The following is a 107,797-nucleotide window of genomic DNA, read 5'->3' on the forward strand; positions in this document are numbered from 1 at the left end:
CCCCCCCCCCCCCCCCCCCCCCCCCCCCCCCCCCCCCCCCCCCCCCCCCCCCCCCCCCCCCCCCCCCCCCCCCCCGGCCCCGGACCGGGAACCGTCAGTCGCGTGGCAGCCCCAGCAGCCGCTCGGCAGCCACCGTGAGCAGGATCTGCGTCGTCCCGCCCGCGATCGACAGGCACCGCGTGTTCAGGAACTCACGCGTGAGGGGCCCCTCGACCCAACCGGCCTCACCGGCTAGCTCGACAGCGAACTCCGCGACCGCCTGCCGGTTGCGGACACCGACGAGCTTGCGGACGCTCGACGCGGGCCCCGGGTCCTGGCCGTCGAGCTGACGCAGCGTGGTGCGCAGCTCCAGCAGCGACCCGACGAGCGCCTCGGCGATCAGCGCACCCAGGTGGTCGGCGGTCACCGGATCCGGATCGCCGGCCAGCTCGAGCAGCTCCTCGACGGCCTTGCCCAGCGACGATCCGCCACTCATCGCGACCCGCTCGTTCGCGAGCGTCGTGCGAGCCAGCTTCCATCCGCCGTTCACCTGACCCACGACGCACTCGTCCGGGACGAAGACGTCGTCGAGGAAGACCTCGTTGAACAGCGCATCGCCGGTGATCTCCCGCAGCGGCGAGATGTTGATCCCGGCGGTACGCATGTCGAGCAGGAAGTACGTGATGCCCTTGTGCTTGGGCGCGTCCTTGTCGGTACGGGCCAGGCAGATCGCCCAGTCGGCCTCGCGGGCCAGCGACGTCCACACCTTCTGGCCGTTGAGCTTCCAGCCGCCGTCGACCTTCTCGGCGGTCGTCCGCAGCGACGCCAGGTCCGATCCTGCACCGGGCTCGCTGAACAGCTGGCACCACGTGATCTCGCCGCGCAGCGTGGGCAGCGCGAACCGCTCGATCTGCTCGGGGCTGCCGTGCTCGAGCACCGTCGGCACCGCCCACCAGCCGATCACGAGGTCGGGGCGTTCGATCCCGGCCGCCGCCATCTCCTCGCCGATCAGGATCTGCTGGGCCGCCGACGCGCCGCGACCGTACGGGCGCGGCCAGTGCGGTGCCGCGTAGCCCGACTCGGCGAGCGCGACACGACGCTCCGACGCCGGCACGGCGGCCAACGCGGTCACCTCGCCGCGGACGGCGGCCCGCCCCGACTCGGCCTCCGGATCGAGCTCGGACAGGTCGATCGCGAGGTGGCGGCGGGCGCCCGCACGCGTCAGGTCGGTGACCCGCGCGCGCCACGCGTTGCTGCCACCGAGGATCTGCTTGAGCGAGACCGCGCGGCGCAGGTAGAAGTGCGCGTCGTGCTCCCACGTGAAACCGATACCGCCGAGGACCTGGATGCAGTCCTTCGCGGTCTGCACCGCGGCGTCGAGCGCGATCGACGCCGCGACCGCGGCCGCGATCGGCAACTCCGAGGTGCCGGCGCCGCCCGTGTCCGGGTCCGGCAGGGCGTCCTCGGCGGCGACGGCCGCGTCCCACGCGACCGCGCGCGCCTGCTCGACCCGACACAGCATCTCGGCGCACAGGTGCTTGATCGCCTGGAACGAGCCGATCGGCTTGCCGAACTGTTCGCGGATCTTCGCGTAGTCGACCGCGGTCCGCAGGCTCCAGCCCGCGACGCCGGCCGCCTCGGCCGCCGCGAGGGTGGCCGCGAGATCGCGGACCAGGCCCGGTGCGACACCGGCGACGATGCGATCGGCCGAGACGGCGACGCCCTCGCAGCGGACCCGGGCGGTCCCACGGCTCTTGTCGAGGATGTCGAGCGGTTCGACGGTCAGCCCCGGTGCGTCGCCGTCGACGAGGCACCACACGACGGCATCGCCGGCACGCGCCGAGACGAGCACGGCGACACCCGGCTCGCCGCCGAGTGCGTTCCCGGCGTCACCGGTGAGGACCAGGCCGCCCCCGGCGTCGGGAACCCCGGAGACCTCGGGACCGTCGACCACGACCGCACACGGCAACTCGCCCTCCGCGATCTGCGCGGCCCACTGCTTCGCGACGGCTCCGTCGGCGCGGCCGAGGACCAGTCCCGCGAGCGCGGTCGACAGAACCGGGCCGCCCACCAGTTCGGCGGCGGTTTGTTCCAGCATCGCGGCCAGGTCGACCACCCGTCCACCGACCCCGCCGACCGACTCCGGAACACCCACCGCGAACAGCCCCAGGGACGCCACCGAGGGCCACGTGCGGCGCCAGAAATCCGCAGGTCCTTCACGTAAAATGGTCAGTGGGGCCGCGGAGCGGGCCCACGCCTGAATCGACTCCTGGACGGCCCTCTGCTCGTCGGTGGTGGCGATTGTCACAACGTCTACCCGCCTCTCATAGATGACATTTTCATCTAGAACGTGTTCTAATATGCTCGGCCGTCAAGAGTCAAGGCGTGAAGGAAACTGTCGATGACCACCTCATCCCGATCCCGTTCTACAGGGGGCACGGTCACGACCCTCAGCGAGGACGATCTCAGCTCCAACGCGCAGCGCGAGCGGCGCAAGAGGATCCTCGACGCGACTCTCGCGCTCGCTTCCAAGGGCGGCTACGAGGCCGTGCAGATGCGTGCCGTCGCCGAACGGGCCGACGTCGCGGTGGGCACCCTCTACCGATACTTCCCGTCCAAGGTGCACCTGCTGGTGTCGGCCCTCGCGCGCGAGTTCGAGAGGATCGAGTCCAAGGGCAAGATCCCCCCGGGCCGCAGCCCGCTCGAGCGGATGCAGCTCATCCTCGGCCAGATCACCAAGGCGATGCAGCGCGATCCCCTCCTCACCGAGGCGATGACCCGGGCGTTCATGTTCGCCGACGCGTCGGCCGCCGCCGAGGTGGACCAGGTCGGCAAACTCATGGACACGCTGTTCGCACGGGCCATGACCGACGGTGAACCCACCGAGGACGAACTGGCGATCGCCCGCGTCATCAGCGACGTGTGGCTGTCGAATCTGGTGGCCTGGCTCACCCGCCGCTCGTCGGCGACCGACGTCGCGAAGCGCCTGGAACTGACCGTCGAACTGCTCCTCGGTGACGGGTCCCGGACACCGGTGTGACCCGGTGCGGCCGTCGGTACTTCGGGGGCAGCGCGCCAGCACGCCCGTAATCGCTTAGGTTTGAACCTGTGAGCGCTCTGGATCTGCCGATCGAACTCCGCCGAGCCCTGGTCACCGTGGCCCGGACACCCCGCCTGCTGGTGGCGTCCGACTACGACGGCACGATGGCACCCATCGTCTCGGATCCGGAGAAGGCGTACCCCCATGCCGAGTCGGTCCGTGCCCTGCGGGCGCTGGCTGGGCTGGCCGGCACCACCGCCGCGGTGATCTCGGGGCGTGCACTCAAGGACCTCGCGACGCTGTCCCGTCTGCCTGCCGAGGTCCAGTTGGTCGGCAGTCACGGCTCCGAGTTCGACGTCGGGTTCGTGCACGCGATCGACGCGAATGCCCGCAAGCTCCTGGGCGAGGTCACATCCGAACTGTCCCGTATCGCGGACCTGCATCCCGGCGTCACCGTCGAGACCAAGCCCGCCAGTGCCGCGTTGCACGTGCGTAACGCGAGCCCCGAGGCGGGCGCCAAGGCCCTTGCGGCCGTGCATGCCGAGGCCGCGCTGTGGACCGGCGTACAGGTCACCGAAGGCAAGGCAGTCATCGAACTCGCCGTCATCGCCACCGACAAGGGCAATGCGCTCGACATCCTGCGCCACCAGGAGGCGGCGACGGCCGCCGTGTTCTTCGGCGACGACGTCACGGACGAGAAGGCGTTCAGCCACCTGCAGGGCCCCGACGTCGGCATCAAGGTCGGCGACGGCGTCACGCTCGCCGAGCACCGGGTCGAGTCCACCGAGGACGTGGCCGCGGCGTTGGCGTTCCTGCTCGAGGAGCGCCGGACATGGCTGTCGGGCCCGGACGCACCGCCCATCGAGCGGCTGACGATGCTCGCGAGCCCCCGCTCGGTCGCGCTGATCACCCCCGATGCGAACCTCACGTGGCTGTGTCACCCAGAGCCGGATTCGGCCGCAGTGTTCGCCCACCTCCTCGGCGGCGCCGAGGCCGGTCACTTCAGCGTCGGCCCGCAGCGCGAGGCGCTGCCGCTGAGCCAGCAGTACCTCGACGGCACCATGACCGTGCAGACCCGCTGGGCCAGCCTCACGGTCACCGACTACCTGCCGCACGACGTCCAGCCGAGTCGCACCGACCTCACGCGCGTCATCACGGGCCGCGCGAAGGCGGTCGTCAGCTTCGCGCCACGACCGGAGTTCGGTCAGGTCACGGTGCAGTTGGAGCCGGACACCGACGGGCTCAGGGTCTCCGGCACGAGCGAGCCGATGGTGCTGCGCTCCCCCGGCGTGCGCTGGAACATCACCACCGACGGCACCCAGCAGACCGCGCACGCGGTCGTCGACCCGTCGCAGGGCCCGATTGTTCTCGAACTGCGTTGTGGCACCGAAGATCTGGGCCCTTCGCAGATTTCGGAACCGGAACGCCGGGAGATCGCCGAATCGTACTGGCGAGACTGGGCGAACACGCTCGAGCTGCCGCCGCTCAAGCCGGATCTGATGAAGCGGTCGGCTCTCACGCTGCGCGGGCTCGTCCATGCGCCGAGTGGATCGATCCTCGCGGCGGCCACGACGTCGCTGCCGGAGGAGATCGGCGGGGTCCGCAACTGGGACTACCGCTACTGCTGGCTGCGCGACGCGGCACTGACGGCCGCAGCCCTCGTGAGCCTCGGCTCCCTCGCGGAGGCCGAAAATTATCTCGAGTGGGTGCACGGCGTGCTCGAGACGCTGCACGGCCCGGAGCGGCTGCACCCGCTCTACACGCTGTACGGAACCGGCCTGCCGCCGGAGGCGGTGATCGATTCGCTGCCCGGATACGCGGGATCCCGTCCGGTGCGCGTCGGCAACGCCGCGAACCAGCAGGTGCAGCTGGACGTGTTCGGACCCATCGTCGACTTGATCTCGAACCTCGCCCACGCCCGGGAGAAGAAGGGCATCACCGGATCCGACGCACTCACCGACCGCGACTGGGAACTCGTGTCCGCGATGGTCGAGGCAGTCGAGCGGCGGTGGAGCGAACCCGACCACGGCATCTGGGAAATCCGCGACAACCCCCGACACCACGTGTACTCGAAGGTGATGGGCTGGCTCACGGTCGACCGCGCCCTCACCCTGGCCGCGAACTTCGGCCGCGCGCCCGGCACGACGTGGGCCGCGCTGCGGGACGAGATCTGCGAGGAAGTGATCGAGAAGGGCTGGAACGCCGACGTCGAGTCGTACACCGCGGCCTACGACGGCACCGATCTCGACGCCGCGACGTTGCACATCGGACTGTCCGGACTGATCGATCCGACGGATGAGCGGTTCGCCGCGACCGTAGTCGCGACGGAGGCCGAGCTGCGCAGCGGCTCCACCGTGTACCGCTACCACCACGACGACGGGCTGCCCGGCACCGAGGGTGGCTTCCACCTGTGCGCCGCGTGGCTGGTGGAGGCGTACCTGCTGATCGGTCAGCGGTCCGACGCCGAGGCCCTGTTCAAGCAGTTGGTGAACGCGGCGGGACCGACCGGACTGCTCGCCGAGGAGTACGACCCTGTCGCGGAACGCTCCCTGGGTAACCACCCCCAGGCGTACAGCCACCTGGGGCTGCTGCGTTGTGCGCAGCTGCTCAGCGCGGACACCACGGGCTGAGCACCGGGGGCTACAGCTAGGGCTCGGGCGGGGACGCGGCCGTGTGGCCGCGCAGCAGCTCCGTCTCGAGCATCTCGACCGTGGTGACGCCGGAGTCGGAGCCGGACAGCAGCAGCGCTCCCGCGCGCCGGCCCTTGTCCTCGCCGGGCTGGCGCACGGTCGTCAGGCCCTCCCGGAGGGCGTCCTCGACACCGTCGAACCCTGTTATCGACAGGCGCCCGGGGACGTCGACACCCTCGCAGCGTGCCCAGTCGAGCGCGCCGAGGGCCAGGACGTCGGTGGTGCACATCAGCGCAGTGATGCGCGGATTGACCGTCAAAGCCTGCGCCGCAGCGGAATGCCCGTCCTGAGCCGTGTGCTCGTAGCGTTCGACGACGGTGAGCGAGCTCGGATCGAGTCCCGCCGCCTCCATGGCGTCGTGGACACCGAGGATGCGCTCGCGCTGGACGTGGAAGTTCGACGCCTGCAGGCGGGCACTGCCGACGACCCCGTCCGAGCGGTCCCGACCCAGCCGCATGCAGAGCACTCCGATTTCCTTGTGCCCCAGCGAGATCAGGTAGTCTGCCACCTTACGCATGGCGCCACGGTCGTCGATCCCGATGAGGGATGCGCCCGGCATCTCGCGCGGCTGATCGCAGATGACGGTGGGCAGGTGCCGTTCCCGCACCGCGGCCAGGTAAGGATCGTCCGCGGCGACGGAGTACACCACGAATCCGTCGACGCCGGCCTGCTGGACCACCGCCGCGGCCTCCACCTCGTCGCGCCCGGGGCCGGCCGGGATGAGCAGCAGGCCGTAACCGGCCTCCTCGCACGACTCGGTGAGCCCCGCGAGGAAGCTCATCGCCGCGGGATCCCGGAAGGAGTAGCTGAGCGCCTCGGTGAGGAGGAGTCCGACGGCGCCGGCACGACGCGTTCGTAGCGAGCGGGCCACCGGATCGGGGCCCGGGTATCCACGGCGCTTGGCCGCGAGCAGCACGCGCTCACGAAGCTCGGCCGAAAGCTGGTCGGGACGGTTGTAGGCATTGGAGACCGTCGTCCGCGAGACCTTCAACTCGGCGGCGAGCGACGCCAGAGTGGCTTGGCGGCGTGGCTGTCGAGACCTTGGCATAACGGGACGGTAGCGGGTCGGAGGCCGGACGGCGAACTCGGACGCACCTCACATTCCACCTGGAGGGACGCGACCTGCAATCTTCCGCTAATGTGTAAACGGAAACGGTTACCAATAGCGTTTAGGCCCGGCACCGGGCCACCGATCATCCGATTCGTGACCCAGGAGAAGTTGTGCGCATGTCCGGCATGTCCAATGCCTTACGTTCCGCCGCGGCGGCCGTCGGGGTGACTCTCGCCGCGGCGACGCTGACAGCGTGCGGCAGTTCCCCCGGCTCCGACGGCCAGATCCGCATCGTGGCCTCCACCAACGTGTGGGGCAGCGTCGCGCAGGCCGTGGCGGGCGACCGCCTCGAGGTCACCTCGATCGTCACCGAGCCTTCAGCCGATCCGCACTCCTACGAAGCCAGCCCGGCCGATGCCGCCAAGATCACCGACGCGTCGCTCGTCGTCCTCAACGGTGGCGGCTACGACCAGTTCGTCGAAGACGTGCTCGGGTCGGCCGGGTCCAAGCCCGTCGTCGACGCGTTCGATCTCTACGAGGAGCGCACCGGCACGCACGCGACCGAATCCGATTCCGAACACGCGGGCCATTCGCACGGCACGGTCAACGAGCACGTCTGGTACGACATCCCCACCGTCTCCGCGACCGCGAACGCGATCGCCGAGGAACTGGGCAGGCTCGATCCCGAGGGCACCGACGTCTACACCCGCAACGCCGAGGCGTTCCGTGCGCAGCTGCGTCAGGTGTCAGAGACGTCCGCGGGCATCGCGGCCGCGCACCGCGACGCACCGGTCGCCCAGAGCGAGCCGATCGCGCACTACCTGCTGCAGGCCGCCGAGCTGAAGGACCTCACGCCCGAAGCGTTCACGAGCGCCATCGAGAACGGCACCGATCCGGCACCCGCCGCGATCGCCGAGACCCGGCAGCTGTTCACCGAGAACAAGGTGCGTGTGCTGGTCTACAACTCGCAGACCCAGGACAAGGTCACCCGCAACATGCGCGAGACGGCGGAGACCGCCGGCATCCCCGTCGTCGAGGTCACCGAGACGCTGCCCGAGGGCATGGACTTCGTGCAGTGGCAGACGCAGACGGCGCAGTCGCTGGCCGACGCGCTGAACTCCGCGTCGTGAGCACGGTGCATCCCGCCGTCGAACTGCGCGACGCACGCCTGTCGTTCGGCGAGCGCACGCTGTGGTCGGGCCTGGACCTGACGATCGAGCAGGGCGAGTTCGTCGCGGTCCTCGGTCCCAACGGCTCCGGCAAGACGTCGCTCATGAAGATCCTGCTCGGACAACTCGCGCCCACCGCCGGCACCGTGCGGATCGCCGGGACACCGGCGAAGGCCGGCAACTCGCACGTCGGCTACGTCCCGCAGCAGAAGTCGCTCGACGAGGGACTGCCGCTGCGCGGTCGCGACCTCGTCGGCCTCGGCTACGACGGGCACCGCTGGGGCACCGGACTGTTCGGTCGCGCCGAGCGGCGCAAGGTCGTCGACTCCGCGATCGCACAGGTGGGCGCCCAGTCGTACGCGGACGCCCCGATCGGGTCGATGTCCGGCGGTGAGCAGCAGCGGCTGCGGATCGCGCAGGCCCTCGTCGGCGACCCCAAGGTGCTGCTGTGCGACGAGCCGCTACTGAGCCTGGACCTCGCCAACCAGCACCGCGTCTCCGAACTGATCGACCGGCGCCGCCGCGAACACGACACCGCAGTGCTGTTCGTGACCCACGAGATCAACCCGATCCTGCCCCTCGTCGACCGCGTGCTCTACCTCGTCGACGGCCAGTTCCGGATCGGCACCCCCACCGAGGTCATGACCTCCGAGGTCCTGTCCGAGCTGTACCGCACCGACGTCGAGGTGCTGCACGTGCGCGGCCGCCTCGTGGTCGTCGGCACCGGCGACGCGATCGACGCGCTCGGCAGCGGCGGCGGACCGCGCCCCGGCGAGGGCGTCCACCACACCGAGGACCACGCATGAGCAACAAGTTCACTGACGCGATGTCGCACATGTTCGACTTCTCCGCCACCGCGGATCTGCTGCAGTACGACTTCGTCCAGCAGGCGCTCATCGCGGGCGCGATCCTCGGCCTGCTCGCCGGCGTGATCGGTCCGCTGATCGTGAGCCGGCAGATGTCGTTCGCAGTGCACGGGACGTCGGAGTTGTCGCTGACCGGCGCGTCGGCCGCCCTCCTGATCGGGGTCGGTGTCGGCATCGGCGCCGTCGTCGGATCCGTCGTCGCCGCAGTGTTGTTCGGGCTGCTGGGAACCAAAGCGCGTGAACGCGATTCGGTGATCGGCGTCATCATGGCCTTCGGCCTGGGCCTGTCGGTGCTTTTCCTGTGGGCCTACGACGGCCGTACCGGCACGAGCTTCTCGCTGTTGGTCGGGCAGATCGTCGCCCCCGGCAACTCCGGTCTGGCGCTGCTGCTGGGCTGCGCGGTCGTGGTGATCGGCACGCTCGCCGTGATCTACCGTCCGCTGCTGTTCGCGAGCACCGACCCCGACGTGGCGGCGGCGCGCGGTGTCCCGGTGCGCGGCCTGTCGATCGTGTTCGCCGTTCTGGTCGGCATCACCGCCGCCCTCGGCGTCCAGATCGTCGGCGCACTGCTCGTCATGGCGCTGCTGATCACCCCGGCCGCTGCGGCCGGGCACGTCACCGCGAGCCCGCTGCGGGCCACGGTGCTGGCGGTGCTGTTCGCCGAACTGGCCGCGGTCGGCGGCATCCTGCTCTCGCTCGCCCCCGGCGTGCCCGTCTCGACGTTCGTCACCGCGATCTCGTTCGTGATCTACCTGGTGTGCCGGGCGATCGGGTCGGCCCGGCGGCGCTCCGCGGGACGCGTCGTCGTCCCGGCCGGAGACCACGTCCACGCCTGACCACCACGGAGGGTCCGGTCGACACGTATCTGTCGACCGGCCCCTCCGTGGTGCCCTGTGCGGAACGGATTCGACGTGTCCTGGGCTACTCGGTCGGATCGAGCGCGAAGTCGTACGTCAGACGGCTCACGCCGTCCGCGCCCCGCACCGGATCGAGAACCAGTTCCGGCTTGACCGCGTTCGCGACATCGGTCTCGACCCAGTCTCCGCCGCGGAAGTACAGCTGCGTGGTGATCCGCAGCCGGCCGGGCGCCTTGACCATCACGTGCAGGTGCGCAGGTCGCCACGGGTGACCACCGTACGATTCGATGAACCACCCGGTCGGCCCGTCGTGCGGAATCCGGTACGGCGCAGGATGAATCGTGGCGATCCGGTAGCGCCCCTCGTCATCACACACGATGGTGCCGCGCAGGTTCCACTCCGGGATGTTCGGCGCGAACTGCGAGTAGTACCCGTCCCCGTCTGCCTGCCACAGTTCCACCGTGGCCCCGGCAAGCCCGTTGCCCTCCAGGTCGGTGACCTGCCCGGAGAACACCAGCGGCGTCGCGCGGAGATCCTGCTCACGCATGGGCATGGTGCATACCGCCGGAAGCTCCGGAGCATTCGGCACGTAGTAGGGGCCCTCGATGCTGCCCCTGGTACCCGCTAGACCGTTCCGGCTGTAGTTGACGTCCTCGACCTGGTGCTCGACGAACACATCCAGCCACAACGGCCACTCGCCGTACTCGCCGACGTCGATCATCCACTGTGCGAGGACGCGGTACTCGTCATAAGTGACCTCGTGCCGATGAATGATCTCCCCCAGCGCGCTCAGCACGTCCCGGTAGATCGCTCCTGCCCGTTCGGGCGACGTGCCACACGAGACACGCGCAGTCGTGAACTTGTCGGTGGCCGCGTTTCCGGATGCATGTGCCGTCGCGACGGCGGTGTCGATGCTTCTCATGGAGCCTCCTCGTCGAATCGTCACGAGAACATCAGGAACGCAATGTTTCCGACGGGGTGCGCCCGTACCGGCGTCGGTATGCCCCCGCGAACCGCCCGGTGTGCGTGATCCCCCAGCGCAGAGCGACGTCGGTCACCGACGTGACCGACGGATCCCCTGCCACCAGGTCGTCGTGGATTCGTGAGAGCCTGACGTCGAGCAGGTAGTCCCGCGGACACATGCCCAGGTACTCGCGGAATCCCTCCTGTAGCCGTCGCACACTCACACCCGCGGCCTCGGCCATGTCGCTCGCGGTCCACGCGAGAGACGGGTCCTCGTCGATCCGATCGAGTACCCGCTTGACGATCCGTGGCCGCGGCGCCGCGGCCACGTCGTCGGGTATCGCGGCCAGCACGAACGCGCCCGTGACGGCCCCCGACAGTTGCTCCGCGACAACCGGGGTCTGCCACAGTCCCTCGCCGCCCCGCCCCTGCTGGACGATCGAGCGCAGCAATCCCAACCAGTTCTGCCCGGCCACCGTCGACAGGTCCACCTGATCGGGCAGTCGGCGGTCGGGACGCCCCAGGACGCGGCCCATCTCACGGTGCAGGTAGTCCCGGTCCACCTTGACGCCGACGATCTCGCAGTCGGCGGTCCACCGGGTGATCACGGCCGGGGTATCGGGCCGGAACACGGACGCCCTCCCCACACCCGAGATCACGTCACGGCCGGCACTCACGGATTCGATCCGGCCCGACAGCGGGATGTTCACCGCGTACCCACCGGGATGCTCGGTGTCCACCGAAACCTCTGCACCCCAACATATCCTAGCCAGACGCAGCGGCCCGATCTGCATCGCCCGCACATTGAGATGCGGCTCCGATCCGGCCGCGAGCGGCGTCAGGGCGTGCGGGAAGTACGCATCCGAGACCGCATTCTCCGCCTCGTCCCAATCCGCCGGATCGGCGGTCACGTTCATCGCCATACCCTCGCACCCTTCCCATCCCGTCCAGTTCGGGACTTCAGCCCCAGTGTGATCGGGAACACCTCCCCTGGCAACAGTGGTCACTCGAACCCGCCGCGCAATCCGGATAGTGGAGCCGCTCAGCGGATCGCCGAACCCGATCCGGTCGAACTATGGTCTCCGTCACAGTCAACGACCACCAGCAAGGAGCCCCGACATGGATTCGCACCGATTGCGAAACATATTCGGACAGTTCGCAAGTGGGGTCACCGTCATCACCTGCACCAAACAGGACGGCACGCCCCACGGCGCCACGGTGACAGCGTTCACCGCAATTTCCCTCGAACCGCGGTTGTGCCAGGTCACCCTGACCCGGACGTCCAAAGCCTGCGCGTTCCTGTCCGGCGCACCGTTCGCAGTCAACATCCTGGCCGCGGACCAGACCGACGTCGCGCTTCACTTCGCCGGTCGCCCGCAGTCCCCCGAACCGGTGTGGGCCGAGGGGCTCACCGCACCCGTGCTGGCCGGCAGCGCCGCCACCCTCTCGTGCGTCCCGTGGCGCGAGTACGACGGCGGCGACCACGTGATCTTCATCGGCGAGATCGTCGACGCCCAGTGCCGCGACTCCGATCCGTTGCTCTTCTACCGCAGCACCTTCCACGATCTCGGCGCGCCGAGTGGGAGTGCCGCCTGGAACGGATCGATGGACGACCCCCACCGCGGATGGTTCGACTCCGGGACCACCTTCACACCACTGCACCTGTCCGGTGCGACCAATTGACCCGATCCCCCAAGCAGGAGAGACGATGACCACCACCGAGCCCCGCCCCGCCGTCACGGATGTCGACCGTTCACAGGTCAATGTCGCGGCCGACTCCGAAGCGAACCGGACCGCGAACTTCGCGACCCGACCCATGACCGGCGACGAGTACATCGAGTCGATCAAGGACGGCCGCGAGATCTTCCTGCACGGCGAGAAGGTGAAGGAGTTCTGGAACCACCCGGCATTCCGCAACTCGATCCGGATGACCGCACGCCTGTACGACGCCCTGCACACAGGCGAGCACGTCGACACGCTCACGTGCCCCACCGACACCGGCAACGGCGGCGTCACCATGCCGTTCTTCAAGACGCCCACCAGCTCCGACGACCTGCTCCGCGAACGCGACGCGATCGCCACCTGGGCCCGCATGACCTACGGCTGGATGGGCCGCTCCCCCGACTACAAGGCCAGTTTCCTCGGCACCCTCAACGCCAACAGCGAGCTCTACGCCCCGTTCCAGGACAACGCCAAGCGCTGGTACCGCGAGTCGCAGGAGAAGGTCCTGTACTGGAACCACGCGATCATCAACCCGCCGGTCGACCGTCAGCTGCCGCCGGACCAGGTCGGTGACGTGTTCATGAAGGTCGAGAAGGAGACCGACGCGGGCCTGATCGTGTCCGGCGCGAAGGTGGTGGCGACCGGATCGGCGATCACCAACTACAACTTCATCGCGCATTACGGCCTGCCGATCAAGAAGAAGGAATACGCGCTGATCTGCACGGTGCCGATGGATGCCCCGGGCATCAAGCTCATCTCGCGCGCGTCGTACTCGCAGAACGCCGCCGTCGTCGGCTCGCCGTTCGACTATCCGCTCTCGTCCCGGATGGACGAGAACGACGCCATCTTCATCTTCGACAAGGTGCTGGTGCCGTGGGAGAACGTCTTCATGTACGGCGACGTCGAGAAGATCAACGCGTTCTTCCCGCAGTCCGGCTTCCTGCCCCGGTTCACCTTCCAGGGCTGCACCCGCCTCGCGGTCAAGCTCGACTTCATCGCCGGACTACTGATGAAGGCTCTCGACGCCACCGGCGCCGGCGGCTTCCGCGGCGTCCAGACCCGCGTCGGTGAGGTCATCGGCTGGCGCAACCTGTTCTGGTCCCTGAGCGAGTCGATGGCCCGCAACCCCGAACCCTGGATCGGCGACACCGTCATCCCGAAGCTCGAGTACGGACTCACCTACCGGATGTTCATGATCCAGGGCTACCCGCGGATCAAGGAGATCATCGAGCAGGACGTCGCGTCCGGACTGATCTACCTGCCGTCCAGCGCCGCCGACTTCAAGAATCCCGAGGTGCGCCCCTACCTCGACAAGTACGTGCGCGGCAGCGACGGCATCACCGCGGTCGAACGGGTGAAGGTGATGAAGGCGCTGTGGGACTCGATCGGCTCCGAGTTCGGCGGCCGCCACGAACTCTACGAACGCAACTACTCGGGCAACCACGAGAACGTGAAGGCCGAACTGCTGTTCGCGGCCGAGAATCGAGGCGACGTCTCCGCGATGAAGGGGTTGGCCGAGCAGTTCATGAGCGAATACGACCTCGACGGCTGGACCGTACCGGACCTGATCGGGAACAGCGACGTGACCGCGTTCTACAACAAGTAGCCGCAGCGCCGTGCGGTGCAGTCGAACCCACCGCACGGCGCAGCCTCACCCCCGATCGGGGGTGCCCGAACCGGTAGCCGGCGTCCTAGGTTCGGTACCGTTCCGCCGCACCCCCGAACTCGTAGGGAGAGACCGATTCACTACTTCGAGCGACTGTCCGAGACGGCCTTCCTCGCGACCAGCCACACCGGCGGTGCCTGGAACACCGAGGAACAACACATCGCGCCCGCGCTGGGTCTGCTGGCACATGCCATCGAGACCGACCGCGATCGACGCCGCGACGACCGCCCGGCCGTCGGCCGGCTGTCCTACGACATCCTCGGCACCCTCCCGATCGGCGTCGTCGACACGTCCGTCCGCACGATTCGCGCCGGGCGCACGATCGAACTGGTCGAGGCGACACTCAGCCACGACGGCCGCGCCGCCGTTGTCGCACGGGCCTGGCTGATGCAGGCCTTCGAGACGCAGCCGTTCCACGCAACGCCGTTTCCCGTGATCGCCGCACCCGAGGACATGCCGTCGTGGGACGCGACGACGGTGTGGCCGGGTGGATTCATCGAGTCCGCCGACGTGCGCCGCGACCAGATCGAACCCGGTCGCGCGTCGTTCTGGGTGCGGACCCCGGCGGACCTCGTCGCCGACGAGCAGGTCAGTTCCGTCGCGCGGACCGCCGGACTGCTCGACATCGCCAACGGCATGACCACGCGTATCAGCCCGGCCGACGTGGCCTTCCCCAATCTGGACCTCACCTTCCACCTGTTCGCCGAACCGCACGGGGAATGGGTGGGATTCGACACGAACGTCAGCTTCGGCGCCACCGGCGTCGGACTCACGCACAGCGTCGTCAGCGATGTCCGCGGCCCGATCGGAACGTCGTCGCAGATCCTCACCGTCCGGCCGACCGCACGGTAGAAGCAGGTCCGCCGCGCGGAGGGCGCGGAACTAGGATCGGGTTGTGGCATCCATCGACCTCAACAGCGATCTCGGCGAGAGTTTCGGCGCGTGGACCCTCGGCGACGACGCGGCGATGCTGGACCTCGTCACGAGCGCCAACATCGCGTGCGGATTCCATGCCGGCGACCCGGCCACACTGTTGCGCACGTGCCGGGACGCCGCCGCCCGGGGCGTGCGGATCGGTGCGCAGGTGGGCTACCGCGACCTCGCCGGCTTCGGCCGGCGGTTCATCGACATCGGTTCGGCCGACCTGACCGCCGACGTGATCTACCAGATCGGCGCCCTCGACGCGCTGGCCCGGGTCGGCGGTTCCGCCGTCACCTACGTCAAGCCGCACGGTGCGCTGTACAACGCGATCGTCCACCATCGCGAACAGGCCCGGGCCGTGGTGGCGGCCGTGCGCGCGATGAACCCGGACCTGCCGGTGCTCGGACTGCCCGGATCGGTGTTCCTCGAGGAGGCCGAGAAGTCCGGACTGCGCACCGTCACCGAGGCTTTCGCCGACCGCGCCTACACCCCCACCGGCATCCTGGTCCCGAGGACCGAGGCCGGCGCAGTGCTGCACGACCCGGATGCGGTGGCCGACCGGGTGGTCCGGCTCGTCACGAGCGGGAAGATCCACGCCGTCGACGGATCGCAGGTGTCGATCTCCGCGGAAACCGTGTGCGTGCACGGGGACACCCCGGAGGCCGTCGCGATGGCAGCCGCGATCCGCACCCGACTGGGCGCCGAGCAGATCCACGTGAAACCGTTCGTCTGATGCGCATCCTCGACGCGGGTGACCGGGCGCTGCTGATCGAGTTCGACGGACTCGACGACACACTCGCACACTTCCGCGGGCTCGACGCGAATCGGCACCCGGACGTCGTCGACCTGGTGCCGGCCGCCCGGTCGATCCTGGTGCAGTTCACCGGCTCCCGCCCCGACCAGATCGCCTCCTGGGTGCGCTCGACCGCACCGAGCGCGGCCGACGCGGCGACCGTCGGCGCTCCCGTCGAGATCCCCGTCCGCTACGACGGAACCGACCTGGCGGAGGTCGGCGAGCTCACCGGTCTCGGTGTCGACGGGGTGGTCGCCGCGCACACCGGACAGACGTGGACGGTGGCGTTCGTCGGTTTCAGCCCCGGCTTCGGCTACCTCGTCGGTGGTGATTCGCGCCTGCATGTGCCCCGTCGCTCGTCGCCCCGCACCGCCGTCCCCGTCGGCGCCGTCGCGTTGGCCGGCGATTTCACGGGTATCTATCCACGCTCCTCGCCGGGGGGCTGGCAACTGATCGGGACCACCGCCGAACGGATGTGGGACGTGGACCGCGACCCGCCCGCACTGCTGCAGCCGGGTGCCGCGGTCACGTTCGTGGCGATCTGACGCCGTCAGACGTTCTGCTGCACCGCGGCTCGCAGCTCGTGCTTGCGTGTCTTCCCGGTGGCGGTCTTGGGTAGTGCCTCGACGACGATGACCCGCTTGGGCACCTGGAAGCCCGCCAATTGCTGCCGCGCGTGCTCGAGGATCCGGGCCTCGAGGCCGTCCTCGTCGGTGTCGGGCGCCGGGACGACGGCCACGCACACGGCCTCCCCCCACCGATCGTCCGGCACACCGATCACCGAACATTCCAGCACTCCGGGAACATTGGCGACCACACGTTCGACCTCGATCGACGAGACGTTCTCGCCGCCGGACTTGATGATGTCCTTGAGCCGGTCGGTGAACCACACGACGCTCTCGTCGTCGATGTGGCCGATGTCGCCGCTGTGGAACCACCCGTGCGCGAAGGCCTTGGTGTTCGCTTCGGCGTTGTTCCAGTAACCACTGCACACGTGCGGTCCGCGGTAGACGATCTCACCGGTCTCCCCGGACGCCAGCAGGTTCCCGTCGGCGTCCATGATCGCCACCTCGACCGTCGGGACCGGCGGTCCCCACGAGCCCGGCTTGGTGGTCCGATGTTCGGGCCACTGCAGCACCGTCGCGGGCACCACCTCGGTCTGCCCCGACCCGAGGATCACGGCCGCGTTCGGGAAGGCGGCGTCCACGCGGTCGAGGACTTCGGCCGGCATCTGCGCCATCGCGTAGATGCACAGCCGGACCGACTCGAGATTCCTCGGAGCGGCGGCGTTCACGTCGACCAGCGCCTTCCACATGATCGGCAGCAGCATCGCATGGGTGACGTCGTGCTCCTCGATCGCGTCGAGGACCACGGCCGGATCGAACCGTCCCGGGAGCACGACCCGACCGCCGGTCATCAGCATCGGGAGCACGAGGGTGTCGAGACCGGTGGTGTGGAACAGCGGCAGCACGTTCAGCAGGGTCGACGGCGAGTTCCCCCACGTCCCACCCTGCATCAGCGCGTTCGTCAGGCCGGCGATCATCACCGAGACATGGCTGGTGAGCACACCTTTCGGATGAGATGTGGTGCCGGACGTGTAGAGGCACTGGACCACGTCGCGATCGTCGACGATCACCTCGAGGCGGCCGTCCGCGCCACGGTCGACCAGCGTTTCCCAGCGCTGGACGGCGCGGCCCGCGATCCCGTCGGCCGCCGCATCGACCACCACCACCGTGCGCACCGAATCGAGCCGGGGCAACGCCGCTTCGAGCAGCGGCACGAATGCCGCGTCGGCGACGACCACGGCGGCACCAGCGTCGCGCAGGATCCACTCGATGTCCTCGGCCGAGAGCGCGATGTTCACGGGCATGGCAACCAGCGCCGACTTCGCGCAGGCGAAATAGGTGGCCAGGAGCTTCCAGCCGTCGGCCATCAGCATCGCCACCGGCTGCTGCCGTTCGATCCCGGCGTCGAGAAACGCGCGTCCCAGCGCCTCCGCGGCATCGTCGAGTTCACGATAGGTGATCGGCCGCCCGCGATCGATGACCGCTTCGCGGCTTCCGAACACTCGCGCGACCCGAGTCAACGCATCACCCACACACACCCGGGCGGCGAGGTTCAACTCCAACGAATCGATACCGGACAGATTGGATTTCACTGACGCGACCTTTCCTTCGGCAGAAAGCGGACCCGAGCACACCCAAGAACAAACGACCGACCCACGACACCGCGACCGAGATCGTGAGGTAGATCACTTTCGACGGGCTGCGGGCCAGCATTTCACTCGACACTCGAGAAAGCAAGCACGCATGCTTGTTTATCTCCGATGGCGCGACAACGAGCCCCGGGTCCGGCCGTACCTGCCGGTCCGACGGAAAGCCGATGTGCAATTCGGTGGATCACGACCATCCGGCTCGACAAAGTGTCCAATCGAAAATCCTTGCGAGCACGGCACACTCAGAGCGTCCAGGTCCGACGACTCCGACTCCCGCCGACCGAACAGGTGTGTGATGACCATCAGCAAGGGATCGATGACGCTCCCGCACGCTCCGAACACCGACAATCGCCCCCGCATGAAACTGGTCGCTCCCTGCGACGCCCCCGACGCCCCCGACGCCCCCGACGCCATGGACGCGGTCGTGGAGTGGCCGGGCCCGCGGCCCGCGCTGGCCGACGTCTCGAGGGACTTCGAGTGCTTCGGCCTCCGGATCGAGGAGCACGAACCGATCGCCGCTCCACTACCGAACGGCGACGTCGCCACGGCAGACCGGTTCCGCTTCGGCCGCCCCGACCGGACTTGGGCGGTCGGCGCCACCGCGCTGCTCGTCGACGCTTTCGAGACCGCGACCGCCGAGGGCCTGGAAATCGACCGGTTCTGCATGCTCACCCCCGTGGCCGGCCTCAGCTGGCGCGATGTCGTGCTGGTCCGCTGCATGGTCCGCTACCTCCAGCAGGTGGGTCTCGGGTTCTCCGACATCTACGTCGTCGATACCCTGTTGCGCCACAACGCCTTCACCAACAGCATCGTGGCGCTGTTCCACACCCGGTTCGACCCGGAACTCCCCGACCGCGACCAGGCGATCACCGAGTTGCAGGCACGGCTGGGCACACTCGTCGAGGACGCGGCAACCCTCGACGAGGACCGAATCCTGCGCGCGCTGACCGGTTTCGTGGCGGCGGTGCTGCGTACCAACTGGTATCAGCGCACCGCGGACGGCCGGGTGAAGGAGCACGCCTCGTTCAAGCTCGACCCGTCGCGGCTGGCGCAGCCCGGTCGTGTCGTTCCGCACCGCGAGATCTTCGTCCGCGGCGGTGGCGTCGAGGGCGTGCACGTCCGGGCGGGCGCGGTCGCACGGGGTGGGCTGCGCTGGTCGGACCGGCCCGAGAGCTACCGCACCGAGGTGCTCGGGCTGATGACCACACAGACCGTGAAGAACTCGCCGATCGTCCCGACCGGAGCCAAGGGCTCGTACGTGCTGCTCGGCGGTGTCGCACCTGCCGACGGGTACGCGGCGTTCATTCGCGGACTGATGGACGTCACGGACAACCTGATCGACGGCCGCGTCGTCGCTCCCGCCGACACCGTCGCGTACGACGACGCCGACCCCTACCTGGTCGTCGCCGCCGACAAGGGCACGGCGCGGTTCTCGGACGTCGCGAATGCGGTTGCCGCCGAGTACGACTACTGGCTGGGTGACGCCTTCGCCTCGGGCGGCTCGCGGGGATACGACCACAAGGCGATGGGCATCACCGCCCGCGGCGCCTGGCTGTCGGTTCGCCGCCACTTCGCCGAACTGGGCGTCGACACCCAGGCCGACCCGGTCACCGTCGCGGGCATCGGTGACATGTCCGGAGACGTGTTCGGCAACGGGATGCTGCTCTCGCGCACGATCAAGGTGGTCGCCGCGTTCGATCACCGACATGTCTTCCTGGACCCCGACCCCGACCCCGACGCCTCGTTCGAGCAGCGCCGCTCACTGTTCGAGACGCCCGGCTCCAGTTGGGACGACTACCCCCGCGACGCCATCTCCGAGGGTGGCGGAGTCTGGCCGCGGTCCGCCAAGCAGGTCCCTCTGTCGCCTGCCGCTCGGGCGCGACTCGGCATCGACGCCGACACCCTCTCGCCGGGCGAGCTGATCCGGGCGATCCTCCGCGCGCCGGTGGATCTGCTGTGGAACGGCGGGGTCGGGACGTACGTGAAGTCCTCGACCGAAACCGACGGGGATGCAGCCGATCCCGCGAACGATGCCGTCCGCGTCGATGCCGCCGACATGCGCTGCCGCGTGGTGGGCGAAGGCGGCAACCTCGGCTTCACCCAGCGGGCCCGGATCGAGTTCGCCGTCCGCGGCGGACGGATCAACGCGGACTTCATCGACAACGCCGCCGGGGTCGCCACCTCCGACCGGGAGGTGAACCTCAAGATCGCCCTGGACGGTGCCGTCGCGGCGGGTCAGTTGAGCGCGGGCGAACGCCACGCACTGCTGGCCGCGTGCACCGACGACGTGGCGGGCGCCGTCCTGGACGACTGCGCGAGCCAGACGCAGGCGATCAGCCTCGCCGAGTCGCAGGCTGTCGCGCTGCTCGGGCGGCACGAGCGCCTGATCGTCAACCTCGAGGCGGTCGGCGGACTGGACCGTGGCCGCGCGGTACTGCCGAGCAAGCAGGAACTGCGGTTGCGCACCGAGGCCGGCCTCGGCCTGACCCGACCCGAAATCGCCACGCTGCTGGCACATTCGAAGAACACCGTGCGCGACGACCTGCTCGCGTCCGAGGTTCCGGACGAACCGATCTTCGCCCACCTGCTCGTCGACTACTTCCCGCCGTCGTTCCGCGACCGCATCCCCGACCGCATCCGCGAGCACCGGTTGCGCCGGGAGATCATCGCCACGCAGATCGCGGATCAACTGATCAATCACGTCGGCCCCGGTCTGATCTACCGGCTCGAGGAGCGACTCGGCGTGAGCACACCCCAGGTCGCGCTGGCGTACGCGGTGGTGGCGGAGCTCTTCGACGTGGACGCGATGTGGAATCGGGCCACGTCCGTCGTCGACCCCGCCGACCGCGACTCGTGGGGTCCGCTGCACGCGGTGCAGGCGCTCATCGAGCGTGCCTGTTCGTGGCTGCTGCGCAATCGGCCCGTGCCGCTCGACCCGCAGTCGGAGGTGCGCCGGTACGGCGGGACCGTCCGCCGACTGCTCGAGCGGTCGGCGCCCGCGAACCTCGTCGACGGCACGATCGAGGGCACCTCGCTGCCGCTCCTCGCCGAGGCGCTCCCGTTCGCGGAGAGCGCTCTCGCACTGGGGGTTCCGATCGACCGGGTGGCCGACGCCTACCTGACGCTGGGAGCCGACCTGGGCATCTTCCGTGTCGTCGATCGCCTGGAGCACTGGCCCCGGAGGTCGTACTGGGACACGCTCGCGACGGCGGCTCTGCGGGACGAGATCTCCGGACGGCTGCACGCACTGGCCGGCTGTGTAGTGACGGGCGAAAGCGGCGACGAATCGCGCGGCGACCGGACGGCACTGTGGCGGGCACGCCACGAGCCGGTGGTCGCCAGGCTGCACCGGATCGTCGTCGAGGCCCAGGCCGACGGCGACATCGACCTCGCGCGGGCCTGCACGATCAGCGCGGAACTCGCGACCGTGCTCACCGCGGTCGCACGGTAGTCCACGACAGGTGTGGCGCCCGGAACGCACGTTCCGGGCGCTACGCCTGGGACGCGATGATCGCCAGGAGCAGTTCCGCTCGCACCCGGGCGACGTCGAGCCGACAGTCCAGCAGCGATTCGATCTTCGCGATCCGGCTCCGCAGGGTGTGACGGTGCACGCCGAGCACATTCGCCGCCGACTCCCAGTGCCCGTTCGCCTCGAGGAACGCTCGCAGCGAGGCGACCAGATCGGTTCCGTGGTCACGATCGTGGTCGGCCAGGGGCGTGATCATCGTCGCGGCGACCGAGCGCAGCACCTGACGGGTCGAGTCGAACGTCAACAGCGCACTGCCGGTCAGTGCCGAGAACTCGAGCGGTGCCGCGCCCGCTCCGGACGCCGACGCCGCCAACTGTGCCTGGTCGATCGCCTCCGCGAAGCGCCCCACCGGCAGGGGCCCGCTCAGCCCGACGCGGGCGGACCGTCGGACAGACTCTCCTGCACGGGCGAACAGTGTCCGCGCGAACGCGACGTCGTCGGTTCCGCGGAGCAGCACCACCACCTTCTCCTCGGTCCGCCGCAGGAAGAGCGGCCGGCCCGCCTCGTTCATCGCCGACTCGATCGAGGACACGACCGCATCCACGTCCTCCCGCGACGGGCAGGCCCCGGCCAGCGCTCGGACGGCGCCGCGATCGTCCGCGGCGGGCGCGAGTTGTTCACGGGCGGGCTCGAGGTCGATGTCGTCCGAGAGCAGCAGGCCGAGGATCTGGCTGTTGAGCTTGTTCTGCGCGGCCCGCAACCGCACCGGCTTCTCGAAGTCGAGTGCCAGCAACGAATTGGCGTGGCCCAGCAGGACCTGGTCGACGGATCCGAGCGGCTTGGGGCTCACCACCGCGAGGCAGCCGTGGAGACTGCCTCCCAACCCGATCCGCTGAACGGTCATGGACTGGCCCGAATGTGCCTGGGCGACAAAGCTCGACGCCGCCTCGGACACCGAGTCGATCAGATCGGACACCTCGGTGACGGTGGCGACGTCCACACCCGCGGGATGGCATTCGAGGAGCCTGCCGCGGCGGTCGAACAGCAGTGCCTTCGCATCGGTGGCCACTGCCAGCTCACGCACGATCGCGCGGGCGCCGCCGTGGACCACGGCCCTCGTCATCCGTGGCTGGGCACGGGACGCGCGCAGCAGCGCGTCGTACCGCTGCTCCGCCAGGGAATCCATGACCCGCTTCGTGACCGCGGCGAACGGGGTCGGCAGCGGCACCTCCAGCAGTGGTAGTCCGGTCTCGTCGGCGGCCGCGACCAGCGCGGCGGGAATCGCGGCGTGGGTCAGGCCCACGCCGAAGCCGACCGCCGCGACACCCGCGTCGAACAGTCGGCGCAGGTAGTCCCGGTACCCGTCCGCACCGGACGGGGTCCCGAGACCCGTGGTCAGCAGCAGTTCGCCACCCGAGAGCCACGGCGACGGATCCGACAGCTCGGTCGTGATGGCGAACTCGATGTCGCGGTCAAGCCCCGATGCACCACCGCGCAGACGCAGGGCCAACTCCGGCTGCGCCAGCACCCACCGGACGGTCACACCCATCTCAACTCCTGACCCGGCCCGATTGTGGTCCGAAATGGCGAATCGCATGCAGCCCCCCACTCCATTCTGGCAGGTGTTCGGGGCGCCACGGCGACCCACAATAAGACCACTCAGATCTTCACGACAGGGGTCCTCCACGATATGAACACCATCGACGGCATCACCTACCGCCTTCCGCAGAAGCGCAACCTGGTCACCGAACTGCCCGGCCCGAACTCCCGAGCCCTCACCGAGCGCCGCCGCGCCAGCGTCGCCGCCGGAGTCGGGTCCAGCGTCCCGGTCTACACCGCCGACGCCGACGGCGGTGTGATCGTCGACGTCGACGGAAACTCGCTCGTCGACCTGGGCTCGGGCATCGCGGTCACCAACGTGGGCGCCTCGAACCCCGCCGTCGTCGACGCGGTGCGCGACCAGGCCGGACGCTTCACCCACACGTGCTTCATGGTCACGCCCTACGAGGGATACGTGCAGGTCGCCGAGGAACTCGCCGCGCTCACGCCCGGCGACCACGAGAAGCGCACCGTGCTGTTCAACTCCGGCGCCGAGGCCGTGGAGAACGCGATCAAGGTCGCACGTCTGGCCACCGGGCGCACCGCCGTCGTCGCGTTCGACCACGCCTACCACGGTCGCACCAACCTGACGATGGCACTGACCGCAAAGTCGATGCCGTACAAGGCCCACTTCGGTCCGTTCGCCCCCGAGGTGTACCGGATGCCGATGTCGTACCCGTTCCGCGACGAGCGCGAACTGACGGGCCCGGAGGCGGCCCAGCGCGCAATCACCCAGATCGAGAAGCAGATCGGCGCCGACTCGCTCGCCGCGATCATCATCGAACCGATCCAGGGCGAGGGTGGCTTCATCGTTCCCGCAGAGGGATTCCTGCCGACGCTGGCCGAGTGGGCGCGCGCCAACGGCGTCGTGTTCATCGCCGACGAGGTCCAGACCGGGTTCGCTCGCACGGGCTCGTGGTTCGCGTGCGACCACGAAGAGGTCGCGCCGGACATCATCACCATGGCCAAGGGCATCGCCGGCGGGCTCCCGCTGTCGGCGATCACCGGACGCGCCGACCTGCTCGACAAGGTGCACGCCGGCGGCCTCGGTGGCACCTACGGCGGCAACCCGATCGCGTGTGCAGCGGCGATCGCGGCGATCGACACGATGCGGGAGCTCGACCTGCCCGCGCGGGCACGCCACATCGAGGAGGTCGTGACGACCCGCCTGCGGAGCCTGGCCGAGGAGGTCCCCGCGATCGGCGACGTCCGCGGCCGCGGCGCCATGCTGGCGATGGAGTTCGTGGTGCCCGGCACCACCGAGCCGGACGCCGAGCTGACACGCAAGGTCGTCGCGCACGCGCTCGAGCAGGGCGTCATCCTGCTGACCTGCGGCACCTACGGCAACGTGGTGCGCCTGCTGCCGCCACTCGTCATCGGCGACGAGCTCCTCGACGATGCTCTCGACGTGATCGAGGGCGCCGTCCGCGCCTCGGCCTGACCGACGAAAGTCGTTGACGCACTACATCCGGAACCTACTGGAAGCAGAACGATGATTGATGTCTCCACCCTCGTCTCCCGCGTCCCGACCGGTCTGTGGATCGACGGCGAGTCGACCGCGCCCGTCTGCGGCGGCATGTTCCCGGTGGTCGATCCGGCGACCGGTGACGCGCTGACCACGGTTGCCGATGCCGGCCCGGACGACGCCCTGCGCGCACTCGACGCGGCGTGCCGCGTCCAGGCGCAGTGGGCGGCCACGTCCCCGCGCGAGCGATCGGTGATCCTGCGCCGGGCCTGGGAGCTCGTCGTCGAGCGGACCGAGGAACTGGCGCTGCTGATGACGGCCGAGATGGGCAAGGCATTGCCGGAGAGCCGCAGCGAGGTCGCGTACGGCGCGGAGTTCCTGCGCTGGTTCAGCGAGGAGGCGGTTCGCGTCCAGGGCCGCTCGACGCGGTCGCCCGGCGGCGCCGGCCGCATCCTCGTGAACAAGGTCCCGGTGGGACCGTGCCTGGCGATCACCCCGTGGAACTTCCCGCTCGCCATGGGAACCCGCAAGATCGGCCCCGCCCTCGCCGCGGGCTGCACGATGATCGTCAAGCCCGCGGCAGAGACGCCGCTGACGATGCTGGCGTTCGCACAGATCCTCGACGAGGCCGGCCTTCCGGCCGGCGTGGTCTCGGTGCTTCCGACGTCCGACGCCGCCGCGGTGTCCGGCGTGCTGCTCGCCGATCCGCGCCTGCGCAAGGTCACCTTCACCGGGTCCACGCCGGTCGGTCGCGTGCTCATCGAGCAGTCGGCACGCAACGTCCTGCGCACGTCGATGGAACTGGGCGGGAACGCACCGTTCATCGTGTTCGACGACGCGGATCTGGACGCAGCGCTCGACGGCGCCATGGCGGCCAAGATGCGCAACGGCGGCGAGGCGTGCACGGCCGCGAACCGAATCATGGTGGCCGACAGCGTGCGCGAGGAGTTCACGGCCAAGCTCACCGAGCGGATCGCAGCGCTGAAGGTCGGGCCCGGACACGAAACGGGTGTCGACGTCGGCCCGCTCGTCAGCGCCAAGCAGCGCGCGAGCGTGGCAGCCCTCGTCGACGAGGCGGTCGCGGCCGGTGCACGCGTGCGTACCGGAGGCCGGGCCGTCGACGGCCCCGGCTTCTTCTACCAGCCGACAGTGCTCGACCAGGTTCCCGCCGACGCGCGCATCGTCCGCGACGAGATCTTCGGACCGGTCGCCGCGATCACCGGATTCGAGACCGAGGAGCAGGCGATCGCCGCGGCCAACGACACCGAATACGGCCTCGCCGCATACATCTTCACGCAGAACCTGGATCGCGCGCTGCGGGTGGCCGATGCGCTCGAGACCGGCATGGTGGGGGTCAATCGCGGTGTCGTCTCCGATGTCGCGGCACCGTTCGGCGGCGTCAAGCAGTCCGGGCTGGGCAGCGAGGGAGGCATCGAGGGCATCGACGAGTACCTCGACACGAAGTACATCGGTTTCACGGGCTGAGCCGACAACGACGGAAGCCGGAGGCGTTGCCTCCGGCTTCCGTCGTTCGACCACCTCGGGCACCGACCGCGCGGCTCGTGGTGTTCGTGCTCCTAGGCGCCCAGCGCGAACGCCACGAGGAATCCGAGTGCGGTGGAGATCCCCACCCACCACCCGCCCTCGCGGTACGCCTCCGGCATCAGTGAATCCGCAAGGACCGCAATGGTTGCACCGCCCGCGAAGGCCTGGATGACGGCAACGCGGCTGTCCGGGATGGTGTCGGAGACGGCATTGGCGGCGATGACGACGAGCACCAGGACGGCGGCGGTGATCGCCCACACCCCGAACGCCCGCCGCGCGTCGAACCCGGGTTGCGCCCGCATCGACGCGGCGCCCGCGACGGCCTCGGGGACGTTGCCGACCGCGACCGCGACCAACAGCACCACTCCCCCGCCCTCCATCAACGAGACACCCAGCGCGGTGTTCTCGGGGATGCCGTCGAGCAGGGCGCCGAGCATCAGTGCCCACCCGAGCGCCGCCGGGCCGAGCTTGTTCTCGATGAGATGGTCGGCCACCACGTACACGAGCGCCCCTGCGAGCAGCGCCGACCCGGCGACCCACACGCCCTCGATCGCGAACGCCGGCGCGAAGAGTTCCGACGACACCGCCGCCACCATCGTGCCGGCACCGAACGCCATGAGCGCGGCCAGCAGTGGTCGCGGCAGGCTGTAGCGCAGGCCCACCCAGGCGCCGAAGAGCAGAGGTAGAGCCGTTCCCAGACCGTACAGCGCAGCTGTCAGCATCGATCGATCGTAGTAAGCGCAGCAGCCGTCCGCCGAGATCGACGACAATCGACCCATGGCATCGCTCGAAGTCCTACGCGCCGGCGCACGCACCACCGTCCAGGACCGGGGACGGCCCGGGTACGCGAGTCTCGGCGTCGGCATCTCGGGTGCCGCCGACATCGTCGCGCACGACGGCGCGAACCGCCTCGTCGGCAACGATCCCCGTGCCGCGACACTCGAGGTGACACTCGGCGGTCTCCACGTGCGGGCGATCGGGCCGACCACCCTCGCCGTCACCGGCGCGCCGGCACCACTCACGGTGAACGGGAAGCCCCGCCCGCACTACTCCACGCTGCACGTGCGCGACGGCGACGAGGTGGCCCTGGGGTTCGCCCCCACGGGACTGCGCACCTACCTCGCGGTGCGCGGCGGCATCGACGTCCCACCCGTGCTGGGCAGCCGCGCCACCGACACCCTGTCCGGTATCGGCCCCGATCCGATCGGCGACGGCGATCGTCTGCCGGTCGGAAATCTCCATGGTGAACTGCCTATCGAGGACCTGATCCCGCCGCCCCCGTCGCCCACCGAGCCCGTCGAACTGCGTGTCCGGACGGGACCTCGCGACGACTGGTTCACCCCGGACTCCCTGGCCGCGCTGGTGCGCCGGACGTGGACGGTCAGCAGCGACACCGACCGGGTGGGCGCACGCCTCGACGGACCGGGGCCTCTGCACCGCGCCCGCCACGGCGAACTGCCGAGCGAGGGCATGGTGACCGGCGCGCTACAGGTGCCGCCGAACGGTATGCCGGTGCTGTTCCTCGCCGACCATCCGGTCACCGGCGGGTACCCGGTGATCGCCGTGGTCGTGGAAGACGACATCCCGGCCGCAGCTCAGCTACGACCGGGATGTCGGATCAAGTTCCGTCAGCTACGACGCTGACGCGCGATCTCGGACAGCACGACGCCCGCGGCGACCGACGCGTTGAGCGACTCCACCGGACCGGCCATCGGGATGCTGAGGACCGCGTCGCACGTCTCGCGCACGAGCCGCGACAGTCCCTTGCCCTCCGAACCGACCACGATGACGACCGGACCGGTGCCGTCGTACGTGTCGAGGGTGGTGTCGCCACCGGCGTCGAGGCCGACGACCTGGACACCCTTGGACTGCCAATCCTTCAGTGTGCGAGTAAGATTCGTGGCCCGCGCGACGGGCAGACGCGCCGCGGCGCCGGCGCTGGTGCGCCATGCGACAGCGGAAACGCTCGCACTGCGCCGCTGCGGGATGACCACACCGTGACCGCCGAACGCGGCGACCGAGCGCACGACGGCTCCGAGGTTGCGCGGATCGGTGATGTTGTCCAGGGCCACGAGCAACGCGGGCTCCTGGTTGGTGCGGGCCGACGCCAGCAGATCGTCCGGGTGCGCGTACTTGTACGGCGGTACCTGCAGGCCGATGCCCTGGTGCAGGCCGTTGGCGCTCATCCGGTCCAGGTCGGTGCGCGGAACCTCGAGGATCGAGATCCCCATGTCGGCCGCGCGCTGCACGGATTCCTTGAGGCGGTCGTCGCTCTCGGCGCCGACCGCGACGTACAGCGCCGTCGCGGGGACACCCGCGCGCAGGCACTCGACGACGGGGTTGCGCCCGAGCACCATCTCCGGACCGTCCTCGGTCTTGCGGGTGATCGGCCCACGACCGCCGGGACGTCCGCCACCACCAGGACGACCACCACCGGTCGCGCGCTGTTCCGCGGCCTTGGCCGCGGCCCGGGCCCGCTTGGCGGCGGGATGCTTGGTGCGCTCCTCGGCCGGGGGCGTCGCACCGCGGCCGGCGAGACCCCGGCGGTGCTTGCCGCCCGATCCGCTGACCTGCCCCTTCTTGGTGCCGTCCTTGCGGACCGCGCCGCGCCTGCTCGAATTACCAGCCATCACTGTCCCGATTCGTTGGAAGCTTGCTTGAGGGACCATTCGGCCCCGTTCGCGGTGTCCGTGACCTCGATGCCGGCCTCGGCCAGCCGGTCCCGGACCTCGTCGGCCACCGCCCAGTTCTTGTCGGCCCGGGCCTGCTGGCGCCGGTCCAACTCGGACCGCACCAGGACGTCGAGGGCGTCGAGCGCCGTCGAACTGTCCGTCGCGGACGCCCACTGCGGATCCAGCGGATCGACACCGAGGATGCCGAGCATCGCGCGTACCTGCGATGCCAGCGCACGAGCACCGGCGAGATCACCGGACTCGAGCGCGATATTGCCTTCACGTACCCGGCCGTGGATCTCGGCGAGGGCCGACGGCACACCCAGGTCGTCGTCGAGGGCAGCCGCGAACTCCGCCGTCCACTTGCCCACCGGCACCTCACCGGCCCGCTCCACGACACGCGTCACGAACGACTCGCAGCGACGGTAGGCCGCCGCACCCTCGTGCAGCGCCGTCTCCGAGTACTCGAGCATCGACCGGTAGTGGGCGCTGCCGAGGTAGTACCGCAGTTCCTGCGGGCGAACGTGCTTGAGCACATTCGGCACCGACAGCACGTTGCCGAGCGACTTCGACATCTTCTCGCCACCCATGGTGACCCAGCCGTTGTGCAGCCAGTACTGGGCGAAGTCGTCGCCCGCACACTTGGCCTGGGCAATCTCGTTCTCGTGGTGCGGGAACACCAGATCCATTCCACCGCAATGGATGTCGAAGGCCTCACCGAGATAGAACTCGGCCATCGCGGAGCATTCGAGGTGCCAGCCCGGACGTCCGGGGCCCCACGGCGTCGGCCACGACGGCTCGCCCGGCTTCGCAGCCTTCCACAGCGTGAAGTCCCGCGGATCGCGCTTGCCCTCGGCCACGCTCTCGCCCTGGTGGACGTCGTCGAGCTTGTGCCCCGACAGCTTGCCGTAGTCGGGGTAACTGACCACGTCGAAGTAGACGTCGCCGGCGGCCGCGTACGCGTGACCGTTGTCGATGAGCCGCTGCATCATGTCGACCATCTGCGTCACGTGCCCGGTCGCCCGCGGCTCCACGGACGGCGGCAGCACGCCGAGCTGCTGGTACGCCCAGTCGAACGACCGCTCGTACGTCGCGGCCCACTCCCACCACGGGCGACCCGCCTCGGCAGCCTTGTTCAGGATCTTGTCGTCGATGTCGGTGACATTCCGCACGAACGCGACGTCGTAGTCGTGCGCGAGCAGCCAGCGGCGCAGCACGTCGAAGGCAACGCCGCTGCGCACATGCCCGATGTGGGGGGCACCCTGAACGGTGGCCCCACACAGGTACACCGAGGCATGTCCGGGGGTCAGCGGAACGAAGTCACGCGGAGCCCGTGTCACGGTGTCGTATAGGCGCAAGGTCACGACGTGCGATTCTACCGGTCGCGATCAGCGGGGATGATCAGCGCGGTCGCGACGGCAGCGATGCCCTCTCCGCGACCGGTGAGGCCCAGTCCGTCGGTGGTCGTCGCCGACACCGATACCGGTGCGCCGAGCACACCCCCGAGGACGCGCTGGGCCTCCTCACGACGCGGACCGATCTTGGGCCGATTACCGATGACCTGCACCGACGCATTCCCGACGACGTAACCGGCGTCGGACAGCAGGCTCCGGACCTCCGTGAGCATCCGCACACCACTGACGCCGTCCCACTCCGGACGGCCGGTACCGAACACCGAACCGAGATCGCCCAGTCCCGCCGCCGACAACAGTGCGTCGCACAGCGCGTGCGACGCAACGTCACCGTCGGAGTGCCCCGCGCAGCCGTCGGCGTCCTCGAACAACAGTCCTGCCATCCAGCACGGACGGCCGGGCTCGATCGGATGGACATCGGTGCCGATTCCGACTCGCACGCGTAGGACTCCCTGTGTTCGAAACGACTCTGACGTGCCCGGAGTCACCGGGCCTCTGTCGATCCCGCCTGCCCCAGCAGAACTCGGGCCAGAGCGAGATCCCACGGCGTGGTGATCTTGAATGCTTCGGGCTCACCGACGATGGTGCGCACCCGCTCGCCCAGGCGCTCGACCAGGCCGGCGTCGTCCGTCGCGTCGCCGTTGACGTCCAAATAGGCGCGACGCAGCAGCGACGCCTCGAAACCCTGAGGCGTCTGGACGGCGCGCAACTCCGAGCGCGGCGGTGTGCCGGTGACGGCACCGAGCACGTCGACCGTCTTGATGGTGTCGCTGACGGGCAGCACCGGAATCACCGCGGTGCGCCCTGCTTGCAGTTCGGCGACCACTCGCGCGATCAGTGACGGTGGCGTCAGCGCCCGCGCCGCGTCGTGCACCAGCACCAACTCGGCACCGGTGGCTGCCGCGAGTCCGGCTCGGACCGAATCGGCCCGCTCCTCGCCCCCGACAACCACCACGACGTCGCCGGGCAGGTCCGCCCGCGCCTCGTCCACGAGTTCCTCGGGCACGATCACGACGACCGTGTCCACGACGCCCGACTCGACGAGCCCGTCGACGGCTCGGCGCAGCATGCTGCGCCCACCCAACTCGACGAACGCCTTCGGGACGGACTCGCCCAGCCGGACGCCACGTCCGGCTGCAGGGACCAGCGCTACGACCGGCCCACGGTTCTCACCCACGGTCAGGACGCGGCGGCGAGGACCTCGTCGAGAATGATCTCGGCCTTGGCGTCGTCGGTGCCTTCCGCCAGAGCGAGCTCACCCACGAGGATCTGCCGCGCCTTGGCCAGCATCCGCTTCTCACCCGCGGACAGGCCGCGGTCCTGCTCACGCCGCCACAGGTCACGAACGACCTCTGCGACCTTGTTCACATCACCCGAAGCAAGCTTCTCGAGGTTCGCCTTGTACCGGCGAGACCAGTTCGTCGGCTCCTCGGTGTGCGGCGCACGAAGCACCTGGAACACCTTGTCGAGACCCTCCTGGCCGACCACGTCACGCACGCCGACGTACTCGGCGTTCTCCGCGGGAACGCGGACGGTGAGATCGCCCTGCGCGACCTTCAGAACGAGGTATTCCTTCTGTTCACCCTTGATGGTGCGGGTTTCGATTGCCTCGATCAGCGCCGCTCCGTGATGGGGGTATACGACGGTGTCTCCGACCTTAAAAATCATCTGTCCCGTGCCCCTTTCGATCTTTCGAGTTTAACACGTGACCAATCGATCGTCCCATCAACGGCGCAGGTCAGGGGCATCCTTACCTGATCTTAGGGCTTGACAGGCCGCACCAACCGTGCATTTCGGGCCGCGTCGGCGGCCCGCCGAGGGGCCCCCGGGACGCCACCGAACCTGCACGCGGACAACCGTTGTCCGTCCGACACGAGCTCGTAACGAGTACCCAGCGGACGGCCCGTCCGGGTCGACTACTACTCTGCCTAGTGGATTGTGAACCTGACCCATGGAGGACAACCCGTGACTGCTCTCAATGCGTCGCCGACTCGCCGAGTCATGGCCGCTGTCGCTCTCGCTGCCGGCGCGACCCTCGTGCTCTCCGCGTGCGGCGCAGGTCAGATCTCGCAGACCGCCACCCAGGTTGCTGCGGTGAACGGCAACCAGGCGAACAGCGGCGACATCGCACTGCGCAACGTGCACGTCGTGTACCCGAACTCCGAGGAGTTCAGCATCGAACCGGGCGGCACCGCGCAGCTCGCGTTCACCGCGGTCAACCTCAGCGAGCACGAGACCGACCGCCTGACCGGCATCAAGACCGACTTCGCCGGCTCCGTCGTCATCGACGCCGAGGAAGGCGGCCGTGACATCAAGCCGCAGGCCGCGCTCGGCGCCGGCAACCCCGACGTCTCGGTGCCCGAGCAGGCCCCCGAGCACGTCAGCCTGATCGACGTCACGATCGAGGACATCCGCGAGGGCGTCCGCCCCGGCCTGACCTTCCCGGTCACGTTCACCTTCGAGAACGCCGGCGACATCGTCGTACAGGTGCCGGTCGACGCCGGCCCGGTGACCGAGCGTCACGAGTCGGACAAGTCCCCCGACGTGGCCGAGGGTCACTGATCGTCGGACCCGCAGGACTTCCGGAGCAGCCCGGGCGACACCGTCGCTCGGGCTGCTCTGTCGGTCGGGGTCACTAGGCTGCGCGCGTGGCAAAAGCTAAATCGAGCTTCCGGTGTTCGTCGTGTCAGCACACAGTGGCCAAGTGGGTCGGTCGTTGCCCGGAGTGCGGCACGTGGGGCTCGATGGACGAGGCTCCCGTCCTCGCAGCGGTCGCGTCCCGTCCGGGCGCGTCACTGGCCCGCGCCGGCGCCGCCGCGCTGCTGCCGACCACGCCCGCGTCCCCCATCACCCAGATCGACGGCACCACCACTCGCGCCAAGCCGACGGGCGTCGACGAACTCGATCGTGTGCTGGGCGGTGGCGTCGTCCCCGGCTCGGTGGTGCTGCTGGCCGGTGAACCCGGCGTCGGCAAGTCGACGCTGCTGCTCGAGGTCGTGCACCGATGGGCGTGCCGCGGACCCGACGACCGCGCGCTGTACGTCACGGGCGAGGAATCGGCCGGCCAGGTCCGGTTGCGCGCAGACCGCACCGGATCGGTGCACGAGCGGGTGTATCTGGCCGCCGAATCGGATCTCGCGACGGTGCTCGGACACGTCGAGCAGGTCCGCCCCACGCTGCTGATCGTCGACTCGGTGCAGACGATGCTCGCAGCGGACGTCGACGGTGTCGTCGGCGGTGTCACACAGGTGCGTGCCATCACCAGTGCGCTCACGTCGCTCGCGAAGGCCAGCGGGGTGCCGGTGCTGCTGATCGGCCATGTCACCAAGGACGGCGCGGTGGCGGGCCCCCGATCGCTTGAACACCTGGTGGACGTCGTCCTGCACTTCGAGGGCGACAAGCACTCGACGCTGCGGATGATCCGCGGCATCAAGAACCGGTTCGGCGCGGCCGACGAGGTGGGCTGCTTCGAACTGCGCGAGGACGGCATCGTCGGCGTTAGCGACCCGTCCGGGTTGTTCCTGCACCACCGGTCCGAGGAGGTGCCGGGCACCGCGGTCACGGTCACGATGGACGGCAAGCGTCCACTGCTCGGCGAGGTGCAGGCGCTGGTCGCGCCCACCAACAACCCATCGCCACGCCGCGCCGTGAGCGGACTCGACTCGGCACGCGTGTCGATGGTGCTGGCGGTCCTGGAACGCCGCCACGGCATCAAACTGTCCGACCGCGAGGTCTACGCCGCGACCGTCGGCGGCATGCGGATGACCGACCCGTCGTGCGATCTGGCGCTCGCGGTCGCGGTCGCGTCGGCCGGCAAGGATCGGTCGATCCCCGCCGGCACCGTGGTGCTCGGCGAGGTCGGCCTGGCCGGTGAGGTCCGACGCGTGTCGGGCGTGGGTCGCCGCGTCGCCGAGGCCGCCCGGCTGGGATTCACCCGGGCGGTGGTCCCGCTCGACTCCGGCGAACTCCCCAAGGGCATCCGCCCCGTCGAGGTGGGGAACGTCGGAGATGCCCTGCGGGCCTTGAATCTTCGGTGAGGGTCAGACGGCCGACGTGCCGAACGGCGACGTCGGTTCGCCGTCGACGAAGGCCGCCGTCGGCGCGAAGTGCTCGGGGTTGACCGTCAGGAACAGCCCACGCGAGGTCGCGACGGGGGTTTCCGGGTCGACCCCCGGGCCCTCCACGATGAACGCCTCCGCGGTCGTGTACGCCTTGCGGCGGACCGTGCCCTCGATGCGGGCACGGAACTCGAGCACCGAACCCAGCGGGATCGGCCGCGCGAAGTCGATCTCGAGATGGGCGGTCACGACAGGTCCGCCGAGGACCATGCACGCCATGCCCTGCACCTCGTCGAACGCAGTCGAAAGGATGCCGCCGTGGATCACACCCGGACCACCCTGGTACCGCTTGGCAACCTCGAGTCGGCCGGTCACGGACAGATCCTCGCCCGCGAGGAACGTCATCGCCATTCCGGCGGGCTGGTCGTCACCGCAGCCGAAGCATTTGGACCAGTGCTGGGGAAGCGGCTGTCCCGGTGCCGGGAAGAATTCCGGCACCTCGGGGAGGACGAGGTCATCGGGCAAGGTCCAAGTACTGCTCACAACTAGGTAATGTAGAGACGGCCCGACCGCGGCCGGAATGCGGCTAGGCCAGATGTGACGTCGAACGCACTCGGGATTCCGTCGGATTCCGAGGCGCCGACCGGAAAGCGCCGACCGCACGAGGGGGGATTTCGCGATGAACGATGCCACGCCGTCGGCGGTGCTCCGCGAGACGATCGCGCGCTTGGCCCCCGGAACCGCTCTGCGCGACGGGCTCGAGCGCATCCTCCGTGGCCGCACCGGCGCCCTGATCGTTCTCGGTTACGACGACCAGGTCGAGGACCTGTGCGACGGCGGATTCGAGCTCGACGTCGAGTTCGCACCCACCCGACTGCGCGAGTTGTCGAAGATGGACGGTGCTGTCGTCCTGTCCACCGACGGCACCCGCATCGTCCGCGCCAACGTGCAATTGGTGCCGAACCACAAGATCCCCACCGTCGAGTCCGGGACGCGTCACCGCGCGGCCGAGCGCACCGCGATCGAGACCGGCTACCCGGTCGTGTCGGTGAGTCAGTCGATGAGCATCGTCAGCGTGTACGTCGGCGGAATCCGACACGTCATCAATGCGTCGTCGACGATCCTGTCCCGCGCGAACCAGGCCGTCGCGACACTCGAGCGGTACAAGGCGCGGCTCGACGGGGTCACCCGTCAGCTGTCGGTCGTCGAGATCGAGGACTTCGTGACGCTACGTGACGCGCTGACCGTCGTGCAGCGACTCGAGATGGTGCGCCGGGTGTCCGTCGAGATCGAGCAGGACGTGCTCGAGCTGGGCACCGACGGCCGACAGCTCGCGCTGCAGCTCGAGGAACTGGTCGGTGACAACGACGCCGTCCGTCAGCTGATGGTGCGCGACTACCTCGCCGGATCCGAGCCCGCCTCGACCACCGCGGTGGAGAGCACTCTGTCCGCGCTCGACAAGCTCACCGACGTGGACCTGCTCGACCTGACCACCCTGGCCCGCGCCTTCGGCTACCCGGGCACCATCGAGGCACTCGACGCACCGATGAGCCCACGCGGCTATCGGGTGCTCACCCGCGTGCCCCGGCTGCAGTTCCTGCAGATCCACCGGCTGGTGAGCTCGTTCGGGACCCTGCAGGGGCTGCTCGCGGCCACGGCTGCGGACCTGCAGTCGGTCGACGGCATCGGCGGCCTGTGGGCCCGGCACATCCGCGAGGGCCTCTCACGGCTCGCGGAGGCCTCGATCAGCGGACCGTACGACTAGCAGTCCCCGCGTCAGGAGAAGTTGAACGGCTCGGGGGAGCTACGCAGCTCCCCGAGCTGTGCCACCACCGTGTAGGCGCCCGGCGCGACCTGGGTGCGCGGGGCCTTGCATCCCGGCTCCGACGTGGTCCCCGACCATTTGACGGTGAATCGCGCCTGCCCGCCCGGCTCGAGGACCTGCATCGCCGGATCGGCGTCGGGGTAGCAGTCGACGTTGGACCACAACCGGTTGCTGCCGTTGAGCGAGTACACGAGCGCCTGCTGAAGTCCCGAGCCCAGGTCCCGCTCGCACTTGCTGGTGCCGATGTTCGTGATCGCGATCGAGAAGCTGGGCTCTTCACCCGCCTTGTACTGGGGACGGTCGGGCGACACCTTCAACGCCAGCGACTGGTCGGCACACGGGGCGGTCTCGGGGCCGGCACCCGAGGAGGCCGCACTGGTTCCCGACACGCTCGTGCCCGCCGCGTCGGACGTCGCGGATCCCGAGTCGTCCGACGGCTCGTCCGCCGCGGTGGTGGTCGGCTCGGTGAGCTCCGAGGTGGCCGCCGCGGCCGCCGATTCGGGGTCGTCGCCGCCGCCACGGACAGACGCGATGATCCACACCAGCAGAGCGACGACCACGACGACACCACCGATGGCGAGCGCCCGCCGACGCCAGTAGATCTCAGGGGGCAACGGTCCGTTCGGTTCAAGCACGACTCAACCGTAATTCCATGTGACCTGCCCTCGCTTCTTCGGTCCCGGCGTGTCGCGTCTGCGAACACCGCCGACCTGGCCGGTGGGACATGTTCCCCTCGACCTCAGTCCACCGATTCGCCGATGTCACCGACCGAGCCCTGGAGCTTGATATCGCCCTCCGCGAGCTTGTAGGTGACACCCACGATGGCGCACGAGCCGTTCTCGACATGCTCGGCGATGATGCGCGAACGCTGCATCAACAGCGTCCCGGTCTCCACCACGTGCCGCCCCTCGAGTTCGTCTACGGTGGTCAGACCCTCCTGCCGACCCATGAGGATCGACGGCGCCACGCGTTCGACGACGTCCCGGATGAAGCCGTTGGGGATCCGACCCTTGTCGAGTGCGTCGAGTGTGGCCTTGACGGCTCCGCAGCTGTCGTGACCGAACACGACGATGAGGGGCACGTTGAGGACCTCGACGGCGTACTCGATGGAGCCGAGGACCGCACTGTCGATCACGTGCCCGGCGGTGCGGACGACGAACATGTCGCCGAGCCCCTGGTCGAAGATGATTTCGGCAGCGACACGCGAGTCGCCGCACCCGAAGAGCACGGCAGTCGGGTGCTGGGCATCGACCAGCTTCGCGCGGTCGGCGATACCCTGACTCGGGTGCATCGGGGTGCCGCTGACGAAACGCTCGTTACCCTGCTTGAGGGCCTTCCAAGCGGAGATCGGGTTGGAGTTGGGCATGCGGCAATTGTGCACCTCCGGGCGCTCACCGTCTCGATTGGACCGGCCGCACCCGTGAGAACAGTGCCCGACGGTGCACGAAATGAGGATGAGAGTTTCGATGGCGGTGGACAGTTCGGCACTGCTGCGCTGGTACGACGACCAGGCCCGGGATCTGCCGTGGCGTCGCGACGGCGTGACGGCCTGGCAGATCCTGATGAGCGAGATCATGCTGCAGCAGACGCCCGTCGTACGCGTCGCGCCGATCTGGGAGGAATGGGTGCGCCGGTGGCCGGTGCCGTCGCTGATGGCGGCGTCGAGCCAGGCCGACGTCCTGCGCGCGTGGGGCAAGCTCGGCTACCCGCGGCGGGCGCTTCGCCTCCACGAGTGCGCGGGCGTCCTCGCCGCCGAACACGGTGATGCCGTCCCTGCCGACGTCGATGTCCTGCTGGGCCTACCGGGGATCGGCGACTACACCGCCCGCGCGGTCGCATGCTTCGCGTACGGTCAGCGAGTTCCGGTGGTGGACACCAATGTTCGACGAGTCGTCGCGCGCGCCGTGCACGGCCGGGCCGACCAGGGCAATCCGTCGGCGAAGCGCGACATGGCCGACGTCGATGCACTGCTGCCCCGCACCCGCGAACGCGCGGCCCGCTTCTCGGCCGCTCTGATGGAACTGGGCGCCACGGTGTGCACCGCCCGCACCCCGGACTGCGATGCCTGCCCGCTGCCGCGCTGCACGTGGGTGGAGGCGGGCAGGCCCGCGTACACCGGCGAACCGCGCAAGGTGCAGAAGTTCGCGGGCACGGATCGGCAGGTTCGCGGGAAGCTGATGGACGTGCTGCGGGGCAGCACCCACCCGGTGGAGCGCGCGCAACTCGACCTCGTGTGGCTCAGCGACCCCGGGCAGCGCGACCGCGCACTCGATTCGCTCCTCGTGGACGGGCTGATCGAGCAGACCGAGGACGGACTGTTCGCCCTCGCCGGCGAGGGCGGCTGACGCTCAGTCCAACGTCTTCAGGAACTCCTCGACGGCGTCGCGGTACCGCTCGGGCTGATCGTCGTGGACGAGGTGACCGGCGTCGGCCACCCACACGTAGCGAGCGTCGTCGTGGCCGTCGAGCATGCGGCGCATCTGCCCCTCCGGGGTGATCGTGAACTCGCCCTCGATCAGCAGTGCGGGCGCGGCGACGGACTCCCACTGCGCCCAGAAGTCGCGAGTGCCCCACTCCTCGGAGATGTCGCGGAACGTCTCGACGTCGCCGTGCAGGTACCAGCCGTCGGCGCGGCGCTCGAACGAGTCGAGGAAGTAGCGGCCGGCCACCTCCCCGAAGTACTCGAGCACGGACTCCTCGGTGGGGAAAGGCTGCGGCCACGCGGAAACCATTGCCGCCCAATCGTTTGCCGTCCGTCCACGGAAGTCCGGGGCCATGTCCTCGAGCACCAGCGCACGAACCCGCCCGGGGTGAGCGGCCGCGAAGCACCATGCGTGCAGCGCGCCCATCGAATGCCCGATTACCGTGAGCGGTTCGTCGAGCCCGTCGAGAGCCGCCGCCAGGTCTGCGACGAACAGTTCCGTCGTCGGGTCGCCGTCGATCGGACGCCCGTGGCCGGCCGCGTCGAACGTGTAGACGTGGCCGAGCTCACGCAGCCACGGCACGTGCCGCACCCACGTCCGCGAGCTGCCCATCAGCCCGTGGAGCAGCAGTATCGGCCGGCCGGTCCCACCCTCGTCGTGCAACACAGGACCGACGGTAACCCACCGGCGTGCGGAGTACCCTCACGTCCATGGCAGTCGTGAAGATCAACGCAATCGAGATCCCCGAGGGCGCCGGCCCCGAATTGGAGAAGCGGTTCGCCGCTCGCGCCCACGCGGTGGAGAACTCCCCCGGTTTCCTCGGATTCCAGCTGCTGCGTCCGGTGAAGGGCGACAACCGCTACTTCGTCGTCACGCAGTGGGAGTCCGACGAGGCGTTCCAGGCATGGGCCAGCGGCCCGGCCCGCGAGGCGCACGCCGGCGAGCGCGCGAAGCCGGTCGCGAGCGGGGCCTCGCTGCTCGAGTTCGAGGTGGTCCTCGACGTGGCGGCAGCGTCCGAATCCTGATCCACCACATCCGATTCGGGAGCACAGCGCCGATAACGGACATAACGGTCACGGTGTCGATCACCCGATTGACACCGTGACCGGTGGGGTGCCAAAGTTCGCTCGACAGAAGCGATGGTTCGACGGTAATCCGGTCTTCATTCCGGAGCGGTCGCGCCACTGTGATCGAGGGCCCGCCCTCGAGAGCCAGACACCCCGGCCATCGCATGGATCCAACGGGACGCGAAATCCCAGGAGGCACCGATGGCAATCGCCTATTCACCCGACAGGTCGGCCGACTCGGCCACCGTCGCCCTCATCGCAGCGGCAGTCGTCCTGCTCGCAATGCTCGCGCTCTACCTGGTCGGCTTCGATCAGGGCGCAATCTCCCGCAGTGGCATGTACATGCACGAACTGATGCATGACGGTCGGCACCTGCTGGGCCTGCCGTGTCACTGACGACGTTCCCCACGGTCACCGAAAACCTCGGGACCCTTCTTCTCCGCGGACTGCTGGCCGGCCTGATCGCCGGCCTGCTGGGCGGCGTGGTCGCGTTCACGCTCGGTGAGCCGCGCGTGCAGGCGGCGATCGAGATCGAGGAGTCGGCTGCCGCCCCGGCCGAACCGGACCATCACGGAGGCGAAACCGCGACCGCACCGCACGACCACGACGAGACCGCCGCCGGGGAACCCGAGGGGCACTCGCACGGCGAGGACGCCCTCGTCAGCCGCACGGGTCAGCGCTTCGGCCTGTTCCTCGCGACGACGCTCGCCGGCCTGGCGCTGGGAGCGATCTTTGCCGTCGTCGTGCACTACGCACGCCGGTTCACCACGATGGCGGGTCCCCTCCTCGCCGTCGTGGTGGCTGGATGCGGTTGGCTCGCAATCGAAGCCGTGCCGTTCTTCAAGTACCCGGCGAACCCGCCGGCTGTCGGCGACCCGGACACCGTCAACCAACGCACGTGGCTGTGGCTCGCGTCCGTGGTACTCGGGCTGGCCGCCGTCGCCGCGGCCGTCTACGTCGGACGGCTTCTGCGCGACCGGCAACTGGTGACGCTGCGCGTGATCGGTCAGGTCGCCGCGTTCCTCGTCGTGGTCGCGATCGGGTACATCGCGCTCCCCGGCATCAACGAGGTCGGCGAGGACTTCCCTGCCACGCTGTTGTGGCAGTTCCGGATCTCGTCACTCGCGACGCAGGCGGCACTGTGGCTCGTGCTTGGGCTGGCGTTCGCGTTCCTCACCGAACGCGCCACCCGCCGCGTGACCCGTTAGATCAGATCGCGCACGAATCGTCGGTGCAGCCCTCGGCGTCTCCGCCGGGGGCTGCACCGCTCTCGCCCGCCGTGTGGTCGTACGCCTGGCGGAGCAACTCCGCGAACACGTCCGTCGGCTGCGCGCCCGACACCGCGATGCGTCGGTTCGCCACGAAGAACGGCACCCCCGAGACCTGCAGCTGCCGTGCCGCGTCGAGGTCCGCGCGGACCAGGTCGGCGGCGGCGTCGCTGCCCAGCGCCGCGGCCACCTCGTCGGCGTCCAGGCCCACACTCGCCGCGATCTCGACGAGCACGCTCCGGTCGTCGATCACCGCGCCGTCCGTGAAGTGCGCGCGGAACAACGCCTCGAGCAGCGCGTCACGATGGTCGCCGGCCAGGTGCAACAGGCGGTGCGCGTCGAACGTGTTGGCCGCGATCACGGTGTCGAAGTCCATGACGATGCCATCGGCCGCGGCCGTCCGGGCGACATGCCCGAACATCTGCCGCACCTGGTCGGCCGGCATGCCCTTGTGTTCTACGAGCGCCTCGAGCTCACCGCGCCGCGCGCCGACCGGAGTGTCCGGGGCGAGCTGGTACGACCGCCACACCACCGACACCCGGTCGCGGTGCGGAAACTCGGCGAGGGCCGCCGTGAAGCGGCGCTTGCCGATGTAGCACCACGGACAGGCGACGTCCGACCACACCTCGATCAGGACGGTGGGCAGATCTGCGGCGGACACGGCACTGGCATTGCTCTCGATGGTCACGAGGCATTCGAACACACGGCGGGCGCGTCTTGTTCCGCGCCCACCGAGGGCAGGGTCAGCCGCGACTCACCTGCTCCCGCAACTCCCGCTTGAGGACCTTGCCGGATCGGTTGCGCGGCAGGCCCCGGGAGATGACGAGACGCTCGGGTGCCTCGTCGGCACCGACACCGCGGCCGGCGAGGAACTCGACCAGCTCATCGAGGCCGAGAACCGCCCCGGGCCGGCATCCCACCACCGCGACGATGCGTTCACCCACCGCGTCGTCGGGACATCCGACGACCGCCACCTCCGCGACCGAGGGGTGCTCCGCGATCAGCATCTCCAGCTCGACCGACCCGACCGGGACCCCGCCGCGCACGACGAGGTCCGGTGCCCGGTCGACGAACCTGAGGTACTTGTCGTCCGGTCCACCGATCACGAACAACTCGCCGGTCCGGAGGAAGCCGTCCGCGTCGAACGGATCCCGGTCCCGCGCCGGATTGAGGTACCCCGCGAACACCGTCGGCCCCTTGACCCGGAGCTCGCCGAGCACACCCGGGACGACGATCTCGCGGCCGGTGCCACGGTCCACCAGCCGGACCTCGGTGCCCATGTCGTCGCCGGCCCGCGGATACAACAGCGTCCGCTGTTCCCGCGCCACGTCCGCCGGCGCCGATCGCAGGCTCACCCCTTCGACGGTGCCGAAGAAGTTGATCAACTCGACCCCGTAGTCCTCCCTCCACTTCCGCACCGTGTCGGGCGCCATCGGTCCGGCGCCGACACCGATCCGGGTGAGCGTCGACAGGTCCACCGCGGACCCCTCCCGAAAAGCGATCGCAGCGAGTGCCGTCGGCCGCCCCGCGGTGTACGTGACCTTCTCCTCCGCGATCTGACGCAGGAAGACGTCGCGGTCGGACGGCTGATGCTGCACCAGCACGCACCCGGCGTAGAGCCACGGCAGCAGCGTTCCGATGATCCCCGCGGCCGCCATCATCGGGAACGGGTTGAGGATGACGTCGTCGACGGTCAGTGACGCCGCGCGGGCGAGGGCCCGGGCCTGAGCGAGCGACTCGTAATGCGCGCGCGGCACGCCTCTCGGTTCGCCCTCGGTCCCGGCCGTCCAGCAGATCGCGATGCAATCGTTGGGGTCGACGACGTGCGCTGACGCGCACTGGACGACCCTCTCGACGTCGGCAGCCGTCGGCACCGCGTGCCCGATCCGCACGACTCCGTCGGGCACACCCACCCCGTAACTCAGGACGACCCGCAGCGTGGGGATCTGCGGCCGCACGGACATCACCCGCCCCGCAACGGGGCTCGATCCGACCCGGCCCGCGGTGACGAAGGCACTGGCACACGACTCGTTGCACGTCTCGACGATTTCCGCATCGGTCGAGTGCACCGGCAGCGGCGACACGATCGCGCCGATCCGCCAGGACGCGAGGAACACGGCGACCTGTTCGACGGTGTTCGGCAACTGGACGGCGATCACCTCACCGGCCCTGATCCCGGCCTCGAGCAGCACCGCCGCCAGTCGGTCGACGTCGGCGTCGAGCTCGGCCCACGTGACGCGACGCGGCAGCGCGTCGACATACTCGGCCTTGTTCACGGGATCGACCACCGCAAGCTGGGATCCACGCTCCCGCACTCGGTCGGCGAAGAGTTGTCGGACTGTCTCGGGCGTCCATGCACCGGAAGCGGTGTACTCGTTGATCCGGATCTGAGGGTGAATCTTCAGGCTCCCCATGCGCCTTCCCTTCTATCGATCCGACGCCCCGACCGTCGTCACTTCAGTTAGCGGTGTGATCTGCGTCACTAGATTTACCACGGACTGTTACCCACGCGCGACCTGTGTCCCCTGACCTGGCCGTTCTCGATGCCCGCCTGTGACCTACTGGAGCCGGTGCGTCCCTCTGGCCTGGAGCAATCCGGAACAGTGGCTGCACACCAGTCGCGGCGAGAAGGACCCCGCGCAACCGCGATGGCCGATCGACAGGGCGCTGCGGTCCGCCGCCCCGAACGACCACTGACCCCACTCGATCATGGTCGCCACGACTGGGAAGAAGGCCCGGCCCTTCCTCGTCAGGTGATAGGTGACCCGCCCCGGGTGCTCCGGCGCCGGGCGCTCGCTCAGCACACCGAGTTCGGTGAAGACCCGCAACCGATCCGCCAGGACGGCCGAGGGCACGCCCGTCCACTCGGCGAAGGCCCCGAATCTCGTCGCCCCGAGCGAGGCCGCACCGAGCAACGCAGCGGACCACCGGTTGCCGACCAGTTCCATCGTGTGCGGCAACTGTGCTCGCCGACGGGCCGCGCCGGAGCGACGGCGGCCGGCGGCCGGCGGGACGCTGCCCGATCGCCCACCCCTCGGACCGAGGGCCACGGTCACGTCGTCCAGCCCTGCCGGCACGCGGCACCGTGCACACACCATCACCGGTGTGCACTCGGCCCCGCAGTCGAGGTGCCGCATCCGCACCAGACCGGCCGGGCCGTCCGGCGCCCACTCGCGCTCCCACGACCACATCGCCGCGAGAATCGGCCACACCGCGCGGCCGCGATCGGTGAGCACGTACTCGGGCCGCGTCGGATGGAACGGAAACACGACCTTGTCGAGCAGGCCCGCATCGGTCAGCCGGGCCAGCCGTCCGGTCAGGACCGAGTTCGAGATCTTCCCCCGACCCGCCCAGTCGCTGTACCGCCGCGCCCCACGCAGCGCCTGATCGAGAATCCACAGGTTCCACTCGTCACCGAGCAGACCGAATGCGATCGCGAGCGCGTTGTCGCGACCCGGATCCGGTACGTAGCCTCCCCCACGCATGACCAGCTCCCCCTCGTCAGTGGCCGGAGTATCGCACAGACCACGGCGTGGAAGGTCCGGTTTCGGGGGTCGTACCCGATTGCCCGACACCACCTCTCGTCCCACCGTCCCGACCGAACGTTCGCAGTTGTGCGAAGTCCACAAGTCCACGAGAACCACCGTCTCGGCCGCGTAGCGTCGGTGGCGTCTTCCGACCGACCGGGACTCGGCCGCTCCCACCGTCGGCGGTCGCCAACGGCTTCGACTCACCCGGCCGAACCCGTTCGCGGCCGCCTCCATCCAGCGCGTGAAGACCCCCGGCCCTGCCCGGGGCAACGGAAGATCCTCGAATCACTGCAGCGAGGCGCTCGGACACGTGAGCGGTGTCCGGGACGCATCCAGGAGGGACCATGACTCTCGTCCACAGCCCGGATCGGGCAATCGAATCACTCGGCATCGCACTCGTCGCGGTGGGCGTGGTTCTCCTCGCCCTCGTCACGCTCTACGTCGTCGGCTTCGACCAGGGCGCCATCTCCCGCACCGGGATGTACATGCACGAACTGATGCACGACGGCCGACACCTCCTGGGGCTCCCGTGCCACTGACCGGATCGTTGAAGAGCCTGCTGCTGCGAGGCCTTCTCGCCGGACTGATCGCCGGGCTCCTCACCGGCGCAGTCGCCTTCGTGCTCGGAGAACCGCACGTCGCGGCCGCCATCGAGATCGAGGAATCCGCGTCCGCGGGCGCCGACGCCCCCCACGATCACGGGGCCACCGCCGCCACGCACTCCGGCAGCGACGAACCGCTGGTCACGCGAGACGGACAGCGGGCCGGACTGATCCTCGCGACGACGCTCGCCGGCCTGGCGCTGGGAGCGATCTTCGGTGTCGCCGCACACAACGCACGTCGATTCACCACGATGTCCGGACCACTGCTCGCACTCGGGATGGCCGGGGCCGGTTGGCTCGCCGTCGAGGCCGTCCCGTTCTTCAAGTACCCGGCCAATCCACCCGCGGTGGGTGATCCGGACACCATCAACGAGCGGACACTGCTGTGGCTGGCCGCCCTCGTACTCGGACTCGCCGCGGTGGGGGCCGCCGTGTACGTCACGAAAGCGATTGCGTCACAACGCTACCGGACAGTTCGGACCGCCGTCGCGATCGTCACCTTCCTCGCGATCGTCACCGTCGGATATCTCCTGCTCCCGACCGTGAACGAAGTGGGAGAGGACTTCCCCGCCACCCTGCTGTGGCAGTTCCGGATGTCGTCGTTGGCGACGCAGACCACGCTGTGGCTGAGCCTGGGGATGGCGTTCGCCTACCTCACCGAACGCGCACAGCGCAGCAGTTCCCCCGAGGCCACGGCAGCTGCCTCGACGCCGGAGCGGGCACCGACGACCGACACCGCGCGATCCTAGGAGGGGACCTGACGAGGATTCGGACACAACCGGAATCACCGAACCCCGCATGGAAGGGAGACCTCCATGAGCACCAACCAGGCACAATTCCAGACCCTCACCGACGGTCTGGCGAAGATCACCCCCGCAGTCCACGACGCTCAGGATTCGCCGTACTCGATCACCAACGCGCAGTACGACATCCTGCGACACGTCCTGCACGACGTCGGCGGGCAACCGGCACTCCCGGTCGAGTACCTCGAGAAGGAGGAAGAGGCCTGGGAGATGAACACGTACGTCACGTGCGAATGCCTGGGGTGGCGTGGCGCGTGGAACTCGGAAATGCGCCGGCGGGCCGAGGTCGACCTCGGTGAGACCCAGTACTTCGGGCTCCCGTACTACGCACGTTGGATCACCGTCGCCGCCAAGGTGATGGTCGACAAGGGACTCATCCCGCTCGACGAACTCTCGGACAAGATCGACGAGGTGCGGGCACGTCTCCAGGAGGCGAGGAAGTGATGCCGAAGTTCAAAGTGGGCGACCGCGTGGTCGTCAAGGACCAGACCAGCATCTTCCACACTCGCACACAGGCATTCGTGCGCAATCAGCCCGGCATCGTCGTCGCCCACCGGCCCGACTGGGTGATTCCGGAGGACGAGGCATTCGACAAACTCGAGACCGGACGCAAGGAACCGTTCTACGTCGTCTCGTTCAAGCAGACCGATCTGTGGCCCCGTTACACCGGGTACGACATCGACACACTGGAGACCGAATGCGCGGAGGGCTGGCTCCGGGCTCCCGAGAAGGACCAGTAGGAGGAGAAGTGAGCGACTCACACAGCCATTCCGGCAAGGATGCACACGCACCCATCCAGGCCTCCGAGGAGATCAGCGAGTTCGAGGTCCTCGAACTCGCCGTGCGCGAACTCGCAATCGAGAAGGGCCTGTTCTCCGCGGAAGACCACCGCCGGTTCTCGGAGTGGGCCGAATCGATCGGACCGTCCGGCGGGTCGAGAATGGTCGCCAAGGCCTGGACCGACCCCGAGTTCAAGAAGCGTCTCCTCGAGGACGGGACCGAAGCCAGCAAGGAGGTCGGCATCGACTGGACCGACCCGACGGGTACCGGCACACCGAGCGACTACACCTACTTCTATGTCCTCGAAAACACCCCGAACGTGCACAACGTGATCGTGTGCACGTTGTGCTCGTGCTACCCGCGCCCCGTGCTGGGGATGTCGCCCGACTGGTACCGGACGCCGAACTATCGACGCCGCATGGTCCGGCGGCCGCGCGAGGTGCTCGCCGAGTTCGGCCTGCACTTCCCGTCAGATGTCGAAGTGCGGGTGCATGATTCGAATCAGAAGTCGAGATTCATGGTAATGCCGATGCGCCCCGAGGGCACCGAAGGGTGGTCCGAGGAGCAGCTCGAGAAGATCGTCACCCGCGACACGATGATCGGAGTGGCCCTGCCGTCGGCAGACTGGGACGCATCCGAGGCACCGTCCGCTGGAGGTGGCAAGTGACGACCGCACAGGGGTACGAGGTCATCCTCGGCACGCTGCAGGACGGCTCCGCGCGTGACGGCGCCCTCCCCGACACCGACCGCAAGCCCGATCCGTGGGAATCGGCGATGCAGGCCACCGTCGAATGTCTGTCGTGGCGAGGCGCCTGGGACAACCTGGAGCGCCGGCACACCGAGGACGAGCTGGGCGAGACCGTCTACCGCGAGTTCCCGGTCCACTCCCGGTCCGCCATCACCACGGCGCACACGCTGCTCGACCGCGGCATCGTGACACAGGACGAACTGAAGGAGAAGATGGACCGGGTCAGGGCGAGACTCGAACACGACTGACACCGAGGGAGCCGTAAGAGCTTCCGTCACAGAAACGTTCGAGCGCCCGCCACACGGGCTACTCGAGCGCGGCGTCCAGCGTGATCGCGACGCCGGTGAGGGCCTTGCTCACAGGGCAGGACTCCTTGGCGGCCTGGGCGACACGGGCGAACCCCGCAGCGTCCAGGCCGTCTACCTCACCGCGGACGGTGAGCGCGATCCCGGTGAGCTTGAAGCCCGGTTCGTCGGGGCCGAGGGTGACGTCGGCACGGATGTCGAGGCTCTGCGTGACGCCGCCCGCCTCGCCGATCAGCGCGGACAACTGCATCGCGTAGCAGGACGAGTGCGCCGCCGCGATCAACTCCTCCGGGCTGGTGGTCCCCCCGGCGTCGTCGGCGGCTCGCTTCGGGAACGACACCTCGAAGGTGCCCACCCCTGAACTGGTGAGTTCGACCTGCCCCGAACCCTTTTCGAGCGTGCCGTTCCATGCGGTGCGTGCGGTACGTGTGGGCATGGGAGTCCTTCCGTCGAAGTGTGCGGTGACGCCCACCAGTGTTCCCCGACACCGCCCCCGGCGCCCCCGGTTTGCTCAGGATCCACTGGCGGCATCGTCGGCGCGGGCGACCGCCTCATCGGTCTCCCGATACTCCGCGAGCAGTTCCCGTTCGCGATCCCGGTGCGGGAAGACGAAGAAGACGAGGGCCGCGCCGACCAGGACGATCACGATCGCCGCACCGTACGCGCGGGTGTCACCGTCGAGGAAGGCCGCGCGGGCTGCCGTGGTGATCGCGTCCGCGTACTGCGGATACCGCTCCGCAACGTTCTCGGCACCGGCGAACGACTTCTCCAGCGCGGCCTCGGTCTGGTCACTTACGGCACCCGAGTCCGGGCTGGCGGCGATCGCGGCGGCGAACGAGGCCGAGTACCCGGCGGTGAGCAGCGCGCCGAGCACCGACTGCACGATCGCGCCACCCAGGTCGCGCTGCAGGTCCGCGGTGCCCGACGCCATACCCGCCCGCCACACCGGCACCGACCCGGTCAGCGAGTGCGAGGCAGGAGTACCGGCGAGTCCGACGCCCGCGCCGAGGAACATGTAGCCGAGCGCGATCTTCCAGTACTGCGCATCCTCCTTCCACAGCAGCAACGCCACCAGCAGCCCCAGCACGATCGACGTGTACCCGAGCAACAGCGTGAACCGCGCGCCGTGCGACTCGACCAGCTTGGCCGATTGCGGGGCCACGACCACCATGACGGCCGCCGCGGGCAGGCCGGCGGAACCTGCTGCCAGCGTGGAGTACCCGAGCACGTTCTGCATGAACTGCTGACCGATGTACATCGTCCCCATCAGTGTCCCGAACACGACGATGCCCGCCACGGCCGCCACCCAGAAGATCCGCCGCCGGGCCACCGTCAGGTCGAACAGCGGATACTTCGCCCGCAACTGGCGGATGCCGAACGCCACACCCGCCGCGGCCGCCACCAGCAGCATCGACAGCGCAGTCATCCGCATCCCGTCGACGGGCGCGAAGTTGATGCCCAGCACCAGCGCCGCCACCAGGATCACCGAGACGATCCCGCCGAGGTGGTCCACCGGATCGGTCGACTCGTTGACGTGGCTCGGCACGAACACCACGGCGAACCCCAGCGCGACCAGCGCCAGCGGCACCGTCACCAGGAACACCGAGCCCCACTCGAACGACTGCAACAGCGCGCCGGACACGAGCGGTCCGAGCGAGGAGATGCCACCGCCGATCGCGGACCACAGCGCGATCGCCTTGGTCCGACCCGGCCCCGACCAGAGCGCAGTGATCAGCGCGAGGGTGGTCGGGAAAGCCATGCCGGCCGCGACACCGCCGAGCAGTCGCGCGAGGATCAGCACCTCGACGGTCGGCGCGAACGCAGCGATGATGCACGCCGGCAGGGACAGCGCCATGCCGAGCACCAGCATCATCTTGCGCCCGAACCGGTCCCCGAGAGCACCGAGATACAGCACCGACCCCGCCAGTCCGACGGAATAGCCGACGGCGATCAGGTTCAGTTGAGTCTGGCTCGCGTCGAAGGCCCGACCGATGTCGGGCAACGCGACATTCGCCACCGCCAGGTTCAGGTTCGCCACGGCGGCCACGAGGATCAGGGCCGTCAGGACGAACGAGGCCCGGGCGGGGCGAGACCCGACCGCAGCGGACGTCATGCGGCCAGTTCACACCATCGAAGTCCGTCCCGCGCCTCGACAGGCCGACACGCCACCACGAATACCGACCGCGGCGACGATCGGCATAACGTGCTGACCGTGATCACCGACGACGCTCAGATCAGCCGTGCCCTTGCCGAGGGCGCAGCTCGGACCGCAGCACTGGCGCGCGCCGCCCACCGACGGCGTCGTCGGTGGCACGAAGGTCGCGGGACGATCATGGTCGGCATCGACGGCCCCGCGGGCGGCGGAAAATCGACCCTGGCCGCCCGCGTCTCCGAGGCGCTCGGCGACGCGCCGATCGTCCGGATGGACGACCTGTACCCCGGTTGGGACGGCCTGGCCGCATCGGTGCAGCTACTCGTCCGGTGGATCCTCTCCCCCGCCGCCCGCGGGCGGAACCCGCGCTATCGGCGCTACGACTGGCATCGCGGCGGATACGCGGAGTGGCGCACGATCCGCCGCCACCGCTTCCTGATCGTCGAGGGCGCCGGCTCGACCTGCGGCAGCGCACGCGGGTACTTCGCGGTCCGGGTGTTCGTCGACGCCGCGCCGGACGAGCGGATGCGACGCGCCCTGCAGCGCGACGGCGACATGTTCCGGCCGCACTGGGACCGCTGGGCCCGGCAGGAGGCGGCGCTGTTCGGGCCGGACCGGACGCGGCGCGCCGCCCACGTCGCGGTGACGACCTGACACAGACCTGATACACGACGACGCCCCGCACGCTGCTGCGTGCGGGGCGTCGTCGGTGCCTGTGAACCTACTCGGCCGAGTGATCGCCCTCTGCGGGGGCAGCCTTGGCCATGTCGATGGGCAACGAGTCCGGAACCGTGACCGGCTTCGGGCTGGGCGTGAACGTGAACTTCGCGTCCTCGCCCGCGCTCTCGCCGTCCCAACCGTCGACGTCGACGAGCACGATCTGACCGGGACCGATCTCGTTGAAGAGGATCTTCTCCGACAGCTGGTCCTCGATCTCGCGCTGAATGGTGCGACGCAGCGGCCGCGCACCCAGCACCGGATCGAAGCCGCGCTTCGCAAGCAGCGACTTGGCCTGCTCCGTCAGCTCGATGTCCATGTCCTTGTTCTTCAGCTGCTTCTCGACGCGACCGATCATCAGGTCCACCATCTGGATGATCTGATCCTTGGTCAGCTGGTGGAAGACGATGATGTCGTCGATACGGTTGAGGAACTCGGGGCGGAAGTGCTTCTTGAGCTCGTCGTTGACCTTGAGCTTCATGCGCTCGTAGTTCGACTCGGAACCCGTTCCGGCGGAGAAGCCCAGACCCACGGCCTTCGAGATGTCCGAGGTACCCAGGTTCGAGGTGAAGATCAACACGGTGTTCTTGAAGTCGACCGTACGACCCTGACCGTCGGTGAGACGGCCGTCCTCGAGCACCTGCAGGAGGGTGTTGTAGATCTCCTGGTGTGCCTTCTCGATCTCGTCGAACAGGACCACCGAGAACGGCTTGCGGCGCACCTTCTCGGTGAGCTGGCCGCCCTCTTCGTAGCCGACGTAGCCGGGAGGGGCCCCGAACAGACGCGACGCGGTGAACCGGTCGTGGAACTCGCCCATGTCGATCTGGATGAGCGCGTCGTCGTCGCCGAACAGGAAGTTCGCGAGCGCCTTGGACAGCTCGGTCTTACCGACACCGGACGGGCCGGCGAAGATGAACGAGCCGGACGGACGCTTCGGATCCTTCAGGCCGGCACGGGTGCGGCGGATCGCCTTGGAGACGGCCTTGACGGCGTCCTCCTGGCCGATGATCCGCTTGTGCAACTCCTCCTCCATGCGGAGCAGTCGCGTGGTCTCCTCCTCGGTGAGCTTGAAGACCGGGATACCGGTCCAGTTGCCCAGCACCTCGGCGATCTGCTCGTCGTCGACCTCGGCGATGACGTCCAGGTCACCGGAACGCCACTGCTTCTCGCGCTCGGCACGCTGAGCGACGAGGGTCTTCTCCTTGTCGCGCAGGTTCGCGGCCTTCTCGAAGTCCTGCGCGTCGATCGCGGATTCCTTCTCGCGGCGCGCGTCGGCGATCTTGTCGTCGAACTCGCGCAGGTCCGGCGGTGCGGTCATCCGACGGATGCGCATCCGGGCGCCTGCCTCGTCGATGAGGTCGATGGCCTTGTCCGGCAGGAAGCGGTCGTTGATGTAGCGGTCGGCCAGGGTGGCCGCCGCGACCAACGCGCTGTCCGTGATCGAGACGCGGTGGTGCGCCTCGTAGCGGTCGCGCAGACCCTTGAGGATTTCGATGGTGTGCTCGACCGTCGGCTCGCCGACCTGCACCGGCTGGAAGCGACGCTCCAGGGCGGCGTCCTTCTCGATGTACTTGCGGTACTCGTCGAGCGTGGTGGCACCGATGGTCTGCAGCTCGCCGCGGGCCAGCTTCGGCTTGAGGATCGAGGCCGCGTCGATGGCGCCCTCGGCCGCGCCTGCACCGACGAGGGTGTGCAGCTCGTCGATGAACAGGATGATGTCGCCGCGGGTGTTGATCTCCTTGAGCACCTTCTTGAGGCGTTCCTCGAAGTCACCGCGGTAACGGCTGCCGGCCACCAGGGAGCCCAGGTCCAGCGTGTAGAGCTGCTTGTCCTTGAGGGTCTCGGGGACCTCACCGTTGACGATGGCCTGTGCGAGGCCCTCGACCACGGCGGTCTTGCCGACGCCCGGCTCACCGATGAGGACAGGGTTGTTCTTGGTGCGGCGGCTCAGCACCTGCATGACGCGCTCGATTTCCTTCGAGCGGCCGATGACCGGGTCGAGCTTGCCTTCGAGGGCGGCCTGGGTGAGGTTGCGGCCGAACTGGTCGAGGACCAGCGACGTCGACGGGGTGCCCGCCTCGCCACGGCTACCGCCGGCCTCGGCCGGTTCCTTGCCCTGGTAGCCCGAGAGCAGCTGGATGACCTGCTGGCGGACACGGTTGAGGTCGGCGCCCAGCTTGACGAGTACCTGGGCGGCGACGCCCTCGCCCTCGCGGATCAGGCCGAGCAGGATGTGCTCGGTGCCGATGTAGTTGTGGCCGAGCTGCAGCGCCTCGCGCAGGCTGAGCTCGAGGACCTTCTTGGCACGGGGGGTGAAGGGAATGTGGCCGGACGGGGCCTGCTGGCCCTGGCCGATGATCTCCTCGACCTGGCTGCGGACACCTTCGAGGGAGATACCCAACGACTCCAGCGACTTCGCCGCCACGCCCTCACCCTCGTGAATGAGACCGAGCAGGATGTGTTCCGTGCCGATGTAGTTGTGGTTGAGCATCCTGGCTTCTTCTTGCGCCAGGACAACAACGCGCCGCGCGCGATCGGTGAACCTCTCGAACATCGCTCTCCCTCACACTCTCCGGCGGTCCAGGTCCGAGGCCCCGCTTGTCACAGTGTCTCGTACCCGCCCGCCGCGTTTCGCTCCGGCACAACAGGCTGACGGCCTCCGGAACCGACGAAGGTTCCACGACCCCACCTCATACTCTAGTGGGCTGCCTTTCGACCCGCCGCCCCTCCACCCGTCAAACGTGCGGAGCCGACCTGCTCGAACTCTTCAACGCCGCAGGTGGCGGAATCGTTTCCCGAAGGCTGTACGCCTGAAGCGAACACTTCCGCAACGGTCTCCCGGGCAGTCGAACGACGGGGTTCGCCACGGCGCCGAGTGACGGTCATCGCCCGACGCTCGGCACGCGGACCGGTGGGCAGGAGTCGTTCCAGCGTCCGATGCAGGGCCCACGCGATCGGGACGGAGAAGGCGACGGTGACGACGAAGACGCCCACCGTCGACCCCTGGAAGGTGCGGTACCCGAGCATCTCCATCACGAACTCCATCACCACCAGGTGCACCAGGAACAGTTCGTACGAGATCTCTCCCAGCCACACCATCGGTCCGGACGCGCACAGCCTGCCGAACGGTCCGGGCCGGTCGCCGATCACCAGCGGTGCCATCAGAGACATCGCGAACAGCAGGTAGAGCGCCGACTTGGTGACGGCCTCGGTGACGTCCATCGGGACGATCGTCGCCTCCCCCGCCAGCGGTGTGCACGCGAGCAGCAGGAAGTACAGCGCCGACAGACCCATCGCGTACGGGTTGCACCGCTTCACCGTCACCGACGCCACAGCCAGCAGCATGCCGCCCGCGAACCACGCGACGAATCCCGGCAGCCACAGCCGCGCGGTGTACGTCATGTCGGTGTTGTGCGTGATCAGCGTCCACAGCGGCGTGATCGCGACAACCACGAGCAGCGCGACCGCGAGCCGGACCGGACGCCACGAGCGGCGACAGACGACCACGACGAGGAACCACCCGAGCACGGGCAGCAGCAGATAGAACGTGACCTCCACCGCCAGGCTCCACATCTGGGTGAGCCCGGTGTGCAGGTGCCCGGTCCCGTAGATCTGGGTGAGAGTCATGTTCCGCACGAACCCCGACCAGCCGAGGCCGGACTGTCCCGGCTCGCGGAACAGGTAGATCACGTAGGTCACGACGACGGTGACCCAGTACGCCGGCAGGATCCGTCGAATCCGGTGCCACAGGTACCTGCGCGCCGACGGCAAGCCCTGCTGCCCGGCCGCCGCCCGCAGCCACGGCCGGAACAGCAGAAATCCCGACAGCGCGAAGAACACCGCGACGCCGATCTCGAGCCGGGAGAACGCACCGCCCGCCAGGTCGTTCGTGTACCGGCCGGTCCAGAACGCGGCGTGCGCGCCGACGACGAGCAGCGCCGCGACTGCGCGCAGCCCGGTGAGCGACGCCAGATACCCCGCGGATCCGTCGGACCCGGCCTTCCCGTCCGCGCTCACGAGCCGGATCCCGGCGCCGGGACGACGGCACCGACCGGACCGGCTCCGACGCACAGCGCCAGTCCGGGTGTCACCGGTTGCACGCGCACCGCGGTACCCGGGCCGAAGAGCCGCACGAACACCTGGTTCAGCCCGGCCTGGACCGGGACGGAGACCGGATCGGCGTCCGGGCCGCTGCCGCTGAGCCCCACCTCGATCGTCCCGTCGGCGCTCGCGAAGTAGTTGAGCTGGGCGGTCCACTCCCAGTCGATCAGCGGACCGTCGAGCGGAATGTCGGTGGCGTCGCCCTCGACGCGGTAGCCGCAACCGGGTACCGGGCCCTGACCGATGTTGCGGATCGACGTGACGGCGCCGGGGATCAGCCGGCCCGAGTCGTCGAGGAGTTGCAGGTAGTTGGTGGAGCGGCGGAATTCCGGGCGCTCGTCCAGCGGGGCGAAGATGTGGCTGGTCGTGTTGTGCGGGTACGCGACGGGCAGCAGCACCCAGATCGACACCGGCTGATCCAGCAGCGGCGATCCCTGATTCGCGGCCAGCGACGCCCGCGCGTTCGCGAGGTAGTCGACGGTGGGGTTGTCACGCCACCGCTGGACGAACGTGACCGTAGACCACAGGCTGCTCACGACGAACAGCGCGGTCAGTGCCACCGTCACGGCGGCCCGCCGCTCGGGTTTCCGGAGGACCGCCGGTATCCGCAGGCGCGCATCCTCGCGACGCGGCGCGCGGACGATCAACGCCCAACCTATCGCGATGACGACCGCGCTGTCGGCGACGTATCGGAGCGTCTGCGCCAGCTCGTAGGCGGTATCGGGCCCGGACCGGGTCAGCACCATCGCCGCCTCGGAGGCCGCGACGTACGCGGCCAGTGCCAGCCACACCGCTCCGGTGCGTTCTCGCCGCAGCAGCGACCACGCCAGCGCCACCGACACCACGACCCAGGCGAGCACGACCAGGACCGTCGGCGGCGTCGCCCACGGTGGGCTGGGCGGCCAGCGGTCCCATCCCCACGGCCCGCCGAGCAGCGTCGGGACCAGGCCCAGCGACGTGGCGTGGTGAGCGAGTCCGAGGGTCTGCGTCGCGCTCGGCACCACGAACCTCGACTCGGTGAAGGACAGGTACGCCGCCGCCCACAGCGCGGCGACGGCGATCAGCGGGAGCCACAGCGCCCGGCCCCGGTGCCACGTCGACCGGAGCGGACGGTCGATCCCGTCCAGCCGGAACAGCAGCGCGACGGTCACGAATGCGACGATCGGCACCAGCACCGACTTCTCGAAGAACGCCAGCGCCAGCACGGTCACCACGGACCCGGACACCGCGAACCGGGCACGTCCGGTCCGGCAGAGCCGGATCGCGTCGCCGGCCACCCAGGCGAGAGCGATCTGCATCGGAAGTGAATTCAGGCCCGCGGCCCACCACGCGAACGACGGCAGGGTCAGCGGAGAGAACAGGTAGAAGGCGAGCGGCAGCAGCAGGATCGGGCGCGTGCCCAGCAACAACCGCAGGACGCGGAGGACCGCGAAAGAGGCGAGCGCTTGCAGCAACAGCAGCATCACCGCGGGGACCGCCCAGTTCAGGGGTGCCACCGTGGTCGCGAACCAGGCCGCCAGGAACGCGGCCGGCATGAAGTGACCGTCGTGGTCGTAGAACAGGAACTCGCCCGACAACGCGGGGTACTGCCCCGATCGGCTGATGAGGATCAGGTCGTCCCAGTAGAAGTCGCCGGAGAAGGCGACGACGCCCCGCACCACCATCTGCAGGGCGACCATCGCGGCGGCGACGGCGAGGACACGTCGGGAATCGAGCAGCCACCAGCGGTTCCGCATCGGTGCGGGCGAGTCGACATCCTCGCCCAACCCTGCCTCCGGAACCGCTCGCACCCGCACACACTCCTTCCCGCCGGCCGATCGCCGGAGCGGAACCTTACCGACGCAAATTAATGCGAGTCTGAGGATCCGCCGGTGCGCTGTGCGAAGCGCCACGGCCCAGCTGCCGCCTCCCGTGACGGGTACGGGGCAGGAGTCCGTTCTGCTCGATCGGGTTCGATCCACCGATCATGGAAATCGACCAGGGGAGGTCGTCGAATACACCACAGGGACGCGAGAAGACGTCGTATTCCTCGTTCGCCGGGTGCCGGCCATACGTGGCCCAATTATCCTGCCGGTTCCCCCCGGTGCCGTGGACGGGCACAACCGGATTCGGATGATCATCGGACGGTTTACGCGACGAGTCGTTCGCTTCCCACCTGGACCCATCCGGATTGTCCAATATCGAAAGCGCCTCGCCGGTAAACAATCGCCTCAGCCGCACAGGGCGGACACTAGCAGCGCATCTTTACACACGCGGCCCGAATCGTCGGAGGCGACGCCCGGTCGTTATCAGTGAGCCTTGTTGTACGCTTCGGTGATTTCCGCCGAGATTCGACCGCGAGAGGACACCGGATAACCGTTCCGGCGTGCCCATTCGCGAATCGCGGCACTCTGCTCGCGGTCCACCGAAACACGCGACGAGGACGCACTGGCGCCGGAAGCACCCTTGCCGCCACGACGACGGGCAGTCGCCTTGCGGGCATGCGAAACCCATACATCCAACTGTTCACGAAGCTTCGCGGCATTCTCCGAAGACAGATCGATCTCGTACAGAACCCCATCCAGGCCGAACTCGACCGTTTCATCGGCAGTGGCGTCCTGATCGACGTCATCGATGAGCGTTACAGTGACCTTCTTTGCCATGGGGTCAATTCCTTCCGAATGACACGACGTTGCTCGGACGCGATACGTCCAGCCGGTAACACGAATGCAATCGTACCCCTGAATCACCAAAAGCGATGACTCGGCAATAGGTGTGAAATGAAACTCCCGGTCAGCGCACGCTCGGCCGGACAATTGGGAACAAGATGGTTTCCCGGATTCCCAATCCGGTGAGTGCCATCAGCAGTCGATCGATTCCCATACCGGTTCCGGTGGTCGGCGGCATACCCTGCTCCATCGCCGCCAGGAACTCCTCGTCGAGAACCATCGCCTCGTCGTCGCCGGCCGACGCGAGGCGCGCCTGATCGACGAATCGCTCACGCTGAATGATCGGATCGACCAACTCCGAATACCCGGTGGCGAGTTCGAATCCGCGGATGTACAGATCCCACTTCTCCGTCACCCCCGGCAGACTGCGGTGCTGACGGGTCAGCGGCGACGTCTCCACGGGGAAGTTCCGCACGAACGTCGGCTCGAACAACTGGTCACCGCACTGGTGCTCCCACAGTTCCTCGACGAGCTTGCCGTGGCCGTACCCCTTGTCCTTCGGGACCTCGAGCCCCACCTTGGCGGCCAGTGCCAGCAACTCCTCGACCGTAGTGTCGGGGGTGACCCGGACGCCGATCGCCTCGGACAGCGACGGGTACATGTCGAGCGTCTTCCACTCGCCGCTCAGGTCGTACTCGGTGCCGTCGGCGAGCGTGACGACCTGCGTGCCGAAGGTCGCCTGCGCGACCTCCTGGACGAGCTCGCGGATCATCTTCGCGGAATCGTCGTAGGTGCCGTACGCCTCGTACGTCTCGAGCATCGCGAACTCCGGCGAATGCGTCGAGTCGACGCCCTCGTTGCGGAAGTTGCGGTTGATCTCGAAGACCTTCTCGATGCCGCCGACCACGCAGCGCTTGAGGAACAGCTCGGGCGCGATTCGCAGGTACAGGTCGATGTCGAGCGCGTTGGAGTGCGTCACGAACGGGCGGGCCGCGGCGCCGCCGTGCAGCGTCTGCAGCATCGGCGTCTCGACCTCGAGGAATCCACGCCGCTCGAGGGCGTTGCGCAGTTCCCGGACGACGGCGACACGCTTGCGCGCGTTCTCGCGGGCCTCGGGGCGCACGATGAGATCCGCGTAGCGCTGACGTACGCGGGACTCCTCGCTCATCTCCTTGTGCGCGACCGGCAGCGGACGCAGCGACTTGGCCGCCATCTGCCACGAGTCGGCCATGACGCTGAGCTCGCCGCGACGGGAACTGATGACCTCGCCCTGCACGAACACGAAGTCGCCGAGGTCGACGTCGGACTTCCACGCCGCCAGGGCGTCCTCGCCGACGTTGGCGAGACTCAGCATCGCCTGCAGCTGCGTGCCGTCACCCTCCTGCAGCGTCGCGAAGCACAGCTTGCCGGTGTTCCGGACGAAGATGACACGGCCGACGACGCCGACCTGATCACCGGTGCTCGAGTCGGGCTCCAGATCGGGGTACTTCGCGCGCACCTCCGCGAGGGAGTGAGTGCGCGGAACCGACACCGGGTACGGCTCCTGCCCCTGAGCGAGCAGACGCTCCCGCTTCTCGCGGCGGATCCGGAGCTGCTCGGGGGTGTCGTCTACTGGCTGGGCAGGTGCTTCACTCACGGGATACAAGACTATAGGGCGGCGTCTGCCGAGCGTGTCGCCGGTAGCACGGCGGCGATCGCGAGCACCACGCCTGATGCGAAGTAGAGGCCCACCCGCACGTGATTCCAGAGCGTCCATCCGGTTCGGTAGCTGCGCCAGGCGGCAGCGTCGGCGAGGTCGACCGACCCGAACGCGTTGTTGCGCGGGACGTGGTAGATCACGGTGACGGCGAAGGCCGCGACCGTTCCGACGACACCCACCAGCACCAGGCCCCACCCGACGGGGCGGGCGACGACAGCCCAGACGCCGCAGATCGCGGCGGTGAGCGCGGATCCCAACAGCGGCACCATCAGCGCACTACGCGGCGCCGCGACGTTGAACGCCTGCATCGACTCGATCGCCGAGCGCGCGGGCATCGAGCTCAGCGCGGGCATCACGAATGCGGAGAATGCGAACAGCGCCCCGCCGGCGATCAGGGCACCCACGGCGGTCACCCCGACGAGGATCTCGAAGGCGCCCGCTCCCGACTGCGTGCCGTCCGTTGACGTTGTCATGAATCGATACCACCGCATGCAGGCGAGACGATCCATAGTCGAACGTCGCAGAAACATGCTCGAGCGTCTACGTTCGACGTAATGGACGCACTGTCGATGGTGCTCTCGGACTCCCGGGCGGAGGGGGCATTCCTACTGCGCTCGGTGCTGGCTCCGCCGTGGTCGCTGCGCATCGAGGACCACGCGCCGGTGACGGTCGTCGTACTGCTCCGCGGCTCCGCGGTCATCGTCTCGGACACCGGTGCCGCCGCGGCCCTCGCACCCGGCGACATCGCGCTCGTCCGCGGACCCGACGCCTACACGGTCGCCGACCGCCCGGACACGCCGCCGCACGTGGTCATCGACGAGAACCAGGACTGCCACGTCGCCGCCGGAGCACCGGCCGGGAGCATGACCGACCTGGGCGTCCGGACGTGGGGCAACGCCACCGACGGCCCCACCGCGATACTGACCGGCACGTACCGGTTCGACAGCTACCTCAGCCGGCAACTACTCGACCACCTCACCCCGATCGCGGTGGTACCGCACAGCACCGACACCGGACCGATGACCGCCCTACTGGCGCAACAGATCACGTTGGACGGACCCGGCCAGAGTGTCCTGCTCGACCGACTGCTGGATCTCGTCCTCATCGCGACGCTGCGGGAATGGCTGGCCCGCAACCCGTCACGGGCACCGAAATGGATTGCCGCCTACGACGACCCGGTCATCGGGAACGCCCTGCGGCTGATCCACAAGCAGCCGGATCGGCCGTGGACGGTCGGGAGCCTGGCCCACGAATGCAGCTGTTCCCGAGCCACTTTCGCACGACACTTCTCGGCACGCATGGGCGTAGGACCGGTCGGCTACCTGACCGAATGGCGGATGTCCGTCGCGGCGGATCTGCTGTCCGATCCGCGCCGGACGGTGTCGTCGACGGCCGCCGCGGTGGGCTACTCCAGTCCGTTCGCGCTCACCGCAGCGTTCACCAGACACCACGGAGTGAGCCCACGGGAGTTCCGCCGCCGACCGAATGTCAGACACGTTCAGTCCAACTGAACCAATGTGGCATCCGGCCACGAGGGGATTGTCAGTGCGCCGAGACCGTCGCGAGCTCGCGGGTGCAATGACGCTCCCCCATCAGGGCGCCGAGCAGGCCGGCCGCCTTGATCGCCTTGTAGCCACCCACCAGGTCGGTGGCCTTGTGCAGCCCGAGCTGCCGCAGCGACGCCGCGGCCAGGCTGGAGGTGTACCCCTCGGAGCACACGATCACCCACTCGACGTCGTGGTCGACGGCGAGCGCCAGGTGTGCACTGCTGGTGGGGTCGAGTCGCCACTCGAGCACGTTGCGCTCGATCGCCAGCGCGCCGGGCAGCGTGCCCTCGAGCGCGCGCTGCGCCTGCGGGCGGATGTCCACGAAGATGGCGCCGCGCCGGTAGGCGTCGGCGAGTTCGAAGACGTACATGCGGTCGATCTGCGAACGAGCGTCGTCGAGCATCTGGTCGATGGTCACTTGGAGCCCCCTTCGGGCAGATCGGTCAGCTCGGTGCGGGTGCGGCGCAACGCCCCGCGGTCGGTGACCTCGTAGTAGGACATGGCGGTGAGCGGCGGCGAGTACGCGTGCACGCTCAGCGTGGGTTCGGTGGTGACTGTGACGGGGCCGGGAGCGCGCATCACGTCGTGCACCCATCCCAGCGGAAACGACGCCTGGTCGCCGGCTTCGAGAGTCCGCCGACGCAACTCGCCACCGGTCCAGCGGTACTCCGCGAGGCTGCCACTGAGCACCGTCAGAGCCCCGAAAGAGCCTGCATGGTCATGTAATTCGGTGGACTTGTCGGGCACCCAGCTGATCAACCAGACGTCGACGTCGTCGTCGGCGTACAGACGGGCCGACCACCGTTCGCGCGTCGGAAACGCACCCGGCAGCAGGTGGTCGTGTCGGCCCTCGAGGACGTCGGCGGCACCCTGGTCGGTGATGCGCAGCAGGTCCGCGGGACGCAACCGCGACGGCAGCGCGGCTCCGAGTCGGCGGATACCACGGTCGGAATCGGACGTGAAGACGTCAAAAGAATATGCAGAAAGCATGAGAAGAGCTCCAGGAAGTGAAATTGGTCAAGGCAGCGTTCAGCCTCGACAACACTCCTGGGCACTCATGCAACGGGACACGTCGAACAGTGTGGCACAACATCAGCAACGACGGAAGCCCACCGAACCCCGCACACGCAGTGACCCCGGTAACTCCGACGCTCAGACCTCGGTGCGGCGGGCACCGCGGCGCGCGAGATTGCGCTCGTACACCAGTCGCAGACCCTCGAGCGTCAGCTCCGGCTCGTGATGCTCCACCGTGGCGCATTCCGGCATGATCAGCGGCGCACTGTCGCCCGTCGCGATCACCGAGACGTCGGGGCCACCGAAGGCGGCGAGTTCGCGGCGCACGCGGCTGACCAGACCGTCGACCAGGCCGGCGAACCCGAACACCGCCCCCGACTGCATGCACTCGACCGTGTTCTTGCCGACCACCGAGCGCGGCCGCACCAGTTCCACCTTGCGGAGGGCAGCCGACTGGGAAGCCAGTGCGTCCGTGGAGATCTCCAGCCCCGGCGCGATCGCCCCGCCGAGGAACTCCCCCTTCGCGGACACGACGTCGACACACGTCGAGGTACCGAAGTCGACGATGATGCACGCACCGTCGTAGAAGTGGTGCGCGGCAAGACTGTTGACGATACGGTCGGCGCCCACTTCCTTGGGATTGTCGACCAGCAGCGGAACACCCGTCCGGACACCGGGTTCCACCACGACATGGGGCACGTGATCCCAGTACCGGCCCAGCATCACCCGGATCTCGCGCAGCACCGACGGTACCGTCGAGAGTGCAGAGACCCCGGTGACCTGTTCGGCGTCGGCACCGAGCAGCCCCCGAATCTTGAGTGCCAACTCGTCGGCGGTCAACCGGGGATCGGTACGCATCCGCCAGTCCTGCACCAGCTTCGAATGCGAACCGCTGCCGGTGAACAGCCCGAGAACGATGTTGGTGTTCCGGACGTCGACGGTGAGAAGCACCGCCTACACCAGGCTGGAGAGCATTCGCGGGGTGATCAGTCCGGAACCCTCGGGCGCGTGCGCCGGATCCGAACCGAGCTCCACCGGCTTGTTGTCGGCGTCGACGAACACCACGCGCGGCGCGTACTCGCGAATCTCCTGCTCGTTCATCACGCCGTACGCGATGAGGATCACCAGATCTCCGGGATTCACCAGATGCGCTGCGGCACCGTTGATCCCGATGACACCCGAACCGCGCTCGCCGGTGATGACGTACGTCTCGAGGCGGGCGCCGTTGTCGATGTCGACGATAGTGACCTGCTCACCCTCGAGCAGGTCGGCCGCCTCCATCAGATCCTGATCGACGGTCACCGAACCCACGTAGTGCAGGTCCGCGTGCGTGACCGTGGCCCGGTGGATCTTCGACTTCATCATGGTGCGCAGCATCTTCGGCCCTTCGGTTTCAGTGGGAGAGGAGGTCGTCTGTGGCCGGATCACCCGGCTGGGGGTCGCGTTCGAGGAATCCGGTTCCCACCGCGACGCCGACGTTGTCGATCAGCCGGGTGGTACCGATGCGGGCGGCAGCGAGCAGCCTGCCGTCACCGCGCTCCGGAGCCGGGCCGAGATCCACGCCGCGCACCTCGAGGTAGTCGACCTCGACGCCGGGAGCGGACGCGAGCACATCGCGCGCGACCGCCAGGATCCCGTTCGCACCGCCGGCGGCCGCGTGAGCGCCCGCGACGAGCGCGGCCGACAGGACGGTCGCCAGTTCGCGCTGCTCCGCGTCCAGGTAGCGATTGCGCGAGGACAGCGCCAGGCCGTCCTGCTCGCGGACGGTCGGCACACCGACGATCCGGACGTCGAAGTTGAGATCGCGCACCATCTGCCGGATCAGCGTCAGCTGCTGGTAGTCCTTCTCGCCGAAGAACGCGGCGTTGGGCGCCGCGATCTGCAGCAGCTTCGCGACGACGGTGAGCATGCCGGCGAAGTGCGTCGGGCGGCTCGCGCCCTCGAGCTCGGCGCCGAGCGGACCCGGGAGCACCGTGGTGCGCGGGCCCTCCGGGTACATCGCCGACGCGCTGGGTGCGAAGACCAGTTCGACGCCCTCCGCGCGCAGCAGCTCCAGGTCCGCGTCGAGGGTGCGCGGGTAGGCGTCCAGATCCTCGTTCGCACCGAACTGCAACGGATTGACGAAGATCGACACGATCACGACCGCACCGGTCAGCTTCGCCTGACGGACCAGCTCGATGTGCCCCGAGTGCAGCGCGCCCATCGTCGGAACCAGTGCGACCTGACGGCCCACGCCCCGCAGCGCCTTCGACACCCGCGTGAGGATCGCGGGGTCGTGATGCACGGTCAGTTCGCCGCGCTTGTATCCGCCCTGCAGCGCAGAAGCTTCGGTCACAGTGCTCATCCTCGATCCTCGAGTACTTCCATCAATTCCGGCTCGGCACCCGTGCGCTGCGCGGTCCGCAGCGACAGGGCCCGGTATCCGGCAGCCAGGTCCGGATCCACATCCTCGAGAACCTCGAGATGCTTCGCGACGGCCGCGACGTCTCCGCGCGCGACGGGGCCGGTCAGTGCCGACTGTCCGCGCCGCAGGGCGTTGTCGAGCGCCGCCGACAGCAGCGGCTGCAGTACCCGCTCGGGCAACCCGTTGGGGTCGTCGCCGACGAGTTCCTGGCCCATCAGTTCCTGGCCCTCGAGCGCCACCCGCAGCGCCGCGACCGCGTCGACGACCAGCGTCACGAGGTGGTTGCTGCCATGGGCGAGGGCGGCGTGATAGAGCGGGCGGACGTCCTCGCGGACCCGCACCGGTTCACCGCCGATCTCCAACACGAGGGACTGGCCGATCGCGTAGCCGATGTCGTCGGCCGCGGTGATGCCGAAACAGGCGTCCGACAGGCGTGCGGTGTCCTCGGCGTGACCGGTGAAGGTCATCGCGGGATGGATCGCGAGCGGGACGATGCCCTGCGCGGTGAGCGGATCGAGGATCCCGATGCCGTTGGCACCGGAGGTGTGCACGACGATCGTGCCGGGGCGGACCGCCTCGGTGGCGGCCAGGCCGTTGACCAGACCCGCGAGCTCGTCGTCGGGGACGGCGAGGACCAGCAGTTCGGCGCGGGCCGCGACGTCGGGCACCGGCAGGATCTCGGTGTCGGGGAGCCGGGTCTCGGCTCGGAGTATGGAGGCGTCGGACACTGCAGAACAGGCGACGACCAGATGACCGACCCGCTCGAGCGCCGCGCCGACGGCGGTTCCGACCCGACCCGCCGAGACGATTCCTACCGTCAATCGTGCAGGCGCAGGCCCGTTGGTGATCCCGAAAGAGGTCACACTTGTCCTCTCGTTCGTTCCAGTCCCGCTCGGCGGGTACCAGACGTTCTGCGGAGAGAATAGCCCCGAGCGAAGACACGCCGCCACGGGCTTGTGACGTGATCTACAGCTCACTTCACGACGAGCAGCCGCGGGACCTCGACGGATCTACTCGGCGCGACGACGGCGGCGCGGCTCCGCGTCACCGGAATCCGACGACTGCATGTTCGCCATGATCTCGGCGACCGACAGCCCACTCGAGTGCGCGCCCCCGGCTTCCCCGGCGTCCTCGGCCCGCCGCCGCGACCGCCGCGACGACACGGGCGGCTCGCTCGGCTCGGCGTCGGTGTCGGCATCGGCGACGGCCTCGACTCCGGGTGCGGGCGCAGCGGCGGCGGCAGCCGGTGCGGGTGTCGGCTTGCGCTCCGGCGCACGCTCCTGGACGACCACGGCCGGCTCACGCGCTTCCTGCGTGACGGGCTTGACCGGGTCGACGGGCTTGACCGGGGCGACAGGCTTGACCGGGTCGACCTTCCGGACCCGGTCGGCAGGCTGTGACACCACCGGCTCGGCGACCTCGGCGACCTCGACGTCGATCGGTTCCGGAACCACCGAGGTCTCGGCGGTCACCGGCTCGTCGTACGGCGACGCGAACGACGGACCGTTCGGGGCCGGTCGCGGAGCGTTGTCCCGCGGCTGCGGCTGCGGCTGAGTGCCCGGCCGGAACAGACCCGGCGCGACCGGCTGACGACCACCCGCCAGCTCCTGGACCCGTGTCGACTCGGCGCGCAGGGCCACCCGCTCCTCGGGCAGACGCCCGTCGAACAGGACCTCGAGGTTCTTGCGCAGCGCCGCGAGTTCCTCGCGTAGCGCCGCGATGTTCTCGGCCTCGGCGCCGAGCTCTCCACGAACGCGGGCCTCGACACCCAACTCGTACTCGCGGCGAGCGCCGATCTCCCTCTCCAACTGCAGCTCGTACACCTTCTGCAGGTCGCGGACCTTCGCCTTGTCGAGGGCGGACTCGCGCCGGTACTTCGTCATGGCGATGGCACCGAGCGTCGCGGCCCACAGCGCGATCACCAGGCCGACCCGCAGCAGCTGGACGCTTTCGCTGAAGATCATGAACAAAGAGGCGGCGACGGCGAGCACAACGAGACCTGCAATGATCATCTGGCTCGCACTGCGCCGGTTGCGGCGTACTGACTTGGCGCGACCCGGAACCGTCATGCAGATCAGGGTAGCCGGACTCCGGAGGAACCTCCGCCCGGACACATCGGACGCCGATCCGGTTTGCCCGATTACGAAGATCAGTGCGCAGGTTCGTCCGGCGAATCGTCCGGCGTCCGGCAACAGTGCTCGAGCCACAGCGCAGCCACCACCAGCAAGACCGCGGCAACCAGCCCGACGATGGCGCCGGGACTGTCCGACACCGCCGCTCGCAACTCCGAACGCTGCGGCCACAGAAACACCAGGAAACCCGCCCACACACCGGCGCTCGCCGCACCTACCAGGGCCGACGCCTTCGCCAGGGCCGCCGCTCGGGCCGCGGTGATCGGGTGCAGCTGACGCGGTCCCGGGCCGATCGCGTGCCCGCGGACCCGGGACCGGATCACGAACGCCAGCACGATCTCGATGAGCGCCACCGGGTACAGCGACGCTCCGGCATAGACGGGAATCGGGGGCAGCGAGCCGTACGAGACACGCACCAGCAACCACGTCGCGACCGCGGCGAGCAGTGCCAGCGACAACAGGTCCCAGATCCGGGTCGGCTTCATCACGGCTACCGTAGTTCCAGTTGCAGTGCCGTCCGGCGAACTCCGTCTCTTTCGGCCGCGTCGAGGCCCGCGACCAGCGCGTCGGCCCGAACGGTGACACCGCCCACATCGAGCGTCGCATCCGGCTCCACGTCCAGCCACGGCACCAGAACGAATGCGCGTTCGTGCGCCCGAGGATGCGGCAGGGTCAGCTCCGGGTCGTCGCTGCGAATCCCGTCACACGTGACGACGTCGACGTCCAACGTTCGCGGTCCCCACCGCTGTTCACGAACCCGGTCGGCCTCGGCCTCGAGTTGCTGTCCGCGTCGCAGCCAGCCCCGGCAGTCGGTGCCGGGATCGTCGACGATCACGGTCGCGTTCAGGAAGTCCTGCTGTTCGACGCCGCCCCACGGGGCGGTCGCGTACACCGGCGAGACCGCCACGATCCATTCTCGGAGCCCGTCGACGACACCCTGCAGGTGCGCCAGGCTGTCCCCGATGTTGGAGCCGATCGACAGGACCGCCCGACTCACCGGGAGCCCTCGGAAACCGCGCGCGCTCGACTCGCGACCACAGCGACGTCCGCGAAGGTCAGCGGGATCGGCGCGGACGGCTTGTGCAGCACCACCTCGACGCGCCGTACACGCGGGTCTCGCATCACGTCGTCCGCGATCTCCGCCGCCACCGTCTCGATCAGGTCCCGCGCCGGTCCCCCGACGATCGTCGCAGCCCGCTGCGCGAGGTCGCCGTAGTCGAAGGTGTCCTGCAGATCGTCCGACGCTGCCGCCGGCGCCAGATCCATCCACAGCGTCACATCGACGAAGAAGTCCTGACCGTCCCGCTTCTCGTGATCGAACACACCGTGGTTGCCGCGGACCTTCAGCCCCCGCAACTCGATGCGATCGCCCCCGACGCCACTGCCGTCACTCACCGCTACCTCCTGGCACGTCACCGCTGAAACCCGGGTTGTCGGAACCCCGCGCCCACGCCCCCGCGACCGCGATCGCGTCGAGCGAGGCCTGCGCGTCGTGCACCCGCACGCCCCACGCGCCGTGCGTGACCGCGAGCGCGGACACGACCGCGGTCGCGACCTCGCGCCCGGCCGGCGGGCGCACGGTGCCGTCGGCGTCCGCGAGCAGCGAGCCGAGGAAGCGCTTGCGGGACGCACCGATCAGGACCGGAAACCCCAGATCGACCAGTTCCGGGAGGCGATTGAGCAGCTGCCAGTTGTGGTGCGGATCCTTGACGAAACCGAGGCCCGGATCCAGCGCGATCGACGCCGGGTCCACCCCCGCCGCGACGGCCGCGTCCACCTGGGTCAGCAGCTCGTCGCGGACGTCCCGGACCACGTCGTCGTAGTGCGTCGACCCGCCGGCGTGGACGAACCCGCCGGTGGGTCGCCAGTGCATGAGAATCCAGGGCACGCCGGCGTCGGCGACGACCCGGGCCATGTCCGCGTCCGCGCGCCCACCCGATACGTCGTTGACGATGGTGACACCGGCCTCGATCGCCGCCTGCGCCACCGATGCCCGCATCGTGTCGACGCTGGCGGTGACACCCTCCGCGGCCAACGCGGCGATCACCGGAGCGACCCGCGCCGCCTCGACCTCCGGATCGACCCGGGCGGCGCCCGGCCGAGTGGACTCGCCCCCCACGTCGACGATGTCGACGCCGAGATCGTGCAGATGTACTCCGTGTGCGACGGCGGCGTCCCGGTCGAGGAAGCGGCCCCCGTCGGAGAACGAATCGGCGGTCACGTTGAGGACGCCCATCACGACGGGGCGGCCCGGGTTCGGTAAGGCGATCACTTGCGGAGGATCAAATCCAGAGCCTCGGCACGGGAGGCGGAGTTCGACTGGAACAGCCCCCGCACCGCAGACGTCGTTGTGCTGGCACCGGGCTTGCGGATGCCGCGCATCGCCATGCACAGATGCTCGGCCTCGACGACGACGATCACGCCGCGCGGATCGAGCTTGCGCATCATCGCGTCGGCGATCTGGCTCGTGAGCCGCTCCTGTACTTGCGGACGCTTCGCGTAGAGATCGACCACACGGGCCAGCTTCGACAGGCCCGTCACCCGACCGGTGGGGCCGGGGATGTAGCCGACGTGGGCAACGCCGTGGAACGAGACGAGATGGTGCTCGCAGGTCGAGTACATGGGGATGTCGCTCACCAGCACGAGTTCCTGATGACCCTCGTCGAACGTCGTGTTCAGCACGTCGTCCGGGTCGGTGTAGAGACCCGCGAACACCTCACGATATGCGCGCGCAACGCGCGCCGGAGTATCGAGCAGACCCGGGCGGTCGGGATCCTCACCGACCGCGATCAGGAGCTCACGAACCGCAGCCTCGGCCCGCGCCTGATCGAAAGGCCTGCCCGTCATGAGCGCGACCGGCTCACTCCCCAGCTGATTCACCGACAACCGACCGCACCTCCAGTATCGGGGCTGAATGCCCTGACCCACACCGAAACGGGGTGAGCCAGGGCCAAGCCTAGTTCCGAGCCGACTACTGCGGGCCGCTCGGCCCCTCCCAGGCCTGCGTGCGCGCATCGTCATCAGACCGTCCGGTCCCTTGATCGCCAGGTCGGTGGACCGCACGCCCCTCGGGATCGGTGGGCCGCTGCTGCTGCGGCGGCTCCCACTGCGGGTACGGCTGCCAGCCACTCGGGTTCTGCGGGCGACCCCGGTCGGCCGGCTCCTGCGGGGGCCATCCCGGCGCGGACCAGCCCGCGGGAGCGCCGTAGTCCGGTCGGGTGCCCTGCACCGGCGGGGCCGGGTGCTGCGGGTGTTGTGGGTGCGCCTGCGGATGCCCTGCCTGGTCGGGTGCCGCGTACCCGTTGGGGGGCGGCGCCGGCACCGTCTCACGCTTGACGAAGGTCGGCTGCGGCACCTCGGGCGTCGGCTCGGTTTCGACAACCGGCGGCCACGTCTCGCCGCGCTCGACTGCGAGCTCGCGCGGCGTCTTGATCGGCGGCTTGTCCGACGGCGTGCGCTCGCCGAAGACGTTGAACGCGGTGATCCGCGGGCGCTTCTCGACGCTCGTGAAGATCTGCTCGAGATCCTTCCGGGTGAGCGTCTCCCGCTCGAGCAGCTCGCGGGCCAGGATGTCCAGGACGTCGCGGTACTCGTTGAGGATGGACCACGCCTCGGTGTGCGCGGCCTCGATCAGGTTGCGCACCTCCTCGTCGATCTCGCGGGCGACCTCGTGCGAATAGTCGGAGTTCATACCCATCGACCGGCCCAGGAACGGGTCACCCTGTTCCTGGCCGTAGCGGACCGCACCGAGCTTGGCGCTCATGCCGTACTCGGTGACCATCGCGCGGGCGATCTTGGTGGCCTGGTCGATATCCGACGACGCACCCGTCGTGGGCTCGTGGAACACGAGTTCCTCCGCGGCCCGACCACCCATCGCCATCACGAGGCGCGCGATCATCTCGGACCGCGTCATCAGGCCCTTGTCGTCCTCGGGCACGGTCATCGCGTGACCGCCGGTGCGGCCGCGCGCGAGGATCGTGACCTTGTAGATCGGCTCGATGTCCGGCATCGCCCACGCCGCAAGGGTGTGTCCGCCCTCGTGGTACGCGGTGATCTTCTTCTCGTGCTCGGAGATGATCCGGCTCTTGCGGCGCGGGCCGCCGATCACACGGTCGACGGACTCCTCGAGCGCCGCCTCGGTGATCACGGTGCCGTTCTCGCGGGCCGTCAGCAGGGCCGCCTCGTTGATGACGTTCGCCAGGTCCGCGCCGGACATGCCGACGGTGCGCTTGGCCAGACCCTCGAGGTCGGCGTCCTGCGCGATCGGCTTGCCCTGCGAGTGGACCTTGAGGATCGCGCGGCGGCCGGCCAGGTCGGGCGCACCGACCGGGATCTGCCGGTCGAAGCGTCCGGGACGCAGCAGCGCGGGATCGAGGATGTCGGGGCGGTTGGTCGCGGCGATCAGGATGATGCCGGTGCGGTCGCCGAAGCCGTCCATCTCGACCAGCAACTGGTTGAGGGTCTGCTCGCGCTCGTCGTGGCCACCGCCCAGGCCGGCGCCACGCTGGCGACCGACCGCGTCGATCTCGTCGACGAAGATGATGCAGGGGCTGTTCTGCTTGGCCTGCTCGAAGAGGTCACGCACCCGCGACGCGCCGACACCGACGAACATCTCGACGAAGTCCGAACCGGAGATCGTGAAGAACGGCACGCCGGCCTCGCCCGCGACGGCGCGCGCCAGCAGCGTCTTACCGGTGCCGGGAGGACCGTAGAGCAGCACGCCCTTCGGGATCTTCGCGCCGAGCGCCTGGTAGCGCGACGGGTTCTGCAGGAAGTCCTTGATCTCGTACAGCTCTTCGACGGCCTCGTCGGCGCCCGCGACGTCCGCGAAGGTGGTCTTGGGCATGTCCTTCGACAGCTGCTTGGCCTTCGACTTGCCGAAGCCCATCATTCCGCCGCGTCCGCCGCCCTGCATGCGGTTCATGACGAAGAAGAAGATGCCGAGCAGGATGATCATCGGCAGCACGAACAGCAGGAGCGACGTCAGCCAGCTCTCCTGCGTGACGCTGGTGTTGAACTCCTGCGCCCCGGATCCGGAGACCTTGTCGAAGATCTGCTCGGACGCCGCGTTCGGGTACTTGGCGATGATCTGCTTCGAGTCCTCGGTCGCCTCGTTGCCGTCCTTGAGCCACAGGCGCACCTGCTGCTCGCGGTCGTCGATCTGCGCCTTCTCGACGTTCTTGGAGTCGATCTGCGAGATCGCCACCGAGGTGTCGACCGACTTGAACCCGCGCGTGTCGTTACCGAAGTAACTGAAGGCGTAGATCACCAACAGGACGCCGGCGACTATCGCCAGGTTGCGGAACACAGTCTTGCGGTTCATACAGGTTCGGCCACGGCGGCCGGTCCTTTCGATAGTGCGGGCTACGCTCGTGCAGGTACGGGGTCGACGGTCCAGGTCACCGGACAGTCGGCGTTCGGGCTGCTCGGACACCTCAGATTACCGCGAACGATGATGCTCGACGCCTGGTAGCAGCCATCCACTCCGCGAAGTGGAGTCAATCCGTTCAACGCACGCCGGGCCCTCGCCGGTTCCCGTCGGCGGCCGAAATCACCCCACACAGGGACGATACGTGCCGCAAATCACACGGGCGTGTGGCGAGGCCAGGCCTGCCGCCGCTCGAGCTCGGCCGCCACCGCGAGCACCGTCGACTCCCCGCCCGGTGGCGCCACGACCTGGACCGCAACCGGTGTGCCGGACGTGGGATGCATCCCGACCGGCACGCTGGCGGCCGGCCAGCCGAGCACGTTCCACATTGCGCTGAACGGGGCATATCGTACATTTGCGACGAGGTTGGCCGCCCACGACTTCTCGCTCCAGGGGAGCGCCTCGATCGGCGGTTGCGCCAGCGACGGCGTCAGCAGCACGTCGTACGCGATGAAGAACGACCGCATGCGTTCTTCGAGACGGTCCACCTGTGACCGGCGCACCAGCCCCGCACGGTTGATCGCCCGCCCGATCGCGGCGTGCCGTCGGGTCCGGGGCTGCAGCAGCGCGGGGTCGAGGCCTGCGGCGTCGTCGGCGGTGCCGGCGAACCAGCGCAGGAACGCCGCCGACATGGTCGGCGGGTAGGGCACCTTCGTCTGGGTGACCCGATGCCCGCCCTGCTCGAGGAGTAGACCGGTCTGCTCGGCACCGCGCGCCCAGTCCGGGTCGACGCGGATGATCGGCGACGCCGTGTTGACCGCGACGCCGACGCGCAGGGGCCGCGACTCCGGGATCTCGGCGAGCGAAGGCTCGTCGGCCAGCACCGACAGCATCAGCGCCGCATCCTCCACAGTGGTCGCGATCGGACCGTTCTCAGACATCCCGAACCACGAGTGCGCGCCCAACTCGGCCGGCACCACACCGCGGCCCGGCTTGATGCCGAACACGCCGCACGCGGCCGACGGGATCCGGATCGAACCCATGCCGTCGGCCGCCAGGGCGATCGGCACCATGCCGTCGGCGACGGCGGCGGCGGAACCGCCGGACGAACCCCCCGGGACCCGGTCCGGGTTCCACGGATTGCGCGTGATCGTCCCGGGTGAATCGACGGCACCCCACACGCACAGTTCCGGCACCGCCGTCAGTCCCACCGGGATCGCCCCGGCCGCGCGCAGTCGAGCCACCGTGGGGTGGTCGTGGGTGGACGGACGCGGATCGGTCGCCGCCGAGCCGTCCCGCATCGGCTCGCCCTCGACCTCGACGTTGTCCTTGATCGCGACCGGCACCCCGGCCAATGGCAGGCTCGACAGGTCGGGGCGCGCTGCCAGGGCCTCGGCCTCGGCGCGGGCCCGCTCCCCCAGTACGCGCACGAAGGCGTTGATCCGCGGGTTGCGTCGTTCGATGCGGCGGAGCGCGTCCGCGACGACATCTACCGGCGACAGCGCGCCGGAACGCACCCGGGCAGCGATGGAAACTGCGGTGAACTCCTCGACCAGGTGATCCTGCACCTGCCGAGTATGCAGCCGACGGCGATAGTATTTCGAGTACCCCGAGGGGTGAGTTCTCCTCACCCTTCCGGCCGCTCCCCTCTCCCGAACGGTGACGAGTGATGGATGGCCCTGGTTCGGCAAGCACAGGTTCGGCAGGCCTCGCTGCGACGACAGCTCCCACGGCTGCCGCCGGAACGTCGCTGGATCCGGGCGCGGAGACGATCTCGTTCCTGGCCGACGTGGTGGCCCGGTTCGCGTCCGAGTGGGAGGCCACCGGCGAGCCCCCCGACGTCGAGACCTTCCTGCCCGGTGGACTGGCCGTGGGCGACGCGTTGCGCAGGGCCGCACTGGTAGAGCTGATCAAGGTCGATCTCGACTACCGGCTGTTGCGCGCCGACCGGCCGAAGCCGCTGACGGACTATCACTCGGAGTTCCCCGACCTGCAGGCTAAACCACTGCCCCCGGACCTGATCTACGAGGATTTCCACCTGCGCCGGCGTTGCGGCCGGGTCGCCGACGCGGAGGCGTACGCGCGCGAGTTCCCCGAGCTCGCCGACCAGTTGGCCCGGGTCGGCAACGGCGCGGGCGACTACCGCAGCACACTCATCGCCCAGCCCGGTGCGCAGCACGCCCTCGACCAGGTGGACGTCGGCGACTGCATCGACGACTTCGATCTGCTGACCGGGCTGGGCCGCGGATCGTTCGCGCGGGTGTTCCTGGCGCGGCAGCGGTCGATGCAGCGGCTGGTCGCGGTGAAGATCTCGCACGACCACGGCACCGAGCCGCAGACCCTGGCCCAGCTGGACCACGACTACATCGTGCGGGTGTTCGACCAGCGGCTGCTGGCGGATCGTGAGCTGAAGCTGCTGTACATGCAGTATGTGCCGGGCGGCACGCTGCTCGACGTGCTGCGCCGTGTGCGCGAGGAACCGCACGATCCCGAGCACCCGCGCACCGGCCGGCTGCTGCTCGAGGCGATCGACGAGACCCTCGAACGCAAGGGCGAGATCCGACCCAGCGACTCGAGTGTGCGGGACGAGATCGCCGCGCTGTCGTGGCCCGAGACGGTGGCGTGGCTGGGCCGTCGACTCGCCGACGCCCTGGACTACGCCGACAGCCGCGGTGTCCTGCATCGGGACATCAAGCCTGCGAACGTGCTCCTGACGTCGGAGGGCGTCCCGAAGCTCGCGGACTTCAACATCAGCTTCAGTGACCGGGTCGCCGGGACCAGCCCGGTCGCGTATTTCGGCGGCTCGCTGGCGTACATGTCACCCGAGCAGCTCGAGGCCTGCCACCCGGACCTGCCCGGCTCGGCCTCGGACCTGGGCGCCCGCAGCGACATCTACGCGTTGGGGGTGATGCTGTGGGAACTGCTGACCGGGCGCCGCCCGTTCGCGGACGATCGCGACGCCGGCGAGTCGGCGACGTCGCTCGAGCGGATGCTCGCGTTGCGCCGCCGCGACATCGATCCGGAGTTCCAGGCCGAGTTGCCCGACGACTGTCCGGCGGCGCTGCGCCGAGTGCTGTTGACGTGTCTGGCACCGGACCCGGCGGACCGCTGGTCGACCGGAGCGGAGTTGGCGCAGCAGTTCGACCTGTGCCTCGACGCCCGGGCCCGGGATCTGGTCGACCCGCCGCCGACCAGTTGGCGGTACCGGCTTCGTCCGTGGATGATCCCGATCGTCGCGGTCGGTGTGGGCGTGCCGAACGCGCTGGCCGCGGTGTACAACTACCACCACAACAAGACGCTGATCATCGATGCGCTGTCCCCGGACGCGCAGCAGCGGTTCGCCGAGGTGTCGCAGGTGATCAACGGGATCCTGTTCCCGCTCGGGTTCGCTCTGATCGTGTTCTTCTGCCGCAATGTGATCACGGTGCCGCGCGGTCTGCGCAAGGGCCGCACCTACGACGCGGCCACCCTGGCGCGAGCCCGGGCCGACACCCTGCTGATGGGCGACCGGATCGTCGCGGTGGTGTTCGCGTTGTGGCTGGTCGCCGGGATCGCGTTCCCGCTGTCGCTGCAGATCGCGGTGGGCAGCATCCCGCAGGGCGCGTACGTGCACTTCCTGGGTTCGCAGATCGTGTGCGGGGCGGTCGCGGTGGCGTACCCGTTCTTCCTGGTCACGTTCTACGCGGTGCGCTGCCTGTATCCGTCGCTGCTGCCGCACGGTGTCACCAGCAGCAGCGACGATCGTCGGCTGCGCCGGCTCGACCGGCGCAGCACCCTGTACCTCGCGGTGGCCGCGTCGGTACCGCTGGTCGGAGTCGCCGGGGTGACGTTCCTGTCCCCCGACGAGATCTCCGTCGTGATCCTCGCGGTGCGGGTGCTGTGCGTCGGCGGAGTGATCGCGTTCGTGCTCGTGTACTGGCTGTTCCGCCTGCTCGAGGAGGACCTGCTCGCGCTCGAACGCGTCGTCTCGCAGGGGAACTATCCGCCGTACACCTTGGGGTCGAGGGTGCCGATGTAGGGCAGGTCGCGGTAGCGCTCGGCGTAGTCCAGGCCGTAGCCGACGACGAACTCGTCGGGGATGTCGAAGCCGACGTGCGCGACCTCGACGTCGACCTTGACGGCCTCGGGCTTGCGCAGCAGCGTCACGACCTCGAGCGATGCCGGGTTGCGGGTCTTGAGGTTGCGCATCAGCCACGACAGCGTCAGGCCGGAGTCGATGATGTCCTCGACGATCAGCACGTGGCGACCGGCGATGTCCTTGTCCAGGTCCTTGAGGATCCGTACGACACCGGACGACGACGTCGACGAGCCGTACGAGCTGACGGCCATGAACTCCATCTGGGTGGGGATCGGCAGTGCCCGCGCGAAGTCGGTCATGAAGAAGATGGCGCCCTTGAGGACACCCACCAGCAGCAGGTCACCCTCCGGTGCGCCCACCGGATAGCGCTCGGCGACCGCCTCGGCCAGTTCGGCCGTGCGCTCCTTGATCTGCTCCTCGGAGATGAGTACCGATGCGATGTCGCCCTCGTACACGGAGCATTCCCTTCAGTCGTTCACGAACCCCGCCGACAGCCTGCCACGCCGCCGGGATGCAACCAACCTGACTCCCGGTCTGCCGCCCCCGACGGCGACACCGCCCTGTCCCCGCCACCGTCCGACGAGTTCGTCCACGGCGCGCAACTGCCGGTCGGTCAGCGCCTTCGCGCCGCGGTCGTGGAGCCACAACCGCAGGACGCGGCGCCGCACCGCGACCGGGACGTCGGTCAGCCGCTCCACCACGAGGTCGTCGTCGTCGCGGGCCACCGCCAGAGCCTGCCGGGAGAGTATGTCGAGCACCTCGCCGTCCTCGCGGAGGTGCTCGGCGGTGCGAGCCAGGGCCGGGGCGACGCCGCCGCCGAGAACGTCCTCGAGCAGGGGCAGCACCTCGGTGCGCAGCCGCACCCGGGTGAATCCGGGGTCGGCGTTGTGCGGGTCGTCGTGCGGCGCAAGCCCCAGTTCGGCGCACGCAATCCGCGTCGTCGCGCGGCGCACCCCGAGCAACGGGCGCCCCCACGGCGCGTCGTACTCGGCCATGCCGCGGATGGAGCGTCCACCGGAGCCGCGGGCCAGGCCCAGCAGCACCGTCTCGGCCTGGTCGTCGAGGGTGTGCCCGAGCAGGACGGGACGACCGCGCCGGCCGGCGTCGAGTGCCGCGTACCGGGCGGTGCGGGCGGCGGCCTCGAGTCCCCCCGGGCCCGTCACGTCGACCGCCACGACGTCGGCGCCGGCGCAGCCGAGCGCGAGCGCCCGGGAGGCCGCGGCGGCGGCGACGGCGGCGGAGCCGTCCTGCAGTCGGTGATCGACGACGAGTGCCCGCACCGCGGGCGCCTCGGCGACGGCGGCCGCGGTGAGGGCGAGGGAGTCCGCCCCGCCCGAGAGTGCGACGACGACGGCGCCGGCCGGTTCGTGCCGCGCCAGCCACGCCCGCACGGCGTGCCGGATCTCGAGGATCGCGGGGGCCTCGGGCAGGGCAGCGGGCACCGTCACCCCAACACCCGGGTGATCCAGGCGTCGGGGTTGTCGATCTCGTCGACGGTCGGCATCGCGTCGGCCCCGGACCAGACGGCGTTGAACTGTTCCATGCCGACGCGTGCGACGACGGCGTCGACGAAGCTCTTGCCGCGCACGTACTGCGCCATCTTGGCGTCCATGCCGAGCAGCGCCCGGACCAGCCGCTGGACCGGATTGCTCTGGCGGCGTCGGCGCGCGTCGAACGCCTTGCGGATCCGCACCACCGACGGCACGACCGCGGGCCCGACGGCGTCCATCACGTGGTCGGCGTGTCCTTCGAGGACGGTGCCGAGCATCAGCATCCGGTCGAGTGCGCGGCGCTGCGGTTCGGCCTGGGTGGCGCGGAGGAGCCCGATGACGCCGCGCTGGTCGGCGGGCAGATCCTCGCCGCGGCGGCGGTCGCGCAGTGCGCCGGACAGCCGGGCGACGAACTCGGTCATCGGCTCGTCGGTCGACTCGCCGAGGGTGGCGACGGACTGGCGCATGTACTCGCCCATCCACGGCGCCGACGAGAACTGCACCCGGTGGGTCACCTCGTGCAGGCACACCCACAGCCGGAAGTCGCTGGGCGGCACCTTCAGGGTGCGCTCGACCTGCAGAACGTTGGGCGCCACCAGCAGCAGGGTGCCGTGTTCGCCGGTGAACGGGTCGTACTGGCCGAGGATCGCCGACGACAGGTAGGCCAGCATCGCCCCGGCCTGCACGCCGCCGGGCTTGCCGGCGAGCAGGGTGCGCTGCGCGGCATCGATGTCGGTGCCGGTCAGCTGCGCCATCGAGTGTGCGGCGGCCCGGATCCAGCCGGCCCGGTCGACGACCTGCGCGGCCGGGATCGGCAGGCCGTCCGCGAGGCCGGTGACGTCCCGGACCGGCCCCTCGGCGCGGATCGAGGCGGACTCGAGTTCCGCGACCACCGACTGCGCGGTGTACCGGGACGTCGACGGTCCGGCGGGAGCCAGTCGCGCACCCGTCCGGGCGGCCAGACGCCAGTCGACCGCATTCCCGAATCCGCTCTCCGGCTCCGTCACGTCACCGCTCACTTCCCTCGACTCACCGGCAGCCGCACAGCCGCAGGGTCCCGGCGACCGCGTCCAGCGCGGGACGGCTCACCTCCGGGGGGCTGTTGTTGGACATCAGCGCGAACGTGAGGACCCGGCCGTCGACGTCGACGACATATCCGGTCAACACGCTGGCGACCGACAGAGTTCCCGTCTTGGCCCGCACCCAGCCCGCGCCGGTCCGGTCCCCCGAGGCGTACCGGTCCGAGAGGGTGCCGGTGGCGCCGGCGACCGGCAGGTCGTCGAGCATGGGCCGCAGCTGCGGTTTGGTGTCGCCGGCCGCTGCGGTGAGCGTCTCGTCGAGGAGCCGGGCGGGGATGCGGTTGTCGACGGACAGCCCGCTGCCGTCGTGCAGGGTCAGTCCGTCCATCCCGAAGCCCGCGTCGTACAGCGTCTGCGCGATGGCCGCGGTGGCGCCCGCGAACGAACGTTCGGTGTTCTTCGCGCCCGCGACCTCGCGGGCGATGGCCTCGGCGAGCACGTTGTCCGACTTGCGCATCATCTGTCCGAGCCGGTCACGCAGGGGCGCCGACAGCACGCTCGCGACGGGGGCGGCACCGGGCTCGGCCTTCCCGAGGCTGACACGGGCGGGGTCGATCCCGAGCGCCTGTGCCAGGACCCGGCCGGCGTCGAGGGCGGGGGTGGGACTGCGTGGCGACTCGTCCGCGAGCGGCGTGATCCGGCCACCGTCGATCATGAGCGATTCGGTGGGCGCTATGTAACCGGCGGCCACGTCCTCGGGCATCCAGCCCTGCGCCATCGTCGGGCCGGTGTAGGCGCTGGTGTCGACGACGATGCTGTCCACCGCGGCACCCGCGCGCTGGATCTGCTCGACGAGGTCCGCGACCCGCGGGCCGCCCGGGTAGTAGCCGGGCTGTCCGGCCGGCTGCGCGGTGAGCGTCGGGTCGCCCTCGCCGACGAGGACGATCTCGCCCGGACGCGAGCCCTGCACCACCTGCGTCGCGACCCGGTGGTCGGCGGGCAGCGCGAGCATCGCGGCGGCCGCGGTGAGGATCTTGGTGGTCGACGCCGGCGTCATCGGGGTGTCCGGGTTCTGGCTCCACAGCACGTTGCCGGTGAGCGCGTCGGCGACGGATCCGGAGAACGAGCCGAGCGCGGGGTTGGACACGACGGGCGCGAGGGCCGCGGCCAGGGCCTGTGGCGACGGCATCGGGGCGTCGGCGGACAGCGGCGCCACCTGCGGTGTCGCGGTGATGAGTGACGGTTTCGGGGACTCGGCTGCCGATTCCTGGGCGGCGGTCGCGGTCCCGCGCTGCATCACCACGATCGTGGTGCCGGCGGCGGCGAGGACGAGGACAGCAGCCAATGCCATCAGGATCCGGATATTTCGGCGTCGACGCCCCTCCAGGGTGCCGATCTTCTTCTTTCCGTCGCCCGCCAACATCCCTCCGGGTTCTCGCTTCACCGACTTCTCGGACTACTCAGACCGTTTCGCGCGAGGGGCCGACCAAGTGCCCGGCACCTGCACAACACAGTATCGCCGACCCGCTACCCTTTTCCCGAACCGTCTACCGAGGCGGCAGCCGCAGACAGGACAGTGAGGACAAGACGTGGAGTTCGACGTCACCATCGAAATCCCCAAGGGCCAGCGCAACAAGTACGAGGTCGATCACGAGACCGGCCGCGTGAAGCTGGACCGCTACCTCTACACCTCCTTCGGCTACCCGGCCGACTACGGCTACATCGAGAACACCCTCGGCGAGGACGGCGATCCGCTGGACGCGATGGTGCTGCTGCCCGAGTCCGTGTTCCCCGGCGTCATCGTCGAGGCCCGCCCGGTCGGCATGTTCAAGATGGTCGACGAGGCCGGCGGCGACGACAAGGTGCTGTGCGTGCCCGCGGGCGATCCACGCTGGGATCACATCCAGGATCTGGCCGACGTCGCGCAGTTCGAGCTGGACGCGATCAAGCACTTCTTCGTGCACTACAAGGATCTCGAGCCGAACAAGCACGTCACGGGCGCCGACTGGGTCGGTCGCGCCGAGGCGGAGAAGGTCATCGCGGAGGCCTTCGAGCGCCTGAAGACGAACGGCGGACACTGAAGTAACCACCGGTGAAGGTGTGGGGCCTCTCGAGGTCCCACACCTTCTCTGTTTCCGGGGGTGTCCCCGGCCCCCACTACCATTCGCCGGGTGACCGGTTACGACGATCTCGACATGTTCGGCGGCCTCGACGCCTCCACCCTGCCGCCCCGCCAGCAGCAGATTCTGCTGGTGATCCGGGACTGGGTGTCCTCGCACGGCTGCCCGCCGAGCACCCGGCAGATCGGGGACGCGGTGGGCCTGCGATCGACGTCGACGGTGTCGCGGCACCTCAAGAGCCTGGAGGAGAAGGGGTTTCTCCGCCGGGGCACCGCCATGGCGCGGCAGCTGGACGTGCGCCCGTTCCTCGCCGGTTCGGCGCCGAGCCGGTTCGCGGAGAACACCGTGACGGTGCCGGTCGTCGGCGACATCGCGGCCGGCGCACCGATCCTCGCGGAGGAGCACGCCGACGAGGTGCTGGCGCTGCCGCGTGAGCTCGTCGGCTCCGGCACCGTGTTCGCGCTGCGGGTGCGCGGCGAGTCGATGGTCGACGCCGCGATCTGCGACGGCGACACCGTCGTGGTGCGCCGCCAGCACGAGGCCCATTCCGGCGAGATCGTCGCCGCGATGATCGACGGCGAGGCCACCGTCAAGGTGCTGCGCCGACGCAACGGCCACGTGTACCTCGAACCCCGCAACCCGGCCTACGACGTCATCGACGGCGACGAGGCCGTCGTACTCGGCAAGGTGGTCTCGGTGATGCGGCGGATCTGATCCCCACGGTTCCCGGCCACATCCGAGGTCACCACTCCAGCGTCTCACCGCCCACTCGCACACGGCCGAAGAACCGCTGCCCTATGTCTGACCCGTTGCGGTTGTAGCCGTTCATGATTTCCGCGAGCTCACCGGCGAGGGCTCGTAGCGCAGCACTGAAGGTCTCGACACCATCTTCGCCGTCCCATCCCCAATCCCTGGGGACGCCGTGGATCGTGATGTCGATGCCGGCATCATCAGGCGTCTCGACGGTGAAGCTGATCCCTGGAGGGGCATCGCCGATCGGGTCGTTGACGGCAACCTGTTCCGGCACAGCCGCAGCCGGCAACGTCACTCGCGCTAGCGCTATGTCCTCGCGGATCATGTCTGCGATTCGCGAGGGACCGGCATGCCGGCCGACCCGATCATGGCGCGCGCCATATGTACGGTCACCGTAGCCGTACTGGGTGCGCGACCTGTCCAGAACTCGCTCGAGCATTCTTTGTGCTGCTGCCCGTTCACTGTCCCCGGTGCGTGGGTGCTCGATCAGACTTCGCAGCCGCATGATTCGGAGGCTCGCTTTGTCGGCCACCCACGCAGGGTATCGCGCAACCATCTTCCCTGTGCTCGGACCGGATTCCACGGGTCGAATGTGCTTCCACCGCGACCGCTCGCGGGCCGAAGGGTGCCCTGTATGACGATCACCGAAAAGGACAGCTCGCACCGACATAAGCTCCCGGACATGGACGTCCGAGTAGAGATCGTGCGGGAGGCGAGTCGAGAACTCGTCGACGCCTTCAGCGGGTTGCTTCCGCAATTGTCTTCGACCGCCAAGCCCCTCGACCCCGAGGCGATCGACCGGATGGTGAGCTGTGATGCCAACACCGTGCTCGTCGCCCGGACGCCTGATGCGGTGGTCGGCACCCTGACCCTGGTGTTGCTGCCTCTGCCGTCCGGCGTGAGGGCCCGTATCGAAGACGTCGTCGTCGACGGTGTGGCGCGAGGCCACGGAATCGCCGGTCTCCTCACTCGGGAGGCCCTGCGCATCGCCCGGGAGTCGGGTGCCCGGACGGTGGATCTCACCTCCCGGCCGGATCGTGCAGCGGCCAATCGGCTCTACGAACGTCTCGGCTTCCAGGCGCGCCCGTCCAAGGTCTACCGCTTTCCGTTGGACGGCTGAGGGGTCCGGACCACGAGTCGGCAGTCGTTACAGCGCCGATGCCCACCCGGCCGTGTCGTCGTCGCTCGGAATGGCCAGAATCCCTTGCCACAGCACGAGAATGTCGAACCATTGTGCCTCCGCAGGGCTGAGAGGTCTCACGGTCTCGTACCCGGCGAGCAGCGTCTGCCGCACCGCTGCGGGTGTCGGCCGCCAGTCCGTGAATCGTGTCCCGAGATAGACGCCGGCCTTTGCCAGGTCGTTCACTCGGTGATCAAGCACCACTTCGTCGAAATCGAGTACCCCGACGACCCTCGAGTCTCGCGTCAGGATGTTGGCTGCACGAAAGTCGTTGTGTACCAGCTGAGGCTCGTCTTCGAGCTCAGGCAGTCCCGGCAGACGATCCTTGATTCGGCGCGATGCCTCCGGCGCGAATCCACGATCCCGGTGCGCCAACCAGTCATCGATGCGCTCCGCCAGACCCGTGGTGCGCGGCGACCACGGTGAGGGTCCGTGGTGACCGCCACCGAGCGCCCGATGTACCTCGGCCAGGCACGCTCCGGCCGCATGGACCGCCGAAGGATCGGTGATGTCCAGCCAGTCTCCCGTCAGTTCCGGCAGCACGGTGACCGACAGCGCACCTGCCGGACCTTCGAGCGATGCACGGTCGACGCCGTCGACGGCCGCAATCGGCACCGCCACCGGCAGACCGTGTCCGCCGAGCGTGCGCAGCAGCCGTGTCGAAGCTTCCAGCTTCGCGAAGAGTGGAAGGGCCCGCGACCATTTCACCACCAACGCGCCCTGGCTGCTGTCCACCCACACGATCGCGTTGTGGCCGCTGATCACCATGCGAGAGCAGCGCTCAGCGGTGATCTCCCACGTCTGCGCAAGCGTTCCCGAGACCCACTCCGCGACCGCGGCGAAGCCGTCGAAGCCGAATCGCTCCTGCAGTGCGACCTCCGGGTCCACCGACTCCCACAGCATGGACAATCCCGGCGGCAGCATCCCTCGACTGTAGTGAGGCCGAAGGGGGCGCGTGATGAGGCTGTGTCGACGAACGGCCCGGTGGCGGTTCGATCAGTCGACGTCGGAGCCGTCGTCGTCGATGCCGGACTTCTTCCGCAGTGGCACCTCGCGCCAGATGAGGATCAGCACCAGCGATGCGACGGCGAGGACGACGATCGGCGGGTAGACCGCCTCGAACGCGATCGCGAACCCGTCCTTGAACGGTGCGGCGAGGGTCGGATTCAGTTGCTCGATGAAGGATGTGTCGTTCATCGCGGCCTGCGCGGCGCTCGGGTCTCCGCTCATGAGGCCACGCGAGATCGCCGCTTCGACGGGGTTGGCGCTGTTCACCCCGGCCGCCACGGCCTGCTGGAACTCCGGGGATCTGGCGGCGTCCTGCAGTTGGGTGCTGATCGCCGGCGTCAGCTGTGCGAACAGGATCGACAGGAACAGCGCGACCCCCAGCGTGCCGCCGATCTGCCGGAAGAACGTGGCGGCGGCGGTCGAGACGCCCATGTCCTTGGGCGGCAACGCGTTCTGGATCGCGAGGGTCAGCGGCTGCAGCAGGTTTCCCAGGCCCAGTCCGAGCACGAAGATGAACACCATGAACACCGGCAGGCTGGTCTGCGCGGTCACGGTGTGCAGCAGCAGGGCCGCGACGGCGATCAGCACCGCGCCAACGATCGTGAAGATCCGGTAGCGGCCGGTCCTGGCGATCAACTGACCGGACAGGATCGATCCGAGCGCGATCCCCAGCACGGCGGGCAGCATCTGGAATCCGGCCATCGTCGGGCTCGATCCCTTGACCACCTGCAGGAACTGCGGGATCACCGTGATGGCGCCGAACATCACGGCACCGACAAGGAAGCTGATGAGCACGCCGAGGGCGAAGGTCTGGCCGCGGAAGAAGTGCAGCGGGAACAGCGCAGCGTCGCGCATGACGTATTCGACGGCGACGAACCCGAGCACCCCGACGACGCCGATTCCGTAACAGATCAGGGCCTTGTCGCTACTCCACCCCCACTCGCGGCCCTGCTCGGCGACCACCAGCAACGGCACCAGTCCGATCGCGAGGACCAGCGCTCCCCACCAGTCGATCCGCATCACCCGGTGCACCGGTGGCAGGTGCAGGACCCGCCACACCACCGCGAGCGCGACCATCCCGATCGGCACGTTGACCAGGAACACCCACCGCCAGCCCGCGATGCCGAGGATCTGGTCCTGCCCCGCGAGCACGCCGCCGATCACCGGCCCCAGCACGCTCGACGTGCCGAACACCGCCAGGAAGTAGCCCTGGTACTTCGCGCGTTCGCGCGGCGGGACGATGTCGCCGACGATGGCCAGCGCCAGCGAGAACAGGCCGCCGGCTCCGAGTCCCTGGATCGCCCGGAACACCGCCAGCATGTACATCGACTGCGCGAACGTGCACAGGATCGAGCCGACCACGAACAGCACGATCGCGGCCATGAAGTACGGCTTGCGGCCGTGGATGTCGGACAGCTTCCCGTACAGCGGGGTGACCAGGGTCGCGGTGATGAGGTAGGCGGTGGTCACCCATGCCTGCAGCGCGTACCCGTCGAGGTCGTCGGCGATGGTGCGCATCGCGGTGGCGACGACGGTCTGGTCGAGCGCGGCGAGGAACATGCCGAGCAGCAGGCCGCTGAGGATCGCCAGGATCTGGCGGTGCGTGAATGTGGCCTGCTGCCCGGAGTCCTCCGGCGCGACGGCGGATTCGACGTTCCGGTCGGAATCCTGAGGTTCCTCGGCCATGTCGGTCCCTCGCCGTCGCTCTCACAACTGCAGTGGCAAACGCCTCTCGAGCCTAGCGGCCCTGGAACTCGGGCGGACGCTTCTGGAACACCGCCGTGATGGCCTCGGTGAGGTCCTCCGACGGCAGGAAGGCAGCATTCCACGCGGCCACGTAGCGCAGGCTGTCGTTCACCGCCGCGGAACGGCCGTGATCGAGCACGTCCTTGATGCCGTGCACGACCAGCGGGGGGTTCGCCGCGATGTCGGCGGCGGTTGCGTGGGCCGCGGCCAGGACGGCGTCGGCGTCCTCGAACACGTCGTTGACCAGGCCGATCTTCTCCGCGCGGGCGGCGTCGATGTCCTTGCCGGTCAGCGCCAGCTCACGCAGGTGCCCGTCCCCGATGATCGCGGGCAGGCGGGCGAAACTGCCCATGTCGGCGACGATGGCCACCTTGACCTCGCGGATGCTGAACTTCGCGTCGGCGCTCGCGTAGCGGATGTCGGCCGCGGAGATCAGGTCGACGCCGCCACCGATGCACCAGCCCTGGATCGCGGCGACCACGGGCTTTCGGCAGTCCGCGACCGCGTTGATGCCGGACTGCATCCGCTTGATGAGGTTGTGGAAATCGGTGCGGGGTCCGGCCTGCGCCTTGTCGGCGAGGACGGCACCGAAGCCGCCGCTCATCGCGGGCAGATCCAGACCGAAGGAGAAGTGCTTGCCGGATCCGGCGAGCACGACGGCGCGGACCTCGGGGTCCGCATCGAGCTCGGCGAAGATGTCGGGCAGTTCCTCCCAGAAGTCCGGCCCCATCGCGTTGCCCTTACCGGGACCGATCAGGGTCACCTGGGCGACGTGGTCCTTGCGCTCGACTGTGAACGCCTTCCAGCTCTGCTTTTCCGTCATTACTCGAGAGTAACCTTTGGCGTTCCCTTCGGCACCGGGTCAGGGGGCAACCGGGTAGTGGCTGGTGATCGCGACCCGGTTCCACGCGTTCATCACGACCGCGAGCCAACTGACCGCCGACGCCTGCTCGTCGGTCAGCGAGCCGTCGTCCCACGCCCGAGGGTCCGGCACCGACAGCCGGGTCACCTGCTCCGCCAGGGCCAGCGCAGCCCGTTCCTGCGCGGTGAAGTACTGCGACTCCCACCACGCCGCCACGACCGCCAGGCGGTCGCTCGTCTCCCCCTTCGCGACGGCATCGCGGGTGTGCATGCGCAGGCAGAAGGCGCACCCGTTGAGCTGCGAGACGCGGATCTTGACGAGTTCCCCGAGGAGTGGGTCCAGACCTGCCGCCTCGATCGCGGCATCGGCCTGCCCGTTGAGGACGATGAGTTGCTTGTATGCGTCCGGGTGCTGCTTGCTGAGGTTCACGGAGCTCATGAGGTTTCCTTTCGAGGCAGGCACGTCCGACGGCGCGATACCGATGCGGTCATTCCCGATGCCTGACGATGTTCAGAATGTTGCCATCCGGCGCTCGGACGAAGAATCTGCGCACACCCCAGGGCTCGGTGGTCAACGGGTACACGATCTCGTAGCCACACTCCTGAGCCTCCGCGTACGCCGCATCCACGTCGTCGGTGTGCACCGATACGACCGAATCCTCAGGAGCGGAAGCATCTTTCGTGACGAGCTGGACACTCGCCCCGGTATCCGGTGCGGTGAGGCGCGCCACCCAGCCCATGTCGAACTCCTCGGTGCTCAACCCGAGGTAGTCCGTATAGAAGCGTTTGGCGGCATCGACGTCGGGCACATCGAGATTGGCCGTGATGCGGGTGACACGCACGACGTCCTCCTTCTCCGGGGCGTGGACGGACGTCTTCGATTCTCCCCGTTCGGACGGAACCGGTGCGCCCGACTCGCGATTCCCGTGTCGGCGCCGGCCTGTAGAACTGGCCTGAAGAACTACGGGGCAAGACACGCGAAGGAGACAGATCGGTCATGGGAAGGCTTGTGAGAGATCGGATCCGGCTGGACCAGCCCGGGAGTTCGATTGCCGCCACCGAGCCGCGCGAACCGGTGCGGCCCGTTAGTTAATTGTGTGCAAAATCCGCGCCGACCGACTGACACCCGACGCGCGGCGCATGATCGAATTACCGACAGGAGGAACACCGGCGGCGGCGAGCGAGGTTGCCCATGTTGATGCACCAGGGAATCGGCCTGGACCGGTTCAACGAACTACCCCGTCGTCGCGCGGTGCACGCGTTGTTCGAGTGCTGCTGCTGCCTGTCGTGGTCGGTCCGGCTGGCCGACGGGCGCGCGTACGCGACGCACACCGATCTGCTGAGCCGAGCGGAGAAGGAGCTGCGGGTCCTGCCCGAGCCGGAGATCCAGCAGGCCCTGCAGGGCCATCCCCGGATCGGCTCGAGGGCCCGCAGCCTGCGCTCCTCCCGCGAACAGTGCGCGGTGTGGGTCGAGGACGAGGCCGTGATGCGCACGCTCGACGAGGCCGGTGCCGCGTACGAGGAGCGGTTCGGGTTCCGGTATCTCTGGTGCGCCGACGGCCGGGACGGGCGGGCACTGCTGGCGAACCTCACGGACCGGATGACCCACGACCTCGACACCGAGCGCGACGTCCGCACAGCCGAGCTCGCGATGATCACACGGACGCGGCTCGAGCGGATGCTCGGCCCGGAGGGTGGGTTCCCCGACTACTGAGGTCGGGTGGCCCGCGCCACGGCCCCGGCGAACAGCGCGGTCACCGCGGCGCCCATGGCTCGCTGATCGACTTCCTCGGGGTCGACGGAGTGTTCGAGGACCAGACCGGAGATGAGCGCCATCAACGAGATCGCGGTGGTCCGCACGTCGACGTCGACGCCCCACTCGCGTGCGCGGTCGCCGATCAGTTCGACGAGTTTGCCGCGCAGATAACGACGTTCGCGCAGATATGCCTGTTTGATGTTGGGGTCGCGGCCCGCCTGCACCCCGAACTCGAGGACCAGTAGCGACCATCCGGGATCCGCGATGAGGGCCGACGCGACCTCGGTCCCACCCTTGCCCACCGCGTCGGCGGGGTCGAGTCCGGAGATCTCGGCGAGGACCCGGCCGGCGAGTTCGAGCGATCGCTGCGCGAACAGTTCGGCGAACAGGTCCTGCTTGGACTCGAAGTTCGAGTACACCGCGCCCTTGGTGAACCCGGCCCGACGCGCGATCTCGGCGAGGCGGGCGGCGGCGAAGCCGCGTTCGGCGAACTCGTCCGCGGCTGCATCGAGAATGCGTCCGCGCACCACATCCCGGGCCGGACGCGCGGTCGCGGCCACCTCGTCTTGACGACTACCAGTCACGATACCTACGGTATTCAATACCCGCGGTATCGACAAGACCGTCGGGACCCGAACAGACTTCGAGGACACCCGTGACCACATCGACCGAGACACCGATCCATCCCACGGCAACCGCCGCGCCCCCGCCTGCGCACCAGAGTCCGCTCGAACGCTTCGGCGCCGGCAAGGTCATGGCGGCACTCGTGGTCGGCGTGCTGGCGCTGCAACTCGGCTTCATCCTCAGTTACGTGGCAGCGTTCCATCAGCCGACCGCGCGGGACATCACGGTCGCGGTCGTCGCCGCCCCCGGCATCCCGGCCGACATCCGACAGCAGTCGGTGGACCAGCTGAACGCGATCGACGGGCATCCCGTGGACGCCCGGACCGCGGCCGACACCGGCGAGGTCCGGCGCCTGCTGCGGGACCGCGAGATCCAGGGCGCGTACGTCATCGATCCGAGCGGGACGGACACCCTGATCACCGCGAGCGCGGGAGGCAGTTCGATCGCGTCGGCGCTCGAGTCGGTCTTCCAGCGGGTCGCGGCGGACCAGGACCGGCAGTTCGTGGTGCGCGACGAGATCCCCGTCGGCGCCCACGACAACCGCGGCCTCTCGGGCTTCTACCTGTCGATCGGCTGGGTCGTCGGCGGCTACCTGCTGGCCGCGGCGATCGGGCTGTTCATCGGCGCGCCGTCGACGGTGCGCCAGGCCTGGACGCACATCGCGGTCCTGTTCGGCTATGCGGTGGCGTCGGGCGCGCTCGGCGCCCTGATCACGACGCACGTGCTGGGAACGTTTGCCGGGCACTGGTTCCCGTTGTGGCTGCTGGGAACGGGCGTGGTGTTCGGGACGGCCCTGTTCACCCTGGGCCTGCGCGCGGCGGTGGGCATTCTCGCGGTCCCGCTCGCGATCGCAGTGTTCGTGGTGTTGGGCAATCCGAGCGCGGGTGGCGCATTCGGCGCGAACGTGATTCCCAGCTTCTACGCCGCGATCGGGAGGTGGATCACGCCCGGCGCGGGCACCGAGGGTGTGCGCAGCATCGTGTACTTCGACAATGTCGGCGTCGGCCAGCCGGCGCTCGCTCTCGCCCTGTACGCCGCGGTGGGTGCGGCCATGCTGCTCGGCTTCACCGCGTGGCGGACCCGCCGTGCCCGGACTTCGCTCACGCATACGCCTACCCGCGACGCGAGTTAGTCCTACCCTGGGAGCATGCCCAGGCTGCTGCATCCCAATGCGGCGCACGTCGCCGACACGCTGATCGCGCGCGGACATCACGGGGTCATCGTCACCCAGCCCGCGCCGACGCACAGTGCCGCCGAGGCAGCGGACATTCTGGGCGCGCAGCTCGGTGCCATCGTCAAGTCGCTGGTGTTCCTGCTCGACGACGAGCCGGTGTTGCTGCTGGTGTCGGGGGCACACGAGGTCGATGTGGCCGCCACGGGCGCCCGCCTGCAGGGCACGCTGTCGCGGGCCCCGCTCGACGTGGTCCGGGAGGTCACCGGACAGCCGATCGGCGGGGTCGCACCGCTCGGGCATCCCACCAATCTGCCCACCTACCTCGACGCCGCGCTGGCCGGCTACCCGGATCTGTGGGCGGCGGCCGGGCACCCCGACACGGTCTTCCGGACCACGTTCCCGGAGCTGCTGCGGGTGACGGCGGGCCTGGCGGTCGACATGGGCCGCGCCGTGGAGGACGCCAGGATCGGACGCGACAACCAGTTGCCCGCTGAGTGAACGTAAGCATGCCAGGGCAGTGAGCCCGGCCTTATAGTGACGGCAGTCAACCAGGTCCGAATCGGAGAATGCCTTGTCACAGCACGTCGAGAATGCGCCCGACCTCACCGTCGTCCCCAGCGAGGCGGGCATCGGCAACGACGAGTACAAGGCGGCCATGCGCCGCCACCCGGCCGGCGTCACGATCGTCACCCTCGACTCGGAGTCCGGCCCGGTCGGTTTCACCGCGACGTCGTTCGCGTCGCTGTCGATGAATCCGCCGCTGATCTCGTTCAACATCGCGCTCAACTCGTCGAGTATCAACGCGCTGCACGCCGCCGATTCGATCGTGGTGCACCTGCTCGGCGAGCACCAGCAGCACCTGTCGCAGCGCTTCTCGCGCAGCGCCGACCAGCGTTTCAGCGACGAGTCGCTGTGGTCCCGGCTCGAGACGGGCGAGCCGGTGCTGCACGGCACCCCGATCTGGATGCGCACCACCGTCCACCAGCTCATCCCTGCGGGCGATCACACCCTCGTGATCGGTCTGATCACCCGCATCCACAACGAGAACGACGACGAGGCCGCGGCGGCACCCCTGCTGTACCACGAGGGGCGCTACCACCGCGCGACGCCGCTCGACTAGGCGCTTCGACGCAGTTCCGGCCAGGTTCGTCCACGACGAGCCTGGCCGGAGCCGTTCACGGGGCCGGGCGGTCAGGCCGTTTCGGCACCCGACCCCAGCCGGGGGAAGGGTTCGGTGGCGAACACCACCTCCACGGCCACGTCGAAGTAGGCGGCGATCCGCAACGCCAGATGCAGGCTGGGACTGTATTCGCCGCGCTCGAGGTAGCCGACGGTCTGATAGTGCACGCCCAGCGCCTCGGCCAGCTCCCGCCGCGATATGCCCCGTTCGGCGCGCAGCATCGCGATGCGGTTGTAGATGACTTCAGAAGGCACGCTGCATCGCCTTGTCCCGCCGCTCGGCCATGCTCGATCCTGATTCGTGACGCGCCATGCGTCGCAACACTACCGGCGCGATCAGCAGTCCTGCGACCGCCCAAACACCCAGCACCGCGGCGGTCTCGAGATGCCGCCAGGACTGGTCGATCTCGATCGCGGCCGCGTCGTCGGGCAGCAACGCCGAGCGCATGCCGAGCCCGACCCAGTAGATCGGGAACGCCTGACCGACGCCCTGGAGCCAGCCGGGCAGTGCGGTGATCGGATAGAAGATGCCCGACACGGCGACCAGCGCCATCATCGGCATCGTCAGCAGGAACGTGGCGCGCGGCCCCTCGAGGACGCCGCCGAGGATCGCCCCGGCCGGCAGAGTGGCGAGCAGCCCGAGCAGCACCACCCACACGAAGGTCGTCCACGCGCCCACCCCGTCCAGTGACGACCCGCCGATGATCACGATCCCCGCCGCCAGCACGACGGCCACCTGCACCAGCACCGAGCCGGACGCGGACAGGATCTTGCCGACGAAGTAGCCGACCATCCCGTTGGGCGCCGCCTTGGCTCGGAGCAAGGTGCCATCCTCCCGGTCGAGCACCAGCACGTTGGTGATCGCGAAGATGCCGTTGAACGCGATGATGCTGCCGATGAGGCCGGGCAACGCCAGCTCGGCGACCGAGAGATCGCTGCCCGCATAGTCCCGGTTGCGCAGCAGGTAGAGCGCGACGAGCGCGATGACCGGCATCGCGAACTGGCCGATGAGGTCGGGGGCGTTGGTGTACAGCTGGCGGAACTCGATCCATCCGCGAGTGAACCCGGCGCGGACAGCGGTAGTGGTGGGATTCATCGTGTGACCTCCGCGAGAGTGTGCACGGCCGTCTCGACCTCGTCGGATTCGAATCGACGGACCAGCGTCATGTAGGTGTCCTCCAGCGAGGCGCGGCGTACCTCCAGTTCCTCGATGCGATCGCCGTGCTGCTTGAACAGTTCGTGGACGAACTTCGTCGACTCCGTGGTGGTGTGGACGAAGCGCTGGTGGTCGACGGTCCAGCGCACCTCGGCCTCGCCCGCGATCGTGCGGGACAGCTCGTCGGCCGAGCCGTCGGCGATGATGCGCCCACCCGCCAGGATCAGGATCCGGTCGGCGATCTTCTCCGCCTCGTCGAGGTCGTGCGTGGTGAGCAGCACCGTCGTGTCCTCGAGATCGGACAGGCGGTGCACCAGGTCGTGGAAGTCCCGGCGGGCAGCGGGGTCGAAACCCGCGGTCGGCTCGTCCATGAACAGCAGTTCCGGACGTCCCACGATTCCGATCGCCACGTCCAACCGGCGGCGCTGACCACCGGACAGCGTGGCGATCCTGGCGTCCGCCTGCTCGGTGAGCCCGGCCAGGGCGATGAGTTCTCCTGTGTCCCAGGGATCCCGTGCTCGATCGACGAGGTAGGGCCGATAGAACGCGCCGAGATGGTCGAGTAGTTCGCGTACCCGCCACTTGGCGTGGTCGCGCCACGACTGCAGGACGACGCCGACCCGGGATCGCCACTGCTCGTCGCCGTGTTCGGGATCGGCACCCAGGACCGCGACCCGGCCGGCCGAGCGCCCGCGGAAGCCCTCCAGGATCTCGATCGTGGTGGTCTTTCCCGCCCCGTTGGGACCCAGCATGACCAGCACCTCGCCGCGCCGCGCCTGGAACGTCACGTCGCGCAGGACGTCGGTGGTGCCGTACCGCATCTGCAGTGCGCCGACGTCGAGGACGACGTCGCTTCTCAAAGTCATGAACCCTCCCTAGTCACGATCCTTCGATGTTTTGTAGCATACCTACTACATATTGCAGCGGTAGTGCTTCGCCGAATCCTGCCGATCAGCGACTTCGCGCAGCGACCGGCCGTAGCATTGAACGGGCACCGTCCGATCCACAGGATCGAGAAGTCATGGACCTGCAGCTGGCCGGAAAGACCGCCGTCGTCACGGGCGCGAGCAAGGGCATCGGGCTCGCGGTGACCACCGCATTGGTCGCCGAGGGCGCGCGCGTCGTCGCCGGATCACGCACTCGCACTGCGGAAATCCAGTCGATGGAGGCCGACGGAAATGTGACGTTCGTGCCGTGCGACCTGTCCACCGCGGAGGGGCCGGTGACCCTGATCGAGGCGGCCGCCGAGGACGGCGGTGTGGACATCCTGGTCAACAACGCGGGCGCCGTCACGCCGCGTACCGGCGGATTCGCGAGCGTCTCCGACGACGAATGGCTGGCGTCGCTGACCCTGACCTTCCTGTCCGCGGTGCGGACCACCCGCGCCGCACTCCCCCAGCTCGTCCGGCGCGGCGGCGGGGCCGTCGTGACCGTCAGCTCGGTCAACGCGTTCCTGCCAGATCCCGGGGTGGTCGACTACTCCGCTGCGAAGGCCGCACTCACCAACTTCTGCAAATCACTGTCCAAAGAAGTTGCGGGTCAGAACATTCGGGTCAATACGGTCAGCCCCGGACCGGTCACCACCGCCCTGTGGCTCGCCGACGACGGGGTCGCCTCCACCGTTGCCCGGGTCGGCGGCAGCACCGCGGAGGCGGTCGTCGCGGCCGCCGCCGCCGGGTCCGAAACCGGACGCTTCACCCGCCCCGACGAGGTCGCGGATCTGGTGCTGTTCCTCGCGAGCGAGCGATCCGGCAACACCACCGGGGCCGACGTCGTCATCGACGGCGGGCTGATCAAAACGCTGTGAGCACTGGGACGGTCACGGAAATGGAGCGCACCTTCGACAGCCTGGTCACCGAAGCCGAGGCCGCTTCGGTCGACGGCTGGGAGTTCTCCTGGCTCGACGGCCGCGCCACCGAACAGCGGCCGTCGTGGGGCTATCAGCGGCTGCTGGGCGAGCGCCTTGCTCGAGCGACGGCCGCACTCGATATCGAGACCGGCGGCGGCGAGGTCCTCGCGGGCGCCGGCGCGATTCCCCGGATGATGGCCGCGACGGAGTCCTGGCCACCCAACCTGGCGAAGGCCGCGGAGGTACTGCACCCGTTGGGCGTGGTGGTGGTCGCGGCGTCGGACGAGCCACCACTACCCTTCGCGGACAACGCCTTCGACCTGGTCAGCAGCCGTCACCCCAATGTCGTTTCCTGGCCGGACATCGCGCGGGTGCTCGCCCCCGGTGGAACCTATCTGGCCCAACACGTGGGTCCCGAGAGCGTCTTCGAGCTCGCCGAGTTCTTCCTCGGCCCACAGCCCGAGGCGCGTCTACTGAGGCATCCCGACACGGCCGCGTCCGAGGCGCGCGCCGCCGGACTCGAGATCGTGGATCTGCGGTTCGAGCGACTGCGCATGGAGTTCTTCGACATCGGAGCGGTGGTCTACTTCCTACGGAAGGTGATCTGGATCGTTCCGGGCTTCACCGTCGGCGCCTACCGTGACCGGTTGCGGGACCTCGACCGACACATCCGCATGGAGGGGTCGTTCGTCGCCCATTCCACCCGATTTCTCATCGAGGCCCGCAAGCCGGATTGACGGAACGGTCTCAGGACGCGCGTGCGCGACGATGCAGCCCGAACCGCGCGAGCGCGTCGTGGACAGTCTCGGACGCGGTGACGAGCCCGCGGCGTTCGAGCCACGGCAGCGTGCCGTCGACCACGCGCTCGAGGACCTTCGGGAGCGCGAGCGGAACCAGCGTCACCCCATCCGCGACGTCGGCGGCGTGGATGTCGGCGATCAGGCTCGCGAGCCCCTCGGCGGTCCCGATGTAGGACAGCGACGCCGGCAGGTGCGGCACTCCCAGGGTCTCGTCGAGCAACGCGAGTTCGGAACGCGCGCTTCGGGAATCGCCGGCCAGGAGGGTCTCGATGTCGACCAGCACGGTGATCCCGTCGGGATCGCGTCCCTCGGCGGCCGCCTCCGCCCGGATCCGAGCTCGGGTCTGCTGTGCCTCACGCAGGTCGGACGCCCGAATCCGGAAGACGACGGGTGGCTGCGCAGCCAGGTCGAGCTCGTCGGGGCCATCGGTCAGGTCGACCCAGTAGTCGGGGCCGGTGAGCGGGACGTTGCCGGCGACACGGGCCGCGGCGGGGTGGTGTCCCGCACCGGCCAGTTCGACGGCGACGCGGAGCGGGCGGTGGGGTACGGCAGTGGAGAGGGCGGTGAGAACGTTCTCGGACATGACAATTCCTCGCAGGAAAGCAGGTACAGGGGCGCGGAATGATCAGCGCGTACACATGCCGGACGAGGTGCGGCACATGTCGACGTGCCGGCGGGACCAGTGACCGCCCGTGTTCGTCGACTCCATGCGCGTCACGCTATTTGTCTCCTCGCGTCCCCACCAGGGTTCGAATCACGGCGATTTCGGTGGCAGTGCCGGCTACACGCACTCGGAGGAGCCGGTGGCCCGCTCGGAGAATCCGCGGGTCTCGGGAACCGGGTTCCACAGGCCGTCGGTCTTGCCGTAGTTCCAGGTCTCGTCGCCGGCGGCGAGTTGGCGGACGGCCGCGATGAGGCGTTCGACGTCGCCCGAGCTGGTGCCCAACCCAAGGCTGGCGCGCACGGCACCGCCGGCGTGGCCGATGCGATTGAGCAGCGGGTGAGCGCAGAAGCGGCCGTCGCGCACACCGATTCCGTGCTCGGCCGACAGGAACGCGGCGATCCGGCCCGGCTCGAAGCCGTCGATCGTGAAGGTGACGATGCCGACGCTGTCCGGCGCGTCCGACCACAGACGCAGCAGGTGCACACCGTCGATCTCCGCGAGGCCGTCCGCGAGGCGGGTCGACAGCACCCGTTCGTGTTCGACGACACGGTCGAAGTTCAAGGCGGACAGCGCATCACACGCGGCTGCGAGAGCAGCGACACCGAGGACGTTGGGGCTGCCGGCCTCGTGGCGCGCGGGTGCGGGCGCCCAGCAGGTCTCGTCGATCGTCACCTCGCGGACAGCGCCGCCACCGGCGAGGTACGGCTGCGCGTCGTCGAGCCAGTCACGACGGCCGACCAGCACGCCGGCGCCGAAGGGTGCGTACAGCTTGTGCCCGGAGAAGGCCAGGTAGTCGACGCCGCACTCGGTGAGGTTCACGCGGCGATGCGGGGTCAGCTGGGCGCCGTCGACGAGGATCCGGGCGCCGCAGCGGTGCGCGATGTCGGCCAGTTCCGCGATCGGCAGCACCTCACCGGTGACGTTGGAGGCCCCGGTGACGGCGAGCAGCGCGGCGGGCTTGGCGCACAGTTCGGCGACCAGACGGCGGATGGTCTCGGCGACTGTGTCGGCGGCCTCGACGATGCGGGAGTTCTTCCACGGCAACAGGTTTGCGTGGTGCTCGATGTCGAGGACGACGACGTCGCCGGGCACGCAGTTGGCGAGGAGGTTGAGCGAGTCGGTGGTGTTGCGGGTGAAGACGACGACCTGGTCGGCGTCGGCGCCGACGAAGCGCTCCACCGATCCGCGGGCGTTCTCGTAGGCCTCGGTGCTCACGCGCGAGGCGTAGCCGGCGCCGCGGTGCACGCTGGCGTAGAAGGGCAGCAGTTCCTGGACGCGGTCCGTGACCTGAGCCAGGGCCGGGGCGCTGGCCGCGTAGTCGAAGTTCGCATAGGTGCAGGTTCCACCCCCGACAAGCGGAACCTGCAGGTCACAGCCCGAAACCTGAGCAATCGGGGCGGTGGCGCAGCAGGTATCGGCGGTCAGTACAGCGGTCATCACGACATCCTTCGAGTTCAGGACTCGTCGGCGATGAGAGTTGACGCCATCGGAGTCCGCGCTTGCCGTGGCCTTGTGGCCGACAGCCTGGTCGTCACCCGGAGCACCCCACCGCGGTTGGAGGGTTGCCGACCAGCTAGCCGGGGCTTGACGCTGGTACTCGTGACCTGGCAACGAGAATGGCAGAGGCGTCCGCGCCATGTCAACCCACCGTCAACCCTTCGAACGTGAGACGACAGTCACACCTCTTCGAGCTCCGCGAGGCGCCGCTCGAGAAACCGGCGGGACGACGTGTTCCGTGCCAGTGCCACCGCCCGTCGGTACTCGGAGGCAGCCTCCGTGGCACATCCCGCGCGCCGCAGCAGATCGGCACGGACCGCCGCCACGACGTGACCCAGCCGGGTCACATCGGCCTCATCCACGGCGCCGACGGCGTCGAGGCCGGCACTCGGACCGTCCCGAAAGCTCACCGCCACAGCCCGATTGAGTCTCACGACCGGAGATTCGCACAGTTCGAGCAGGCGGTCGTACGCGCGCACGATCGCCACCCAGTCGGTGGCAGTGAACGTCGGCGCGACGGCGTGCGCGGCAGCGATCGAGGCCTCCAGTGCGTACCGGCCACCACCACCGGCACGCGCAACGGTCAAGCGCGCCAAGCCTTCCGAAATCCGGTCGCCGTCCCAACCGGCACGATCCTGTTCGTCGAGCGGGACGGCCCGGCCGGTCTCGTCGGCGCGGGCGGCGCGACGGCTGTCCTGCAGGTACATCAGCGCGGTCAGTCCCCACACCTCGGGTTCGTCGGGCATGAGTTCACACAGCAGACGCCCCAGAGGCAGCGCCTCGTCGCACAACTCGGCGCGTACGGACGATTCACCCGCCATCGCCGAGTAGCCCTCGGTGAAGACGAGATACACACGCGAGAACTGCCGGCAGCCGCTCGGGGAGCGGCTCGGGCGACGGCAGCCGCAACGGGATACCCGCGTTCCGGATCTTCGACTTCGCTCGGCTGAGCCGCTGTCCCACTGTCGATTCGGGACGCATGAAGGCGCGTGCGATCTCGATGTCCCCGACCATCCCGGCGACGGTGGCCAGCGCGCGCCCGGATTCCTCCCGGAACGCGCGTGCCAGGTCCACCGCCGCCTCCCTCATGCCGGTGCGCCCGATCAGTCCGCGACGATCTGCCGGAGCTCGACGCAGCCCTTCGGTCCCAGGGGGATCCGGGAGGCCGGCGCCACTGCCGTGTCCCGGTCGGGCGCCGCAAGCACGTACAGACCGTTCGCGATCTCGCTCGTTTCCGTGAACGGCCCGTCGGTCAGCAGCATCTCGTTCCTCCCGCAGGCGGACGGTGGTCGCCGACGCCGGCTGGAACAGCGCCCCCGAACCCTTGATCCGGTCGCCCGCGATCTCACCGAACCGCTGGTGCTCGTCAACTCGGGCGTCCCATTCGGCCGACCCCGGTTCGTTCGCGGACCCGAGCGGTTCGCGCAGCAGCGCCGCCCACCACGTGTCGACCGGTTCGTCCTCCGCGTTCCAGAACACCATCGGCCACAGCTCGACGTGCCCGGTCGCGACCTCGGGAATCTGCCGCACCAGCGACAGTGCGGCGTCCAGATCTGCGGCGTCGAACACGTAGTACCCGCCGACCACCTCCGCGGTCTCGGCGAACGGGCCGTCCGTCACCAGGGCATTCCCGCCGTCGTGCCGGATCGTCGCGGCCTCCGAACCGGGATACAGCCCGCCGCCGGCGACGGCCTCCTGCGCTCTGGACCAGAACTCCTGATGCCGCTGCATCGACAAGTTGTACTCGTCGGTGCCGGGAATCGAGTCGGGTCCGTTCTCCTCCGCTGCGAGCAATGCCAGGTAGTGCATGTCGCCATCCTTCCGCCGATGCGGGGCCGGTTGTCCCGCTTTCGTGAACACGACGTGCCGGGGGCGCGGATTTCGACACGTCCGGGGGAGAATCATCGGAAGGAAACGAACGGCCTGGCGGACGGGCACGACGAACAGGTGTTCATCCTCCGGACATCTGGACGTGAGAGAACCGGTTGCCCGCACGACCAGGCACAGAGAGGGACACCCCGGATTGTCTGCCCAGCCAGCATCAGACCAGACGGACCAGTCGGACCAGCGACTGCCGCACCGGATACCCGTCGAGTTCCTCCGGTCCGCCCTCGCACCCGCCCCGCGCACGCTCGTCGACATCCTCGAGGCGACCGCGGCGCAGTACCCCGATGCGACGGCGATCGACGACGGCGCCGCACCCCTGACGTATGCGGAACTGCTCGACCAGCTCGCGACCGGCGCGCGCTGGCTCGCCGACGCCGGCGTCGGCGCGGGCGATCGGGTGGGTGTCCGGATGCCGTCGGGCTCGCGCGACCTGTACGTCGCGATCCTGTCGGTCCTCGCGGCCGGCGCGGCGTACGTGCCGGTGGATGCCGACGACCCCGACGAGCGCGCCGACCTGGTGTTCGGCGAGGCGCAGGTAGCGGCGATCCTCACGGCCGACGGCGTGCAGCCCGGCACCGCACCGCCGCGCACCGCTGCCCCCGCGGTCCGCCGTCCCACCCCCGACGACGACGCCTGGATCATCTTCACGTCCGGTTCCACCGGCACCCCGAAGGGCGTCGCGGTCACGCACCGCAACGCCGCGGCCTTCGTGGACGCCGAGGCGCGGATGTTTCTGCAGGACAACCCGATCGGATCCGGCGATCGCGTTCTCGCGGGACTGTCGGTGGCGTTCGACGCGTCGTGCGAGGAGATGTGGCTGGCGTGGCGGCACGGCGCCGCACTGGTTCCGGCACCACGCTCACTGGTGCGCAGCGGGATGGACCTCGGCCCCTGGCTGGTGTCCCGCGATGTCACGGTCGTCTCCACCGTCCCCACCCTCGCGGCGCTGTGGCCGGCGGAGGCACTCGAGGCGGTGCGGCTGCTGATCTTCGGCGGCGAGGCGTGCCCGCCGGATCTGGCCGAGCGGCTCGCGGTGCCCGGCCGCGAGGTGTGGAACACGTACGGGCCCACCGAGGCCACCGTGGTCGCGTGCGGCGCGCTGATGGACGGCACCGGCCCGGTCCGGATCGGTCTGCCGCTCGACGGCTGGGACCTCGCCGTGGTCGACGCGTCCGGTGAGCCGGTCGCCGAGGGTGACGTGGGCGAGCTCGTCATCGGCGGTGTCGGGCTCGCCCGGTATCTCGACCCGGCCAAGGACGCCGAGAAGTACGCGCCGATGCCCACGCTGGGCTGGGACCGCGCGTACCGCAGCGGCGACCTGGTCCGCCTCGACACGGCCGGTCTGCTGTTCCAGGGCCGCGCCGACGACCAGGTGAAGGTGGGTGGCCGACGCATCGAGCTGGGCGAGGTCGACAACGCGCTGCAGAACCTGCCCGGCGTCAGCGGCGCTGCGGCGGCGGTCCGCAAGACCGCGGCAGGCAGCTCGATCCTCGTCGGCTACCTCGCCAGCACCGACCCGGACTTCGACCTCAAGGCGGCGCGTGATCAGCTGTCCGAGCAGCTGCCCGCCGCCCTGGTACCGCGGCTCGCGCTGGTCGACGAGCTACCCACCCGTACGTCCGGCAAGGTCGACCGCAACGCGCTGCCGTGGCCGCTGCCGGGTGCCGGTCCGGACACGACGGAGACCTCCGGGCTCGACGGCACCGCAGCCTGGGTCGCCGGCCTGTGGGCGTCAATCCTCGGCGCAGGCGTCACCGGCCCTGACGACGACTTCTTCGAGATGGGCGGCGGTTCGCTGTCCGCGGCGCAGCTCGTCACCGCGCTGCGCGAACGCTTCCCCGAGATCACCGTCGCCCAGTTGTACGACCATCCCCGGCTCGGCTCGCTCGCCGGCTTCCTCGACGACCTGTCCCCCACCGAGACCGCCACGCCGCGTCATGTCGAGCCCACGCCGCTGCGCGCCCAGCTCGCGCAGATCGCGGCCACGGTGCCACTCACGACGCTCACCGGTTTGCAGTGGGTGACGTGGCTGGCGATCGCCGGCAACGTGCTCGCATGGTTCGACATCGACTGGGCGCCGACACTGTCGTGGTGGTGGGTGGCACTCGCGTTCTTCCTGTTCATCACCCCGGTGGGGCGGATGGGCATCGCGGTGATCGGGGCGCGCACGCTGCTGCGCGGCCTGAACCCGGGCACGTACCGACGCGGCGGCAGCGAACACCTGCGGCTGTGGATCGCGCTGCGCCTGGTCGAGGCCAGCGGCGCCGACAACCTGTCGGGCGCGCCGTGGATGCTGTACTTCGCGCGCGCCCTCGGCGCGCGGGTGGGCAACGGCGTCGACCTGCACACGCTGCCACCGGTCACCGGCATGCTCGTGCTCGGCGACGGCTGCTCCGTCGAACCCGAGGTGGATCTGTCCGGGCACTGGATCGACGGCGACGTCGTGCACATCGGTGAGATCCGGATCGGCGACGGCGCCACCGTCGGCGCCCGTTCCACGCTGCTGCCGGGCGCCCGGATCGGCCGCGGCGCCGAGGTCGCGCCCGGCTCGGCGGTGTTCGGAAAGGTCAAGGCCGACCAGCACTGGGCCGGTTCGCCGGCGGTGAAGGTGGGCAAGGCGACGCATCCGTGGCCCGACCACTCGCCACGCCGCGCCGCGCACTGGGTACCGATCTTCGGCGTCACGTCCGTCGTCCTGGCGGGCATGCCGATCTTCGGTCTCGCCGCCGGCATCCTGCTGATCGGCTGGTGGATCCGGGACGCCGCCGATCTCGGTGACGCGGCCCTGCGGTCGCTGACGATCCTGCCGGTCGCGACGGTGCTGTCGCTGTTCGTCTTCGCGGCGCTGACGGTGATCGCGGTGCGCCTGCTGTCGATCGGGCTCACCGAGGGCTATCACCCCGTCCGCAGCCGCGTCGGCTGGCAGGTCTGGGCTACCGAGCGGCTGATGGACTCCGCCCGCACGTTCCTGTTCCCGCTGTACGCGAGCCTGCTCACCCCGCTGTGGTTGCGCCTGCTCGGCGCCAAGGTCGGCCGCGACACCGAGATCTCCACCGCCCTCGTGCTGCCGAAGTTCACCACCGTCGCCGACGGTGCGTTCCTCGCCGACGACACCATGGTCGCGAGCTACGAACTCGGCGGCGGCTGGATGCGGATCGAACCCGCGAAGGTCGGCAAGCGCGCGTTCCTCGGCAACTCCGGCATGGCCGGGCCGGGCCGACGCGTGCCCAAGAACGGCCTCGTCGCCGTGCTGTCCGCGGCGCCGAGCAAGGCCAAGTCCGGGTCGTCGTGGCTGGGCAGCCCACCGGTGCGGCTGCGCCGGGCGGCGACCGAGTCCGACGCCTCCCGCACGTTCGCCCCGCCGCTGCGGCTCAAGATCGCGCGCGCGGTCGTCGAGACGTGCCGGCTGATCCCGGTGATGGTCACGTTCGGGATCGGCCTCGGCGTGCTGTTCACCCTCGCCTGGCTGGTCTCCGTCGGCGGGTTCGCTCTCGCGGCCCTCGGCGGCGGCGTCGTGCTGATGGTCGCGGGTGCCTTCGCCGGCGTGGTGTCGGTGGCCGCCAAGTGGCTGGTCGTCGGCCGGATCGGCGCCGTCGAACATCCGCTGTGGAGTTCGTTCGTGTGGCGCAACGAGGTGTCCGACGCGTTCGTCGAGACCGTGGCGGCGCCGTGGTTCGCACGCGCCGCGAACGGCACGGCCGTGATGAACGTGTGGCTGCGCGGGCTCGGTGCGACGATCGGCCGCGGCGTGTGGTGCGAGACGTACTGGCTGCCGGAGGCCGATCTGGTGACCCTCGGCGACGGCGCCACCGTCGAGCGGGGGTGCGTCGTGCAGACCCACCTCTTCCATGATCGGATCATGTCCATGGACACCGTCACGTTGGGCGCGGGCGCCACCCTCGGCCCGCACTGCGTCGCGCTGCCCGCCGCGGGCCTGGGCGCCGGCGCCACCGTCGGCCCGGCATCGCTCGTCATGCGCGGCGACACCGTCCCGCCGTCAACCCGCTGGCAGGGCAATCCGATTGCACCGTGGCCGGATTCGACCACGAACGGGGGCAGTCGATGAAGCCGGGCAAGTTCTACGAGGAGCCGATCGATCCGTATCTGCCGCACAACGGCAACCGCGGCTACCGGGTCTCCCGGTACGAACTCGACCTCACGTACAAGGTCCCCAGCAACCGACTGTCCGGCAAGGCGTCGATCACGGCCACCACCACCGACGTCCGCGGCAAGTTCTCGCTCGATCTCGCGCAGACGATGCAGGTGTCGAAGGTGTCGGTCAACGGTGGCCGCGGCGCCAAGTACACGCACCGCGACGGCAAGCTCACGATCACCCCGGCCCAGAAGATCCCGGCCGGCGGCCTGCTCGCGATCACCGTCCAGTACGGCGGCAACCCCGAACCGATCGTCACAATGTGGGGCGACGTCGGCTGGGAGGAGTTGGACGAGGGGGCCCTGGTCGCGAGTCAGCCCAACGGCGCCGCGTCGTGGTTCCCGTGCGACGACCACCCGAGTTCCAAGGCTAGTTACAACATCTCGATCACCACCGACTCGCCGTACCACGCCGTCGCCAACGGGTCGCTGGTCCGGAAGCAGACCCGCGCGAGCCACACCACGTGGGTGTACGAGCAGGCCGAGCCGATGTCGAGCTACCTGGCGACCATCCAGATCGGACCGTACGAGCGCCGACGCGTCGGCCACGGCAAGGTGCCGATCCACGCGCTGCACCCGAAGGGTCTGCGGGTGCCGTTCGACCACGATTTCGCACGGCAGCCGGAGATGATGGACGTCTTCGAGAAGCTGTTCGGCCCTTACCCGTTCGAGGCGTACTCCGTCGTGGTGACCGGCGACGACCTGGAGATCCCGATCGAGGCGCAGGGCCTGTCGATCTTCGGCGCCAACCACTGCGACGGCAGGAGCGGATCCGAACGCCTTGTCGCGCACGAGCTTGCGCACCAGTGGTTCGGCAACAGCCTGACCCTCGGTGCGTGGAAGGACATCTGGCTGCACGAAGGCTTCGCCTGCTACGCCGAGTGGCTGTGGTCGGAGAACTCGGGCGGTCCCGACGCCCATATCCACGCGCAGCAGGCGCACCGCGGGCTCGCCGGCAAGCCGCAGGACATCCTGCTCGGCGATCCCGGACCGCGGCTGATGTTCGACGACCGCATCTACAAGCGTGGCGCCCTCACCCTGCACGCGGTGCGACAGCAGATCGGCGACGACGCCTTCTTCGCGCTGCTGCAGAAGTGGACCGCGAAGTACCGACACTCGACGGTCTCCACCGAGCAGTTCACCGACCTGGCCGCACATTTCACCGACAAGCCACTGCGCCCACTGTGGGACGCCTGGCTCGCGGAGAAGCCGCTACCGGCGCTCTGAACCCGCCTCGATCGCCTGCTCCGGCAGGTGCTGACGCCACTTCACGACGACCAGGACGAGACTCGCGGCGGCCACGATCGCGCCGATCACGAACATCATCGGATAGGTGAGCGCCGGGGTGGTCTCGGCGATCAGCGCCATCACCGCGGGAACGGCGAACCCGAGGTAGCTCAGCGAGTAGAAGACCGCGGTGAGACCGGCGAGGTCGTCCGGTCCGGCGATCCGCTGGATCTCCTGCAGTCCCGACACCAGTGCCATGCCGTAGCCACAGCCGAGGACCGCGGCCGCGATCATCGCGAGCGGCACCGTCAGCGCACTGGAAGCGACCGCCGCGAGCGACATACCCGCAACCAGCACCGCGAGCGCCACCGCGACCGCCCTCGCGTTGAGCGGGGTGTCGATTCGACGTCCGACGGCCTGGATCGCGAACCCGGACCCGAGCCCGATCACGCACAGCAGCGCCGAGAACGCGATGGGCGCCCCACCGCTGCGAGACGACATCAGCGCAGGCAGCACCGCGTACGCCGACGCGGCCGCACCGAACACCCACGGCGCCACCGGCGCCGCGACGTACAGGAACCGCCGATGTCCGGCGGACGGGATCTTCAGATCGGCGGAGAGCCTGCCGCGCTCGGCCGTCGGCACCGCCGCCCGCGTCTCCGGCACGCGCAGCATCGCGATTCCGGCAGCCAGCGCGAGCGCGATGTGCACCGCGTACGGGAACGCACTGGGCCACGGCCCCCACTGCGCGAGCACACCGGCGACGCCGGCGCCGACACCGAATCCGGCCGTCAGGCTCATCGCCGCGCGGCGTGCACCGGCACCCGAGGTCGCCGAAGGATCGTGCGCGGGCCCGGACAGTTCCTTGACCCAGCTACCGCCGACGGCCATCCCGAGCCCGAGTGCCACGCCGGACAGGACCCGGCCCAGGATCAGCATCGGTGCCGAATCGGGTGCTGACGCCAGCACGAGCGACCCCGCCACCGCGATGAACGGCGCAGGCAGCATCAGCGCCCGTCGACCCAGCCGATCCGACAGCGGTCCACCGATCAGCAGCGCCGGGACGATGCCGAACACGTACGCGAACAGGAAAGTGTCGACGACGACCTGCGAGAAGCCGTGGTCCAGCTTGTACATCACCAGCAGCGGGGTGAACTCGTTGCCGCCCCACGCGACGGCGAACATCCCTGCGGCCACCAACGCCCAGGAACGTATCCGCGGCGGTTTCACCGCAGTGGTGGTCGTGCTGGTCTCGGACTGGTCGACCGCGGTCATCGGGTCCCTCCGTTCCGCAGTGAATGAACCTCGCGCATGTGTCGACCGACGGCCGACGCGAAGCCCTCGGCGTCGCCGGCCTCGACCAGGTCCGCCAGGCGGGTGTGGTCGTCGACGATCTTGGTGATCTGGTCGGGATCCCGGGCCAGGGAATGCGCGGTCATCCGGCGTTGCCGCTCGCGCAGACCGTCGTAGAAGCTCTCGAGCAGTGGGTTGCCGCCGGCACGCACCAGCGCGCGGTGGAAGTCCGCGTCCAGCGTGCTGAATCGCGCGGCATCCCCCCGCGCGGCCGTCTCGCGCTGCTCCGCCAGATTGGCACGCAGCGTCGCGACCAGCGCCTCCCGCGCCCGGGGATTCGCGGCGAGGGTCTGTGCGGCATGCACCTCGATCAGCAGTCGCGCATCGACGACGTGCTCGGCCTCCCCGTCCGCGACGGGCACGATCAACGCACCCCGCTTCGGGTACAGGCGCATCCAGCCCTCGGCCTCGAGCCGCAGGAACGCCTCACGTACCGGCGTCCGGCTCGAGCCCATCCGCGTCGCGATCTCGCCCTCGCTGATCAGCTCACCGCCCGGGAGCTCTCCGGACAGGATGAGTTCCTTCACCTCGCGGTAGGCCAGCTCGGCCGCCGAATACAACTTAGACACAAGATGTATTTATACGCCTTGCGAACGATCTCCAGTCGACCGGGGCCGTCAGGCCGTCGAACCCACCTTCGGGGCACGAGCCTGCGCGGAGTAGCGCCCACCATTGCGAAGAATGTCGATCGGATGATCGAAGCACTCACTGATGCGCTCGGTGGTGATCACGGACGCCGCCGGCCCCTGCGCGATGACGTAACCGTCGCGCAGCAGGAGGGCGTGCGTGGTGGTCGTCGGGATCTCCTCGATGTGATGGGTGACCAGGATGCTGGCCATCGACGGGTGCTGCCCCCGCATCTCGTCGAGCGCGGTAAGCAACTGCTCCCGGGCCGCCAGGTCGAGGCCGGTGGCGGGCTCGTCGAGCAGCAGGACCGGCGGGTCCGGCATCAGCGCACGCGCGATCAGGGCCCGACCCCGCTCCCCCTGCGACAGCACCGGCCACCGCGCCTCGAGCCGCTCCGACATGCCCATCATCGCAACCAGTTCCTCCGCTCGCCCCCGGTCCGCATCGGTGGGCTGCCACCGTTGCACGAACTCGGGAGTGTTCGTCAGCCCGGTGAGGACGACGTCCCGCACGGTCAGCGGACGTTCCACGACGTGCCGCGGGTTGACGTGACCGATGTGCGAGCGCAGCTCACGCATGTCCACGCGGCCGAGGCGATGACCGAGCACGTGCACGGCGCCCCGGGTGGGGTGAGCGACCGCACCCAGCAGACTCAGCAGCGTGCTCTTGCCGGCACCGTTGGCGCCCAGTAGCACCCAGTGCTGCCCCTGCTCTATCCGGACGTCGATCCCGCTCAGCAGTGGCCGTCCGTCGCGCACGAGGTCGACCTGCTCGGCGCTCAGCACGACTTCTCGATGGATCCGGGTACTCACGGGCGTGGTCCTTCCTCACGAAGCGTCGCCATCACGGGATCGAGGTTTGCTGCGGTGGCGGCAACCGCAGCCGTCGGATCGCCCGCCTCGAGGGCGTGCACCAGCGCGTCGTGCGCGCAGGCAGTGTCGGGTATCGGTTCGTTGCGAACCATCTCGACGAGCACCTCCTGCAGCACGGGCCGAACCGACGCGAAGAGCGCGGACAGCACCGAATTACCGGCAAGTTCGACCACGGCCTGATGGAAGTCGAGGTCGGCGTCGACGAACGCTGCGGCATCGAGCGGTTGCCGGGCATTACGCTCGGCGAGCTGACGCCGGATCTGCGCGAGATCCTCCGGGCGAGCCCGCTCGGCGGCGAGCCGGGCTGCTTCCGTCTCCAGTGCGCGACGAACCTCCAGGACCTCGAGGATGCGCGAGCGGCGCAGCAACTGCTCGAACCCCGGATCACCGGCCGGCGCCTCCGAGACGAACGTCCCGACTCCACGCCGGATGTCCAGCAGTCCGTCACGGATGAGCAATCGGACGGCCTCCCGCACCGAGGAACGTCCGACACCGATCTCGGTCGCCAGTTCCGTCTCACTGGGTATGCGCTCACCGACCGCCCATTCACCGGTCCGGATCCGCTGCGCCAGCAACGCTTCCAACTGCGGAACCAACGGCCCACTGCTCAATACGCGCTCGGTCACGACAACCACCTCCGACCGCCGATGGTATAGACATCAGACGTCTGATGTCTATGTTCGGGAGTAGGAACCTACTATTCGACGCATGGAACCAGTGCATCTCGGGATCGCCTCCATCGACCAGGTGGACGGATCCCGGGTCGGCGGGAATCCGCCGCAGTGTTTTGCCGGCGACCCGCTTCTCGAGACGCACGACTATCTCCTCACCCTGGCGGCCAGTGCAGCCGAGTGGCTCGGTGGACGGGAGCTGTCGGTGTTCGTGCGGCGAGGTTTCACGATCGGCGACGACGATGTGGACTACCCGGGCATCGGGTTGCGTGCGGTCCTGCACGGACCGTCGAGCCGCGGTGACGGGATCGCCGGCCGACATCCGGGCCTGGGCAGCGCCTCGTTGATCTCCGTGCCGGTCGACGCCGAGGATCCGCCGTTCGTGCGGATAGCGGATGCTCCGGTGCTGATCCAGAACCAACCGTCGTATGCCCACGCTGTCGAGGCCGACGGGTATCGGTTCCTGTTCCAGGTGAACGAGGAGGGGTGGCCGGTTTCCGAGGAGTCCGAACCGGAGTTCGTCGAGGAATACTTGTTCGGCTACGGCTCCGTGTATTTGTATGGGTGCCTCGACAGCGAGAGAATCGCCCAGAATGTCGTGCCGGGATTTCTCGACTTCTGAGGCAGTCCGAATGGCCCGGAAATACCTCGTTCATTCCCGACTGCGAGTCGGGAATGGCAGATGTGCAGATATGCCGAAGGCCCCCACCCGTGATGGGTGGGGGCCTTCGGTAAAGGGTGTTCGGCGGTGTCCTACTCTCCCACACCC

General features: G+C 69.1%; 104 protein-coding genes, 2 pseudogenes and 1 riboswitch. Of the genes and pseudogenes, 42 read left to right on the forward strand and 64 right to left on the reverse strand.

Going from position 1 to position 107,797, the window contains the following annotated elements:
- Window positions 1-94: 94 nt before the first annotated feature.
- The gene (locus AC1RIF_RS26065) at window positions 95-2,287 is read right to left on the reverse strand and encodes an acyl-CoA dehydrogenase family protein (RefSeq protein WP_492604282.1); all 2,193 of its coding nucleotides are present in this window, start codon (window positions 2,285-2,287) and stop codon (window positions 95-97) included.
- 93 nt (window positions 2,288-2,380) lie between these two features.
- On the opposite strand from AC1RIF_RS26065, the gene kstR reads away from it, so the two are divergent.
- A complete protein-coding gene (kstR, locus tag AC1RIF_RS26070; protein ID WP_492604283.1) occupies window positions 2,381-3,019 on the forward strand; it encodes a cholesterol catabolism transcriptional regulator KstR in 639 nt (212 codons plus the stop codon).
- Between the two features lie 68 nt (window positions 3,020-3,087).
- Window positions 3,088-5,649: a trehalose-phosphatase gene (gene otsB / locus AC1RIF_RS26075; RefSeq protein ID WP_492604284.1), complete on the forward strand. Its 2,562-nt coding sequence runs from the start codon at window positions 3,088-3,090 to the stop codon at window positions 5,647-5,649.
- Window positions 5,650-5,665: 16 nt separating this feature from the next.
- Here otsB and AC1RIF_RS26080 read toward each other — a convergent pair whose 3' ends face one another.
- Entirely contained in the window at window positions 5,666-6,757 is a 1,092-nt protein-coding gene (locus AC1RIF_RS26080) for a LacI family DNA-binding transcriptional regulator (RefSeq protein ID WP_492604285.1), read from the reverse strand.
- Between the two features lie 179 nt (window positions 6,758-6,936).
- Between AC1RIF_RS26080 and AC1RIF_RS26085 the strand changes: the two genes are divergently transcribed.
- The 3 genes from AC1RIF_RS26085 to AC1RIF_RS26095 are packed head-to-tail and all read left to right on the forward strand — an operon-like array spanning window position 6,937 to window position 9,631.
- The gene (locus AC1RIF_RS26085) at window positions 6,937-7,890 is read left to right on the forward strand and encodes a metal ABC transporter solute-binding protein, Zn/Mn family (protein WP_492604286.1); all 954 of its coding nucleotides are present in this window, start codon (window positions 6,937-6,939) and stop codon (window positions 7,888-7,890) included.
- Window positions 7,887-8,735, forward strand: coding sequence for a metal ABC transporter ATP-binding protein (locus tag AC1RIF_RS26090; protein ID WP_492604287.1), 849 nt, complete (start codon window positions 7,887-7,889; stop codon window positions 8,733-8,735). The genes AC1RIF_RS26085 and AC1RIF_RS26090 overlap by 4 nt, the downstream gene beginning before the upstream one ends.
- Complete coding sequence (locus AC1RIF_RS26095; RefSeq protein WP_492604288.1) at window positions 8,732-9,631, forward strand: metal ABC transporter permease; 900 nt, start codon at window positions 8,732-8,734, stop codon at window positions 9,629-9,631. Before AC1RIF_RS26090 ends, AC1RIF_RS26095 begins: the two co-directional genes overlap by 4 nt.
- Before the next feature lie 85 nt (window positions 9,632-9,716).
- Here AC1RIF_RS26095 and catA read toward each other — a convergent pair whose 3' ends face one another.
- Complete coding sequence (gene catA, locus AC1RIF_RS26100; RefSeq protein WP_492604289.1) at window positions 9,717-10,574, reverse strand: catechol 1,2-dioxygenase; 858 nt, start codon at window positions 10,572-10,574, stop codon at window positions 9,717-9,719.
- Window positions 10,575-10,605: 31 nt separating this feature from the next.
- On the reverse strand, window positions 10,606-11,532 hold the full coding sequence (locus tag AC1RIF_RS26105; RefSeq protein WP_492604371.1) for an AraC family transcriptional regulator: 927 nt from the start codon (window positions 11,530-11,532) through the stop codon (window positions 10,606-10,608).
- Window positions 11,533-11,734: 202 nt separating this feature from the next.
- On the opposite strand from AC1RIF_RS26105, the gene AC1RIF_RS26110 reads away from it, so the two are divergent.
- The 5 genes from AC1RIF_RS26110 to AC1RIF_RS26130 all read left to right on the forward strand — a co-directional run bounded on the left by AC1RIF_RS26110 (window position 11,735) and on the right by AC1RIF_RS26130 (window position 16,262).
- On the forward strand, window positions 11,735-12,298 hold the full coding sequence (locus tag AC1RIF_RS26110; protein ID WP_492604290.1) for a flavin reductase family protein: 564 nt from the start codon (window positions 11,735-11,737) through the stop codon (window positions 12,296-12,298).
- Between the two features lie 25 nt (window positions 12,299-12,323).
- Window positions 12,324-13,943 carry a 4-hydroxyphenylacetate 3-hydroxylase family protein gene (locus tag AC1RIF_RS26115; protein WP_492604291.1) on the forward strand — a complete coding sequence of 540 codons (1,620 nt, stop codon included), beginning with the start codon at window positions 12,324-12,326 and terminating at the stop codon, window positions 13,941-13,943.
- A gap of 135 nt (window positions 13,944-14,078) precedes the next feature.
- Window positions 14,079-14,855 carry a thioesterase family protein gene (locus tag AC1RIF_RS26120; RefSeq protein ID WP_492604372.1) on the forward strand — a complete coding sequence of 259 codons (777 nt, stop codon included), beginning with the start codon at window positions 14,079-14,081 and terminating at the stop codon, window positions 14,853-14,855.
- A gap of 43 nt (window positions 14,856-14,898) precedes the next feature.
- Window positions 14,899-15,657, forward strand: coding sequence for a LamB/YcsF family protein (locus AC1RIF_RS26125; RefSeq protein ID WP_492604292.1), 759 nt, complete (start codon window positions 14,899-14,901; stop codon window positions 15,655-15,657).
- Window positions 15,657-16,262: a 5-oxoprolinase subunit B family protein gene (locus AC1RIF_RS26130; protein WP_492604293.1), complete on the forward strand. Its 606-nt coding sequence runs from the start codon at window positions 15,657-15,659 to the stop codon at window positions 16,260-16,262. The genes AC1RIF_RS26125 and AC1RIF_RS26130 overlap by 1 nt, the downstream gene beginning before the upstream one ends.
- A gap of 5 nt (window positions 16,263-16,267) precedes the next feature.
- Here AC1RIF_RS26130 and AC1RIF_RS26135 read toward each other — a convergent pair whose 3' ends face one another.
- Window positions 16,268-17,875, reverse strand: coding sequence for a class I adenylate-forming enzyme family protein (locus tag AC1RIF_RS26135; protein WP_492604294.1), 1,608 nt, complete (start codon window positions 17,873-17,875; stop codon window positions 16,268-16,270).
- 352 nt (window positions 17,876-18,227) lie between these two features.
- Between AC1RIF_RS26135 and AC1RIF_RS26140 the strand changes: the two genes are divergently transcribed.
- A complete protein-coding gene (locus tag AC1RIF_RS26140) occupies window positions 18,228-21,383 on the forward strand; it encodes an NAD-glutamate dehydrogenase domain-containing protein (protein ID WP_492604295.1) in 3,156 nt (1,051 codons plus the stop codon).
- A gap of 40 nt (window positions 21,384-21,423) precedes the next feature.
- On the opposite strand, the gene AC1RIF_RS26145 is transcribed toward AC1RIF_RS26140, so the two are convergent.
- A complete protein-coding gene (locus tag AC1RIF_RS26145; protein ID WP_492604296.1) occupies window positions 21,424-22,950 on the reverse strand; it encodes a PucR family transcriptional regulator in 1,527 nt (508 codons plus the stop codon).
- Between the two features lie 150 nt (window positions 22,951-23,100).
- Here AC1RIF_RS26145 and gabT point away from each other — a divergent pair, with 150 nt between their 5' ends.
- Together gabT and AC1RIF_RS26155 are read left to right on the forward strand one after the other, a co-directional pair.
- Entirely contained in the window at window positions 23,101-24,441 is a 1,341-nt protein-coding gene (gene gabT, locus AC1RIF_RS26150) for a 4-aminobutyrate--2-oxoglutarate transaminase (protein WP_492604373.1), read from the forward strand.
- A 51-nt stretch (window positions 24,442-24,492) separates the two neighbouring features.
- A complete protein-coding gene (locus AC1RIF_RS26155) occupies window positions 24,493-25,950 on the forward strand; it encodes an NAD-dependent succinate-semialdehyde dehydrogenase (protein ID WP_492604297.1) in 1,458 nt (485 codons plus the stop codon).
- Window positions 25,951-26,042: 92 nt separating this feature from the next.
- On the opposite strand, the gene AC1RIF_RS26160 is transcribed toward AC1RIF_RS26155, so the two are convergent.
- Entirely contained in the window at window positions 26,043-26,732 is a 690-nt protein-coding gene (locus tag AC1RIF_RS26160; RefSeq protein WP_492604298.1) for a ZIP family metal transporter, read from the reverse strand.
- A gap of 55 nt (window positions 26,733-26,787) precedes the next feature.
- Here AC1RIF_RS26160 and AC1RIF_RS26165 point away from each other — a divergent pair, with 55 nt between their 5' ends.
- Window positions 26,788-27,654 (forward strand): 5-oxoprolinase subunit C family protein, encoded by an 867-nt coding sequence (locus AC1RIF_RS26165; RefSeq protein ID WP_492604299.1) that lies wholly within the window; start codon window positions 26,788-26,790, stop codon window positions 27,652-27,654.
- Here the strand turns inward: AC1RIF_RS26165 and rlmB are convergent.
- Genes rlmB through carD form a run of 5 tightly spaced genes read right to left on the reverse strand, consistent with a single transcriptional unit; the run spans window position 27,639 to window position 31,762 of the window.
- Window positions 27,639-28,640, reverse strand: coding sequence for a 23S rRNA (guanosine(2251)-2'-O)-methyltransferase RlmB (rlmB, locus tag AC1RIF_RS26170; protein ID WP_492604300.1), 1,002 nt, complete (start codon window positions 28,638-28,640; stop codon window positions 27,639-27,641). The genes AC1RIF_RS26165 and rlmB overlap by 16 nt on opposite strands.
- Window positions 28,640-30,046 (reverse strand): cysteine--tRNA ligase, encoded by a 1,407-nt coding sequence (gene cysS, locus AC1RIF_RS26175; protein ID WP_492604301.1) that lies wholly within the window; start codon window positions 30,044-30,046, stop codon window positions 28,640-28,642. Before cysS ends, rlmB begins: the two co-directional genes overlap by 1 nt.
- 11 nt (window positions 30,047-30,057) lie before the next feature.
- Window positions 30,058-30,534: a 2-C-methyl-D-erythritol 2,4-cyclodiphosphate synthase gene (ispF, locus tag AC1RIF_RS26180; RefSeq protein ID WP_492604302.1), complete on the reverse strand. Its 477-nt coding sequence runs from the start codon at window positions 30,532-30,534 to the stop codon at window positions 30,058-30,060.
- 44 nt (window positions 30,535-30,578) lie between these two features.
- Window positions 30,579-31,271: a 2-C-methyl-D-erythritol 4-phosphate cytidylyltransferase gene (gene ispD / locus AC1RIF_RS26185; protein ID WP_492604303.1), complete on the reverse strand. Its 693-nt coding sequence runs from the start codon at window positions 31,269-31,271 to the stop codon at window positions 30,579-30,581.
- 2 nt (window positions 31,272-31,273) lie between these two features.
- On the reverse strand, window positions 31,274-31,762 hold the full coding sequence (gene carD / locus AC1RIF_RS26190; protein ID WP_005515676.1) for an RNA polymerase-binding transcription factor CarD: 489 nt from the start codon (window positions 31,760-31,762) through the stop codon (window positions 31,274-31,276).
- 297 nt (window positions 31,763-32,059) lie between these two features.
- On the opposite strand from carD, the gene AC1RIF_RS26195 reads away from it, so the two are divergent.
- Together AC1RIF_RS26195 and radA are read left to right on the forward strand one after the other, a co-directional pair.
- Window positions 32,060-32,656 (forward strand): copper chaperone PCu(A)C domain-containing protein, encoded by a 597-nt coding sequence (locus AC1RIF_RS26195; RefSeq protein WP_492604304.1) that lies wholly within the window; start codon window positions 32,060-32,062, stop codon window positions 32,654-32,656.
- A gap of 86 nt (window positions 32,657-32,742) precedes the next feature.
- Window positions 32,743-34,131, forward strand: coding sequence for a DNA repair protein RadA (gene radA, locus AC1RIF_RS26200; protein WP_492604305.1), 1,389 nt, complete (start codon window positions 32,743-32,745; stop codon window positions 34,129-34,131).
- A 3-nt stretch (window positions 34,132-34,134) separates the two neighbouring features.
- On the opposite strand, the gene AC1RIF_RS26205 is transcribed toward radA, so the two are convergent.
- A complete protein-coding gene (locus tag AC1RIF_RS26205; protein ID WP_492604306.1) occupies window positions 34,135-34,695 on the reverse strand; it encodes a PaaI family thioesterase in 561 nt (186 codons plus the stop codon).
- 136 nt (window positions 34,696-34,831) lie between these two features.
- Between AC1RIF_RS26205 and disA the strand changes: the two genes are divergently transcribed.
- The gene (gene disA / locus AC1RIF_RS26210; protein ID WP_492604307.1) at window positions 34,832-35,917 is read left to right on the forward strand and encodes a DNA integrity scanning diadenylate cyclase DisA; all 1,086 of its coding nucleotides are present in this window, start codon (window positions 34,832-34,834) and stop codon (window positions 35,915-35,917) included.
- Window positions 35,918-35,928: 11 nt separating this feature from the next.
- Here the strand turns inward: disA and AC1RIF_RS26215 are convergent, their stop codons facing one another.
- Both AC1RIF_RS26215 and AC1RIF_RS26220 read right to left on the reverse strand, forming a co-directional pair.
- Complete coding sequence (locus tag AC1RIF_RS26215; RefSeq protein WP_492604308.1) at window positions 35,929-36,612, reverse strand: hypothetical protein; 684 nt, start codon at window positions 36,610-36,612, stop codon at window positions 35,929-35,931.
- Window positions 36,613-36,716: 104 nt separating this feature from the next.
- The gene (locus tag AC1RIF_RS26220) at window positions 36,717-37,343 is read right to left on the reverse strand and encodes a carbonic anhydrase (protein WP_492604309.1); all 627 of its coding nucleotides are present in this window, start codon (window positions 37,341-37,343) and stop codon (window positions 36,717-36,719) included.
- Between the two features lie 100 nt (window positions 37,344-37,443).
- Between AC1RIF_RS26220 and AC1RIF_RS26225 the strand changes: the two genes are divergently transcribed.
- Window positions 37,444-38,322 (forward strand): HhH-GPD family protein, encoded by an 879-nt coding sequence (locus AC1RIF_RS26225; protein WP_492604310.1) that lies wholly within the window; start codon window positions 37,444-37,446, stop codon window positions 38,320-38,322.
- 3 nt (window positions 38,323-38,325) lie between these two features.
- Here the strand turns inward: AC1RIF_RS26225 and AC1RIF_RS26230 are convergent, their stop codons facing one another.
- Window positions 38,326-39,066 (reverse strand): alpha/beta fold hydrolase, encoded by a 741-nt coding sequence (locus AC1RIF_RS26230; protein ID WP_492604311.1) that lies wholly within the window; start codon window positions 39,064-39,066, stop codon window positions 38,326-38,328.
- A 44-nt stretch (window positions 39,067-39,110) separates the two neighbouring features.
- On the opposite strand from AC1RIF_RS26230, the gene mhuD reads away from it, so the two are divergent.
- From mhuD to AC1RIF_RS26245, 3 genes are all read left to right on the forward strand, one after another.
- Entirely contained in the window at window positions 39,111-39,425 is a 315-nt protein-coding gene (mhuD, locus tag AC1RIF_RS26235; protein ID WP_492604312.1) for a mycobilin-forming heme oxygenase MhuD, read from the forward strand.
- Window positions 39,426-39,668: 243 nt separating this feature from the next.
- Window positions 39,669-39,863, forward strand: coding sequence for a CbtB domain-containing protein (locus AC1RIF_RS26240; RefSeq protein WP_492604313.1), 195 nt, complete (start codon window positions 39,669-39,671; stop codon window positions 39,861-39,863).
- Window positions 39,854-40,675, forward strand: coding sequence for a CbtA family protein (locus AC1RIF_RS26245; protein WP_492604314.1), 822 nt, complete (start codon window positions 39,854-39,856; stop codon window positions 40,673-40,675). Before AC1RIF_RS26240 ends, AC1RIF_RS26245 begins: the two co-directional genes overlap by 10 nt.
- Before the next feature lies 1 nt (window position 40,676).
- Here AC1RIF_RS26245 and AC1RIF_RS26250 read toward each other — a convergent pair whose 3' ends face one another.
- The 3 genes from AC1RIF_RS26250 to AC1RIF_RS26260 all read right to left on the reverse strand — a co-directional run bounded on the left by AC1RIF_RS26250 (window position 40,677) and on the right by AC1RIF_RS26260 (window position 44,220).
- A complete protein-coding gene (locus tag AC1RIF_RS26250) occupies window positions 40,677-41,423 on the reverse strand; it encodes a DsbA family oxidoreductase (protein ID WP_492604315.1) in 747 nt (248 codons plus the stop codon).
- Window positions 41,424-41,478: 55 nt separating this feature from the next.
- Window positions 41,479-43,149 (reverse strand): class I adenylate-forming enzyme family protein, encoded by a 1,671-nt coding sequence (locus AC1RIF_RS26255; RefSeq protein WP_492604316.1) that lies wholly within the window; start codon window positions 43,147-43,149, stop codon window positions 41,479-41,481.
- A gap of 144 nt (window positions 43,150-43,293) precedes the next feature.
- Window positions 43,294-44,220 (reverse strand): winged helix-turn-helix transcriptional regulator, encoded by a 927-nt coding sequence (locus AC1RIF_RS26260; RefSeq protein ID WP_492604317.1) that lies wholly within the window; start codon window positions 44,218-44,220, stop codon window positions 43,294-43,296.
- Between the two features lie 389 nt (window positions 44,221-44,609).
- On the opposite strand from AC1RIF_RS26260, the gene AC1RIF_RS26265 reads away from it, so the two are divergent.
- The 6 genes from AC1RIF_RS26265 to AC1RIF_RS26290 all read left to right on the forward strand — a co-directional run bounded on the left by AC1RIF_RS26265 (window position 44,610) and on the right by AC1RIF_RS26290 (window position 47,446).
- Complete coding sequence (locus AC1RIF_RS26265; protein WP_492604318.1) at window positions 44,610-44,804, forward strand: CbtB domain-containing protein; 195 nt, start codon at window positions 44,610-44,612, stop codon at window positions 44,802-44,804.
- Window positions 44,795-45,616 (forward strand): CbtA family protein, encoded by an 822-nt coding sequence (locus AC1RIF_RS26270; RefSeq protein WP_492604319.1) that lies wholly within the window; start codon window positions 44,795-44,797, stop codon window positions 45,614-45,616. The genes AC1RIF_RS26265 and AC1RIF_RS26270 overlap by 10 nt, the downstream gene beginning before the upstream one ends.
- 66 nt (window positions 45,617-45,682) lie before the next feature.
- Complete coding sequence (locus AC1RIF_RS26275) at window positions 45,683-46,114, forward strand: hypothetical protein (protein WP_492604320.1); 432 nt, start codon at window positions 45,683-45,685, stop codon at window positions 46,112-46,114.
- Window positions 46,114-46,410: an SH3-like domain-containing protein gene (locus AC1RIF_RS26280; protein ID WP_492604321.1), complete on the forward strand. Its 297-nt coding sequence runs from the start codon at window positions 46,114-46,116 to the stop codon at window positions 46,408-46,410. The genes AC1RIF_RS26275 and AC1RIF_RS26280 overlap by 1 nt, the downstream gene beginning before the upstream one ends.
- A gap of 8 nt (window positions 46,411-46,418) precedes the next feature.
- Entirely contained in the window at window positions 46,419-47,117 is a 699-nt protein-coding gene (scnC, locus tag AC1RIF_RS26285) for a thiocyanate hydrolase subunit gamma (RefSeq protein WP_492604322.1), read from the forward strand.
- A complete protein-coding gene (locus AC1RIF_RS26290) occupies window positions 47,114-47,446 on the forward strand; it encodes a ScnB (protein WP_492604323.1) in 333 nt (110 codons plus the stop codon). Before scnC ends, AC1RIF_RS26290 begins: the two co-directional genes overlap by 4 nt.
- A 58-nt stretch (window positions 47,447-47,504) precedes the next feature.
- Here AC1RIF_RS26290 and AC1RIF_RS26295 read toward each other — a convergent pair whose 3' ends face one another.
- Window positions 47,505-47,939: an OsmC family protein gene (locus AC1RIF_RS26295; RefSeq protein ID WP_492604324.1), complete on the reverse strand. Its 435-nt coding sequence runs from the start codon at window positions 47,937-47,939 to the stop codon at window positions 47,505-47,507.
- Window positions 47,940-48,014: 75 nt separating this feature from the next.
- The gene (locus AC1RIF_RS26300) at window positions 48,015-49,616 is read right to left on the reverse strand and encodes an MFS transporter (RefSeq protein WP_492604325.1); all 1,602 of its coding nucleotides are present in this window, start codon (window positions 49,614-49,616) and stop codon (window positions 48,015-48,017) included.
- A gap of 99 nt (window positions 49,617-49,715) precedes the next feature.
- Between AC1RIF_RS26300 and AC1RIF_RS26305 the strand changes: the two genes are divergently transcribed.
- Window positions 49,716-50,309, forward strand: coding sequence for a nucleoside/nucleotide kinase family protein (locus AC1RIF_RS26305; RefSeq protein ID WP_492604326.1), 594 nt, complete (start codon window positions 49,716-49,718; stop codon window positions 50,307-50,309).
- A 67-nt stretch (window positions 50,310-50,376) separates the two neighbouring features.
- On the opposite strand, the gene AC1RIF_RS26310 is transcribed toward AC1RIF_RS26305, so the two are convergent.
- The 6 genes and pseudogenes from AC1RIF_RS26310 to AC1RIF_RS26335 all read right to left on the reverse strand — a co-directional run bounded on the left by AC1RIF_RS26310 (window position 50,377) and on the right by AC1RIF_RS26335 (window position 59,293).
- Window positions 50,377-52,926 carry an ATP-dependent Clp protease ATP-binding subunit gene (locus tag AC1RIF_RS26310; protein ID WP_492604327.1) on the reverse strand — a complete coding sequence of 850 codons (2,550 nt, stop codon included), beginning with the start codon at window positions 52,924-52,926 and terminating at the stop codon, window positions 50,377-50,379.
- Window positions 52,927-53,240: 314 nt separating this feature from the next.
- A pseudogene (locus AC1RIF_RS26315) lies at window positions 53,241-54,389 on the reverse strand (acyltransferase family protein); the annotation flags it as partial.
- On the reverse strand, window positions 54,386-56,209 hold the full coding sequence (locus AC1RIF_RS26320) for a hypothetical protein (protein WP_492604374.1): 1,824 nt from the start codon (window positions 56,207-56,209) through the stop codon (window positions 54,386-54,388). The gene AC1RIF_RS26320 and the pseudogene AC1RIF_RS26315, both read right to left, overlap by 4 nt.
- Window positions 56,210-56,761: 552 nt before the next feature.
- On the reverse strand, window positions 56,762-57,115 hold the full coding sequence (locus AC1RIF_RS26325) for a histone-like nucleoid-structuring protein Lsr2 (RefSeq protein WP_492604328.1): 354 nt from the start codon (window positions 57,113-57,115) through the stop codon (window positions 56,762-56,764).
- A 130-nt stretch (window positions 57,116-57,245) separates the two neighbouring features.
- The gene (lysS, locus tag AC1RIF_RS26330; protein WP_492604329.1) at window positions 57,246-58,757 is read right to left on the reverse strand and encodes a lysine--tRNA ligase; all 1,512 of its coding nucleotides are present in this window, start codon (window positions 58,755-58,757) and stop codon (window positions 57,246-57,248) included.
- A gap of 11 nt (window positions 58,758-58,768) precedes the next feature.
- Window positions 58,769-59,293, reverse strand: coding sequence for an anthrone oxygenase family protein (locus tag AC1RIF_RS26335; RefSeq protein ID WP_492604330.1), 525 nt, complete (start codon window positions 59,291-59,293; stop codon window positions 58,769-58,771).
- Window positions 59,294-59,374: 81 nt separating this feature from the next.
- On the opposite strand from AC1RIF_RS26335, the gene AC1RIF_RS26340 reads away from it, so the two are divergent.
- Window positions 59,375-60,331 carry an AraC family transcriptional regulator gene (locus AC1RIF_RS26340; protein WP_492604331.1) on the forward strand — a complete coding sequence of 319 codons (957 nt, stop codon included), beginning with the start codon at window positions 59,375-59,377 and terminating at the stop codon, window positions 60,329-60,331.
- A 31-nt stretch (window positions 60,332-60,362) separates the two neighbouring features.
- Here AC1RIF_RS26340 and AC1RIF_RS26345 read toward each other — a convergent pair whose 3' ends face one another.
- The 14 genes from AC1RIF_RS26345 to AC1RIF_RS26410 all read right to left on the reverse strand — a co-directional run bounded on the left by AC1RIF_RS26345 (window position 60,363) and on the right by AC1RIF_RS26410 (window position 72,853).
- Window positions 60,363-60,785: a rhodanese-like domain-containing protein gene (locus AC1RIF_RS26345; RefSeq protein ID WP_492604332.1), complete on the reverse strand. Its 423-nt coding sequence runs from the start codon at window positions 60,783-60,785 to the stop codon at window positions 60,363-60,365.
- On the reverse strand, window positions 60,782-61,357 hold the full coding sequence (locus AC1RIF_RS26350) for a cysteine dioxygenase (RefSeq protein WP_492604333.1): 576 nt from the start codon (window positions 61,355-61,357) through the stop codon (window positions 60,782-60,784). The genes AC1RIF_RS26345 and AC1RIF_RS26350 overlap by 4 nt, the downstream gene beginning before the upstream one ends.
- 162 nt (window positions 61,358-61,519) lie before the next feature.
- The gene (locus AC1RIF_RS26355) at window positions 61,520-62,332 is read right to left on the reverse strand and encodes a type III pantothenate kinase (RefSeq protein WP_492604334.1); all 813 of its coding nucleotides are present in this window, start codon (window positions 62,330-62,332) and stop codon (window positions 61,520-61,522) included.
- Between the two features lie 3 nt (window positions 62,333-62,335).
- Window positions 62,336-62,758 carry an aspartate 1-decarboxylase gene (gene panD / locus AC1RIF_RS26360; RefSeq protein ID WP_127917554.1) on the reverse strand — a complete coding sequence of 141 codons (423 nt, stop codon included), beginning with the start codon at window positions 62,756-62,758 and terminating at the stop codon, window positions 62,336-62,338.
- Between the two features lie 16 nt (window positions 62,759-62,774).
- Complete coding sequence (gene panC / locus AC1RIF_RS26365) at window positions 62,775-63,725, reverse strand: pantoate--beta-alanine ligase (protein ID WP_492604335.1); 951 nt, start codon at window positions 63,723-63,725, stop codon at window positions 62,775-62,777.
- Window positions 63,722-64,648, reverse strand: coding sequence for a Rossmann-like and DUF2520 domain-containing protein (locus AC1RIF_RS26370; protein ID WP_492604336.1), 927 nt, complete (start codon window positions 64,646-64,648; stop codon window positions 63,722-63,724). The genes panC and AC1RIF_RS26370 overlap by 4 nt, the downstream gene beginning before the upstream one ends.
- Window positions 64,649-64,795: 147 nt before the next feature.
- A complete protein-coding gene (locus AC1RIF_RS26375) occupies window positions 64,796-65,854 on the reverse strand; it encodes a DUF6779 domain-containing protein (RefSeq protein ID WP_492604337.1) in 1,059 nt (352 codons plus the stop codon).
- 80 nt (window positions 65,855-65,934) lie between these two features.
- The gene (locus AC1RIF_RS26380; RefSeq protein WP_492604338.1) at window positions 65,935-66,402 is read right to left on the reverse strand and encodes a DUF3180 domain-containing protein; all 468 of its coding nucleotides are present in this window, start codon (window positions 66,400-66,402) and stop codon (window positions 65,935-65,937) included.
- 5 nt (window positions 66,403-66,407) lie between these two features.
- Window positions 66,408-66,914: a 2-amino-4-hydroxy-6-hydroxymethyldihydropteridine diphosphokinase gene (gene folK, locus AC1RIF_RS26385; protein WP_492604339.1), complete on the reverse strand. Its 507-nt coding sequence runs from the start codon at window positions 66,912-66,914 to the stop codon at window positions 66,408-66,410.
- On the reverse strand, window positions 66,911-67,312 hold the full coding sequence (gene folB, locus AC1RIF_RS26390; RefSeq protein ID WP_492604340.1) for a dihydroneopterin aldolase: 402 nt from the start codon (window positions 67,310-67,312) through the stop codon (window positions 66,911-66,913). The genes folK and folB overlap by 4 nt, the downstream gene beginning before the upstream one ends.
- The gene (folP, locus tag AC1RIF_RS26395) at window positions 67,305-68,153 is read right to left on the reverse strand and encodes a dihydropteroate synthase (protein WP_492604375.1); all 849 of its coding nucleotides are present in this window, start codon (window positions 68,151-68,153) and stop codon (window positions 67,305-67,307) included. The genes folB and folP overlap by 8 nt, the downstream gene beginning before the upstream one ends.
- Window positions 68,154-68,185: 32 nt before the next feature.
- Complete coding sequence (gene folE, locus AC1RIF_RS26400; RefSeq protein ID WP_492604376.1) at window positions 68,186-68,764, reverse strand: GTP cyclohydrolase I FolE; 579 nt, start codon at window positions 68,762-68,764, stop codon at window positions 68,186-68,188.
- A 124-nt stretch (window positions 68,765-68,888) separates the two neighbouring features.
- Window positions 68,889-71,240: an ATP-dependent zinc metalloprotease FtsH gene (gene ftsH, locus AC1RIF_RS26405; RefSeq protein WP_492604341.1), complete on the reverse strand. Its 2,352-nt coding sequence runs from the start codon at window positions 71,238-71,240 to the stop codon at window positions 68,889-68,891.
- A 260-nt stretch (window positions 71,241-71,500) separates the two neighbouring features.
- The gene (locus tag AC1RIF_RS26410) at window positions 71,501-72,853 is read right to left on the reverse strand and encodes an amidase (protein ID WP_492604342.1); all 1,353 of its coding nucleotides are present in this window, start codon (window positions 72,851-72,853) and stop codon (window positions 71,501-71,503) included.
- A gap of 98 nt (window positions 72,854-72,951) precedes the next feature.
- On the opposite strand from AC1RIF_RS26410, the gene AC1RIF_RS26415 reads away from it, so the two are divergent.
- Complete coding sequence (locus AC1RIF_RS26415) at window positions 72,952-75,303, forward strand: serine/threonine-protein kinase (protein ID WP_492604343.1); 2,352 nt, start codon at window positions 72,952-72,954, stop codon at window positions 75,301-75,303.
- Here AC1RIF_RS26415 and hpt read toward each other — a convergent pair.
- The 4 genes from hpt to dacB are packed head-to-tail and all read right to left on the reverse strand — an operon-like array spanning window position 75,264 to window position 79,295.
- Window positions 75,264-75,818 carry a hypoxanthine phosphoribosyltransferase gene (hpt, locus tag AC1RIF_RS26420; protein ID WP_492604344.1) on the reverse strand — a complete coding sequence of 185 codons (555 nt, stop codon included), beginning with the start codon at window positions 75,816-75,818 and terminating at the stop codon, window positions 75,264-75,266. The two genes, AC1RIF_RS26415 and hpt, sit on opposite strands and share 40 nt — an antisense overlap.
- A gap of 12 nt (window positions 75,819-75,830) precedes the next feature.
- Window positions 75,831-76,805, reverse strand: coding sequence for a tRNA lysidine(34) synthetase TilS (tilS, locus tag AC1RIF_RS26425; RefSeq protein ID WP_492604377.1), 975 nt, complete (start codon window positions 76,803-76,805; stop codon window positions 75,831-75,833).
- A gap of 2 nt (window positions 76,806-76,807) precedes the next feature.
- Window positions 76,808-77,860, reverse strand: a complete 1,053-nt coding sequence (locus tag AC1RIF_RS26430) for an Rv3626c family coenzyme F420 biosynthesis-associated protein (protein ID WP_492604345.1) — start codon at window positions 77,858-77,860, stop codon at window positions 76,808-76,810.
- A gap of 22 nt (window positions 77,861-77,882) precedes the next feature.
- On the reverse strand, window positions 77,883-79,295 hold the full coding sequence (dacB, locus tag AC1RIF_RS26435; protein WP_492604378.1) for a D-alanyl-D-alanine carboxypeptidase/D-alanyl-D-alanine endopeptidase: 1,413 nt from the start codon (window positions 79,293-79,295) through the stop codon (window positions 77,883-77,885).
- 166 nt (window positions 79,296-79,461) lie between these two features.
- Here dacB and AC1RIF_RS26440 point away from each other — a divergent pair, with 166 nt between their 5' ends.
- Together AC1RIF_RS26440 and lexA are read left to right on the forward strand one after the other, a co-directional pair.
- Window positions 79,462-79,953: an inorganic diphosphatase gene (locus AC1RIF_RS26440; RefSeq protein ID WP_492604346.1), complete on the forward strand. Its 492-nt coding sequence runs from the start codon at window positions 79,462-79,464 to the stop codon at window positions 79,951-79,953.
- A 90-nt stretch (window positions 79,954-80,043) separates the two neighbouring features.
- Window positions 80,044-80,706: a transcriptional repressor LexA gene (lexA, locus tag AC1RIF_RS26445; RefSeq protein WP_492604347.1), complete on the forward strand. Its 663-nt coding sequence runs from the start codon at window positions 80,044-80,046 to the stop codon at window positions 80,704-80,706.
- A gap of 28 nt (window positions 80,707-80,734) precedes the next feature.
- Here lexA and AC1RIF_RS26450 read toward each other — a convergent pair whose 3' ends face one another.
- A complete protein-coding gene (locus tag AC1RIF_RS26450) occupies window positions 80,735-81,277 on the reverse strand; it encodes a hypothetical protein (protein ID WP_492604348.1) in 543 nt (180 codons plus the stop codon).
- A 102-nt stretch (window positions 81,278-81,379) separates the two neighbouring features.
- On the opposite strand from AC1RIF_RS26450, the gene AC1RIF_RS26455 reads away from it, so the two are divergent.
- Window positions 81,380-81,865, forward strand: coding sequence for a GNAT family N-acetyltransferase (locus AC1RIF_RS26455; RefSeq protein ID WP_492604349.1), 486 nt, complete (start codon window positions 81,380-81,382; stop codon window positions 81,863-81,865).
- 27 nt (window positions 81,866-81,892) lie between these two features.
- On the opposite strand, the gene AC1RIF_RS26460 is transcribed toward AC1RIF_RS26455, so the two are convergent.
- From AC1RIF_RS26460 to AC1RIF_RS26480, 5 genes are all read right to left on the reverse strand, one after another.
- Complete coding sequence (locus tag AC1RIF_RS26460) at window positions 81,893-82,849, reverse strand: phosphotransferase (RefSeq protein ID WP_492604350.1); 957 nt, start codon at window positions 82,847-82,849, stop codon at window positions 81,893-81,895.
- Window positions 82,850-82,921: 72 nt separating this feature from the next.
- Entirely contained in the window at window positions 82,922-84,619 is a 1,698-nt protein-coding gene (locus AC1RIF_RS26465) for an MDR family MFS transporter (RefSeq protein WP_492604351.1), read from the reverse strand.
- A gap of 52 nt (window positions 84,620-84,671) precedes the next feature.
- On the reverse strand, window positions 84,672-85,502 hold the full coding sequence (locus tag AC1RIF_RS26470) for a crotonase/enoyl-CoA hydratase family protein (RefSeq protein WP_492604352.1): 831 nt from the start codon (window positions 85,500-85,502) through the stop codon (window positions 84,672-84,674).
- 39 nt (window positions 85,503-85,541) lie between these two features.
- Entirely contained in the window at window positions 85,542-85,979 is a 438-nt protein-coding gene (locus tag AC1RIF_RS26475; RefSeq protein WP_492604353.1) for a carboxymuconolactone decarboxylase family protein, read from the reverse strand.
- Between the two features lie 49 nt (window positions 85,980-86,028).
- Complete coding sequence (locus AC1RIF_RS26480; RefSeq protein WP_492604354.1) at window positions 86,029-86,382, reverse strand: VOC family protein; 354 nt, start codon at window positions 86,380-86,382, stop codon at window positions 86,029-86,031.
- 350 nt (window positions 86,383-86,732) lie between these two features.
- On the opposite strand from AC1RIF_RS26480, the gene AC1RIF_RS26485 reads away from it, so the two are divergent.
- A complete protein-coding gene (locus AC1RIF_RS26485) occupies window positions 86,733-87,254 on the forward strand; it encodes a 2-oxo-4-hydroxy-4-carboxy-5-ureidoimidazoline decarboxylase (protein ID WP_492604355.1) in 522 nt (173 codons plus the stop codon).
- Here AC1RIF_RS26485 and AC1RIF_RS26490 read toward each other — a convergent pair.
- Window positions 87,248-87,823: a TetR/AcrR family transcriptional regulator gene (locus tag AC1RIF_RS26490; RefSeq protein ID WP_492604379.1), complete on the reverse strand. Its 576-nt coding sequence runs from the start codon at window positions 87,821-87,823 to the stop codon at window positions 87,248-87,250. The genes AC1RIF_RS26485 and AC1RIF_RS26490 overlap by 7 nt on opposite strands.
- A gap of 227 nt (window positions 87,824-88,050) precedes the next feature.
- Here AC1RIF_RS26490 and AC1RIF_RS26495 point away from each other — a divergent pair, with 227 nt between their 5' ends.
- From AC1RIF_RS26495 to AC1RIF_RS26505, 3 genes are all read left to right on the forward strand, one after another.
- Window positions 88,051-89,052, forward strand: coding sequence for a hypothetical protein (locus AC1RIF_RS26495; protein ID WP_492604380.1), 1,002 nt, complete (start codon window positions 88,051-88,053; stop codon window positions 89,050-89,052).
- A gap of 15 nt (window positions 89,053-89,067) precedes the next feature.
- Window positions 89,068-89,592, forward strand: coding sequence for a YbaK/EbsC family protein (locus tag AC1RIF_RS26500; protein ID WP_492604356.1), 525 nt, complete (start codon window positions 89,068-89,070; stop codon window positions 89,590-89,592).
- Window positions 89,593-89,665: 73 nt separating this feature from the next.
- A complete protein-coding gene (locus AC1RIF_RS26505) occupies window positions 89,666-90,214 on the forward strand; it encodes a flavin reductase family protein (protein ID WP_492604357.1) in 549 nt (182 codons plus the stop codon).
- Window positions 90,215-90,285: 71 nt separating this feature from the next.
- On the opposite strand, the gene AC1RIF_RS26510 is transcribed toward AC1RIF_RS26505, so the two are convergent.
- The 3 genes from AC1RIF_RS26510 to AC1RIF_RS26520 are packed head-to-tail and all read right to left on the reverse strand — an operon-like array spanning window position 90,286 to window position 92,295.
- A complete protein-coding gene (locus AC1RIF_RS26510; RefSeq protein ID WP_492604358.1) occupies window positions 90,286-90,528 on the reverse strand; it encodes a helix-turn-helix transcriptional regulator in 243 nt (80 codons plus the stop codon).
- Window positions 90,518-91,369: an ABC transporter permease gene (locus AC1RIF_RS26515; RefSeq protein WP_492604359.1), complete on the reverse strand. Its 852-nt coding sequence runs from the start codon at window positions 91,367-91,369 to the stop codon at window positions 90,518-90,520. The genes AC1RIF_RS26510 and AC1RIF_RS26515 overlap by 11 nt, the downstream gene beginning before the upstream one ends.
- Window positions 91,366-92,295, reverse strand: coding sequence for an ABC transporter ATP-binding protein (locus AC1RIF_RS26520; protein ID WP_492604360.1), 930 nt, complete (start codon window positions 92,293-92,295; stop codon window positions 91,366-91,368). Before AC1RIF_RS26520 ends, AC1RIF_RS26515 begins: the two co-directional genes overlap by 4 nt.
- A 155-nt stretch (window positions 92,296-92,450) precedes the next feature.
- On the opposite strand from AC1RIF_RS26520, the gene AC1RIF_RS26525 reads away from it, so the two are divergent.
- Together AC1RIF_RS26525 and AC1RIF_RS26530 are read left to right on the forward strand one after the other, a co-directional pair.
- Window positions 92,451-93,236: an oxidoreductase gene (locus tag AC1RIF_RS26525; protein WP_492604361.1), complete on the forward strand. Its 786-nt coding sequence runs from the start codon at window positions 92,451-92,453 to the stop codon at window positions 93,234-93,236.
- A gap of 20 nt (window positions 93,237-93,256) precedes the next feature.
- Complete coding sequence (locus tag AC1RIF_RS26530) at window positions 93,257-94,015, forward strand: methyltransferase domain-containing protein (RefSeq protein WP_492604381.1); 759 nt, start codon at window positions 93,257-93,259, stop codon at window positions 94,013-94,015.
- Window positions 94,016-94,025: 10 nt separating this feature from the next.
- Here the strand turns inward: AC1RIF_RS26530 and AC1RIF_RS26535 are convergent, their stop codons facing one another.
- From AC1RIF_RS26535 to AC1RIF_RS26555, 5 genes and pseudogenes are all read right to left on the reverse strand, one after another.
- A complete protein-coding gene (locus tag AC1RIF_RS26535) occupies window positions 94,026-94,661 on the reverse strand; it encodes a hypothetical protein (protein WP_492604362.1) in 636 nt (211 codons plus the stop codon).
- 198 nt (window positions 94,662-94,859) lie between these two features.
- A complete protein-coding gene (locus AC1RIF_RS26540; protein WP_492604363.1) occupies window positions 94,860-96,179 on the reverse strand; it encodes an aminotransferase class V-fold PLP-dependent enzyme in 1,320 nt (439 codons plus the stop codon).
- A 53-nt stretch (window positions 96,180-96,232) separates the two neighbouring features.
- A riboswitch (SAM riboswitch) is annotated at window positions 96,233-96,347 on the reverse strand.
- A gap of 71 nt (window positions 96,348-96,418) precedes the next feature.
- Entirely contained in the window at window positions 96,419-97,093 is a 675-nt protein-coding gene (locus tag AC1RIF_RS26545; protein WP_492604364.1) for an RNA polymerase sigma factor, read from the reverse strand.
- 249 nt (window positions 97,094-97,342) lie between these two features.
- Window positions 97,343-97,501, reverse strand: a complete 159-nt coding sequence (locus AC1RIF_RS26550) for a YciI family protein (protein WP_492604382.1) — start codon at window positions 97,499-97,501, stop codon at window positions 97,343-97,345.
- Between the two features lie 268 nt (window positions 97,502-97,769).
- A pseudogene (locus AC1RIF_RS26555) lies at window positions 97,770-98,381 on the reverse strand (YciI family protein); the annotation flags it as partial.
- Here AC1RIF_RS26555 and AC1RIF_RS26560 point away from each other — a divergent pair.
- Together AC1RIF_RS26560 and AC1RIF_RS26565 are read left to right on the forward strand one after the other, a co-directional pair.
- Window positions 98,263-102,192, forward strand: coding sequence for a Pls/PosA family non-ribosomal peptide synthetase (locus AC1RIF_RS26560; protein WP_492604365.1), 3,930 nt, complete (start codon window positions 98,263-98,265; stop codon window positions 102,190-102,192). The pseudogene AC1RIF_RS26555 and the gene AC1RIF_RS26560 overlap by 119 nt on opposite strands.
- Window positions 102,189-103,505 carry a M1 family metallopeptidase gene (locus tag AC1RIF_RS26565; protein WP_492604383.1) on the forward strand — a complete coding sequence of 439 codons (1,317 nt, stop codon included), beginning with the start codon at window positions 102,189-102,191 and terminating at the stop codon, window positions 103,503-103,505. The genes AC1RIF_RS26560 and AC1RIF_RS26565 overlap by 4 nt, the downstream gene beginning before the upstream one ends.
- Here the strand turns inward: AC1RIF_RS26565 and AC1RIF_RS26570 are convergent.
- The 4 genes from AC1RIF_RS26570 to AC1RIF_RS26585 are packed head-to-tail and all read right to left on the reverse strand — an operon-like array spanning window position 103,491 to window position 106,983.
- Complete coding sequence (locus tag AC1RIF_RS26570; RefSeq protein WP_492604366.1) at window positions 103,491-104,780, reverse strand: MFS transporter; 1,290 nt, start codon at window positions 104,778-104,780, stop codon at window positions 103,491-103,493. The genes AC1RIF_RS26565 and AC1RIF_RS26570 overlap by 15 nt on opposite strands.
- Entirely contained in the window at window positions 104,777-105,427 is a 651-nt protein-coding gene (locus AC1RIF_RS26575; protein ID WP_492604367.1) for a GntR family transcriptional regulator, read from the reverse strand. The genes AC1RIF_RS26570 and AC1RIF_RS26575 overlap by 4 nt, the downstream gene beginning before the upstream one ends.
- A gap of 48 nt (window positions 105,428-105,475) precedes the next feature.
- Window positions 105,476-106,297, reverse strand: coding sequence for an ABC transporter ATP-binding protein (locus AC1RIF_RS26580; RefSeq protein ID WP_492604368.1), 822 nt, complete (start codon window positions 106,295-106,297; stop codon window positions 105,476-105,478).
- The gene (locus AC1RIF_RS26585) at window positions 106,294-106,983 is read right to left on the reverse strand and encodes a FadR/GntR family transcriptional regulator (protein ID WP_492604369.1); all 690 of its coding nucleotides are present in this window, start codon (window positions 106,981-106,983) and stop codon (window positions 106,294-106,296) included. The genes AC1RIF_RS26580 and AC1RIF_RS26585 overlap by 4 nt, the downstream gene beginning before the upstream one ends.
- Before the next feature lie 82 nt (window positions 106,984-107,065).
- Here AC1RIF_RS26585 and AC1RIF_RS26590 point away from each other — a divergent pair, with 82 nt between their 5' ends.
- Complete coding sequence (locus AC1RIF_RS26590; protein ID WP_492604370.1) at window positions 107,066-107,650, forward strand: hypothetical protein; 585 nt, start codon at window positions 107,066-107,068, stop codon at window positions 107,648-107,650.
- Window positions 107,651-107,797 lie beyond the last annotated feature (147 nt).

The organism is Prescottella sp. GW823-FHT02E09 (genome assembly GCF_058797375.1).

Bases quoted from the DNA above. Each gene is read 5' to 3' on its own strand.
- kstR (WP_492604283.1), top strand. From the start codon at position 2,381: ATGACCACCTCATCCCGATCCCGTTCTACAGGGGGCACGGTCACGACC.
- AC1RIF_RS26080 (WP_492604285.1), bottom strand. From the start codon at position 6,757: ATGCCAAGGTCTCGACAGCCACGCCGCCAAGCCACTCTGGCGTCGCTC.
- AC1RIF_RS26085 (WP_492604286.1), top strand. From the start codon at position 6,937: ATGTCCGGCATGTCCAATGCCTTACGTTCCGCCGCGGCGGCCGTCGGG.
- AC1RIF_RS26095 (WP_492604288.1), top strand. From the start codon at position 8,732: ATGAGCAACAAGTTCACTGACGCGATGTCGCACATGTTCGACTTCTCC.
- catA (WP_492604289.1), bottom strand. From the start codon at position 10,574: ATGAGAAGCATCGACACCGCCGTCGCGACGGCACATGCATCCGGAAAC.
- AC1RIF_RS26105 (WP_492604371.1), bottom strand. From the start codon at position 11,532: ATGAACGTGACCGCCGATCCGGCGGATTGGGACGAGGCGGAGAATGCG.
- AC1RIF_RS26110 (WP_492604290.1), top strand. From the start codon at position 11,735: ATGGATTCGCACCGATTGCGAAACATATTCGGACAGTTCGCAAGTGGG.
- AC1RIF_RS26115 (WP_492604291.1), top strand. From the start codon at position 12,324: ATGACCACCACCGAGCCCCGCCCCGCCGTCACGGATGTCGACCGTTCA.
- AC1RIF_RS26130 (WP_492604293.1), top strand. From the start codon at position 15,657: ATGCGCATCCTCGACGCGGGTGACCGGGCGCTGCTGATCGAGTTCGAC.
- AC1RIF_RS26140 (WP_492604295.1), top strand. From the start codon at position 18,228: ATGACCATCAGCAAGGGATCGATGACGCTCCCGCACGCTCCGAACACC.
- AC1RIF_RS26145 (WP_492604296.1), bottom strand. From the start codon at position 22,950: ATGGGTGTGACCGTCCGGTGGGTGCTGGCGCAGCCGGAGTTGGCCCTG.
- AC1RIF_RS26155 (WP_492604297.1), top strand. From the start codon at position 24,493: ATGATTGATGTCTCCACCCTCGTCTCCCGCGTCCCGACCGGTCTGTGG.
- AC1RIF_RS26160 (WP_492604298.1), bottom strand. From the start codon at position 26,732: ATGCTGACAGCTGCGCTGTACGGTCTGGGAACGGCTCTACCTCTGCTC.
- AC1RIF_RS26165 (WP_492604299.1), top strand. From the start codon at position 26,788: ATGGCATCGCTCGAAGTCCTACGCGCCGGCGCACGCACCACCGTCCAG.
- rlmB (WP_492604300.1), bottom strand. From the start codon at position 28,640: ATGGCTGGTAATTCGAGCAGGCGCGGCGCGGTCCGCAAGGACGGCACC.
- carD (WP_005515676.1), bottom strand. From the start codon at position 31,762: ATGATTTTTAAGGTCGGAGACACCGTCGTATACCCCCATCACGGAGCG.
- disA (WP_492604307.1), top strand. From the start codon at position 34,832: ATGAACGATGCCACGCCGTCGGCGGTGCTCCGCGAGACGATCGCGCGC.
- AC1RIF_RS26220 (WP_492604309.1), bottom strand. From the start codon at position 37,343: ATGCCCAACTCCAACCCGATCTCCGCTTGGAAGGCCCTCAAGCAGGGT.
- AC1RIF_RS26225 (WP_492604310.1), top strand. From the start codon at position 37,444: ATGGCGGTGGACAGTTCGGCACTGCTGCGCTGGTACGACGACCAGGCC.
- mhuD (WP_492604312.1), top strand. From the start codon at position 39,111: ATGGCAGTCGTGAAGATCAACGCAATCGAGATCCCCGAGGGCGCCGGC.
- AC1RIF_RS26240 (WP_492604313.1), top strand. From the start codon at position 39,669: ATGGCAATCGCCTATTCACCCGACAGGTCGGCCGACTCGGCCACCGTC.
- AC1RIF_RS26255 (WP_492604316.1), bottom strand. From the start codon at position 43,149: ATGGGGAGCCTGAAGATTCACCCTCAGATCCGGATCAACGAGTACACC.
- AC1RIF_RS26260 (WP_492604317.1), bottom strand. From the start codon at position 44,220: ATGCGTGGGGGAGGCTACGTACCGGATCCGGGTCGCGACAACGCGCTC.
- AC1RIF_RS26265 (WP_492604318.1), top strand. From the start codon at position 44,610: ATGACTCTCGTCCACAGCCCGGATCGGGCAATCGAATCACTCGGCATC.
- AC1RIF_RS26275 (WP_492604320.1), top strand. From the start codon at position 45,683: ATGAGCACCAACCAGGCACAATTCCAGACCCTCACCGACGGTCTGGCG.
- AC1RIF_RS26280 (WP_492604321.1), top strand. From the start codon at position 46,114: ATGCCGAAGTTCAAAGTGGGCGACCGCGTGGTCGTCAAGGACCAGACC.
- AC1RIF_RS26295 (WP_492604324.1), bottom strand. From the start codon at position 47,939: ATGCCCACACGTACCGCACGCACCGCATGGAACGGCACGCTCGAAAAG.
- AC1RIF_RS26300 (WP_492604325.1), bottom strand. From the start codon at position 49,616: ATGACGTCCGCTGCGGTCGGGTCTCGCCCCGCCCGGGCCTCGTTCGTC.
- AC1RIF_RS26310 (WP_492604327.1), bottom strand. From the start codon at position 52,926: ATGTTCGAGAGGTTCACCGATCGCGCGCGGCGCGTTGTTGTCCTGGCG.
- AC1RIF_RS26320 (WP_492604374.1), bottom strand. From the start codon at position 56,209: ATGCGGAACCGCTGGTGGCTGCTCGATTCCCGACGTGTCCTCGCCGTC.
- AC1RIF_RS26325 (WP_492604328.1), bottom strand. From the start codon at position 57,115: ATGGCAAAGAAGGTCACTGTAACGCTCATCGATGACGTCGATCAGGAC.
- AC1RIF_RS26335 (WP_492604330.1), bottom strand. From the start codon at position 59,293: ATGACAACGTCAACGGACGGCACGCAGTCGGGAGCGGGCGCCTTCGAG.
- AC1RIF_RS26340 (WP_492604331.1), top strand. From the start codon at position 59,375: ATGGACGCACTGTCGATGGTGCTCTCGGACTCCCGGGCGGAGGGGGCA.
- AC1RIF_RS26350 (WP_492604333.1), bottom strand. From the start codon at position 61,357: ATGCTTTCTGCATATTCTTTTGACGTCTTCACGTCCGATTCCGACCGT.
- panD (WP_127917554.1), bottom strand. From the start codon at position 62,758: ATGCTGCGCACCATGATGAAGTCGAAGATCCACCGGGCCACGGTCACG.
- panC (WP_492604335.1), bottom strand. From the start codon at position 63,725: ATGAGCACTGTGACCGAAGCTTCTGCGCTGCAGGGCGGATACAAGCGC.
- AC1RIF_RS26375 (WP_492604337.1), bottom strand. From the start codon at position 65,854: ATGACGGTTCCGGGTCGCGCCAAGTCAGTACGCCGCAACCGGCGCAGT.
- AC1RIF_RS26380 (WP_492604338.1), bottom strand. From the start codon at position 66,402: ATGAAGCCGACCCGGATCTGGGACCTGTTGTCGCTGGCACTGCTCGCC.
- folP (WP_492604375.1), bottom strand. From the start codon at position 68,153: ATGGGCGTCCTCAACGTGACCGCCGATTCGTTCTCCGACGGGGGCCGC.
- folE (WP_492604376.1), bottom strand. From the start codon at position 68,764: ATGACGGGCAGGCCTTTCGATCAGGCGCGGGCCGAGGCTGCGGTTCGT.
- ftsH (WP_492604341.1), bottom strand. From the start codon at position 71,240: ATGAACCGCAAGACTGTGTTCCGCAACCTGGCGATAGTCGCCGGCGTC.
- dacB (WP_492604378.1), bottom strand. From the start codon at position 79,295: ATGTTGGCGGGCGACGGAAAGAAGAAGATCGGCACCCTGGAGGGGCGT.
- AC1RIF_RS26455 (WP_492604349.1), top strand. From the start codon at position 81,380: ATGACGATCACCGAAAAGGACAGCTCGCACCGACATAAGCTCCCGGAC.
- AC1RIF_RS26460 (WP_492604350.1), bottom strand. From the start codon at position 82,849: ATGCTGCCGCCGGGATTGTCCATGCTGTGGGAGTCGGTGGACCCGGAG.
- AC1RIF_RS26465 (WP_492604351.1), bottom strand. From the start codon at position 84,619: ATGGCCGAGGAACCTCAGGATTCCGACCGGAACGTCGAATCCGCCGTC.
- AC1RIF_RS26470 (WP_492604352.1), bottom strand. From the start codon at position 85,502: ATGACGGAAAAGCAGAGCTGGAAGGCGTTCACAGTCGAGCGCAAGGAC.
- AC1RIF_RS26475 (WP_492604353.1), bottom strand. From the start codon at position 85,979: ATGAGCTCCGTGAACCTCAGCAAGCAGCACCCGGACGCATACAAGCAA.
- AC1RIF_RS26485 (WP_492604355.1), top strand. From the start codon at position 86,733: ATGTTGATGCACCAGGGAATCGGCCTGGACCGGTTCAACGAACTACCC.
- AC1RIF_RS26495 (WP_492604380.1), top strand. From the start codon at position 88,051: ATGGCGGCACTCGTGGTCGGCGTGCTGGCGCTGCAACTCGGCTTCATC.
- AC1RIF_RS26500 (WP_492604356.1), top strand. From the start codon at position 89,068: ATGCCCAGGCTGCTGCATCCCAATGCGGCGCACGTCGCCGACACGCTG.
- AC1RIF_RS26515 (WP_492604359.1), bottom strand. From the start codon at position 91,369: ATGAATCCCACCACTACCGCTGTCCGCGCCGGGTTCACTCGCGGATGG.
- AC1RIF_RS26520 (WP_492604360.1), bottom strand. From the start codon at position 92,295: ATGACTTTGAGAAGCGACGTCGTCCTCGACGTCGGCGCACTGCAGATG.
- AC1RIF_RS26525 (WP_492604361.1), top strand. From the start codon at position 92,451: ATGGACCTGCAGCTGGCCGGAAAGACCGCCGTCGTCACGGGCGCGAGC.
- AC1RIF_RS26530 (WP_492604381.1), top strand. From the start codon at position 93,257: ATGGAGCGCACCTTCGACAGCCTGGTCACCGAAGCCGAGGCCGCTTCG.
- AC1RIF_RS26535 (WP_492604362.1), bottom strand. From the start codon at position 94,661: ATGTCCGAGAACGTTCTCACCGCCCTCTCCACTGCCGTACCCCACCGC.
- AC1RIF_RS26540 (WP_492604363.1), bottom strand. From the start codon at position 96,179: ATGACCGCTGTACTGACCGCCGATACCTGCTGCGCCACCGCCCCGATT.
- AC1RIF_RS26550 (WP_492604382.1), bottom strand. From the start codon at position 97,501: ATGCTGCTGACCGACGGGCCGTTCACGGAAACGAGCGAGATCGCGAAC.
- AC1RIF_RS26565 (WP_492604383.1), top strand. From the start codon at position 102,189: ATGAAGCCGGGCAAGTTCTACGAGGAGCCGATCGATCCGTATCTGCCG.
- AC1RIF_RS26570 (WP_492604366.1), bottom strand. From the start codon at position 104,780: ATGACCGCGGTCGACCAGTCCGAGACCAGCACGACCACCACTGCGGTG.
- AC1RIF_RS26590 (WP_492604370.1), top strand. From the start codon at position 107,066: ATGGAACCAGTGCATCTCGGGATCGCCTCCATCGACCAGGTGGACGGA.